122 protein-coding genes and 1 pseudogene (2 of these 123 only partly in view) are annotated in these 115,343 nt (G+C 28.3%); 50 read left to right on the forward strand and 73 right to left on the reverse strand.

Annotation, left to right across the window (positions count from 1 at the left end; translation table 11 throughout):
- The 9 genes from AVBRAN_RS08870 to AVBRAN_RS08910 form a co-directional block, all read right to left on the reverse strand.
- Nucleotides 1-942 carry the 5' portion of an iron ABC transporter permease gene (locus tag AVBRAN_RS08870; RefSeq protein WP_214150175.1) on the reverse strand. The gene continues 39 nt to the left of window position 1, outside the view, so the window shows 942 of its 981 coding nt (coding positions 1-942); its start codon is at nucleotides 940-942; its stop codon lies off the left edge, out of view.
- Between the two features lie 3 nt (nucleotides 943-945).
- Complete coding sequence (locus tag AVBRAN_RS08875; protein ID WP_239803071.1) at nucleotides 946-2,910, reverse strand: TonB-dependent receptor; 1,965 nt, start codon at nucleotides 2,908-2,910, stop codon at nucleotides 946-948.
- Between the two features lie 5 nt (nucleotides 2,911-2,915).
- Nucleotides 2,916-3,308 carry a biopolymer transporter ExbD gene (locus tag AVBRAN_RS08880; protein ID WP_214116976.1) on the reverse strand — a complete coding sequence of 131 codons (393 nt, stop codon included), beginning with the start codon at nucleotides 3,306-3,308 and terminating at the stop codon, nucleotides 2,916-2,918.
- On the reverse strand, nucleotides 3,292-3,891 hold the full coding sequence (locus AVBRAN_RS08885; protein ID WP_214116978.1) for a MotA/TolQ/ExbB proton channel family protein: 600 nt from the start codon (nucleotides 3,889-3,891) through the stop codon (nucleotides 3,292-3,294). Before AVBRAN_RS08885 ends, AVBRAN_RS08880 begins: the two co-directional genes overlap by 17 nt.
- 589 nt (nucleotides 3,892-4,480) lie before the next feature.
- A complete protein-coding gene (locus AVBRAN_RS08890; protein ID WP_214116980.1) occupies nucleotides 4,481-4,873 on the reverse strand; it encodes a hypothetical protein in 393 nt (130 codons plus the stop codon).
- On the reverse strand, nucleotides 4,870-5,772 hold the full coding sequence (locus AVBRAN_RS08895) for a stomatin-like protein (RefSeq protein WP_214116983.1): 903 nt from the start codon (nucleotides 5,770-5,772) through the stop codon (nucleotides 4,870-4,872). Before AVBRAN_RS08895 ends, AVBRAN_RS08890 begins: the two co-directional genes overlap by 4 nt.
- Nucleotides 5,773-5,787: 15 nt before the next feature.
- On the reverse strand, nucleotides 5,788-6,363 hold the full coding sequence (fdh3B, locus tag AVBRAN_RS08900) for a formate dehydrogenase FDH3 subunit beta (protein ID WP_214116984.1): 576 nt from the start codon (nucleotides 6,361-6,363) through the stop codon (nucleotides 5,788-5,790).
- 2 nt (nucleotides 6,364-6,365) lie between these two features.
- Nucleotides 6,366-9,218, reverse strand: coding sequence for a formate dehydrogenase subunit alpha (locus tag AVBRAN_RS08905; RefSeq protein ID WP_214116987.1), 2,853 nt, complete (start codon nucleotides 9,216-9,218; stop codon nucleotides 6,366-6,368).
- A gap of 18 nt (nucleotides 9,219-9,236) precedes the next feature.
- On the reverse strand, nucleotides 9,237-9,434 hold the full coding sequence (locus tag AVBRAN_RS08910) for a twin-arginine translocation signal domain-containing protein (RefSeq protein ID WP_214116989.1): 198 nt from the start codon (nucleotides 9,432-9,434) through the stop codon (nucleotides 9,237-9,239).
- A gap of 127 nt (nucleotides 9,435-9,561) precedes the next feature.
- On the opposite strand from AVBRAN_RS08910, the gene coaE reads away from it, so the two are divergent.
- The 7 genes from coaE (at nucleotide 9,562) to AVBRAN_RS11085 (ending at nucleotide 17,430) form a co-directional block, all read left to right on the forward strand.
- Nucleotides 9,562-10,194, forward strand: a complete 633-nt coding sequence (gene coaE, locus AVBRAN_RS08915) for a dephospho-CoA kinase (RefSeq protein ID WP_239803072.1) — start codon at nucleotides 9,562-9,564, stop codon at nucleotides 10,192-10,194.
- The gene (dapF, locus tag AVBRAN_RS08920) at nucleotides 10,181-10,930 is read left to right on the forward strand and encodes a diaminopimelate epimerase (protein ID WP_239803073.1); all 750 of its coding nucleotides are present in this window, start codon (nucleotides 10,181-10,183) and stop codon (nucleotides 10,928-10,930) included. Before coaE ends, dapF begins: the two co-directional genes overlap by 14 nt.
- Before the next feature lie 41 nt (nucleotides 10,931-10,971).
- Nucleotides 10,972-11,625 carry a dUTP diphosphatase gene (locus AVBRAN_RS08925; protein ID WP_214117007.1) on the forward strand — a complete coding sequence of 218 codons (654 nt, stop codon included), beginning with the start codon at nucleotides 10,972-10,974 and terminating at the stop codon, nucleotides 11,623-11,625.
- Nucleotides 11,626-11,627: 2 nt separating this feature from the next.
- On the forward strand, nucleotides 11,628-13,430 hold the full coding sequence (gene thrS, locus AVBRAN_RS08930; protein ID WP_214150172.1) for a threonine--tRNA ligase: 1,803 nt from the start codon (nucleotides 11,628-11,630) through the stop codon (nucleotides 13,428-13,430).
- Complete coding sequence (gene infC, locus AVBRAN_RS08935; protein ID WP_214117012.1) at nucleotides 13,427-13,951, forward strand: translation initiation factor IF-3; 525 nt, start codon at nucleotides 13,427-13,429, stop codon at nucleotides 13,949-13,951. Before thrS ends, infC begins: the two co-directional genes overlap by 4 nt.
- Nucleotides 13,952-14,101: 150 nt before the next feature.
- Nucleotides 14,102-17,116 (forward strand): autotransporter outer membrane beta-barrel domain-containing protein, encoded by a 3,015-nt coding sequence (locus AVBRAN_RS08940; protein ID WP_239803074.1) that lies wholly within the window; start codon nucleotides 14,102-14,104, stop codon nucleotides 17,114-17,116.
- Nucleotides 17,117-17,268: 152 nt separating this feature from the next.
- The gene (locus tag AVBRAN_RS11085; protein WP_345774110.1) at nucleotides 17,269-17,430 is read left to right on the forward strand and encodes a hypothetical protein; all 162 of its coding nucleotides are present in this window, start codon (nucleotides 17,269-17,271) and stop codon (nucleotides 17,428-17,430) included.
- Nucleotides 17,431-17,462: 32 nt separating this feature from the next.
- Here the strand turns inward: AVBRAN_RS11085 and AVBRAN_RS08945 are convergent, their stop codons facing one another.
- Both AVBRAN_RS08945 and rpe read right to left on the reverse strand, forming a co-directional pair.
- Nucleotides 17,463-18,236, reverse strand: a complete 774-nt coding sequence (locus AVBRAN_RS08945) for a 3'-5' exonuclease (RefSeq protein ID WP_214119567.1) — start codon at nucleotides 18,234-18,236, stop codon at nucleotides 17,463-17,465.
- Entirely contained in the window at nucleotides 18,236-18,883 is a 648-nt protein-coding gene (gene rpe, locus AVBRAN_RS08950) for a ribulose-phosphate 3-epimerase (protein WP_214119565.1), read from the reverse strand. The genes AVBRAN_RS08945 and rpe overlap by 1 nt, the downstream gene beginning before the upstream one ends.
- Before the next feature lie 117 nt (nucleotides 18,884-19,000).
- Between rpe and rpmB the strand changes: the two genes are divergently transcribed.
- The 4 genes from rpmB (at nucleotide 19,001) to AVBRAN_RS11070 (ending at nucleotide 21,736) form a co-directional block, all read left to right on the forward strand.
- On the forward strand, nucleotides 19,001-19,195 hold the full coding sequence (rpmB, locus tag AVBRAN_RS08955; RefSeq protein WP_214117022.1) for a 50S ribosomal protein L28: 195 nt from the start codon (nucleotides 19,001-19,003) through the stop codon (nucleotides 19,193-19,195).
- An 18-nt stretch (nucleotides 19,196-19,213) separates the two neighbouring features.
- Entirely contained in the window at nucleotides 19,214-20,338 is a 1,125-nt protein-coding gene (locus tag AVBRAN_RS08960) for a potassium channel protein (RefSeq protein WP_214117036.1), read from the forward strand.
- A gap of 75 nt (nucleotides 20,339-20,413) precedes the next feature.
- Nucleotides 20,414-20,635, forward strand: coding sequence for a DUF465 domain-containing protein (locus tag AVBRAN_RS08965; RefSeq protein ID WP_214117038.1), 222 nt, complete (start codon nucleotides 20,414-20,416; stop codon nucleotides 20,633-20,635).
- A gap of 15 nt (nucleotides 20,636-20,650) precedes the next feature.
- Nucleotides 20,651-21,736, forward strand: coding sequence for a methyl-accepting chemotaxis protein (locus AVBRAN_RS11070; RefSeq protein WP_214117048.1), 1,086 nt, complete (start codon nucleotides 20,651-20,653; stop codon nucleotides 21,734-21,736).
- A 388-nt stretch (nucleotides 21,737-22,124) separates the two neighbouring features.
- Here the strand turns inward: AVBRAN_RS11070 and AVBRAN_RS08980 are convergent, their stop codons facing one another.
- Nucleotides 22,125-27,401, reverse strand: a complete 5,277-nt coding sequence (locus AVBRAN_RS08980) for a hypothetical protein (protein ID WP_239803075.1) — start codon at nucleotides 27,399-27,401, stop codon at nucleotides 22,125-22,127.
- Nucleotides 27,402-27,578: 177 nt separating this feature from the next.
- On the opposite strand from AVBRAN_RS08980, the gene AVBRAN_RS08985 reads away from it, so the two are divergent.
- Nucleotides 27,579-28,229: a DNA alkylation repair protein gene (locus AVBRAN_RS08985; RefSeq protein ID WP_239803076.1), complete on the forward strand. Its 651-nt coding sequence runs from the start codon at nucleotides 27,579-27,581 to the stop codon at nucleotides 28,227-28,229.
- Here the strand turns inward: AVBRAN_RS08985 and AVBRAN_RS08990 are convergent, their stop codons facing one another.
- From AVBRAN_RS08990 to infA, 12 genes are all read right to left on the reverse strand, one after another.
- Entirely contained in the window at nucleotides 28,230-29,162 is a 933-nt protein-coding gene (locus AVBRAN_RS08990; protein WP_239803077.1) for a hypothetical protein, read from the reverse strand.
- Nucleotides 29,163-29,210: 48 nt separating this feature from the next.
- A complete protein-coding gene (locus AVBRAN_RS08995) occupies nucleotides 29,211-30,917 on the reverse strand; it encodes a M24 family metallopeptidase (RefSeq protein ID WP_239803078.1) in 1,707 nt (568 codons plus the stop codon).
- A 9-nt stretch (nucleotides 30,918-30,926) separates the two neighbouring features.
- A complete protein-coding gene (locus tag AVBRAN_RS09000; protein WP_214117762.1) occupies nucleotides 30,927-31,403 on the reverse strand; it encodes a cysteine permease in 477 nt (158 codons plus the stop codon).
- Between the two features lie 29 nt (nucleotides 31,404-31,432).
- Nucleotides 31,433-31,783 carry a 50S ribosomal protein L17 gene (gene rplQ, locus AVBRAN_RS09005; RefSeq protein ID WP_214117763.1) on the reverse strand — a complete coding sequence of 117 codons (351 nt, stop codon included), beginning with the start codon at nucleotides 31,781-31,783 and terminating at the stop codon, nucleotides 31,433-31,435.
- A 3-nt stretch (nucleotides 31,784-31,786) separates the two neighbouring features.
- On the reverse strand, nucleotides 31,787-32,788 hold the full coding sequence (locus AVBRAN_RS09010; protein WP_214117764.1) for a DNA-directed RNA polymerase subunit alpha: 1,002 nt from the start codon (nucleotides 32,786-32,788) through the stop codon (nucleotides 31,787-31,789).
- A 13-nt stretch (nucleotides 32,789-32,801) separates the two neighbouring features.
- Complete coding sequence (gene rpsD, locus AVBRAN_RS09015; RefSeq protein WP_214117765.1) at nucleotides 32,802-33,428, reverse strand: 30S ribosomal protein S4; 627 nt, start codon at nucleotides 33,426-33,428, stop codon at nucleotides 32,802-32,804.
- Between the two features lie 29 nt (nucleotides 33,429-33,457).
- Nucleotides 33,458-33,850 carry a 30S ribosomal protein S11 gene (rpsK, locus tag AVBRAN_RS09020; protein WP_214117766.1) on the reverse strand — a complete coding sequence of 131 codons (393 nt, stop codon included), beginning with the start codon at nucleotides 33,848-33,850 and terminating at the stop codon, nucleotides 33,458-33,460.
- 9 nt (nucleotides 33,851-33,859) lie between these two features.
- Nucleotides 33,860-34,225 carry a 30S ribosomal protein S13 gene (gene rpsM / locus AVBRAN_RS09025; RefSeq protein WP_214117767.1) on the reverse strand — a complete coding sequence of 122 codons (366 nt, stop codon included), beginning with the start codon at nucleotides 34,223-34,225 and terminating at the stop codon, nucleotides 33,860-33,862.
- A gap of 3 nt (nucleotides 34,226-34,228) precedes the next feature.
- Entirely contained in the window at nucleotides 34,229-34,342 is a 114-nt protein-coding gene (gene rpmJ, locus AVBRAN_RS09030) for a 50S ribosomal protein L36 (RefSeq protein ID WP_214117768.1), read from the reverse strand.
- Between the two features lie 421 nt (nucleotides 34,343-34,763).
- A complete protein-coding gene (locus AVBRAN_RS09035; RefSeq protein ID WP_214117769.1) occupies nucleotides 34,764-34,988 on the reverse strand; it encodes a hypothetical protein in 225 nt (74 codons plus the stop codon).
- Nucleotide 34,989: 1 nt separating this feature from the next.
- Complete coding sequence (locus AVBRAN_RS09040) at nucleotides 34,990-35,814, reverse strand: hypothetical protein (RefSeq protein ID WP_239803079.1); 825 nt, start codon at nucleotides 35,812-35,814, stop codon at nucleotides 34,990-34,992.
- Between the two features lie 94 nt (nucleotides 35,815-35,908).
- Entirely contained in the window at nucleotides 35,909-36,127 is a 219-nt protein-coding gene (infA, locus tag AVBRAN_RS09045; protein WP_214117771.1) for a translation initiation factor IF-1, read from the reverse strand.
- A gap of 117 nt (nucleotides 36,128-36,244) precedes the next feature.
- Between infA and AVBRAN_RS09050 the strand changes: the two genes are divergently transcribed.
- From AVBRAN_RS09050 to AVBRAN_RS09060, 3 genes are read left to right on the forward strand one after another with little or no spacing between them, the layout of a single operon-like run.
- The gene (locus AVBRAN_RS09050) at nucleotides 36,245-37,312 is read left to right on the forward strand and encodes a transglutaminase domain-containing protein (RefSeq protein ID WP_239803080.1); all 1,068 of its coding nucleotides are present in this window, start codon (nucleotides 36,245-36,247) and stop codon (nucleotides 37,310-37,312) included.
- Nucleotides 37,309-37,581 carry a hypothetical protein gene (locus tag AVBRAN_RS09055; RefSeq protein WP_214117773.1) on the forward strand — a complete coding sequence of 91 codons (273 nt, stop codon included), beginning with the start codon at nucleotides 37,309-37,311 and terminating at the stop codon, nucleotides 37,579-37,581. Before AVBRAN_RS09050 ends, AVBRAN_RS09055 begins: the two co-directional genes overlap by 4 nt.
- The gene (locus tag AVBRAN_RS09060) at nucleotides 37,578-37,832 is read left to right on the forward strand and encodes a heavy metal-associated domain-containing protein (RefSeq protein ID WP_239803081.1); all 255 of its coding nucleotides are present in this window, start codon (nucleotides 37,578-37,580) and stop codon (nucleotides 37,830-37,832) included. Before AVBRAN_RS09055 ends, AVBRAN_RS09060 begins: the two co-directional genes overlap by 4 nt.
- A 37-nt stretch (nucleotides 37,833-37,869) precedes the next feature.
- Here AVBRAN_RS09060 and AVBRAN_RS09065 read toward each other — a convergent pair whose 3' ends face one another.
- The 4 genes from AVBRAN_RS09065 to gltX are packed head-to-tail and all read right to left on the reverse strand — an operon-like array spanning nucleotide 37,870 to nucleotide 41,519.
- Entirely contained in the window at nucleotides 37,870-38,262 is a 393-nt protein-coding gene (locus tag AVBRAN_RS09065; RefSeq protein WP_214117775.1) for a rhodanese-like domain-containing protein, read from the reverse strand.
- Nucleotides 38,263-38,264: 2 nt separating this feature from the next.
- Entirely contained in the window at nucleotides 38,265-38,888 is a 624-nt protein-coding gene (upp, locus tag AVBRAN_RS09070) for a uracil phosphoribosyltransferase (RefSeq protein WP_214117776.1), read from the reverse strand.
- Nucleotides 38,875-40,122, reverse strand: coding sequence for a malic enzyme-like NAD(P)-binding protein (locus tag AVBRAN_RS09075; protein WP_214119549.1), 1,248 nt, complete (start codon nucleotides 40,120-40,122; stop codon nucleotides 38,875-38,877). Before AVBRAN_RS09075 ends, upp begins: the two co-directional genes overlap by 14 nt.
- Nucleotides 40,119-41,519 carry a glutamate--tRNA ligase gene (gltX, locus tag AVBRAN_RS09080; RefSeq protein ID WP_239803736.1) on the reverse strand — a complete coding sequence of 467 codons (1,401 nt, stop codon included), beginning with the start codon at nucleotides 41,517-41,519 and terminating at the stop codon, nucleotides 40,119-40,121. Before gltX ends, AVBRAN_RS09075 begins: the two co-directional genes overlap by 4 nt.
- A gap of 42 nt (nucleotides 41,520-41,561) precedes the next feature.
- On the opposite strand from gltX, the gene AVBRAN_RS09085 reads away from it, so the two are divergent.
- From AVBRAN_RS09085 to AVBRAN_RS09095, 3 genes are read left to right on the forward strand one after another with little or no spacing between them, the layout of a single operon-like run.
- Nucleotides 41,562-42,128 carry a hypothetical protein gene (locus AVBRAN_RS09085; RefSeq protein WP_214117779.1) on the forward strand — a complete coding sequence of 189 codons (567 nt, stop codon included), beginning with the start codon at nucleotides 41,562-41,564 and terminating at the stop codon, nucleotides 42,126-42,128.
- A gap of 5 nt (nucleotides 42,129-42,133) precedes the next feature.
- On the forward strand, nucleotides 42,134-43,858 hold the full coding sequence (locus AVBRAN_RS09090; RefSeq protein WP_214119547.1) for an EAL domain-containing protein: 1,725 nt from the start codon (nucleotides 42,134-42,136) through the stop codon (nucleotides 43,856-43,858).
- Nucleotides 43,858-45,069, forward strand: a complete 1,212-nt coding sequence (locus AVBRAN_RS09095; RefSeq protein WP_239803082.1) for a hypothetical protein — start codon at nucleotides 43,858-43,860, stop codon at nucleotides 45,067-45,069. Before AVBRAN_RS09090 ends, AVBRAN_RS09095 begins: the two co-directional genes overlap by 1 nt.
- A gap of 7 nt (nucleotides 45,070-45,076) precedes the next feature.
- Here AVBRAN_RS09095 and AVBRAN_RS09100 read toward each other — a convergent pair whose 3' ends face one another.
- From AVBRAN_RS09100 to AVBRAN_RS09135, 8 genes are all read right to left on the reverse strand, one after another.
- Nucleotides 45,077-45,730 (reverse strand): SprT family zinc-dependent metalloprotease, encoded by a 654-nt coding sequence (locus AVBRAN_RS09100; RefSeq protein WP_239803083.1) that lies wholly within the window; start codon nucleotides 45,728-45,730, stop codon nucleotides 45,077-45,079.
- A 249-nt stretch (nucleotides 45,731-45,979) separates the two neighbouring features.
- Entirely contained in the window at nucleotides 45,980-46,615 is a 636-nt protein-coding gene (locus AVBRAN_RS09105; RefSeq protein ID WP_214117783.1) for a tetratricopeptide repeat protein, read from the reverse strand.
- Nucleotides 46,616-46,699: 84 nt separating this feature from the next.
- Nucleotides 46,700-47,053 (reverse strand): hypothetical protein, encoded by a 354-nt coding sequence (locus tag AVBRAN_RS09110; RefSeq protein ID WP_239803084.1) that lies wholly within the window; start codon nucleotides 47,051-47,053, stop codon nucleotides 46,700-46,702.
- A gap of 9 nt (nucleotides 47,054-47,062) precedes the next feature.
- The gene (locus AVBRAN_RS09115) at nucleotides 47,063-47,857 is read right to left on the reverse strand and encodes a hypothetical protein (RefSeq protein WP_214150076.1); all 795 of its coding nucleotides are present in this window, start codon (nucleotides 47,855-47,857) and stop codon (nucleotides 47,063-47,065) included.
- 142 nt (nucleotides 47,858-47,999) lie between these two features.
- On the reverse strand, nucleotides 48,000-48,353 hold the full coding sequence (rplT, locus tag AVBRAN_RS09120) for a 50S ribosomal protein L20 (RefSeq protein WP_214117784.1): 354 nt from the start codon (nucleotides 48,351-48,353) through the stop codon (nucleotides 48,000-48,002).
- Between the two features lie 80 nt (nucleotides 48,354-48,433).
- Nucleotides 48,434-48,628: a 50S ribosomal protein L35 gene (gene rpmI / locus AVBRAN_RS09125; protein ID WP_214119540.1), complete on the reverse strand. Its 195-nt coding sequence runs from the start codon at nucleotides 48,626-48,628 to the stop codon at nucleotides 48,434-48,436.
- Between the two features lie 59 nt (nucleotides 48,629-48,687).
- Nucleotides 48,688-49,833: an MFS transporter gene (locus tag AVBRAN_RS09130; RefSeq protein WP_214117786.1), complete on the reverse strand. Its 1,146-nt coding sequence runs from the start codon at nucleotides 49,831-49,833 to the stop codon at nucleotides 48,688-48,690.
- A gap of 69 nt (nucleotides 49,834-49,902) precedes the next feature.
- On the reverse strand, nucleotides 49,903-50,610 hold the full coding sequence (locus AVBRAN_RS09135) for a transporter substrate-binding domain-containing protein (RefSeq protein WP_214119538.1): 708 nt from the start codon (nucleotides 50,608-50,610) through the stop codon (nucleotides 49,903-49,905).
- 232 nt (nucleotides 50,611-50,842) lie between these two features.
- Here AVBRAN_RS09135 and AVBRAN_RS09140 point away from each other — a divergent pair, with 232 nt between their 5' ends.
- Nucleotides 50,843-52,405, forward strand: a complete 1,563-nt coding sequence (locus AVBRAN_RS09140; RefSeq protein WP_239803085.1) for an amidohydrolase family protein — start codon at nucleotides 50,843-50,845, stop codon at nucleotides 52,403-52,405.
- Between the two features lie 14 nt (nucleotides 52,406-52,419).
- On the opposite strand, the gene AVBRAN_RS09145 is transcribed toward AVBRAN_RS09140, so the two are convergent.
- A complete protein-coding gene (locus AVBRAN_RS09145; RefSeq protein ID WP_239803086.1) occupies nucleotides 52,420-53,127 on the reverse strand; it encodes a transporter substrate-binding domain-containing protein in 708 nt (235 codons plus the stop codon).
- A gap of 222 nt (nucleotides 53,128-53,349) precedes the next feature.
- On the opposite strand from AVBRAN_RS09145, the gene argF reads away from it, so the two are divergent.
- The 9 genes from argF to AVBRAN_RS09190 all read left to right on the forward strand — a co-directional run bounded on the left by argF (nucleotide 53,350) and on the right by AVBRAN_RS09190 (nucleotide 62,163).
- Nucleotides 53,350-54,285 (forward strand): ornithine carbamoyltransferase, encoded by a 936-nt coding sequence (gene argF / locus AVBRAN_RS09150; RefSeq protein WP_239803087.1) that lies wholly within the window; start codon nucleotides 53,350-53,352, stop codon nucleotides 54,283-54,285.
- A 74-nt stretch (nucleotides 54,286-54,359) separates the two neighbouring features.
- Nucleotides 54,360-55,691 carry a signal recognition particle receptor subunit alpha gene (locus AVBRAN_RS09155; protein ID WP_214117791.1) on the forward strand — a complete coding sequence of 444 codons (1,332 nt, stop codon included), beginning with the start codon at nucleotides 54,360-54,362 and terminating at the stop codon, nucleotides 55,689-55,691.
- A 92-nt stretch (nucleotides 55,692-55,783) separates the two neighbouring features.
- Nucleotides 55,784-56,008: a 30S ribosomal protein S16 gene (rpsP, locus tag AVBRAN_RS09160; protein ID WP_214117792.1), complete on the forward strand. Its 225-nt coding sequence runs from the start codon at nucleotides 55,784-55,786 to the stop codon at nucleotides 56,006-56,008.
- Nucleotides 56,008-56,253: a KH domain-containing protein gene (locus AVBRAN_RS09165; protein ID WP_214117793.1), complete on the forward strand. Its 246-nt coding sequence runs from the start codon at nucleotides 56,008-56,010 to the stop codon at nucleotides 56,251-56,253. Before rpsP ends, AVBRAN_RS09165 begins: the two co-directional genes overlap by 1 nt.
- Nucleotides 56,243-56,764, forward strand: coding sequence for a ribosome maturation factor RimM (gene rimM, locus AVBRAN_RS09170; protein ID WP_336609548.1), 522 nt, complete (start codon nucleotides 56,243-56,245; stop codon nucleotides 56,762-56,764). The genes AVBRAN_RS09165 and rimM overlap by 11 nt, the downstream gene beginning before the upstream one ends.
- Nucleotides 56,764-57,480, forward strand: a complete 717-nt coding sequence (trmD, locus tag AVBRAN_RS09175) for a tRNA (guanosine(37)-N1)-methyltransferase TrmD (RefSeq protein ID WP_214117795.1) — start codon at nucleotides 56,764-56,766, stop codon at nucleotides 57,478-57,480. The genes rimM and trmD overlap by 1 nt, the downstream gene beginning before the upstream one ends.
- A complete protein-coding gene (gene rplS / locus AVBRAN_RS09180) occupies nucleotides 57,470-57,826 on the forward strand; it encodes a 50S ribosomal protein L19 (RefSeq protein WP_214117796.1) in 357 nt (118 codons plus the stop codon). Before trmD ends, rplS begins: the two co-directional genes overlap by 11 nt.
- A gap of 43 nt (nucleotides 57,827-57,869) precedes the next feature.
- Nucleotides 57,870-58,346: a GNAT family N-acetyltransferase gene (locus tag AVBRAN_RS09185; RefSeq protein ID WP_239803089.1), complete on the forward strand. Its 477-nt coding sequence runs from the start codon at nucleotides 57,870-57,872 to the stop codon at nucleotides 58,344-58,346.
- Nucleotides 58,347-58,704: 358 nt separating this feature from the next.
- Complete coding sequence (locus tag AVBRAN_RS09190; protein ID WP_239803090.1) at nucleotides 58,705-62,163, forward strand: acyl-[ACP]--phospholipid O-acyltransferase; 3,459 nt, start codon at nucleotides 58,705-58,707, stop codon at nucleotides 62,161-62,163.
- A gap of 161 nt (nucleotides 62,164-62,324) precedes the next feature.
- Here the strand turns inward: AVBRAN_RS09190 and traF are convergent, their stop codons facing one another.
- The 8 genes from traF to AVBRAN_RS09230 are packed head-to-tail and all read right to left on the reverse strand — an operon-like array spanning nucleotide 62,325 to nucleotide 70,392.
- Nucleotides 62,325-62,783: a conjugal transfer protein TraF gene (gene traF, locus AVBRAN_RS09195; RefSeq protein ID WP_214119525.1), complete on the reverse strand. Its 459-nt coding sequence runs from the start codon at nucleotides 62,781-62,783 to the stop codon at nucleotides 62,325-62,327.
- Nucleotides 62,780-63,241: a thioredoxin-like domain-containing protein gene (locus tag AVBRAN_RS09200; protein ID WP_239803091.1), complete on the reverse strand. Its 462-nt coding sequence runs from the start codon at nucleotides 63,239-63,241 to the stop codon at nucleotides 62,780-62,782. The genes traF and AVBRAN_RS09200 overlap by 4 nt, the downstream gene beginning before the upstream one ends.
- Complete coding sequence (locus AVBRAN_RS09205; RefSeq protein WP_214117801.1) at nucleotides 63,234-63,884, reverse strand: ABC transporter ATP-binding protein; 651 nt, start codon at nucleotides 63,882-63,884, stop codon at nucleotides 63,234-63,236. The genes AVBRAN_RS09200 and AVBRAN_RS09205 overlap by 8 nt, the downstream gene beginning before the upstream one ends.
- Complete coding sequence (locus tag AVBRAN_RS09210; RefSeq protein WP_214117802.1) at nucleotides 63,885-65,024, reverse strand: FtsX-like permease family protein; 1,140 nt, start codon at nucleotides 65,022-65,024, stop codon at nucleotides 63,885-63,887. It abuts the gene before it with no gap.
- Entirely contained in the window at nucleotides 65,011-66,312 is a 1,302-nt protein-coding gene (locus AVBRAN_RS09215) for an ABC transporter permease (protein ID WP_214117803.1), read from the reverse strand. The genes AVBRAN_RS09210 and AVBRAN_RS09215 overlap by 14 nt, the downstream gene beginning before the upstream one ends.
- An 8-nt stretch (nucleotides 66,313-66,320) precedes the next feature.
- Nucleotides 66,321-67,718 carry a Fe-S-containing protein gene (locus tag AVBRAN_RS09220; protein ID WP_214117804.1) on the reverse strand — a complete coding sequence of 466 codons (1,398 nt, stop codon included), beginning with the start codon at nucleotides 67,716-67,718 and terminating at the stop codon, nucleotides 66,321-66,323.
- A 59-nt stretch (nucleotides 67,719-67,777) separates the two neighbouring features.
- Nucleotides 67,778-68,314, reverse strand: coding sequence for an iron transporter (locus AVBRAN_RS09225; RefSeq protein ID WP_214117805.1), 537 nt, complete (start codon nucleotides 68,312-68,314; stop codon nucleotides 67,778-67,780).
- On the reverse strand, nucleotides 68,311-70,392 hold the full coding sequence (locus tag AVBRAN_RS09230; RefSeq protein ID WP_239803092.1) for an FTR1 family protein: 2,082 nt from the start codon (nucleotides 70,390-70,392) through the stop codon (nucleotides 68,311-68,313). The genes AVBRAN_RS09225 and AVBRAN_RS09230 overlap by 4 nt, the downstream gene beginning before the upstream one ends.
- A 187-nt stretch (nucleotides 70,393-70,579) precedes the next feature.
- On the opposite strand from AVBRAN_RS09230, the gene AVBRAN_RS09235 reads away from it, so the two are divergent.
- Entirely contained in the window at nucleotides 70,580-70,936 is a 357-nt protein-coding gene (locus AVBRAN_RS09235; RefSeq protein WP_239803093.1) for a hypothetical protein, read from the forward strand.
- 40 nt (nucleotides 70,937-70,976) lie between these two features.
- On the opposite strand, the gene AVBRAN_RS09240 is transcribed toward AVBRAN_RS09235, so the two are convergent.
- The 7 genes from AVBRAN_RS09240 to AVBRAN_RS09270 all read right to left on the reverse strand — a co-directional run bounded on the left by AVBRAN_RS09240 (nucleotide 70,977) and on the right by AVBRAN_RS09270 (nucleotide 77,531).
- A complete protein-coding gene (locus tag AVBRAN_RS09240) occupies nucleotides 70,977-72,359 on the reverse strand; it encodes a sodium-dependent transporter (RefSeq protein WP_239803094.1) in 1,383 nt (460 codons plus the stop codon).
- A gap of 63 nt (nucleotides 72,360-72,422) precedes the next feature.
- Complete coding sequence (locus AVBRAN_RS09245; protein WP_239803095.1) at nucleotides 72,423-73,796, reverse strand: anaerobic C4-dicarboxylate transporter; 1,374 nt, start codon at nucleotides 73,794-73,796, stop codon at nucleotides 72,423-72,425.
- Nucleotides 73,797-73,924: 128 nt separating this feature from the next.
- Nucleotides 73,925-76,000: a heavy metal translocating P-type ATPase gene (locus AVBRAN_RS09250; protein WP_214119513.1), complete on the reverse strand. Its 2,076-nt coding sequence runs from the start codon at nucleotides 75,998-76,000 to the stop codon at nucleotides 73,925-73,927.
- On the reverse strand, nucleotides 75,975-76,559 hold the full coding sequence (locus tag AVBRAN_RS09255) for a YtxH domain-containing protein (RefSeq protein WP_214117811.1): 585 nt from the start codon (nucleotides 76,557-76,559) through the stop codon (nucleotides 75,975-75,977). Before AVBRAN_RS09255 ends, AVBRAN_RS09250 begins: the two co-directional genes overlap by 26 nt.
- Nucleotides 76,560-76,564: 5 nt before the next feature.
- The gene (locus tag AVBRAN_RS09260) at nucleotides 76,565-76,783 is read right to left on the reverse strand and encodes a hypothetical protein (protein WP_214117812.1); all 219 of its coding nucleotides are present in this window, start codon (nucleotides 76,781-76,783) and stop codon (nucleotides 76,565-76,567) included.
- 12 nt (nucleotides 76,784-76,795) lie between these two features.
- Nucleotides 76,796-77,236 carry a hypothetical protein gene (locus AVBRAN_RS09265; protein ID WP_214117813.1) on the reverse strand — a complete coding sequence of 147 codons (441 nt, stop codon included), beginning with the start codon at nucleotides 77,234-77,236 and terminating at the stop codon, nucleotides 76,796-76,798.
- Entirely contained in the window at nucleotides 77,229-77,531 is a 303-nt protein-coding gene (locus AVBRAN_RS09270; RefSeq protein ID WP_214117814.1) for an HMA2 domain-containing protein, read from the reverse strand. Before AVBRAN_RS09270 ends, AVBRAN_RS09265 begins: the two co-directional genes overlap by 8 nt.
- A 150-nt stretch (nucleotides 77,532-77,681) precedes the next feature.
- On the opposite strand from AVBRAN_RS09270, the gene AVBRAN_RS09275 reads away from it, so the two are divergent.
- From AVBRAN_RS09275 to AVBRAN_RS09285, 3 genes are read left to right on the forward strand one after another with little or no spacing between them, the layout of a single operon-like run.
- Entirely contained in the window at nucleotides 77,682-78,467 is a 786-nt protein-coding gene (locus AVBRAN_RS09275) for a M23 family metallopeptidase (RefSeq protein ID WP_214119508.1), read from the forward strand.
- On the forward strand, nucleotides 78,464-79,384 hold the full coding sequence (locus tag AVBRAN_RS09280; RefSeq protein ID WP_214117816.1) for an SAM-dependent methyltransferase: 921 nt from the start codon (nucleotides 78,464-78,466) through the stop codon (nucleotides 79,382-79,384). The genes AVBRAN_RS09275 and AVBRAN_RS09280 overlap by 4 nt, the downstream gene beginning before the upstream one ends.
- A gap of 1 nt (nucleotide 79,385) precedes the next feature.
- Nucleotides 79,386-79,676, forward strand: a complete 291-nt coding sequence (locus AVBRAN_RS09285; protein ID WP_239803096.1) for a hypothetical protein — start codon at nucleotides 79,386-79,388, stop codon at nucleotides 79,674-79,676.
- Nucleotides 79,677-79,693: 17 nt separating this feature from the next.
- Here AVBRAN_RS09285 and AVBRAN_RS09290 read toward each other — a convergent pair whose 3' ends face one another.
- From AVBRAN_RS09290 to AVBRAN_RS09300, 3 genes are read right to left on the reverse strand one after another with little or no spacing between them, the layout of a single operon-like run.
- The gene (locus AVBRAN_RS09290) at nucleotides 79,694-80,062 is read right to left on the reverse strand and encodes a hypothetical protein (protein ID WP_239803097.1); all 369 of its coding nucleotides are present in this window, start codon (nucleotides 80,060-80,062) and stop codon (nucleotides 79,694-79,696) included.
- Entirely contained in the window at nucleotides 80,062-80,301 is a 240-nt protein-coding gene (locus tag AVBRAN_RS09295; protein ID WP_214117819.1) for a hypothetical protein, read from the reverse strand. Before AVBRAN_RS09295 ends, AVBRAN_RS09290 begins: the two co-directional genes overlap by 1 nt.
- A 1-nt stretch (nucleotide 80,302) precedes the next feature.
- Nucleotides 80,303-81,103, reverse strand: a complete 801-nt coding sequence (locus tag AVBRAN_RS09300) for a ferritin-like domain-containing protein (RefSeq protein WP_214117820.1) — start codon at nucleotides 81,101-81,103, stop codon at nucleotides 80,303-80,305.
- Between the two features lie 287 nt (nucleotides 81,104-81,390).
- Here AVBRAN_RS09300 and AVBRAN_RS09305 point away from each other — a divergent pair, with 287 nt between their 5' ends.
- The 3 genes from AVBRAN_RS09305 to AVBRAN_RS09315 are packed head-to-tail and all read left to right on the forward strand — an operon-like array spanning nucleotide 81,391 to nucleotide 82,679.
- Complete coding sequence (locus AVBRAN_RS09305) at nucleotides 81,391-81,816, forward strand: prepilin-type N-terminal cleavage/methylation domain-containing protein (RefSeq protein WP_239803098.1); 426 nt, start codon at nucleotides 81,391-81,393, stop codon at nucleotides 81,814-81,816.
- Nucleotides 81,817-81,855: 39 nt separating this feature from the next.
- Entirely contained in the window at nucleotides 81,856-82,161 is a 306-nt protein-coding gene (locus tag AVBRAN_RS09310; RefSeq protein WP_214142720.1) for a hypothetical protein, read from the forward strand.
- Nucleotides 82,158-82,679 carry a prepilin-type N-terminal cleavage/methylation domain-containing protein gene (locus AVBRAN_RS09315; protein ID WP_239803099.1) on the forward strand — a complete coding sequence of 174 codons (522 nt, stop codon included), beginning with the start codon at nucleotides 82,158-82,160 and terminating at the stop codon, nucleotides 82,677-82,679. Before AVBRAN_RS09310 ends, AVBRAN_RS09315 begins: the two co-directional genes overlap by 4 nt.
- A gap of 34 nt (nucleotides 82,680-82,713) precedes the next feature.
- Here AVBRAN_RS09315 and AVBRAN_RS09320 read toward each other — a convergent pair whose 3' ends face one another.
- The 4 genes from AVBRAN_RS09320 to AVBRAN_RS09335 all read right to left on the reverse strand — a co-directional run bounded on the left by AVBRAN_RS09320 (nucleotide 82,714) and on the right by AVBRAN_RS09335 (nucleotide 85,252).
- On the reverse strand, nucleotides 82,714-83,172 hold the full coding sequence (locus AVBRAN_RS09320; protein WP_239803100.1) for a type II secretion system protein: 459 nt from the start codon (nucleotides 83,170-83,172) through the stop codon (nucleotides 82,714-82,716).
- On the reverse strand, nucleotides 83,166-83,693 hold the full coding sequence (locus AVBRAN_RS09325) for a type II secretion system protein (RefSeq protein WP_239803101.1): 528 nt from the start codon (nucleotides 83,691-83,693) through the stop codon (nucleotides 83,166-83,168). The genes AVBRAN_RS09320 and AVBRAN_RS09325 overlap by 7 nt, the downstream gene beginning before the upstream one ends.
- A gap of 79 nt (nucleotides 83,694-83,772) precedes the next feature.
- On the reverse strand, nucleotides 83,773-84,246 hold the full coding sequence (locus AVBRAN_RS09330) for a prepilin-type N-terminal cleavage/methylation domain-containing protein (protein ID WP_239803102.1): 474 nt from the start codon (nucleotides 84,244-84,246) through the stop codon (nucleotides 83,773-83,775).
- Between the two features lie 88 nt (nucleotides 84,247-84,334).
- Complete coding sequence (locus AVBRAN_RS09335) at nucleotides 84,335-85,252, reverse strand: site-specific integrase (protein ID WP_239803103.1); 918 nt, start codon at nucleotides 85,250-85,252, stop codon at nucleotides 84,335-84,337.
- Between the two features lie 85 nt (nucleotides 85,253-85,337).
- On the opposite strand from AVBRAN_RS09335, the gene AVBRAN_RS09340 reads away from it, so the two are divergent.
- The 6 genes from AVBRAN_RS09340 (at nucleotide 85,338) to AVBRAN_RS09365 (ending at nucleotide 88,737) form a co-directional block, all read left to right on the forward strand.
- Nucleotides 85,338-85,586 carry a type II toxin-antitoxin system RelB/DinJ family antitoxin gene (locus AVBRAN_RS09340; RefSeq protein WP_214119493.1) on the forward strand — a complete coding sequence of 83 codons (249 nt, stop codon included), beginning with the start codon at nucleotides 85,338-85,340 and terminating at the stop codon, nucleotides 85,584-85,586.
- Nucleotides 85,579-85,842 (forward strand): Txe/YoeB family addiction module toxin, encoded by a 264-nt coding sequence (locus AVBRAN_RS09345; protein ID WP_214119495.1) that lies wholly within the window; start codon nucleotides 85,579-85,581, stop codon nucleotides 85,840-85,842. Before AVBRAN_RS09340 ends, AVBRAN_RS09345 begins: the two co-directional genes overlap by 8 nt.
- A 133-nt stretch (nucleotides 85,843-85,975) precedes the next feature.
- Nucleotides 85,976-86,425, forward strand: coding sequence for a type II secretion system protein (locus AVBRAN_RS09350; protein ID WP_239803104.1), 450 nt, complete (start codon nucleotides 85,976-85,978; stop codon nucleotides 86,423-86,425).
- An 81-nt stretch (nucleotides 86,426-86,506) separates the two neighbouring features.
- Entirely contained in the window at nucleotides 86,507-86,977 is a 471-nt protein-coding gene (locus AVBRAN_RS09355) for a type II secretion system protein (RefSeq protein WP_239803105.1), read from the forward strand.
- A gap of 39 nt (nucleotides 86,978-87,016) precedes the next feature.
- Nucleotides 87,017-87,475: a prepilin-type N-terminal cleavage/methylation domain-containing protein gene (locus AVBRAN_RS09360; RefSeq protein WP_239803106.1), complete on the forward strand. Its 459-nt coding sequence runs from the start codon at nucleotides 87,017-87,019 to the stop codon at nucleotides 87,473-87,475.
- A gap of 224 nt (nucleotides 87,476-87,699) precedes the next feature.
- On the forward strand, nucleotides 87,700-88,737 hold the full coding sequence (locus tag AVBRAN_RS09365) for a hypothetical protein (RefSeq protein WP_214117823.1): 1,038 nt from the start codon (nucleotides 87,700-87,702) through the stop codon (nucleotides 88,735-88,737).
- An 86-nt stretch (nucleotides 88,738-88,823) separates the two neighbouring features.
- Here the strand turns inward: AVBRAN_RS09365 and AVBRAN_RS09370 are convergent, their stop codons facing one another.
- Nucleotides 88,824-90,020, reverse strand: a complete 1,197-nt coding sequence (locus AVBRAN_RS09370) for a major outer membrane protein (protein ID WP_239803107.1) — start codon at nucleotides 90,018-90,020, stop codon at nucleotides 88,824-88,826.
- Nucleotides 90,021-90,263: 243 nt separating this feature from the next.
- Between AVBRAN_RS09370 and AVBRAN_RS09375 the strand changes: the two genes are divergently transcribed.
- Together AVBRAN_RS09375 and AVBRAN_RS09380 are read left to right on the forward strand one after the other, a co-directional pair.
- Nucleotides 90,264-90,860 (forward strand): hypothetical protein, encoded by a 597-nt coding sequence (locus AVBRAN_RS09375; protein WP_214117825.1) that lies wholly within the window; start codon nucleotides 90,264-90,266, stop codon nucleotides 90,858-90,860.
- An 11-nt stretch (nucleotides 90,861-90,871) separates the two neighbouring features.
- Entirely contained in the window at nucleotides 90,872-93,319 is a 2,448-nt protein-coding gene (locus tag AVBRAN_RS09380; RefSeq protein ID WP_239803108.1) for a molybdopterin-dependent oxidoreductase, read from the forward strand.
- A 47-nt stretch (nucleotides 93,320-93,366) separates the two neighbouring features.
- Here AVBRAN_RS09380 and AVBRAN_RS09385 read toward each other — a convergent pair whose 3' ends face one another.
- Nucleotides 93,367-93,627 (reverse strand): hypothetical protein, encoded by a 261-nt coding sequence (locus AVBRAN_RS09385; RefSeq protein ID WP_239803109.1) that lies wholly within the window; start codon nucleotides 93,625-93,627, stop codon nucleotides 93,367-93,369.
- Between the two features lie 77 nt (nucleotides 93,628-93,704).
- Nucleotides 93,705-94,307, reverse strand: coding sequence for a tetratricopeptide repeat protein (locus AVBRAN_RS09390; protein WP_214117828.1), 603 nt, complete (start codon nucleotides 94,305-94,307; stop codon nucleotides 93,705-93,707).
- 116 nt (nucleotides 94,308-94,423) lie between these two features.
- Here AVBRAN_RS09390 and AVBRAN_RS09395 point away from each other — a divergent pair, with 116 nt between their 5' ends.
- Genes AVBRAN_RS09395 through argH form a run of 5 tightly spaced genes read left to right on the forward strand, consistent with a single transcriptional unit; the run spans nucleotide 94,424 to nucleotide 100,435 of the window.
- Nucleotides 94,424-95,920 (forward strand): inorganic phosphate transporter, encoded by a 1,497-nt coding sequence (locus AVBRAN_RS09395; protein ID WP_214117829.1) that lies wholly within the window; start codon nucleotides 94,424-94,426, stop codon nucleotides 95,918-95,920.
- Between the two features lie 8 nt (nucleotides 95,921-95,928).
- Nucleotides 95,929-97,275, forward strand: coding sequence for an MFS transporter (locus tag AVBRAN_RS09400; protein WP_214117830.1), 1,347 nt, complete (start codon nucleotides 95,929-95,931; stop codon nucleotides 97,273-97,275).
- Nucleotides 97,272-98,252, forward strand: coding sequence for a nucleoside hydrolase (locus AVBRAN_RS09405; RefSeq protein WP_239803110.1), 981 nt, complete (start codon nucleotides 97,272-97,274; stop codon nucleotides 98,250-98,252). Before AVBRAN_RS09400 ends, AVBRAN_RS09405 begins: the two co-directional genes overlap by 4 nt.
- Nucleotides 98,236-99,048 carry a hypothetical protein gene (locus AVBRAN_RS09410; protein WP_214119476.1) on the forward strand — a complete coding sequence of 271 codons (813 nt, stop codon included), beginning with the start codon at nucleotides 98,236-98,238 and terminating at the stop codon, nucleotides 99,046-99,048. The genes AVBRAN_RS09405 and AVBRAN_RS09410 overlap by 17 nt, the downstream gene beginning before the upstream one ends.
- Nucleotide 99,049: 1 nt before the next feature.
- Nucleotides 99,050-100,435 (forward strand): argininosuccinate lyase, encoded by a 1,386-nt coding sequence (gene argH, locus AVBRAN_RS09415; protein ID WP_239803111.1) that lies wholly within the window; start codon nucleotides 99,050-99,052, stop codon nucleotides 100,433-100,435.
- Nucleotides 100,436-100,578: 143 nt separating this feature from the next.
- Here the strand turns inward: argH and AVBRAN_RS09420 are convergent, their stop codons facing one another.
- The 3 genes from AVBRAN_RS09420 to AVBRAN_RS09430 are packed head-to-tail and all read right to left on the reverse strand — an operon-like array spanning nucleotide 100,579 to nucleotide 103,634.
- Nucleotides 100,579-101,796, reverse strand: coding sequence for an McrC family protein (locus AVBRAN_RS09420; protein ID WP_239803112.1), 1,218 nt, complete (start codon nucleotides 101,794-101,796; stop codon nucleotides 100,579-100,581).
- Nucleotides 101,786-102,433, reverse strand: a complete 648-nt coding sequence (locus tag AVBRAN_RS09425) for an AAA family ATPase (RefSeq protein WP_239803113.1) — start codon at nucleotides 102,431-102,433, stop codon at nucleotides 101,786-101,788. The genes AVBRAN_RS09420 and AVBRAN_RS09425 overlap by 11 nt, the downstream gene beginning before the upstream one ends.
- Complete coding sequence (locus AVBRAN_RS09430; protein WP_239803114.1) at nucleotides 102,417-103,634, reverse strand: hypothetical protein; 1,218 nt, start codon at nucleotides 103,632-103,634, stop codon at nucleotides 102,417-102,419. The genes AVBRAN_RS09425 and AVBRAN_RS09430 overlap by 17 nt, the downstream gene beginning before the upstream one ends.
- A gap of 89 nt (nucleotides 103,635-103,723) precedes the next feature.
- Between AVBRAN_RS09430 and AVBRAN_RS09435 the strand changes: the two genes are divergently transcribed.
- A complete protein-coding gene (locus AVBRAN_RS09435; RefSeq protein WP_239803115.1) occupies nucleotides 103,724-104,839 on the forward strand; it encodes a hypothetical protein in 1,116 nt (371 codons plus the stop codon).
- Between the two features lie 180 nt (nucleotides 104,840-105,019).
- Here AVBRAN_RS09435 and AVBRAN_RS09440 read toward each other — a convergent pair whose 3' ends face one another.
- From AVBRAN_RS09440 to AVBRAN_RS09475, 8 genes and pseudogenes are all read right to left on the reverse strand, one after another.
- Nucleotides 105,020-105,244 carry a BspA family leucine-rich repeat surface protein gene (locus tag AVBRAN_RS09440; protein WP_275592003.1) on the reverse strand — a complete coding sequence of 75 codons (225 nt, stop codon included), beginning with the start codon at nucleotides 105,242-105,244 and terminating at the stop codon, nucleotides 105,020-105,022.
- 291 nt (nucleotides 105,245-105,535) lie between these two features.
- Nucleotides 105,536-107,755: pseudogene (locus tag AVBRAN_RS09445) on the reverse strand (flagellin); the annotation flags it as partial.
- Nucleotides 107,756-107,795: 40 nt separating this feature from the next.
- Nucleotides 107,796-109,922: an autotransporter outer membrane beta-barrel domain-containing protein gene (locus tag AVBRAN_RS09450; RefSeq protein ID WP_239803118.1), complete on the reverse strand. Its 2,127-nt coding sequence runs from the start codon at nucleotides 109,920-109,922 to the stop codon at nucleotides 107,796-107,798.
- A gap of 96 nt (nucleotides 109,923-110,018) precedes the next feature.
- Complete coding sequence (locus tag AVBRAN_RS09455; RefSeq protein WP_239803119.1) at nucleotides 110,019-110,465, reverse strand: hypothetical protein; 447 nt, start codon at nucleotides 110,463-110,465, stop codon at nucleotides 110,019-110,021.
- Nucleotides 110,455-111,387: a D-2-hydroxyacid dehydrogenase gene (locus tag AVBRAN_RS09460; RefSeq protein WP_214118912.1), complete on the reverse strand. Its 933-nt coding sequence runs from the start codon at nucleotides 111,385-111,387 to the stop codon at nucleotides 110,455-110,457. Before AVBRAN_RS09460 ends, AVBRAN_RS09455 begins: the two co-directional genes overlap by 11 nt.
- Nucleotides 111,384-112,442, reverse strand: coding sequence for an iron-containing alcohol dehydrogenase (locus tag AVBRAN_RS09465; RefSeq protein ID WP_239803120.1), 1,059 nt, complete (start codon nucleotides 112,440-112,442; stop codon nucleotides 111,384-111,386). Before AVBRAN_RS09465 ends, AVBRAN_RS09460 begins: the two co-directional genes overlap by 4 nt.
- Nucleotides 112,443-112,451: 9 nt before the next feature.
- Nucleotides 112,452-113,618, reverse strand: coding sequence for a glutathionylspermidine synthase family protein (locus AVBRAN_RS09470; protein WP_239803121.1), 1,167 nt, complete (start codon nucleotides 113,616-113,618; stop codon nucleotides 112,452-112,454).
- Nucleotides 113,619-113,724: 106 nt separating this feature from the next.
- A complete protein-coding gene (locus tag AVBRAN_RS09475) occupies nucleotides 113,725-114,393 on the reverse strand; it encodes a hypothetical protein (protein ID WP_239803122.1) in 669 nt (222 codons plus the stop codon).
- Between the two features lie 108 nt (nucleotides 114,394-114,501).
- Between AVBRAN_RS09475 and flgE the strand changes: the two genes are divergently transcribed.
- A protein-coding gene (gene flgE, locus AVBRAN_RS09480) for a flagellar hook protein FlgE (protein ID WP_239803123.1) crosses the window boundary here: on the forward strand, nucleotides 114,502-115,343 show its 5' portion. 1,663 nt of this gene lie beyond the right edge of the window; the window shows 842 of its 2,505 coding nt (coding positions 1-842); the start codon lies at nucleotides 114,502-114,504; its stop codon lies off the right edge, out of view.

The following is a 115,343-nucleotide window of genomic DNA, read 5'->3' on the forward strand; positions in this document are numbered from 1 at the left end:
AGGAACTCCAAAAAATGAAGTAATAATGCCTACAGGAATTTCTATGGGATATAATATATTAAATGCTAAGTTATCACAAAATAATAAAAAAATTCCCCCTATAAATATTGAATATGGAATTATTATTTTATTAGATGAAGTTTTAAAATACATTCTTAATGTGTGAGGGATAATTAAACCAATAAATGCTATAAGCCCACAAAAAGCTACAGAAAAAGCAACTGCAATACATGAAATTATTAAAAATAGTTTTTTGCTTTTACTTGCATTAAGCCCTAAAGAATTAGCTTCTTCATCTCCACATAATAACAAATCAAGTTCATATCTTTTAATATAAAAATACAAAATACATATTATGCTTGCAATATATACAATTATTACTATATTCCAATTTGCATTACCTAAGTATCCCATTAGCCAAGCACTTATTTTAAAACTATCTTCTCCTATTAAATATATAAAAAAAGATGTTATAGATGCTAATAGTGTTGAAGTGGCTATTCCTAAAATTAATAAAGTTGCCATATTTTGATTTTTTTTATAAATAGAAAATATAAAAAATGTAAAAAGTATGCAAGATAAAAATGCAAAAAGTCCAAAATAAATCTCACTTAAATTAAACATAAATGCAATTAAACTACCAAATGTAGCAGCCGATGCTATTCCTATTATATAAGGATCAGCTAGTGGATTTAAAAAACATCCTTGAATAACTGCTCCACTACTAGATAATAAAGCACCAACTATAAATGCTAATAGTATTCTAGGTGCTTTTAATTCTATAAATATTTGATACAAAATATCTAAATCATTTAAATCATTATTTAAGCTTATTAGTCTATATAATGCTTGAAAGCCGAAATTAGATTGAGGTGAACTAATTCCAAGCGATAATAACATACATACAATACTAATTAAAGCTAGAAATAATGATTTTTTCATTGTTTAAAATCTCGCTTTTACTTGCATATAATAAGTGCTTGTAGGTGCAACTTGGCAAGTTTGGCCACTGCAGTTTAGATTGTATTTTGTATTAAAGATATTTTTTGCTTCTAAACTTAAACTTATATTTTTGGTAAAGTCATAATTTAGTCCAACATCAACTAAAGAATAAGCTTTCTTTTCTAATTGTTTATTGTTGTTTAAATAATCCCAATTTGTTTTAGAATAAAACCTATAATCAGCATTTACGCTTAACTTGTCAGTTATTTTATAATTTGCTCCTAGGCTGATTTTGTAAGGTGATACATTTGGTATTTTTTGCCCTTCTTTGTATTTGTTTAAATTGTCTTTAACTACTTTAGCATCAATATATGAAAAGGTTTCAAACAGGTTTAATCTATCATCAAGTAAGCTTTGATTTAAGCTTATTTCAACTCCATATCTTTTTGTTTTAGCAATATTTTCATAAGTCCATTTAACAACAGGATAATGGCTCATATTTACATTTATTTCATTGTTTGTTAGGGTATAAAATAAACTTATACTTGCATATTGGTCAAATACTAAACCTTTTAATCCTAATTCATAATTTAAATAATCTTCTGATTTTAAATTATTAATAGAATAGTTTTTTCCATCAGCTTTATCGGTTAATTCATAAGGAGATGGGGAATTAAACCCGCGTTCAAATTTAAAATACACACTATTTGTATCCATAAATTTATGAGATAAAACAATATTTGCACCATAGTTGTTTGTGTTTTTTGAATCGTTTATTGTAGCTATTCCACCACTTCTATTTATATTATATTTAGAATTTTCAAGTCTTGCACCAATATCAATTCCAAACGGATTAAAATCTAATTGTTCTATTGCATAAATAGAATGAGTATCTTTTTTAACTATATTTGTTGTTGTAGAAGCTCTTTTGCCTTTTGCATATAAATATTCATATCCTAATATTGTATTTGAAAAATCATAGTTTAGTTTTGCTTTAGCATTAGCCCCTATTTTTCTATCAAAAAATTGTTTATCTTCATAGTTATTATCTTGCAAATAAGCCATAAATTCTGTTAAAATATTTTCATTAATTTCATTGCTATATTTTAGATTATAGTTCTTTCTACTGCTAGTTTTCGTTGAATCTTGACTTGCTAGAATTTGATTTTTGCAAATAAAGCCAAATCTTGAAATTTCATATTGAGTACAAATTATTCCTTCATATCTTCTATCTTGTTCAATTTCTTGCTCGGTTAAAGCTTGACTATTTCTATATTCATTATGCATATAATTTGCATTGATATCTAAATTTTGATAGTCTGTTAGTTTAAATTTAAACCCAATATCAGTATTTAAAAGTTTATTTAAATCTGCTCTTTGATATCCTTTTTCATCTACATAATTAATTCCAAAATGAGAATATATTTTATCATTTATATTTGCACCAGCACTTGCTCCTATACTTTTATGAGAAAAAGAACCAAACCCAAGAGTAAGATTTGCATAATCTTTTTTTAAGCTTGATTTTGTAATTACATTGACAACACCACCACTAGTGCCATTTCCATAAACTACACTTCCTCCTCCAGAAATAACTTCAATTTGCTCAATATCATTTACGCTTATTGTATTAAAAGGAATTCCAAGATGTGATGTATCTAATGCGTTTTGACTAACTCCATCAAACAAGATTTTTACCCTTGCATTAGCTCTACTTCCTTGACCTCTAATATCAATTGCACTGCCTATACCTACAGGATTTAAAGAAACACTAGGAAGATAAGATAAAATTTCTCCTAAATCGTGATAATTCTTTTTATTTAACTCTTCTTTATTTATGACAAATAAATTTGAGCTAACATCAGCTAAGCTATCGCTAAATCCACTATCGCTAATTACTTGAGTATCAAGCAAAGTATCAGCATATAATGCACCAATTAATGAAAATGCTAAAATAGTTTTTTTCATTTTTTTTACCTTTCTATATTTAATTTGATTTTATTAATGTTTGAATTTTTAATAATAGATATTGTTTTAATTAAGTTGTCGTAGCTTATTTCTTTATCAGCACTTAATAAGACAATATCTGAAGATTTTATATATTTGTTTATATCATCTATAAAAATTAAATCTTTATTGTTTTTTATGTATAAGTTTAAATCTTTATTTAAGATCACTTCTTTTATATTATTTTCTTTAGTTGTATTTTCGCTATTATTTGTTTTTGGTAGACTTATTTCATAATGCCAGTATTTAGAAAATGTGGTGCTTAGCATAAAAAATATAAGTAATATAAAAATAACATCTATCAAATTCAACATAGAAATTTCTATAAATTCAGGTTTTTTTCTATTTATTCTTCTCATTAAAAGCCTTATTAAAATAATTTAAATTAAGGTAGATTTCGTTATTTAAATAATCAATTCTTTTATTGAAAATGATATGAAATACAAGAGCAAAAATAGCTACAATTAATCCGAATGCAGTTGTATATAAAGCTTCACTAATTCCAGCCGCTACTAATTCTTCATTTGCTTCTTTACTAAGAGCTGCAAATGAAGAAATCATACCAGTAACGGTTCCTAAAAGACCAAGTTGAGGACATATACTTATGCTTATACCTAGGATAAAACCATTCTTCTCAAGTTTTTTTATTTCATTAAAGTGAATATTTTCTAATTCAAATTCATTTAAATTATTTTTTTCGTATATATTTATAGCTTTTTGTATGCTATTTGATATAGAATTTTTATTTGAACATATATTTTTTAATTCAATTAAATTTTTATCATATATTGCTTTTTTTATTTTGATTTTAAAATTATTATTAAAAGAAAATTGACATAAATATATATTTGTTATTTTTTCTAATATCACAGCAAAACTAAGCACTAAAAGAACAAAAATAGGCCACATAAATAAACCACCAATTTGCATTAAGTTTAACATTAAATACCTTTTTTTAATTTATAATGAAAAGAATTTTCATAATCATTATATAAAATTATTTCTTAATTTTTTTTTAAATTGAAACTAATTTGTTAATTAGCAATTGTGATTTTTAAATTAGCTATTACTTTAATTAATATGTTTAATACTTTTAATTTAGGGTTTTTATTGGTTAAAAATTAAATAAAATTTAAAGAATTTAAAATATGAATCAGTGCTAAAAAAGGGGCTAAAGTTTAAATAAACATATTGCTTAGATTTATATTTGCATTTTTAGTTAAAACACGCTTTCTATATACATTAAAATTCGCTCTCATCTCCAACTAAAAGTGTATTTATAATACATACAACAGCATACTTTGTATATTTACCCATTTCACCTTTAATTCCAAATGCTCTATATCTTGGAAGATAATTTCTATAAATTAAATATAACTTAAATTATGTTTGATTATAAAAAATAATCAAACATAGAATTTCAATTTGCATTATTATGTAATTTATGCGGCATTTATGGTTTAAGTTATGTAATATTATTGTTTGTGGTTGTATTTTATAAATTAAAAAATATTATTGAAAGTTATAAAAATTAATCTTGTTTAATTTTTACTTTGTTATTATGGATTTTTTCAATTTTTACAATTTCACCTTCTTTTAAGGTTAAATTATCAGTTGTTTGCCAAAATGAGCCTTTATAATAAATCATACCATTTTTAACAACGCCTTCGCCTTGAGTATTTAAAAAATCATCGTCATAATTCTCTACTTTTTTAGTTTTAACAAAAAATTTAAAAATTATAAGTAAAACAAGAGATATAACAGCAATTAATATTATTTGTAATTCTAAATCTAATGGCTTTATTAAATTAATTGCACCGACAATAATAAATCCTATAGCAAAAAATATTATATAAAAACTACCGACTAATAATTCTAAAATTCCTAAAAATATTCCTATACAAAGTAAATATAGGCTACTCATTTTTTGCCTACAAATTCTTTTAATACACTTAAAGCTCCTATTAATTCAGTGCTTTCATAAGGAACTAATATTTTATCTTTATTTTCACTTTTTGCTAAAGCTAAAAATGCTTCTACTCTGCCTTTAGCTAATAAAAACTCAGCTGCATTAATGTTTTGTGCCATTGCTTCATTTATGTTATTCATAGCTTCTTTTTGACCTTGAGCTAATGCAATTTGTTCGTATTTTTTAGCATCAGCCATTCTTTCTATTGCTTCAGCGTTTAAAACTTGCTCTTGCTTTAATGCTTCAGCGTTTTTTATAAGTGCTACTTTTTGTGCTTCAGCATTTAATTCTATAGCTCTTTTTTCTCTTTCAGCTTTCATTTGTAAATTCATTGCTTCTTCTATGCCACTAGGAACTGAAATTTCAGAAATTTCCACTCTCATAATTTTTACACCCCAGTTATCAGCAGCATCTCCAAGTGCAATTTGTAAAGCACTATTTAAACTATCACGGCTACTTAAAGTATCATCAAGATACATACCGCCAATCTCACCCCTAAGAGTTGTCATAGCTAAATTTGATATAGCTTTTTTATAATTTTCAACATTATAAAATGCCATTTTTCCATTTGTTACTTTTAGAAAAACTATCCCATCAACTAAAATATTTACATTATCTTTTGTAATAACTTGTTGTTTTTCTATATCTATTAGTTGCTCTTTAATAGTAATTATTGATTTAACCATATCAATAAAAGGAAAGATTAAATGAAATCCTCCGCTTAATTCTTTGTGAAATTTACCTAATCGCTCAACTATTACAATATCGCTTTGCGATACTATAATTATAGACTTTATTAAAATGACTATTATTAAAGCTAGTAAAACTCCAACAAAAATTAAAAATTCCATCATCTCTCCTAATTTCAATTAAATAAACATATTACTTAAATTAACATTTGCATTTTTAGTTAAAACACGCTTTCTATATACATTAGAAACTTCGCTCTCATCTCCAACTAAAAGTGCATTTGTAGCACATACAGCAGCACAAATAGGCACTCTTCCTTCGCTTATGCGGTTTTGTCCGTAAAGCTCTCTTTCTTCATCACTATTTGTCTCTTCAGGGCCTCCTGCACACATTGTACATTTATCCATTTCGCCTTTAATTCCAAATGCTCCATCTCTTGGAAATTGTGGAGCACCAAATGGACAAGCATATAAGCAATAACCACAACCAATACATTCTTTTTTATCGTGTAATACGATACCATCTTCACGAATATAAAAGCATTTAACAGGGCAAACTTGAGCACAAGGTGCGTCAGTGCAATGCTGGCATGCTATTGTCATTGACACTTCTTTGCCTTCAATACCATCATTTAAAGTAATTACTTTTCTTCTTTTAATACCAACAGGAACTTCATGTCCGCTTGAACACGCAACTTGACAAGCAAAACAACCAATACAACGATTTTTATCAACAAAAAACTTCATTCTAGCCATTTTTATGCCCTTTCTATCTTGCAAAGTCCAGCGTTAAATTCGCTAATTTGTGTATTTGGATCAAAACCATAGTTTGTAACCGTATTTGACATTTCGCCTATTGTATAAGGTTTAGTGCCTTCTGGATAGTTATGACTTAAATCAACTCCTTGTAAAACACCAGCGAAGTTGTAAGGTAAGCAAATTCTATCTGGAGTTACACTTCTATTGTGAATACATTTTACTTTAATCTTAGTTCCTTGCGGGCTATGTATCCACATCATTTCTCCATCGCCAATATTGTGTTGCATTGCAAGCTCTGGATGAACATTAGCAAACATTTCAGGTGTAATATCAGCTAAATATTTACTAGTTCTCTCAAGCATACCAGCACCACTTAGATTTACTAAACGCATTGAGCTAATGATAATAGGAAAATCCTTGCTCCAGTCTTGTTTTTGTTGCTCGCTCTTAAACATTGTAGTAACACGGAAATTTGGAGTTGTTTGGTCGTCAAATGTTGGATATTTTTGCACCAAATCCCATCTTGGTGAATGCACTGGCTCTCTATGTTTTGGAATTTGGTCGCTAAATTCCCAAACTATAGTTCTAGCTCTTGCATTTCCTAAGCAACAAGCACTTTTTTCACGGCATTTTTCTAATATAATTCCTGAAATATCTGTGCTCCAAGAATTACCCATTAATTCTTTTTCTTCATCACTTAATGTAATACCAAATACTTGCTCAATATTATCTTTTTTAATTTCAGGATAACCACCTTTAACCTTAGAACCAACAGGAGTGAATGAATTATCAGCTAACTGACTAACTCCATTATGCTCAAGTCCAAATCTATTTCTAAAGCCCATTCCACCTTTTTCATAAGGCACATTTGGGTTCCATAAAATAGCAGTTCCAGGGTGTTTTGCATCCCATACAGGCCAAGGTAAGCCATAATATTCGCCTTTTACATCTCCACCAATACCCATTAAAGTATCAGGGTCAAAATTAGCCCAATTTGCTTGATGTTTTCTTAAACGCTCTGCACTAATACCACGAAGACCAATTGATAATAAACCATTACTCATTTCTCTTGTAGCATCATCAGGCCATTTCGCATCAACATCATCAGGAATTACCTGAACTAATTTATGATTTTGAAGTTCAAGTTTCATACCACGAGTATATTCTGTATAAAAGCCAAATTTCTTAGCAAACATAAACATAATCTCTTGGTCTTCTTTACTTTCATAAATTGGTTTTACTACTTGGCTTCTCCATTGCATAGAACGATTTGTAGCTGTTACATATCCTTCTGTTTCAAATTGAGTTGAAGCAGGAAGTATATAAATTCCATCAGGGCGATCTGCTAAAACTGCAACTTCATTTACAAATGGTTCAGCAACTACTATTAAATCAAGTTTTTTAAGTGCTTCTTGAATTTTAACAGTGTGAGCCATAGAAGTAATTCCAGTTCCTTGAACCCAAAGAACTCTAACAGGAGCATTTGAATGAGTTGTATCCGTGCCATAAGGAACTACGCCTTTAACACCTTGCCACCAGCGAGATAAACTAAAGCCTTTTTCGTGCATCCATTTTTTGCCACCATTTGCACTATCATCTACGAAGCGTTTTTGCATATCTTCATAGCTAACTCCCCAGAAATTGCAAAAATGTTTCCAAGCACCTTCAGCTAAGCCATAATAAGCAGGAAGTGTGTCTGCTAAACATCCCATATCTGTTGCACCTTGAACATTATCGTGACCACGAATAATATTAGTTCCGCCACCAGGTTTTCCAATATTTCCTAACACTAATTGTAAAATAGCTAAAATACGAGTATTTGAACTACCAACTGAATGTTGAGTAATACCTAATGACCAAAATAGTGTAGCAGGTTTTGTAGTCGCAAATAATTTTGTAACTTGAATTAGAATTTCTTCACTACATCCACAAATATCAGCAACTTCGCTAGGAGTATATTTTTTAGCTTCTTCACGAATTAAATCAACTCCATAAGACCTATTTTTGATTATTTCTTTGTCTTCCCAACCATTTTCAAAAATAAGATTTAACATTCCATATACAAATGCAATGTCAGTTCCTGGACGAATTCTTACATAAATATCAGCATGAGCTGCACTTCTTGTAAAAATAGGGTCAACTACGATTAAAGGAGCATTATTTCTATCTTTAGCTTGTAAAATATGCTTAAATCCAATAGGGTTTGCAACTGCTGAGTTTGCACCAAACATAATCATACATTTTGTATTACCTACAACATCACCAAAGTGATTTGTCATAGCGCCATATCCCCAAGTATTAGCCACACCGGCTACTGTTGCGCTGTGTCAAATTCTAGCTACGTGATCTATTGAGTTTGTTCCCCAAAATGCAGCAAATTTTCTAAAATAATATGCTTGTTGATTGTTAAACTTAGCTGAACCTAAAAACATTACGCTATCAGGACCGCTTTCTTTTCTAATATCTAGCATTTTATCGCCGATTTCATTTACAGCTTGTTCCCAGCTAATTCTTTCCCATTTACCATTAACTCTTTTTAATGGGTATTTAACACGACATTTTGATTTGGTTAAATCAATTTGGTCAATTCCCTTACAGCAATGACTTCCAAGTGAAATTGGATGGTCTATTGCGTTATTTTGTCTAACCCAAACACCATTTACTACTTCAGCTTCTATACCACAACCAGCACTACAAATAGAGCAAACTGTGCGAACACTTTTACTACCTTCATAAGGCATTTTAACTTTTTCATCTGCCTTTAAGGTTGCGTTTGTCGCACCAAATGCGGTAGTGCTTGCACCTGCAACTGCTGCAAGTTTTAAAAAGCTTCTTCTACCTAAATTACGCATTTAAATCCTTTCTATAAATTAATATGCAATTTTATAAAATTTTTCCCAGTGAAGGGTCTTTTTATATAACACTTCTTTTTTCTTTGCACGACCAGATACTACACCAGAGCTATTATTTTCGCTACTTGTTGCTGCATTTAAACCTACGCTAGCAACAGCACAGGTAGCTCCAGCACTTAATGCTTTTTTAAGAAAAGCTCTTCTTTTGTTCTCCATGGCTGCCTCCTTACTAAAATTTTAAAAAGTAACCTAAATAATACATTATTGCCTTAAAATTAGGCTTAAGAAAATAAACAAAATTATCTAAAAAATAATATTATGATAATGATAAAAAGAGTCGGTTTTGATAAGAAAAATTAAGATAAAAAAACACCTATTTTTTAAAAATATTTATGTAATAACATCTAGCATTGCTTGTGGTAAATCTACATTTTTAAATATTGCTAAAGAAAATGAAATATTTTGCATTAGTGCTGATGAAATTTCTTCAAAAGTTTTTTGCTACAAATGGAAACAAATTCGTAAAAAATTAAATATTTCAAATTCCTATTTCAAATTCTTAAAAGAAAAAAAACAAGCAGTGGCAAATGTGATTTTTAATGATAAAACAGCTAAGAAAAAATTAGAAAAAATAATGCACTCAAAAATCAAAAAAGAAATTCTCAAAAAAATCAAACAAAATAAAAATAAAATAATTTTTGTAGAAATTCCCTTGTTTTTTGAAAATAGCAATTATAATTTTTTGCTTAATAAAATTGTGATTTATTGCCCTTATGAATTATCTTTAACAAGACTTATGAATAGAAATAATTTAACAGAATTTGAAGCAAAACTAAGATTAAATTCTCAATTACACATAGACAAAAAAATAAAATTTGCAAGTTATTTAATCAAAAACGATGGTAATTTAGAAGATTTTAAAGATAACTCGCTAAAACTTATCCAAAAACTAAAGGAAAAACATGGAATTTCATAAATACTACGCAAATGGAAATGATTTTATTATTTTTCAAACTAATAATTTAGATGAAAATTATTTAAGTAAATTAGCCATAAAATTATGTAATAGACATAGTGGAATAGGTGCTGATGGGCTTATTGCAATCAAAAAAAATGATAAAGATTATGATTTTACTTGGGGATTTTACAATCAAGATGGCTCAAAAGCTAATATGTGTGGTAATGGTGCAAGAGCTGCGGCACATTTTGCTTATACTCAAGATTTGGCAAATAAAAATATGAGTTTTTTAACTGGTGCAGGGATTATTAAGGCGACAATTTTTGATGATGATTTTGTAGAAATTAGACTAACGAAAGCTAAGGTTATACACGAAAATTTAGTGGAATTTCAAAATGTATTTTGCCTAATTGATACAGGTGTGCCACACCTAGTAACTCTTGATGGAGTGCAAAACTACAACGAAGAAAATGCTAAATATTTAAGAGAAAAATATGATGCAAATGTAAATTACGCAACTTTTAAAGATGGGGTTTTATATGTTAGAACTTATGAGCGTGGAGTTGGAGAAACTTTAGCTTGTGGAACTGGAATGAACGCTTGTTTTTATTATGCTAGAATGCTTAAATTAGTTGATGAAAAGGCTACTATTTATCCAAAAAGCAATGATATTTGCGAAGTGAGTTTTAAAGATGATTATTTATATTTTAAAGCACAAGTTAAAAAAATTTTTAGCACTACGCTTGATTGTTAAATAATTTTGCTAGTATTTTGATATTTTTTGATGTAGAAGGGATGATGAAATTACAATATACTAATGATATGTTAAGCTTACAACAAGCTTTAAATAACGCAACTTGCGGAATTGGTTGGGAAAAAGGTTATACAAAGGAAAATCGCTTAATTGATTTTGCTCGTTGTATTTATATGGAATGTGCTGAACTCGTTGATTCTATGCCTTGGAAACATTGGAAAAGCATAGATGCTAGTTGGGATTTAGAAAATATTCAAATTGAATTAGTTGATATTTGGCATTTTATTTTAAGCCTTGCAATTATGCAAAATCAACAAAAAGAACTTATAAACACGATTTCAGAATTTAAATTCAATAAAACAAATAAAAATTTAAATGATATTTTAGAACTTTCAAGAGAATTAATTCACACAAGTAGTGCAAAAGAGCTAAACATAACGCAAATTACAGAAATATTTTTAAAGCTAATGTGTAGTTGTGAGTTAGAATTTACAAGACTTTATAAAATCTACATTGGTAAAAATGTCTTAAATAAATTCCGCCAAGATAACGGCTATAAAAATGGAACTTATAAAAAACTTTGGAATGGTAAAGAAGACAATGTAATCTTATATGAACTACTAGAGCAAAATGATATAAACTATGATAGTTTGTATAAAAATCTTAATGAAATTTATAAAAATTTAAAGGATTAATAATGGAAATAATAGGATATTACGATAAAGATAAAAATATTTATGATACTTTAAGCACTGATGGAGCAGGACTTGAGCCAATTTTCTATGATGATAGTCCTATGGCACTTGAAATCATTCGCCATAGCTGTGCTCACCTTTTAGCTGAAGCTATTACACAATTATATAAAAATGCTAAATTTTTCGTAGGACCTTGCGTTGATGAAGGTTTTTATTATGATTTTAAAGTAGATGAAAAAATCAGCGAAGAAGATTTAAAAGTAATTGAAGATAAAATGAAAGAGCTTGCAAAAAAAGGCTCTCCTATGGTAAAAAATACAATGAGCTATGAAGCTGCTTGTGAAAAGTTTAAAAATGATGAATTAAAACAAGCAGTTTTAAGTCGTTTAAGTGGAGAAATTAGCACATATTCTCAAGGTGAATTTACCGACTTATGTCGTGGGCCACATTTACCACACACCAAAATGCTTAAGAATTTTAAATTAACAAAATTAGCAGGTGCTTATTTAGGCGGCGATGAAAAAAATGAAATGCTAGTTAGAATTTATGGTATCGCATTTGCAACAAAAGAAGCTTTAAAAGACTATCTAACAATGATAGAAGAAGCTAAGAAAAGAGATCATAGAAAACTAGGAAATGATTTAAAATTATTCACATTTAGCGAGCAAATTGGTGGTGGCTTACCATTATGGCTTAAAAATGGTGCAAGAGTTAGAAATAAATTAGAGCATATTTTATATAAAGCTCATAGAGTTAGATTTTATGAGCCTGTTCGTGGCCCTGAATTGCTAAATTCTAGCGTTTGGAAAACAAGCGGACATTATGCAAACTATAAAGAAAATATGTATTTTACTAGAATTGATGAGCAAGAATACGGAATAAAACCAATGAACTGCGTAGGACATGTATTCTGCTATAAAAGTGAAGGTAGAAGTTATAAAGATTTGCCTATTAAATTCTTTGAATACGGAATGGTTCATCGCCATGAAATGAGTGGGGCTTTACACGGGCTTTTAAGAGTTCGTGAATTTACTCAAGATGATAGCCATATTTTCTGTATGCCAAGTCAAATAAAAACCTTAGTAAAAGAGATTTTAGATTTTGCTAAAAAAATTATGGTAACTTTTGGATTTGAATGGGAACTAGAAATCTCAACAAAACCTGAAAAATCAATAGGAAGTGATGAGATTTGGGAAGTTGCTACAAAAGCTTTAATGGAAGCTTTAGATGAAGAAGGTATTAAATACGGAGTTGATGAAGGTGGTGGAGCTTTCTATGGTCCAAAAATTGATATTAAAATCCTAGACGCACTTAAACGCAAATGGCAATGTGGAACTATTCAAGTAGATTTTAACCTACCTGAAAGATTTGAGCTTGAATATACAGATGAAAACAATGAGAAAAAACGCCCTGTAATGCTTCATCGTGCTTTACTTGGAAGTTTTGAAAGATTTTTAGGCATATTGCTTGAACATACAGCAGGAGAATTACCATTCTTTATAGCTCCAATTCAAGTTATGATTTTACCAGTAGGTGAAAAGCATATTGAGTATTCAAAAGCATTACAAAAGGAATTATTAGAGCTTGGAGTTGATGCTGATATTAATGAGAAAAACGATACTTTAGGTAAAAAAATAAGAAATGCAGAAATGTTAAAAGTGCCTTATATAGCAGTAATCGGAGATGAAGAAATAAATAATAATCAAGTAGCTTTAAGAGATAGAAGAGCTAAACAACAATCAACACTTACAATGGAGGAATTTTTGAAACTAATTAAAGAAAAACAAAACGAGGTAGTATTTTGAGTAAAGAAAAAGATGTATTGTTAAATGAAGAAATAGATTTAGCAGAGGTTAGATGTATAGGTGATGATGGAGCACAATATGGCATAATTAGTAGCGATGAGGCTAATGCACTTGCTAATCGTTTAGGGCTTGATTTGGTATTAATCGCAAAAGATGCTAAGCCACCTGTTTGTAAGATTATGGACTATGGCAAGTTTTGTTATCAGCAAGAAAAAAAGCTAAAAGATGCTAAGAAAAAGCAAAAGGTAGTAGAAGTTAAAGAAATCAAACTTTCTGTAAAAATTGCTCAAAATGATATTAACTATAAAGTTAAACACGCTATTGAGTTTTTAAAATCAGGAAAGCATGTTAGATTTAGAGTATTTTTAAAAGGTCGTGAATTAAGCAATCCACAATCAGGCGAAGAACTGCTTTTAAAAATTTATGAAGAAATTAGCGATATTGCAAATATGGATAAAGCACCTTTATTTGAAGGTCGCTACATTAATATGCTTTGCACCCCAAAAAGCACTAAAAAATAAAAACTTATCATTAAGGCAATTAATTTGCCTTAATCTTTATAATAATTATTGAAATTTATTGATATTTTTTAAAAAAAAATCATTTATATTTATTAATCTTTAAGTTAGATTTTAAGATAATAGCATTTCAATTTTTTTTAAAGGAATATCATGAAACAAAATTTTACTTACACGGGGGGGGTATTTAAACTCTCATTAATTGCAAGTCTATGTATCTCTTCAAACTTATTTGGTGCAACAATAAATGTTGTAGATAAAGCTAAGGTGGAAAGCTTTGATTTTAAAACTTTTCCAGATATTCATAAACCATTTAATGATAATTTTGGTCCTTTTGATAATAAAAAACCAGATTATTACAAGACAAATCTTAAAAATATCACAGATATTACAGAAGAAAGTGCTGATAATGTAAATGTATATTTTTCAGAAGGATTAAGTAATAAAAATTTTCCTATAAGTTTTGATAATTCTTTTTGGGACTCAAGAAGTAAAACTATTAGTAATAGTAATAATATTACTATAAAAAATTCTTTAATTAAAAGTTATCCCGAAACTGCAAAATTTAATAATGGAAATAATTTTATAGCTGAAAACAGTTTTGTTGATTCATATATCATAAATTTTAAAAATATAAAAGCTGCAAATTCTTATTTAGACTACATAGAAAATGGGCAAGGAATAAAAATTGATTTAACAAATTCTGCCGTTAATTCTATTTATAAAACTACCGGAACAATTGATGCAAATGGAGGACGCATTAATGGAATATCATATTCTAATGTTAATCTAAATGGGACAAAAGATAATTTGGTAAAAGTAGATAATTTTTATGAAACAACAGGATCAATCAATCACGCTGATGTAACAAATATAGAGTTTGGCAAGGATTTAACAATTAAAAACTCTAATATAGGATTAATAAGTGTTAGTAAAAATTTAACAATTGACAAATCTACAATAAAAGAGATAAAATCTACTGGACTTCTAGGAATTACAAATTCAAATATAACTACTTCAATAAATTCTTATGATAAGGTAACATTGACTGATAGTATTGTTGGTGGTAAAGTAAGTGGTATAGATTCTACTGGTACTGGCAAATATAAAGGTAGTCTTGATTCTAAAGGCTCTACATTCAATGATGATATTTATGTTACAAAACTAACCCTAAACACTAGTGAGAGCGGAAAGCAAAGCAAGGTAAAGGCTATTAAGACTATAAGAGCAGGTGCTTATGATATAGATAGGCTTGATACTGGTGATAAATATTATATTGGTGGTAGCATTATAGGTGAAGGAACGATTAAAAATAGCACTATAAATATGCAATTATCAGGTTCTAAAGGCTATACAGCTTCAGCATTAATTAACCAAGATAATTTTTACAATGAATTTGCTGATGAAAAAAATGAGAATAGCCTAACTATAGCAAACACAAGTAGTATAAACTTAGATAATGTAATAGCTACAAATAGTGTTAGAGCACATACTTTAGATATAAAAAATTCAAAAGTAGCAAAAAGAGTTCTAGCAAATAGCCTTACTTCAAATAACACAGCTTATTATCTAGGAGCAAACAAAGAAAGCTACACAGGTGCAATAATCTCAAGAGAAAATACAAGTGGAGCAAACAATGAATTAGTATTACTTAATGTTATGAGTGATAATAAGCTTGATACAAGCAAAATCAATGCAAATCTACCTTTAGCAATACTTAAAAAAGGAACAGGAACAGCAGAGCTAAACACTTTCTTTAAAGATTATAAGATTAGCGATGGAATAAGTGATTATGTGATAAATAATGATTATATTGCTAGTGCAATGCTAGGGGATTATCTAACCTATGCGATAACTACTAATAAGAATGGTAAAGTAAGCGATACAGGACTTAATGCAGATAATATTGTTAGCATTGCAAACGGCGATAAGACAAGTGAGCTAGGTAAATTAGTAAATCAAAGCGCAGGCGATTATAATGGTAATGAAGGCTTAAAAGCTGCATTAGATAATCTAGCTAAACAAACAATTAGTATAAGCCCTGAAACTCCAGATAATTCTAAACCGGATACAGGTGTAACAAATCCTGAAAATAAACCAGACAATTCTAAACCTGATACAGGTGTAACAAATCCTGATAATAAACCAGACAATTCTAAACCTGATACAGGTGTAACAAATCCAGACACAGGTGTAACAAATCCTGAAAATAAACCAGATAACAAACCTGATACTAGTGTAACAAATCCAATTGATAAAAACCAAATAGCAGATGATTTTATAAAAGATATTAAAATCAACAAAAACGCTAAAGCTCAAGCTCAAGTTATTTCAAAGGGAATAAATCTAATCAATACTTTTGCTTGGAATAATATGAATAAAAGATTAGGTGAAGTTAGAGGTTTAGATAAAGAATTAGGCGTTTGGGCTAGAGCTTATTATACAAACGCAAGTATAGATGATGTAAAACTTAATTCATTTGAAGTTCAATTTGGAGCTGATAAAGCTAATGATTTTGCAGATGGCAATGTAATTACAGGAATTATGGCTAATATTTCTAATTCTAAATCTAGTGATGTTTTAAAAGGAAATAATTACGGGTTTGGTCTATATACAAGCTATATTTCAAACAATGATTTATATGCTGATTTAGTAATTAAAGCAAATCATTATAAGGTTAAATACAATTCAGAGCTTTTAAAAGGTTTAAAAGATAGCAAGACAGGATTTATTGCAAGTTTTGAACTTGGTAAAAGATTTGATTTAAATAGATTTTATGTTGAGCCTAGCATAGAAGCTATATTTGATTATACACCTAAAACTAACTTAGAAAATAATGCTATAAGCATTACAAGTAAGGCTAATTCTAATTTACATATAAAACCTGCAGTATTCTCAGGATTTAAAGTAAATGATAATGCTAATATAAGACTAGGTGCTGGTTATATTATAGATGTTAATAAGCCAAGTGATTCTATAATAATCGCAAAATCAAGCAAAGCAAGTGAAACAATAAAAGGTAAAAGAGATAATAAATTTTACTTAAATCTAACAGGTGATTATAAGTTTAATGATAATTTAAGATTAAACTTAGGTTACGAAAGAACTTTCGGAGCTGATTTTAATATTGACAATCAAATTAACGCTGTTGTAAGATATACATTCTAATTACAAAATCTTTAGCCTTAGTGCTAAAGATTTCTTTAAATATTTTTATCAAAAATTACATTGACTTTATATTCTAATTTAATAATAAAAATATGCTATCTTTTAAGTGCTTAATAAAAAGCATAAAATGTTTAAATATTACAATTATGTAAATATTTTTAAAAGGTCATAAATTAAACAATCCACAATCAGGCGAAGAACTGCTTTTAAAAATTTATGAAGAAATTAGCGATATTGCAAATATGGATAAAGCACCTTTATTTGAAGGTCGCTACATTAATATGCTTTGCACCCCAAAAAGCACTAAAAAATAATAAAGTGGCTATTAAAAGCCACTTTTAAATTCTTATTTTTTCATCTTAGAGCGTGAATATAAAATCAAATCATTACTTGTTTTAATTTGTGAACCTTTTAAAGAATTAATACAATAATTCAAAATATCAGCACAAGCTTTCGCATCACTTAAAGCCCTATGATGAGTGCTAATGATACCTAATTCATTTTTTAAACTATCAAGACCATATTTATCACATTCAATACAACGCCTTGCTAACATAATCGTGCAAAGCTTTCTATTAATCAATGGAGCATTTAAGTATTCAAGACTTTCTTTTGCGATAAAACCATAATCAAAAGATACATTATGAGCTACAAAAATAGCATTACCTAAAAACAATCTAAAATCAGCTAAAACCCTAGCACTTCTAGGAGCATTTTTTAGCATTTGCGTTGTAATTCCTGTAAGCTCAACTATATTTTCAGGCACTTCGTTTGCATAAATAAAGCTTTCAAATTCATCTAAAATCTCGCCATTTTTTATCTTAACAGCACCAATTTCTATGATTTGCCCGTTACTAATTGAGCCTGTGCTTTCAATATCAACAACACAAAAAATCTCATCTTGAATTAATTTATTTCTTGAGTTTAAAAATACTTCTTGATTTTGTTTTAGCGTAATATCAAGCCCTAGCATTAAAAGAGTTTCATAGGTTATCTCAAAATTTAAGGCATTTTCGTATTGGTTTTTTAAATCTTTATAATTAATACTACTTGTAAGTAGCCTTTCTAAAATCTTATCACAATTAGCAATTTGTTTTTTATAAAGCTCGTTATAATCCATCAAAATTCCATTTTTAAAGAATTAATTGCGACCTTGTAATCATTACTACTAAACACATAATTTCCAGCCACAACTATATCAGCCCCTGCTCTTTCAATATCTGCAATATTTAAGCCATTTACTCCACCATCAACTTCAATGAAGCATTTATAATTATTCTTATCAATCATTTCTCTTAAGGCACTGATTTTTCTAAGAGTGCTTGGTATGAAGCTTTGACCACCAAAACCAGGATTTACACTCATTAAAAGCACCATAGAAACTTCACTTAAAATATATTCAATCTCATTTAAATTCTGGTGTGGATTTAATACTATTGAAGGATTTACACCATGTTTTTTAATATAATCAATCAATCTTAAAGGATGAGTAGTAGCATCTATATGAAAGCTTAAGAATTTAGGTTTTATATCTAAAAACAAATCAACAAATTTATCAACTTCTCTTACCATCAAATGCACATCTAAAGGAATAGTAGCAACTTTAGCAATAGCTTTTGTAGTGCAAGTTCCAATGCTTAGATTTGGAACATAATGTCCGTCCATTACATCAATATGCAATAAATCAGCACCAGCAGCCTCAACTTTTTTAATATCTTCAGCTAAATTTAAAAAATCAGCAGACAATAAACTAGGAGCAACATACATTTTTTAATCCTTAAAATTATTTTTTATAGAATATCATTAAAACTTAAAAAAAAAATTAAGCTTAAGATGCTATGATTAATACTTTTATTTTTACAAGAACACAAAAAAGGATTTACGATGTCAAAATTTTGTCAATTAACAGGTAAAGGTCCTATGGTAGGAAATAATGTTAGCCACGCTAACAATAAAACAAAAAGAAGATTTTTACCTAATTTACGCACTATTCGCATTGATTTAGGCGATGGCACAACTAAAAAAATTAGAGTTGCAGCTTCAACATTACGCACACTAAAAAAAAGAAGAGCTAACTAATTTTTATAAAGAATTTTTATGAGCTTTTTTAAAAAGCTAGGCAAATTGCTCGGTTGGGCTGAAAGTGGAAAACCTGAAGTTGATATAAATACCGAGTTTTACGAACAATTAAAACCTTTTCGTCTCCCATTAATAGCAGTTGTTGTAATGATGCTATTTGGGGCGATTGGTTATATGCTTACTAGTAATTTTTCATTACTTGATGGGATTTATCAAGCAGGTATGACTTTTACAACTTTAGGTTATACTGAAGTAGCTACAATCACTCCTGCTGGTAGATTTTTTACGATTTGCTATGTATTATTAGGCTTTGTTACTTTTACTTTTTCAATAGGTATTGTGATTGAAGTTCTAAAAAAAGGCGAATTAACAAGAATTATTAAGGAAAAACGAATGCTATACAAAATAGCAAGATTAAAAAATCATTATGTTATATGTTATCACAACGAATTTACCCAAGAATTAGCAAAACAATTTAAACAAACATATACACCTTTTGTAGTAGTAGATGATATACCAGATTTTGAAAAAATTGCTGAAGCAAATAAATATCCATTCTATATTAAATGCCCACCACATAGTGATTTGGCATTTTTAAAAACACATTTATCAAGTGCGAAAGGAATTATTTCTCTTAGCCCAAATTCTGCTGATAATATAGCAATAATTGCTAGTGCTAGACTATATGAAAAAGATATAAAAAGAATTAGTCCTTATTCTATAATAACGATTTCAAATTCCGAACACGACGCAGCAAGACTTAAAAAGCTAGGAGCAAACACGGTTGTATTAGCTACGAAATTAGCAGCTCAAAGACTTAGCGTTGTAAGTGTAAGACCTGAAATGGAAAATCTATTAGAGCAATATTTATACACAAGAGACCAAAGTATTGATATTGAAGAAGTTAAAGTTCCTGATGAAAGTTGGGTTAGATTTAGAAGATTAAAAGATGTAGCTTTTAGACAATTAGCAAATGTTAGCGTAATCGGAATAAAAGATGCAAATAATAATTTTTTACCTATGCCAAAAGGTGATGCAATGATTGGAACGGGGACTAAATTATTGTTAATAGGAACTCCAGAAAGTATTAAAGAAGTTAAAAAAATTATTAAAAATAAGCAAACTCCTGAAAGTTTAAAATAAAATATAAATGTTATCTGTTTGTAATTTATTTTAGTTACCATATTAATACACATTACTAAAAATTAAGGAGAAGTTATGTTACACGAACATAGAGAGTTAATCACGAATTTAAAAGGTAAAGACGCACATTTTGATAAGCTTTTTGAAGCTCATAATGATTTAGACCATAAGATAAAAGATGCTGAAGAAGGTAGAATTCATTTAGATGATTTAGAAATAGCTAGAATGAAAAAGGAAAAATTAAAATTAAAAGATGATTTAAATAATTATTTAAATTCTATTAAAAATAAAGCTTGATGGGGGGGGGTATTTATGTTTTTTAACAAAGATAACACCCTCCAAAATGAATTGCAGGAAAAACTAAATAGAGCAATAGCAGAAAAAGAAAAGTTAGAAGCTGAAATTGCGAAATTAAAAAATGAAATTACTGCAAAGGCAAATAACGAAGAAGAAGATAAAATCAAATTCTCACTATTTGACATTATGGTAAAAGGTATGAAAGAAAGCGTTTCTTTTGTTCAAAAAGATATTGAGGGTGATTTATCAAGAGCTCAAGAAATAGAAACTCTTTCAGCAGATTGTGTAGATATGATAGTAAATCTTAAAAAAGTATCTGAAAGTATCATAACATCACTTGAAAAAATCACTGAATCATCAAGTAAATCTCGTGATACTGCACAAAATCTCCATAGAAGTGTTGATGAAATTACAAATGTAATTAATTTAATCAAAGATGTATCAGACCAAACCAATTTGCTAGCTTTAAATGCAGCTATTGAAGCAGCTCGTGCTGGTGAGCATGGTCGTGGTTTTGCTGTGGTTGCTGATGAAGTTAGAAAACTAGCAGAAAAAACCCAAAAAGCAACAGCTGAAGTAGAAATGAATATCAATTTATTAAAACAAAACGCTAATGAAATGTTTACGCAAAGCGAATCGGTAGAGCAAATATCACAAGATTCAAACGCACACATTGGAACATTTTCGGAGCAATTTGATAGATTATCGCATATATCAAAAGATATTAAATTTAATGCGAGTGCTATCAAATACGAAGTATTTACATCTTTAGTAAAACTTGACCATATCTTATTTAAAGCAAATGGATATGCAAATGCACTAAGTGAAAATCCAACAAAATTAAGCGACCATTTTAGTTGCCGTCTTGGTAAGTGGTATCAAAATGAAGGTAAAGAAATGTTCGGACATCTTCCTTTATATTCTAAAATTGATACTCCGCATAAAAATGTTCATGAAAGCATTAATCAAGCACTTGGATATATTGCAAGCAAGCAGTCTAATAGCAAAGAAATTGTTGAGCTTTATAAAGAAGCAGAAAAATCAAGTCTTGAATTATTTATGATTTTTAGACATTTATTAGGCGAATTTATTAAAAAATAATTCACTAATCTTATTAGGGTTTTAACCCTAATAAGCTTGTATATTTAAAAAATTTATACTTAATCTAATACTAAAATCAACTTTTATTTTTATTTAACAACCCTTTAAAATACCAATATAAAGCTAAAAATAACTTTTATAGTTATATCTACTCCTAGAAATTATCGGCAAAATATCTTAGTTTAAAATATACATTTTGACATAATTAGCAGAATTTAAAAATTGCTTACATAAAAAAATATCCAACCAACAAACTCAAAAATATATTAATTGAAAATATTTTAAAGCAATAAAATCTTTATTAGTTATATCAAATAAAAAAGAAAATAATTGTGATAGTAAAAATAAATTCTAATTCGTAATTGTTATTACGAATTAGAATTCTTCATTAGAATTTATAGCTAAAGCCTAAGCTACCTTTTAATTCTTTATCAGAATTTGTGTAAAGATTGCTTCCTAAATTGATATTAAAACTAGCATTAGGGTTGATTTTATAATCTACACCAAAATTTAAATTCACACTTGTATCGCCCTTTTTACCTTCAATGATATTTTCTTTAACTTCATCTATTAACAACATATCAGGCTTTTTAGTTAGTTCTTTGCTAAGTGCAACAGATAAAAATCCATCAAGGCTATCTAGCATAGAAACTCCACCTTCTAATTTAGCTGATAAAGTATGCTTTAATTGGCTATCCCCACTTATACTAAGACCATTTGTGCTAATTGCAGTCGGCTTATAAGAAGTCAAATCATATCTTAAACTTGGCTCAAAATAATATTTATCCCCAAATCTAACCCCACTTTCAAAACTAGCTGTATAAACATTGTGATTTTTATCAGCTTTAATTCCTAATTTATCTGCCTCATAAGAGCTTGATATATTGTGGTAAAAAGCATTAGCACCTATAAACACTCCATTATTAAATACATTCATAGCATATAAACCAATGCCTTTTGAATCGCTATTAGCATTTACATTTCCTTTAGTTTCAGCCGTTCCAAAACTAGCAGCCACACCTAAAGTTAAATTAGAATTGCTAAGTTCATTTGTCTTATCAGCACCAACATTAAAATTCTTATAACGAATTGAACTATATTCGTATTTGTTATATCCCATTTGATTATCTAGCCAAAATCCATTACCTACTTTTTGATTTTTTACCAATCTTAATCTATTGTTTAATGTATTGTTTTTAGTATTTGCTATGTAATCAGGGCTTGTTAGAATGAAATTAGCCGTCCCAACAGCGTCTTTATCAAAATCTATTAAATCAAACATATCGCCTAAAACAACTTCTAAACTAGAAGTATTAACATTATTGCTATTAGCACCATTTGCTATATTGCCTAAATCTTGACCCGAAATAACACTATCAACATTACTCTCATCTATTAAATCATCGCCTTTAATACCAATGCTCCAAATAGCATTTCCTTTAGCATTAGGATTAAAATGCGTAAATCTATCGGCTAATTCATAATTTGCCACTTTTGTTTGATAAGTTACTTTAAAAAAGTCCTTGCTAATTCCTGATTGAGAATTTGCATCACTTCTTTGTGAATTAGTAGTGTTATTAACTATTGCTATAGGGATAAAACCTTCTTTATCTTTTAGCATAGTAAGGTTTGTATTCGCAAGTTGTATTGTATTGTTAGCACCACTTATAGCTTCTCTTACTATTATAGCTCCACTATAAATATCGTGGAATGAAGTATCAATTCCACCACCATAAATATAAAACTTAGAATTATTAGCTACTAAAGTATTTACTGCTACTTGACCTTTTATATGAGTATTTGTTGTATCTAGCTTATCAACCCTTACGCCGCCATTTAATTCTGATTGTTTCGTAGTGTAAGTTCCGCTATCTTTTTGTATATTAGCATCATATACATTACTTGAGCTATCATCTTTGCCTAAAAGCTTAGAATTAATAGTAGAGTTTGCAATATTTACTAAATTAGAATTGATATTTGATGAGTTGATAGTAGAGTTTGTAATGCGTGCGGAATTTGATTTGATATTTTCTGCTGTAACATTTAAATCTTTTATATTTAAATCCTTAGTAATATCAACTTGATTTGCCGTAATTACATTACCTTTTTCCATAGATTTACTTGTATCAAGGCTAAAGATTGCATCAGTAGCACTAACTTTACCACTGAACTGATTTCCTTGATTAGCATATAAAGTTTTACCTACATTTAAATCTTTTTCAAATGTTGTATTATCTACGCTTACATCATTTGTAGTAGTTGTTATTCCACCAAATTTACCCCCACTACCTTTAATATCACTCAATTCAACATCGTTTGTATAAACAACTTTATTACTGATTAAGTCCCCATTACCTGTTATTTTTGATGAAATCGTCCCATCAACTATCTCAATAATACCTTCATTTTTAATATCGCCTGTGATTTGAGATTTGCCATTAAGTGCTAGGTAAGTAGTATCATCAAGTAATGTTAAATTATTTGCCGAACTTCCCTCATCAAGAGTAATTTTTGCATTATTTTTTAAAGTCAAATCATTAAAATAACTAGCTTTAATATCTGACTTACAATTTGTATTATCCTTACAATCAATTGTAGTAGCTCCATTAAATTTTGTATTAAGTGCGTTAAGATTGCTTACTACAACTTCGCCATCAAATATAGATTTACTCGTATTAATAGTGCTAGCATTAACTTTTGAATCTTTAGAGAATGTAGTATCTAAAACTGCTTCAATTGTATTGGCATTAACTATAGAATTAAATCTAGAATTATTAGACTTTAAAGTATCTTTTACATTAACTTCTTTATTAAATACTGATTTTTCTGAAGTTATATTATTTGCCGATACAAAACCATTAAAAGTTGAGCCGCCATTTGCAATTATGCTATCAGTTGCAGTGGTTGTGCCGTTAAATACTGAACCGCTATTTGCCGTGATAAAATCTGATTTTATATCTTTTTCAAATGTAGCTTTATCATTTGCTGTTAGTTTGTGTGCTGTAAATGTATCGCTTATGGTTACATTTGTAACGCTTAATTCATTAAACTTACTATTATTAAGACTTGAAGTGCAGTCAGTATTTTTACAATTAATATCCACTAAACCTTGAAAATTAGTGCTATTAGCCGTTAATTTCTCTACATTTACTTTAGATGTAGCACTAAAAACACTATTAGCATCAGTAGTTAAACTAGAAGTATTTACTAAAGCTTTAAAGGTTGAGCCTGTAGAGTTTATAGAATTACTTGCATTTACACTACCGCTAAAAATTGAATTAGTAGAAGTGATTGTATTTGCTGTAACATTTGCAAAGCTTGAATTATTTTTAGCTGTTAGAGTAGCTGTATCAATTGCATTAGCAAATGTTGAACTATCAGCTGTAATTGAATTATTCTTAACTATGCTTCCATTAAATGTAGAACCTACTGCATTAATATCTGTTGCATTTATTGTACTCGTGGTATCAAATATAGAATTTGAATTAGCATTTAATGTAGCTGTATTTACTATAGCTTTAAATGTTGTATCACTTGAAGTGATTGAATTACTTGCTGTTATAGTGTTATTAAATATAGAATTTTTAGAACTTTCTAAATCTTTTGTATTTACCAACCCATCAAATGTAGCACCATTTGAAGTAATTTTGTTAGTTGCATTTACATTCCCTACAAATTTTGAGCCACTATTAGCAGTTATACTATCAGTTGCAGTGGTTGTGCCGTTAAACACTGAATTAGTAGAAGTGATTGTATTTGCACTTACATTTTTTGCAAAGCTTGAATTGTTTGTAGCTGTTAGAGTAGCTGTATCAATTGCATTAGCAAAAATTGAGCTATCAGCTGTGATTGAATTGTTTTTAACTATGCTTCCATTAAATGTAGCACCTGTTGCTTTAATATCTGTTGCTGTTACATTACTATTTGCACCAAATGTAGAGCCTTTTTGAGCGTCTAAGAAGGCTGTTTTTACTTCTTTTTCAAATGTAGCACCATTTGAAGTAATTTTATTAGTTGCATTTACATTCCCTACAAATTTTGAGCCACTATTAGCAGTTATACTATCAGTTGCAGTGGTTGTGCCGTTAAACACTGAATTAGTAGAAGTGATTGTATTTGCACTTACATTTTTTGCGAATGTTGTATCACTTGAAGTTATAGAATTTGAAATAATTATATTGTTATTAAATTTAGAGTTATTAGAACTTTCTAAATCTTTTGCTGTAACTTCTCCATCAAATGTAGCACCATTTGAAGTAATTTTATTAGTTGCTGTAGTAGTTCCTACAAATTTTGAGCCACTATTAGCAGTTATGCTGTCATTAGCCTTTGTATTCCCATTAAATATAGAACCATTTTCAGCAATAATAGTGCCTGAAGTTATACTGCCGTTTAAATTCGCACCATTTGTTGCCTTTAACTCATTAGTTACATTAATATCTGCACCTATTGTAGAAGTTCCTATTTCTGCATTAGTTGCTGTAAGTTTGTTTGTATTATCTATTTTAGAATTTTTTATATCCAATTTTGTTTTTGCATTAATATTTGCATTATTTGAAGTTGTAATATTATTAAGAGTAACATTTTGAGCTATTATATTGTTATCTTTATTTAATCCGCTATTTTCAATATTTACTTTATCTAAAGTAACATTTGCAAGATTGGTAGCTCCCGTTGCCCCACCTATACTAACATCTTTGAATATTCCACCAATAATTGTTAAAGAACCATTTTTATCGCTTTTACTATTAGCATTTATAGATTGATTAGTAAGATTTGTATCGGTAATTATAACATTTGCACCATCTTTTATAACAATCTTATGTGAAGTTGGAGTGGAAGTCGTTTTTGATAAATCCATATTATTAATATTAATTTTATTATCCAAAACTATATTACCACTAACATTTATATTATTAGTATTATCTAACACTAAATTACTAAATATAACAGTTGTTCCCTCTATATTAACTTTTGATATATTACCTTGCAAATTACTAGAAGAATCTCCTATAGTAATACCACTACCCTCAGATTTTAATGTAACATTTGAACCATTCGTGCTATTATTTGTAACTTTTTTTATAGTAGAACCACCTTGCCAATTATGAAAAGTTGAAGTTTCATCTATTTTTAATTCACCAACAATAGCATTGCGAAAAGTATTTGTAAAACTAGATTTATTAGATAACTCAAAAACATCAATATCCATTATTCCATTTTTTCTAATAATTGAATTATCTAATGATAAATTACCTATTTTAATCGCTTGTGTCCCATCAACAACATCTATTGTAGAATTATTTTTTAAAATCATATTATTTACTTTAAAAGAGTTGCTGTTAGCTGAACTTAAATTAAATTTTAACTTATCTCCTATAATAGTATCTACATCAGTTTTACTATTTGCACTGCTGCTTTTAAAAGTACTATTAACTAAATCAACTTTTCCAGTAGAAGTTAGACTTCCAGTAATATCAAGAGTTGCTCCATTACCAATAATATCTTGAGTTGTATTGTATGGAGTTTTAACTTCTATAGTTTTACCATCAATATTACAAGGGTTCTTGTCGTTACATACAGTGTTTAATTCTTCAGCGTGTAAATACCCCCCCCCGCTGATTGCTAAACAAGTTAATAAAGATAAACTTAGTTTATTTCTCATAATTATTCCTTGAATTAAAATCTTTTAATATTATCAAAATTTAACTTTAAATCTATGAAAATAATAAAAATTTGTAAATATTTGTTAATTAGTAATTTCTTTTTAAGTTTAGTTTTAGAATTTAAAATATAATCTTTAAATTCCAATTATTTATATTAGCATTTAAAAGGAGCTAGGTTGAAAGAGTATTTAACAAAATTTATTGATAACAATTATAAAGAATTTCATAAAAAATTAGTTTTTAGCAAATATGAAATTTTAGGAGTTCGCTCAAATATATTAAAAGACTACGCAAAAAAACTTCAAAAAGAAAATACCTTTGATGAATTTTTTAATAAGTTTTTAAAAGATGAGAAATTTTATGAATATCTACAAATAATTGCCTATGGGATTAATTATGAAAAAGACTTCTCAAAAGCACTAAAATACACTAAGCTTTATTTAGATTTCGTTGATAATTGGGCTAATTGTGATACTTTAGTGCCTAAAAGCTTTAAAAATCAAGATATAAAAGATTTTGCAAATGAATTAATTTGCGAAAACCACATATACAAAATTCGTTTTGGGATAATTTGTTATATGAAATTTATCGCTTATAAAGATGGGTTAAAAGCTATATTTAGTATAAAAAGTGATGAATATTATATAAATATGGCTAGAGCTTGGTATTTTCAAGTAGTTTTAGCTAAAGAATTTGAATTAGGCATTTCGTTTTTAAGCTCGCACAAATTAGACGCTAAAACACTTAAAATGACTTTACAAAAATGTAAAGATAGTTACCAAATTAGCCAAGAGAATAAAGCAAAACTAATGCAGATTTTAGTCTAATCAAGCCTTAGTTTTGTCTAAAAACTTAGCCACTTCGGTATTAGTTTTTAGCAATTCATCAATGCCTAAATGCTTAATCTCATCAGCCATTTTTAATAAATCTTTATGCTTTTTAATATCTTTATTTATATTATTGTAATCATCTTGCATAGCTAAAGCATATTTTAAAGCATCTTTGCTTAGCCTTGTTGTCCCACTATCACTTGCAAATGGATTTATGCTTTGTAAAAATCCTATGAATTTCTTTTCTTTTTCATTATACATAGAAAAATCAGGGCTAAAAGCAAGTTCTTTATCAACGCTAATATTTTTTGGCTCGAAACTAAGCTCTATTACGCTAAAGCCATCTGCTTTTATGCTTTTAGCATATTCTAATTCTTCGTTATTTTTATAAATATTCGTGATTTTGTATTTGCTAATATCATTTATATAATCAAAGCTAACCTTGCTATAACCAAAATCTATGCTAATGCCACTTGGATAATCTTGATTGTTGTGAGTAATTTGCGTAAATAAATCATAATAATGCTTAATAGTATCGGCTAAATCAATATTGCTAAATGTCTTGCCCGAATCTTTCATCACCGAATATACATTCATTTTTTCATTAAATCTAACTATTTCTTTTAGTGTGCTTGAGTGGATTTTAAAATCATCTGGTAACCCTGAAGCCTTGTTAAAATCAGCACCCATAAAGCCATCATTATCTACGCTATAGCCAAACTGAATGCTAGATTTTGCTTTATTTAATTCGTTTTTATAATCAAGCTCATTTTTTATACTATTATTTAAAGTGCTTAGTAAAGTTGGCGTATTATTTGATATAGTTTTTGTCGTAACTTTGGCTAATTCATTTGTAAAAAACTCAGATGATATTTGTTTGCTTTTTTTGATTTTAGTATCATTAAATAATGCAATATTTTCTACTTTCATTAAAACTCCTTTAATTATTTGTTTAATAGCAAATAATATTCCTAAAGTTTAGTTTAATGCTCTCGTTTTAAATTCCAAAAACTGCTTTAACTCATCATCTAAAAATACACTTATGGTATCAAAAACCCTTTTATGATAATCATTTAACCAATTAATCTCATCTTGATTTAATAATTTTTTATCAATCAAATCAAGCTCAAAAGGATAAAGCGTAACTATATCAAAGCTCAAAAAATCTCCGTATTCACTGCTAAAACAATGCTTACTAATTGCTAAATTCTCAAGTCTAATTCCGTATTTGTTATTATGATACAAACCTGGCTCAATTGATGTTAGCATACCCCTTTTTAATTTAGTATGTTCGCTAATATTAGCATTTAACGATAAAACTTGTGGCCCTTCATGAACATTTAAAAAATACCCTACCCCATGCCCTGTGCCGTGCAAATAATCAAATCCGTATTGCCATAATTCTTTTCTTGCAATACTATCTAATAAAGGCATTTTTATATTTTCAGGTGCTATGGTTTTTGATATTGCGATATGTGCTTTTAAAACCAAAGTATAATCTCTAATTTGCTCTAAACTTGCGTTTTTTATCTTAAAAACTCTCGTAATATCAGTAGTGCCGCACTCATATTGAGCTCCACTATCAAGTAATAATAAGCCTGATTTATTAAGTAATTTTGAAGTTTTTGCGTTTGCTTTATAATGAATTATTGCGGCGTTTTCATTAAATGCTGCGATAGTATCAAAAGAATTGCTGATAAAATACTCATTTTCTTGTCTAAATTGCGTTAGAACTTCATCAATTTTTAGCTCATCAACCAAGTCTAAATTAGTATTTTCTAAGTAATAATTAAACTTAGTTAATGCAATAGCATCAATTATATGAGCTTGTTTTATGTGCTTTATTTCTATATCATTTTTACAAGCTTTATGTATGGTGCTAGGCAAGATTTCATTTATTAAATTTGCATTTATTAAGCTAATAATTTTTGCATTTGTATTGGCAAAATCACACAATACATTACCACTTAAACTAGATAAATCCGAATAAAACTCATCATAATTTTTATAAATTATATTTAAATCTTTTTGAATATTTTTAAGCTTTGTTGGCTCTATATAACAAATCGCATTAGTTTGTGAAATTATCATATAGCTTAAAAATACTGGGTTAAATTCCACATCTTTTCCACGATAATTTGTAAGATAAGCTATATCGCTAAGGCTTGAGATTACGCAATAATCAATGTTTTTACTTTTTAATTCATCTTGGACTTTTTTTATTTTATTAGCACTTAAATCACTTATGAATTTTTCGTTTTGTTTATAGATTGGCTCTTGTTGGAGTTGTTTATCGTAAAAATCTTTATAAAAATTATCATAATCTATTATATTAACAAGGTTTTTTAGCTTTTCATAATTATTTTGAGATATGGTTTTTAAATCAATTAAAGCCTTTTTAGTGCTTAGATTGTTTTTAATATAGTCTATATAATCAGGACTTTTGATTAATCTAATGCTATCTTTTAACTCATTTTCAGCTTGTAAAAAATATCTACCATCAGTAAATAAAATTGCATCATCAAGGCTAATTAAAAGCGAACCAGCAGAACCGCTAAATCCACTTATAAATTCTCTAAGTTTAAAATACTCAGGAATATACTCACTCAAGTGATAATCAGCCGTTAGTATTAAAGCAAAATCAGCATTATTGATTTTTAAAATATCTCTTATTTTCGTAAGCATTTTATCTCCTTAGTAATATCCTAAACATAAAGTATTTGTGAGTTTGATTTTTTTCTCAAAAGGCTCGGGTGCAAAATAACAACATTTTTCTATATAAATATGAGAATTTAAAGGTATTTTTAACTTTGTAAAAAAATCATTTAAATCAATAAATTTTATTCCTGCAATCTCTACTAATTTTATTACATTTAAAAGATTTGAATTATTATTTGGATTTAAATGTGATGGCGCTAGATTACTCATAGAACAAAATGCACTAGCTAATACTAATCCACTTAAATTAGAGCATTTAGGGATTAAATTCTCATATTTTTTAGCTATTGTATTTTTATCTAAAAATACAATTCTAGAATTTGGATATTGTGCGTATTTTATATTTTTCCAAAATTTATAAGCATTTTGAGAAATATCAGCTAGGGTAAAAAGTTCTTTGTTTAATATATAGTTTTCTAAAGTTTGATTATTTGGGAGTGTTATTTTATTCATAATATTTTGAGTGCCGAAGCACTCAATTATTATACTAGCTCAATATAAGCTAAAGTAGCCGCATCACCACGGCGAGTTCTTGTTTTAATAATTCTTGTATAGCCACCATTTCTTTCTTTGTAATTTGGAGCTATTTCATTTACTAATTTATTTGTGCATTCTTTGTCTTGTAAAGCTGCAAATACTGCTCTATGAGCGTTAAAATCTCCAACTCTTGCACGAGTGATTAGTTTTTCAATGTATGATCTTAATTCTTTAGCTTTTTCTAAAGTTGTTTCAATCTTACCATTTTTGATAATTGCAATGCTTAAATTCTTTAGTAAAGCTGCACGATGAGTGCTAGTACGACCTAGCTTTCTATATCCATGTCCGTGTCTCATTTATTATCCTTTAATTTCTTTTATTTTTTCAATAAGTTTATCTTTATAAGCATCTACAGAATTTGAACCTATCGGATAGCCTATTTCTTTCATAGCAGTAGTAATTTCATCCACTGATTTTTTACCAACATTTTTTAAATTATTTACATCGCTTTCACTCATTAAAGCTAATTCGCCTATAAATTCAATGCCAGCTTTTTCTAAACCATTATTACTTCTTACGCTTAAACCAAGTTCCTTAACGCTTTTTAATAAAGGAGATAAATCAATTTCTTCAGTTGTTTCTTCCCCTATTAATCTAGGACTTGTAGTTGCAATTTTATTAAATACCATCATTTGTTGATACATAGCATCTAAAGCATTTTTAAACGCATCTTCAGGTGTAATTTGACCATCAGTTGTTATTTCAAATACAATTTTTTCATAATCAGGATTATCTTCGTGTAATACCTTTTCTATTGAATAATTTGCATTTCTAACTGGTGTAAAAAACGCATCAAGAGCTATAAAACTACTATCAGTTTTTTCTCTTAAATCTTCGCTTGCTACATAGCCAATACCTTTTTCAATAATTAATGTGAAGTCTAATTCAGTGTCTTCATTTATAGTAGCAATGTAGTTATCAGGATTTACAACTTCAATTACATTATTAGCTAAATCACTACCTTTAATTTCTCTTGGCCCTTTAAAGCTAAAGCTTACTTCTTCTCTTTTACTATCTTCGTTTTTAATTTTAAAACGCATATTTTTAATATTAATAATAAATAAAGAAATATCTTCTACCATACCTCTTTTGCTATCAAATTCATGGCTTACTCCATCAATTTTAATAGCAGTTGCTGCATAGCCAATTGCACTAAGGCGTAAAAGCCTGTGCAGTGGATGTGCTAATGTAATGCCAAAACCAATTTCAAAAGGCCAAGCACTAATGCGTGCTTTATTTTCGCCGATATTTTCAATAGTAAAATCATTTGGCATATGAGCTGTTGTAACTACTTTTCTCATTTGCTACTCCTTATTACTTAGAGTATAGCTCTACTATGAATCTTTCCTCAACAGGAATGACAACTTCTTCTCTCTCAGGTTTTCTTGTGAAAATTCCATATTTTTTATCTTTTTCAACATCAACCCACTCAACAATACCTGTTTGATTTGTAAGCTCAACTGCTCTTACTATTTGAGGATTGTTTTTGCTTTTTTCTACAACTTCAATTTTAGCGCCTGGTAATACTCTATAACTTGGAACATCTACTCTTTTACCATTTACTAAAATATGTCCGTGAGTTACAAGTTGTCTTGCAAAACGGCGAGTTGTAGCAAAACCCATTCTATAAACAACATTATCAAGTCTTTGTTCTAAGAATTGAATTAAAATAGAACCTGTATTTCCATCTTTTCTAGCAGCTTCTTGGAATAATTTTCTAAATTGCTTTTCACTTACACCATACATAAATTTAGCTTTTTGCTTTTCTCTTAATTGTAAGCCGTATTCGCTAATTTTACCTCTTCTTTGACCATGCTGACCTGGTGCATAAGGTCTTTTATCTAAAGCACTCTTACCAGCTAGTCTTCTTTCACCCTTCATTGCAAGGCTAACGCCTAATCTTCTTTCAATTTTCTCTACTGGTCCAGTATATCTTGCCATACTATTTCTCCTATATTCCTATACTTATATTATACACGACGGCGTTTTGGTGGTCTGCAACCATTATGTGCTAATGGTGTAATATCTTTTAAGAAAGTAACTTTAATACCTTCAACTGCACCAACACTCTTAACAGCAGTTTCTCTACCGCTACCAGGACCTTGAACACGAATACCAACTTCTTTAATTCCGTGTTCTTTAGCTTTATTTAAAGCATCTTCAACCGCTTGTTGAGCAGCAAATGGAGTTGATTTTTTAGAACCTTTAAATCCTAAACCACCTGCACTACTCCATGCAATTGCATTTCCCATTTCATCTGTAACTGTTACCATTGTATTGTTAAAAGTTGCACTAATATATACTACACCTTTAGCAATATTCTTTTTAACTACTTTTTTCTTAACTACTTTTCTCTTAGCCATTATCTATCCTTACGCTTTTGCACCAACGGTTTTTCTCTTACCTTTGCGAGTTCTAGCATTTGTTTTAGTTTTTTGACCACGCACTGGTAAACCTTTTCTATGTCTTAAACCACGATATGAACCTAAATCCATTAAAGCTTTAATGTCCATAGCAACTTGTTTTCTTAAATCACCCTCAACTAAATAATGTTCTTGGATTTCTTTACGAATATTTGCTGCTTCATCTTCGCTTAATTCATATACACGCTTGTTTGGATCTATTCCAACTGCTGCTAAAATTTTGCGTGAAGTAAATAAACCTATACCATAGATATAAGTTAAGCCATATTCAATTCTTTTTTTCTTTGGTAAATCAACACCTGCAATACGAGCCATACCTTATCCTTGTCTTTGTTTGTGTTTTGGATTTTCGCAAATAATACGAACAACGCCTTTTCTCATAACGACTTTACATTTGTCGCACATTTTCTTAACAGATGGTCTTACTTTCATCTTGTCTCCTAAAAAATAATTTGCTTTCCACTTTTTTACAATCTGCATTTTTAGGTATCACGAATTACCAACTAATATTTAAATGGTGGAAAATTCACTCAAATATTACTTCTTCACACAGATAAATTGCAAAAGTGCTAATATTATCAAAACAAAATTAATATAGGTTTAAATATTAAATTTATTTGTCTTTGATAATTCTAAAAATTTCTTAGCAATCTAATCTCAAACTATTATTTAAGAATTAATTTATAGATTTTACTTTTTTAATTCATAAAGTTTTAGATAACTTTTAAAGTATGTGAAATATCCCAATATAAATGAAGTTTAAAAATCCTAGATAAAAATAAAATAGAACATATAATAAAAATTATTTAGCACCATTTAAAGTGCTAAATTATTTAAAAAATTGTAGTTTTAACTAAAAGAAAAAATAGCCAATAGCATATAAAACTGGATATAGTATGAATGCTCCAATAGTCATAGTTATCGCCATTTTAAAGCAACTTACTGGTCTAGCCATGTTTATTAATACATTTTTATCGGTTGCATTTGCATTATTTTCAAAAATCATTTTATGAAACGCTAGGCAAAACTCACCTTCTTTAAATTCTGAAACATTATTTATAACTTCTAAACTATTCATTTTAATCTCCTATATGTTTAATTCTTGCGTACGGAATAGAATTGTAAACAGCTGCTAATTCACTACCATAATTACTTGCAATGTTTTTGAAATTTTCTTCATATTCTGCTAAAGCATTTTTATAAGTATCTCTTGTTTTGTCTGCTGATTTGCACCAAAGGAAAAAAAGTAGCCACACAGGAATACTTATAAATTTTACAAATGATAAAAACCCAACTACGAATGATAAAAAAGTAGCAAGTCCTGCCCCTCCTAAGGTTTTATTAACCAATTCATTTTGTTTTTTTATAACTTCTTCTAACTCGCAATTAATATCATAAACCGGATAAGCCGCATAAACACACTTTAAAATTATTTCATCCTTTTTTGATAGCTCATCTAAATCTATGCTCTCACCATTAGGGTTTGGCTTACCGATAATCGCAAGGGTGCCTTTTATATTAAAGCAATTATTTATTTTAGTTTCTGAATTAACTATGGTTTCTGATTTGATTTTAGAATTAGTATTATAATGAGAGCCAAACCAACTTTTTTTAATCTTGCCATTTGCTTCACCTTCTGTATGCATAACTCCTATAGTTTCTGTGCTTTCGGTATAGTTATCCCTTACTATGTTTAAAACACAGTTATAGCCCAAATAGCTAGTTACATCTTTAAGTGATTGTTCTGCATCTTTGTAACTCACACCAGAAGTAACCGTAATTTCAAGTTCGCTTATATGAATTAAGCTATATTGCGTTACGGCACCAACATCTACTAATAAAACCCCATTAAACAAATCATATTTGTTTTCATTTTGATTTTCATTTGTTGTTAAATCACTCATTTAATCTCCTTTCAAAAGAGTGATTATACCCCCCCCCAAGATAAATGAATGGTAAAAAATAATTTAGAAGTTTAGCACCATAAAAAGTGCTAAATTATTTGTGTCTATAAGTAATGCGTCCTTTATCAAGACTATAAGGAGTTAGCTCAACTCTTACTCTATCTCCTGGCATAATTTTAATATAGTGCATTCTCATTTTACCCGCAATGTGGCATAAAATTACGTGTTTGTTATCAAGCTCAACTTTAAAAGTTGCATTTGGTAAAGCTTCAATAACTTCGCCGTCAATTTCTATTACATCATCTTTAGCCATAATTTTCCTTTGTAAAAATGTAAAGGTCAATAATAACATAAAAACTATTAAAAAACTAAATTTATTATTAAATAAAATAATTTAAAATAAAAGTTTATTTCACACAAGGATAAAGTTATGAAAAGAAGAACATTTTTAACTTTGTCGTCTGCAGTTGCAGCAAACACTTTACTAAGTGCGAATGAAACACCTTTAGTAAATAATACTCAAGCAACAAAAGACGATAGTAAAGAATACATTGTAAGCTTAAAACATAATTTAAGCGAATTAGGCGAAGTTAGCAAAATATGGCTTCCATTACCAAAATCACGCTCATATCAATACCTTACAAGTGATATTGTAAATAGTGGAAATTACAATGAAATTTATTTAAGTGATTTTGAAACTAATAGTTTATATGCAAGTTTTTCTAATGTAAAAGCTGAATTAATAACACAATTTAGCATTAAAACTCACGATAGAATTACTGATTTTTCTAAAGTTAATTTTAATGAAAACGAGAAATTAGACGAAAGTATCGCACAATATTTAAAACCAAGCGAACATATTTTTACTAGTGGAATAGTAAAAGAATATGCACTAAAAATTACAAAAGGTATAAAAGGCGATTTAGAAAAAGCAAAAGCTATTTATGATTGGGTAGTACTTAATTTTACTCGTGATGAGAGTGTAATTGGGTGTGGAATTGGTGATGCTAAGGCTATTTTAGAAAGTAAAAAACTTTATGGCAAATGCACTGATATTAGCTCTGTTTTTGTAGCACTTTTAAGAAGTATTAATATTCCTGCTAGAGAGTGCTTTGGAATTCGTTTAGGTGCGAGTAGATTTTATGCTGCAATGGGTAGTAAAGAAAATATAACAAAAGCTCAACATTGTAGGGCGGAGTTTTATCTAAAAGGCTATGGGTGGATTCCTTGCGATCCTGCTGATGTAGCTAAAGTTAAATTATCTTTAAACCTAGATAATAATGATAGTGGTATACAAAAATTAAGAGAATTTCAATTCGGTAATTGGGAAATGTGTTGGTGCGAGTTTAATACCAAAAGAGATTTCGTGCTAATTCCACGCCCAGCTCAAGCACCGCTTAATAATTTTGGCTATGTATATGCTGAAGTTGATTCAAATACTATTGATTATTATTCACCTAATGAATTTGTATATGAATACACTTCAAAACAAATATGAAAAAATATTTAATATCAATGTTTATCTTAGCTATTAGCTCTAGCCTTTGTTGTGTTGGAGCTATTAGCTTTTTAATATTTGGAGTAAGTCTTGTTAATTTTGATTTTTTAGCACCTTTTAGAGTATATTTAGGGATTGCAACCTGTATTTTATATTGCATATTCGTCTATAAAAAACTAAATCAAAAAAATAAAATCAGATTATTTTTAATAGGACTTGCATTATTATTTATCGTATTTTATCCTGAAATTATAGGAGCAATGATTTGAAAAAAGTATTATTGTTAAGCTTATTTTTAAGTGTTTTAAATGCTTATGAATACACTTTAGAAATTCCTAAAATACATTGCCCATTATGCACGGCAATTGTTAGAAAGGCACTACTAAAAATTGATGGAGTAAATAAAGTAAATGTTAGTTTAGAAAATAAAACAGCGATAATTAAAAGCGATAAAGAACTTAACGAAAGCATAATAAATCAAGCACTTTTTAATACAGGCTATCAAGGAATACTTAAATAAATCCTATTTTAAAAAGAATTTAAAATAGGATTAAAAATTAATTTTGATATGGAACTAATTTAATATCTGTCTTTAATAATTCGTTCATTCCACCATCAAGATTTATTATATTAGTAAAGCCGTTTTGCTCAAGCATTTTAGTTACCATTGCACTTCTTTTACCACTTCTACACATAATTGCTATTTTGCTATCTTTTGAATAATTTTTACTAATTTCATTCAAAAAATCAGGATTAATACTTCCATTTTCGTTTAGAAATGTTATCAATTTTGCTTTATTTACAACGCCTGTTGCAGCGTATTCACTAGGCATTCTAACATCAATTACAGCATAATCACTATTAGTAAAATCAAATTCCTTGATATTTTGTGTGATTACCTCAGCATTTAAACAAACAAATAAACTTAAACCCAATAATATTTTTTTCATTTTTAAGCCTTTAAAGTATTAAATATCCTATCTCCAGCATCTCCAAGACCTGGGATAATATAACCTTTTTCATTCAATCCTTTATCCAAACAAGCAGTAATTAATGCTACATCAGGATGAGCTTTTTTCATTCTATCTCTTGCTTCAGGAGTTGCAATGATACTTGCAAAAATTATTTTTTTAACACCAATTGATTTTAATCTATCAACAGCTGCAATAGCACTTCCGCCCGTTGCAAACATAGGGTCAATTATAATTGCAGTTTTATTTTGCATATCTTGTGGGTATTTTTCAAAGAAAAATTCAGGCTCAAGCGTTTCTTCATTGCGTTGAATACCTAAAAATCCCACACTAGCTTTACCCAATAAATCAAGTGCAATATCACTCATACCAAGAGCTGCTCTTAAAATAGGCACTATTACAATATCATCGCTAATAACTTCGCACTCACAAGGCATAAGTGGAGTTTGAATATTAACTTTTTCTGTGCTTAAAAATTCACAAGCTTCATAAATAACAAATCCACTAAGCTTTTTTATATGCTCACGAAAATCCCTACAAGATGTATTCTTATCTCTAATTTTCGCTAAATAAGTTGAAACTAGTGTATTTTTAATTACTTTCATTCAATAACCTTTCAAAATATGCTTTATCATCAAAATTTTTAACTAAAGCTATGCCTTCATCAACAGCAGCCTTAGCAACTGCAGTGCTAACATAAGCTTTTACCCTATCATCAAATGGTTTTGGAATTATTAAATCTTTTCCATATTTTAAGTCTTTACCATATAATTTTTTAGTTTTTTCGCTAACTTCAAGGCGTCCTAATTCACTTAAAGCCTTAACAGCTGCTATTTTCATACCCATAGAAATCTTTCTAGCTCTAACATCTAAAGCCCCACGGAAAATATATGGAAAGCCTAAAACATTGTTGATTTGATTGTCATAATCGCTTCTTCCTGTTGCAATAATTACATCAGGGCGAACTTTTTTCGCAAGTTCAGGTAAAATCTCTGGGTCAGGATTAGCTAAAGCAAATACTATTGGATTTTCTGCCATAGTTTTTAACATTTCTTCGCTTAAAGCTCCAGCTTTGCTAAGCCCTAAGAAAACATCAGCTCCTTTTAAAACATCAGCTAAAGTATCCTCATCACATTCTCTTACAAATTCTAATTTATGCTCATTTAAATCTGTTCTTTTAGTATTGCAAACACCTTTAGAATCTACTAAATAAATCTTTTTAACCCCTAAAGTCTTATATATCTTAGCACTTGCAATCCCTGCTGCTCCTGCTCCACAAACAACTACTTTTAAATCTTCTAATTTTTTGCCAATTATTTCGCAAGCATTAATTAACCCAGCCGCACTAATAATAGCTGTTCCGTGTTGGTCATCATGCATTACAGGAATACCTAAGTCTTGAAGTCTTGCTTCAATCTCAAAACATTTTGGAGCTGCTATATCTTCAAGGTTAATACCGCCAAAACTAGGGGCAATAGCTTTTACTGCTGCTATTATTTCTTCGGTATCTTGAGTGCTTAATTCAATATCATAAGAATCAACATTTGCAAATTTTTTAAATAAGCAAGCCTTACCTTCCATAACAGGTTTTCCTGCAATTCCACCGATATTGCCAAGACCTAAAACAGCTGAACCATCACTAATAACTGCTACTAAATTACCTTTGCTTGTGTATTTATAAGCTAAATCACTATCACGAGCAATCTCTTCGCAAGGATATGCAACTCCAGGAGAATATGCTAAACTTAAACTCTCATATTCTTTCATAGGCGTTTTAATAAAAGTGCCTAATTTACCGCCTAAATGATACTCTAATGCTCTTTCTTTTAAATTATTCATAAAATCTCCTTTAAAAAATTATTAAATCTTTTTTTAATCTCATCATTGCCTAAAAACTCCATAATAGCATAAATACTAGGACTAATTGTTGTTCCTGTTAGGCTTAATCTAATTAATTGCGCTATGTCTTTTAGCTTAGCATTATTGCTATCTAAAAATTGTTTAACGGCTAATTCAAATTCTGCTTCAGTATTTGCACCTTTAAAATCATTTACAAACTTAGAAAATAAAGCTTTACTATTATCATTTACAAACTTAGCAACTCCACTTTCTTCATAAGAATTTGGCTCGTTTATAATAATTTTTGCACTATTTATCAAATCTATTAAAGTCTTAGCTCTTTCTCTTAACATTGTTAATAAGAATGAATAATTCTTAACACTTGAAAAATCAAATCCTAAATCCTTACAAGCATTTACTAATCTTTCATCGCTAACGCTTTTTATATAATGAGCATTAATCCATTCTAATTTTTGTGCGTTATATGTGCTCGCACCTTTGCTAACATTATCAAATGTAAAGCATTCTTTCATTTCTTGCATTGAAAATATTTCTTGGTCTTTGTTTGAAAATCCTAATCTTAATAAGAAATTTAGTAAAGCTTCAGGCAAATATCCTAAAGCCTTATATTCCATAACATCGGTTGCTCCGTGTCTTTTGCTAAGTTTTTTGCCATCTTCTCCATTTATCATAGCTAGATGATAAAAATTAGGAACCTTAAAGCCTAAAGCTTCGTAAATTATTATTTGTTTTGGAGTATTTGAAAGATGGTCATCTCCACGAACAACATCAGTTACGCCCATTAAAGCATCATCAACAACCACTACGAAATTATAAGTAGGAGTGCCATCAGCACGAGCTATTACAAAATCATCTAAAATATCAGCAGCGTTAAATCTGATTTCACCCTTTACTCCATCATTTACTATTATTTCTCCATCAAGCGGTGCTTTAATCCTTACAACAGGCTTAATTCCTTCTGGTGGAGTGCCTTTAAAATCTCTGTATCTTCCATCATATTTAGGGCGTTCTTTTCTAGCTTCTTGCTCTGCTCTTAATGAGTTTAACTCATCTTCGCTCATATAACAATAATAAGCATTGCCACTATCAAGTAATTTTTGAATATATTCTTTATAAATATCTAATCTTTTACTTTGGTAAGTAATTTCCCCATCTACTTCCAAATCAACCCATTTAAAAGCTTCTAAAATAGCTTTGGTTGCTTCTTCGCTATTTCTTGCCATATCTGTATCTTCAATACGAAGAATAAATTTACCATTATTTCTTTTAGCGTAAAGATAAGAAAAAAGTGCTGTTCTTAATCCACCAATATGTAAAAACCCTGTCGGAGAGGGTGCAAATCTTGTAACTATCATTATTATTAGCCTTTTGTGAATTTTTTATAGTTATAATCATTTAAAATCACTTAAAGGTAAATAATGAGAAAAATTTTGCTTGCACTTGTATTTGGTGCATTTATGAACGCAAGTCCTATAACTTCAATCATAGCTAGTGTTAATAACGAGCCTATTACAAATATTGATATTATAGAAATTTCACAATATATGAATATAAGCCAAAACGACGCATTAAGATTGCTAATTCAAAATAAAATATGCACATCTTTAGCTAAAAAATTCAAATTAGCTGCAAATGAACTAGAAATCAATCAAGAATTATCAAAAATAGCTGCTGCTAATAATATTAGCTTATCTACTTTCATAGAACATAACCAAGATAAAATCAAAATGCTAACAGAAAATATAAAAGATGAAATTCTAAAAAAGAAATTATTTGATTTAATCGCTCAAAATTATATGAAAGATGTAAGCGATGATGAAGTAATTAGATTTTATAATTTAAATAAAGATAAAATGAATGGGGCAAGTTATGAAGTAGCAAAAGAACAAATTAAAAGCTATTTAATGAATAAAAATGCTCAAGAATCAGTTCGTAATTATATGGAAAAAGAAGAAGCAAAGGCATCAATTAAAATGTTTAGGTGAGTACTATGAAAACAAAATCAATTCTATCTAACTCGTTTAAGAATTTTATTATTACAACTTTTTTACTAATTGAAATTGCTGGTGGAATTTTTGGAACTTATAGATATATTAGCGAGGCAAAAAGAATTGAAGAGCATCATAGAATTCACAATATAGGAAATGATAGCTTAGTAATTAGGCTACAACAAAATAAAGACCATACTATTTTTCAATTTTTAGTATTTTCTTTCGCTGTATTAGTAGCTGCAGTTATTAGTAATGCAATTTATATAAAAAGATTAAAAAGAGTAAAATCAAATTTTAATGATTTTGCAGAACTTCTCGCAAATTCAGTAAAAAAACATAAGCCTTTAATGCTAAACGATACGCTAAATTACAGCGAATTTCAAAAAATAGCAAATTCTTTAAATGAAGTCTTAAATGATATATACTATCAAGAAAATTATAATTCTTTAACCAAATTACCTAAAAAACAAAAATTCTTATTAGACATACAAGAACTCTATGAAAAAAGCGATTGTCCTATAATAGTTAGCTATATATATCTTAAAGACTATCAAAATCTATTAAAAAGTAGAAGTTTTGATTTAGCTGATAAAATAATATTAGAATTAGCAAGTAGATTTTCAAGTTTTTCTACAACTATTTTAAATTCTAAAATAGCTAAAATAAGTGGCAATGGAGATTTTTTATTAGCATTTCCTTGTATTGATGAAATACAAACAACTTTTAATAATATGGCTATTAAGTTGCACGAATGCTTTAGTGAAAGTATTAATTTTGGAAGTGATGGAATTTATGAACAAAGTATAGGGGTTGGCTTTAGTGTATTAACAAATGAAAATTACAATCAAATAATAAACGATACTTACAAAGCAGCCTTACTTTCAAGCGTTCAAAAAGATACATTGTATTGCGATTATTCTGATGAAGTTAAAACACAAATAGATAATGAAGCAAAATTAGAAAATGATTTAAAAAGGGCTTTAGAAAAAGGTGAACTTGATGTATATTATCAAGCAAAAATCGGAGCAAATGATAATTTAGTAAAAGGCGCAGAAGCATTAATTCGCTGGAAACGAAATGATAAATTTGAAAATACAGAAAAATTTATAAGAATTGCAGAAAAAACTGATTTAATAATAAAACTTGAAAAATTTGTAATTGCAAAAGTATTTCAAGAAATACAAGTTTTAAAAAATAAAGGAATAAACATTCCAATAAGTATTAATATATCAGCAAAACACTTGCACCATAAAGATATGATAAATTATTTGCTAGCAAATGTTAAAAAATACGATATAAATCCAAATTTAATAGATATAGAAATAACAGAAAGATATAGACTTAATAGCAGTAGTGAAACTATATTAGAAAAATTAAAAGCTATTGGATTTTTAATAAGTATTGATGATTTTGGGAAAGATTATAGTTCTCTTTCTTATATAAATCATTTACCTATTGATACAATTAAAATTGATAAAAGCTTTATAGATGGATTAAATAGTAAAGATTGTGATTTAATTAATGAAAACTCAAAAGCAATTATAATTGGTATTATAAAAATAGCAAAAACTATGAATAAAAGAGTAGTAGCAGAAGGCGTTGAAACGCTAGAGCAAGTAAATATTTTAAAACAATTAGGTTGTGATGAATTGCAAGGATTTTATTATCATAAAGGTGCTACACCTATTAATGAATTTATAAATATTTATAAAAACAAATTCTAATGAAACTTCATATAGATTTTGATAGCTATTTTGTAAATGCCCAACGACTATTAAATAAAGAACTCTGCAATACACCTTGTGTGATTTATGCTGGAAGCGATGAAGATTTTTTCAATCAAGATGCAAAATATATAGATAATAAAATCGCTTTTATGAGCTCAATTGAAGTTATAAGAAGTGAAAATAAAGTAATTGATTATAGGCATTTTACTGCAATTGCCGTATCTTATGAAGCTAAAAAATATGGCGTAAAAGTAGGAGATAAATTAAATATAGCTTATCAAAAATGTCCGAATTTAAAAATAGCTAGAAGTAATATTAGATTTTATAAAGAACTAAGCTTTAAAGTAAGGCAATTTTTAGAAAGCAAAATACCCGTGATTGAACAATTTAGCATTGATGAGTTTTTTGGAGATTTAGAAGGGTTTAAAAAAGACACAGAAGTGCTAGATTATGCAAAATATCTTCAAAAAGAACTATTAGATAAATTTGGCTTACCAGCTAGTATAGGCATTAATAATAGCAAATGGGGAGCTAAATTTTTAACCGATTTAGCAAAACCTTTTGGCATTAGAATGGAATATGATTTAAGCAATGCCATTAAAGGAATAGATATAAAAAATTTCGCAGGCATAGGAAGAGAAATACAAAAATATTTAAGAGCTTATGGGGTAAATACTTTAGATGAATTATTGCAAAAAGAATATTTGCTAGATAAATATGGTAAAAATGGCAAAAAAATCATAGCAAGAATTAAAGGCGTTGATAATGAAAAAGTAGAAGAAACAAAAGATATTAAAAGCCACGCAATATCAAAAAGCTTTAAGCCAATTAGTGATTATGATGAGTTAAGGCGAAGGGTTAAAATACTTGCTAGATATTTATGTGTTTGGATTTCAAAGCACAAATATCATCCTAAAAAAATAGAAATAAGTATTAAATACGGCAATAAATTAGAGCATATTGGAATTGAAATTATGCAACCATTTGATGAAAAAAATCTAATTGATAATGCCGTAAAAGGATTTGAAATTCTTATGAAAAATACTAAAAATGTAAGTGTTTATTATATAGGAATTGCTGCTAATAATCTTGATAAAACATATTGCGAAAATATTTTTCAAAACACCACAAAAAATCAAAAATTAAATGAAACCCTAAGTGCTATAAGAGATAAATTTGGCATTAGCTGTATAAAATATGGGGGATAAATATAAATTATTTATCTTTTAATAAATTAATTCTTTCTTTATAATCAGGCATAAATCCTAAAAGCGTGGCATAAAAAGCCTTTGAGTGATTAGCGTGATAAAGGTGTGTTAATTCGTGCATAATCACTGCTTCTATTGCTAATATATCTTTTTTAATTAATTCGGTATTTAAATTTATATAAGATTTTTTCGTATTGCAAGAACCCCAACGAGTTTTCATTTTTCGCACTTTCAAAGCTTTTATATCTTTACCAACAATCACACAAAATCTTTTTAAAATTTCGCTAAAGATTTCTTTTGATTGAATTTTATAAAAATCATTAAGTAATTTTTCTTTATTTTCATCATTTTCAAGACATTTTAAAATAATTTTATCATTGTGAATTTCTACATTTTTTGAAATTCCTAAATCAAATTCTAAAATATATTTTCGTCCTAAAAACAATACAAAATTACCACTCAAAAGCTCTGCTTTTTTAGTAGTTTTAAGCTCGTTTAATCTTTGTTCTATCCAATCTTTTTTAAGTCTTAAAATCTCATCAATTTTTGCTCTACTTATAAAATAAGGCGATACTACTTCAACAAGCCCAATCTCACGAACTTTTATAATAATATTTTTCACCCGCTTTTTAGTGATTTTTATTTCCATAAACTTTCTCACATTAAAAACAAAACTAATTTTAACTTAAAATATCTTAGACAATCTGCGATATTCCAAATAAAATTAATCATATTTTGGTGTTTTTCTATATTCATAAAATTCCTTTGAAGTAAATGTGATTATTATGACAAAACAATAATAAAAATATTAAATTATTTTAAATAGTTGTAATTTATATGCTTTTATAACTACTCGTTTTTAAAAATATATCAAATAATAAAAAGTTCTTAAAATAAGAACTTTTTAAAATTATTTTATATTATCTAACTTTTCACAAGCGTATTTAAATTCTAATTCGCAAGATTTTCTTAAATACTCAAGAGATTTATTTTCATAAAGTTGAGATACTTCATAGCAGCTTTTGTTATCATTGTTATTGCAAGCGTATTTGTATAATTCTAAAGCTTTTTCTTCATCAATATCAGTACTAACTCCATTTAAATACATATTTGCTAAAAAATAGCAAGATGAATAATCATTATTATTACATTGTTTTTCGTATAAATTAAATGCTCTTTCATATAATTTTTCAAAATCATCACATTGAGTATATTTTACTTCACAAAAATTTGCAAAATCATAGCAAGCGTTTGCATTATCATCATCTTTGCAAGATTGTTTAACCAATTTTATTGCTAAATTTTTGTATTTTTTATTTAATTTTTTATTTTCCAATTTATCAGAATATTTATAAATATCACTTAAAGCCTTGCAAGATAAATAATCTTCATATTCTTCGCAAGAAACTTTATAATATAAAGCTGCGTTTGCTTCATCATTTTTATCAAACTGATAATAATTAGCATTTTTTAAGCATTCTTCTAAACTCACACACTCAACGGCATAAATACAAACACTAAATAATAAAATTAATAATTTTTTCATACTAACTCCTTTTTTAAGGTAGTAATTTTAGCGAAATATTTTTAAATAGTAATATTTATTTTTAAGCTATAGAAAATCTATAGCTTAAAAAGAATAAGTAAAATCACCTTCATTGGTTTTAATTTCTGCTTGTTTTAAATTCTCGCAAAAATGTATAGGTGAAAATGATTGTCCGTATTTTAATTTTTTAGGATTTGATTTTGATAAAACATAATGAAGTTTGCAATTTCCTTTATTTAGTTTAATCTCATATATTTCTAATTCATCTATTTTAGATGTGATTTTGAGTTTTTTAGAAGCTCCTATTCCTAGAATATTAACTTCAGGAGAATTAAAATCAGTTATCGATTCAACTTCCATAGGATCATCAATAAATAATCCTATAACAAACAATACAACAAATACTATCAACACACCTTTTAAAATTTTCTTAAACATTTCTTCTCCTTAATAATCTCTAATAGCTAAATCTTTTTTATTAAATGGTTCTAAATTCACAACATTGTCAAATTGCATTTCACTTTGCCTACCTAAAGAAACATAATCTGATACATAAAATATTCCTTGTAGTTTTTCGTGAAATAATTCTGGAATTTCATACTCATTTTTATACCCTTTAATACCACTAGGAATACATTTTTGCTCCACTTCACTATCTTTAAAATAAGCTCCTAAATTATCCCAACTATATTTTTTATCACTTTTAAATGGGATATTTACTGCTAAATTAGCACCATTTAAACCTTGTAAAATCAATGTTCCCCCGTGTGTTCTAACAGGAATTGTCCCTTCTGCTTCTAAAGTAGCCATACCACTAACTACCATACCTTGAGTTATGTTTTCTTCTTCATCAAGCTGCAAACCTTCTTTAGTTTGAATAGTTCCATAAAAAATTCTTGTTATGTCATATTCATCTTTATCTACATAATCATCGTTATTAACTTTTGCCTTTTCATATTCAGCTGTTAAAAAATAATCCTTAGAATTTGAAATATCATTTTGATAAAAAATTGTAGGGTAATAACAATACTCTAAATCAAGATTAATAAGTTTTCCTTGATTATCCAATATTACTTTTTTAAACTTTTGAATATCAGCTTCACTTTTAATAAATATCTTTATTTCTTCCATATTTTTCTTTTCAAAATTAAGCAAACTAGGAAAAAACACCGCAATAATTCCAATGATAGTAGTTAAAAATCCACCTAAAGAGCCGATAATAACTTTTTTCTCAAATTTCATAAAAATCCTTTAAAGTAAAATTAAGAAAAAAGATTATACCCCCCCCCATTCTTAAAATAATATTAAAAAAATAAAAATTACTAGGGAAAATATTTAAATGTTAAAGAAAGAAATTCCTAGCTAATCTTAGCTAGGAAAGAAATCATAATGCTTTTTTAGCTGCTGCTGCAACTTTAGCAAAAGCTGCTGCGTCATTCATAGCCATATCAGCTAGAACTTTTCTATCTAGTTCAATACCAGCTTTTTTAAGACCATTCATAAATCTTGAATAGCTTAAATCATTTAAGCGGCAAGCTGCATTAATTCTAATAATCCATAAACGACGGAAATCTCTTTTTTTGCGGCGTCTATCGCGATAAGCATATACCAAGCTTCTTTCTAATTGTTCTTTAGCCTTTCTAAAGTGTTTTCTACGACCGCTATAAAAACCTTTAGCTAACTTTAATAATCTTTTATGTCTTCTGCGTCTTACTACGCCTGTTTTTACTCTTGCCATAATTTCTCCTTTTAATGGCGTTTGCTTAAAGCAAATCTTTCCCTAAACGGGGGTAACGAATGATTAAAAATCAAAAACTCTTATTTCATACAAAGCATTTTAAGAACACGGCTTTCATTTGTAGCATGAACAAATTTTGCTGTTCTTAAATCACGCATTCTTTTTGCAGGCTTTTTAGTTAAAATGTGGCTTCTATAAGCTGAACCACGCTTAATTTTATTTTTGCCTACTTTAAAGCGCTTAGAAGCACTTTTTACGCTCTTCATTTTTGGCATAAGCTTTCCTTTTTGTTGAATTTTCTAAAAAAGAAGAGCCGATTTTATCACAATAAAGTTTATATATAGCTTATTTTATTTGAAAGTAAAGAAAAAATTAGCAACAAAAAACTAATAATTATCATAAAAATAATTGAAGTATTAAAACTATTTGTAATATCTTTAAAATATCCAAAAATTATTGGCCCAATAGTAGCTATTAAATACCCTACACTTTGAGACATTGAACTTAAGTATATTGTAGTTTTTGTATCTTTTGATTTAATAGCAATCATTATCAATGCAACGCCAAAAATTCCACCAACAGGAATAGAAAATAATAAAGCTGAAATTATTAAAATATAAATATTTGAACTTAATAAACATATAAAAAAAGCAAGAATATTGCTAATACAAACTAAAGTTAAAAGCATTGCTTTATTTTCAATCTGAGCCATTTTATTAGGTATAAAATAAGCTGAAAACATAGAACAAAATTGAAATAATATAACAATATTAGTCGCATAATCTTTATTCATACTAATAGCTAATATGCTAGGATACCAAGTAATTATCGTATAAAAAACACAACTTTGAAGCCCCATAAAAGCAGTGATTATCCAAGCGTTTTTGTTTTTAAAAATACTTAAAAAATCACTGAAATTTTGAGTTTTAGAATATCTATTAAGCCTATGATTTTTAATAAATGGCAGATAGCAAAAAAACGCAATAATAGCAAATATAATCCAACAAAATAAAGCTCCACTAAGTCCAATATAATCAATCAAATAATGCCCAAAAACTCCTATTAAGCTAGAAATGCTTAAAAACATTCCATAAAGTGCCATAATTTTTCCAATATTTTTAAAGTGATTTTTAACAAAACTAGGCATTAAAACATTCAAAATCGCAATACCTAAACCTATTAAAATCGTCCCAAAAAATAAGAAAAAGGTATTAAAAAACGCTCTAGCAAATAGTCCAAACATTATTAAAATAATCGCATAAAGCATAGCTTTTGTATTTGGTAAAATCGGAGCTATTAAAGAAAAAATAAAAAAACAAAAAAGCGGCAAAGCACTTAAAATCCCAATTTGCGTAGAATTTAAATCATAATAACTCATAATATTATCAACTATAGGACCTATTGCAGTAATTGGTGCTCTAAGGTTTAAAGATATAAAAACCACACACAAAATACTTATTAAAAAATAATTCTTTTTCATTTTTTTCCTTTATTAAGACTTTAATATATCTAAAAAATTCAATTTATGCCTAAATATTAGGCATAAATTTTAATCTAAATTATATTTTTGTAACAATTTTAAATAAGTTCCATCGTTTTTAAATTTGTTAATTACTTTATTAAAATCATCTCTTAATTTAGTATTGCCTTTTTGAAAAGCTATGCAAGTTCCAGCTATTGGAGTTTTTGCGAATACTTCAAAATCATCATAATTTTTAGTATAGCTCTTAGCAACAGCAGCTTCTAATACAAAACCATCAATTTTGCCATTTAAAGTAGATAATACAAGTGGAATGTATTCAGAATTTAAAAATGGAACTACGCCTTTAATATTAGATATTTCATCAGCTTGTAAAGTGCCAATTTGAGCTCCTAAAATAGCTCCTTTTTCAAGGTCTTTTAAAGAATTTAGCTTTTTATTACTTTTTAATTTGATATAGTGGTTTTCACTTTCTATTATTGGATTTGAAAACTCAACATTTTTAGCTCTTTTAGGTGTGTAACTCATACCTGATGCAATAATATCAATCTTTTTTGATTTTAAAGCTAGTATTAAACCATCAAAAGACATTGGAATAATCTCAATTTTTATATTTAACTCCTTAGCAATTTCTCTTACTAAATCAATCTCAAACCCCACAATTTCATCATTTTCCATATACTCAAATGGTGGGAAATCAGGCGATAAACCAACTTTATAAATCTCTTGTGCGAAAAGCCCTAAAGCTAGCAATGTAGCTATAAAAATTTGTTTCATAATAATCTCCTAAAAATTAATAAAAATAAAAAATGTAAAAAATAAAAAAATAGAATAAAAGAAGTGATAAGTTTTAACGCAGATTTGATTTATTTATTTGTAATTTTTCCATTTGTCCTCCTTAAAAATATGACTTATAATAATCAAAAAAGTAAAATATGTTAATTATAATATGTGTAATTTTAAATTAAATATAAAAAATGTAACATTATGTAACATAAAGGAATAGATTATGAAAATAGGTTTTGTTAATGCTAAAGTTTTTACAGGTAAAAACGAAAATGATTTTATAAGCGAATTTAGTATAAAAAACTCCAAATTTTGTGAAATCAATAATGTAAATAGAAATGATTGCAATAAAATCATAGATTTAAAAAATGCCTGCGTTATTCCTGCATTAAGCGATACTCACACGCATCCAACATATGTATCACAAATAATAGATAGTCTAGCTTGCACTAAACCTTATGTGACAAATATTCCACAATTAATAGAATTTTTAAAAACTTCACCAAATTATGGTAAGGAAAATAAATGGATTAAAGGTTGGTGTTATGATGAATCAAAACTAGATGAAAAAAGAGCTCCTACTATAAAAGATTTAGATTTGATAAGCTCAACACAACCAATTTTTATATTAAGAAGTTGCTGTCATTCTTGCGTTTGCAATTCTAAAGCATTAGAACTAGCAAATATTACAAAAGACACAAAAGAGCCTAAAGGTGGAAAAATAGGCAGATTTGAAGACGGCACTCCTAATGGTATTATGTATGATTTAGGTGCATCTATGTTAATTCGCAATGCAATGGAAAAAGAAAGCTTAGAAGATGAAGCAAAAAAATTAGTAAAATTAGGCGAAATTTATGCAAGTTTAGGAATAGTAAATATTAGTGATATGATGTGTTATTCTAAACCTTTAAAAGCTTATGAATTATATAAATTAGCAAAAAATATGGGTTTAAAACAAAGAGTTAGTTTATATCAAGTTTATAAAGACGCTAAAGAATTTGGCTTATTTAAAAGCGTAGAAGATATTAAAACTAATGGAATTAAATTCTTTGTAGATGGCACTATTTCATCACAAACTGCATTTACTCATAAACCTTATAAAAATAGCGACAATTATGGGGATTTAGTATGTAATATTAATGAAATTAAAGAAGCCATTGATTTTGCCAAAAATAATAATTGCCAAATAAGTTTTCATCTAATGGGAGATAAAGCTATAGATATAGTAATTGATAATCTTACAAGCTATGAAAATTGGTTAAAAGATTATCCTAGCGTTAGATTTGAGCATGCTTCTATGCTAAATTTAAAACATATTGAAAAAATAAAAAAGTTAAAAGTAAAAATTGCTATAAGCACACAACCAATATTTCAATACGCTGAATATACAAGCTATGAAGATGCGTTAGAAGATGATAGATTTAATTCAATTTGTGCTTTAAACACATTAAAAGAACATTTAGATTTAAGCATTTCAAGTGATGCACCAGCTACAATTCATCACGAGCCTTTTAATTTATTTGTAAGTATTAATGCAGCTGTTGTAAGAACTAATCCTAACGGCAAAAACTATAATAAAAATGAAGAAATATCAGTTGAAGATGCAATTTTAATGCTAACTAAAAACTCACAAAATATCCTAATGCTAAAAAATTGCACAACTATTGAAGATGGTAAAAGCGCTGATTTTATTGTCTTAGATAATGATATTTTTAGTGTTGATAAAACAAAAATAAAAGATATAAAAGTTCATCAAACTTGGCTAAAAGGCGAAAGAATTTACTAATCCTTTTTCAAGGATTAGTTTAAATTATATTTTTCTAATAATTTTAAATAAGTTCCATCTTGCTTAAATTTCTCAATAGTTTTATCAAAATCATCTCTTAATTTTGTATTACCCTTTTTAAAAGCTAGGCTCATTCCTTCAATACTAGAAGTAGCAAAAACTTCTAAATTTGGATACTTTTTCATATAACTTTTAGCGACTGGTTCTTCCATTACAAAACCATCAATTTTACCATTTAAAGTAGAATTAATAAGCACTATATATTCTTCGTTTAAATACGGCTTAACACCTTTTAAATTAGTTATTTCGTCAGCTTGAAGAGTGCCTATTTTTGCCCCAATTATTGCACCATTTGATAAATCATCTAAAGAATTTATTTTATCATTTCCTTTTAACTTCAAATAATAATTTTTGCTATCAAATATGCTTTTTGTAAATTCAGCATTTTTAGCTCTTTGTGAAGTATAACTCATACCTGCTGAAATAATATCAATTTTACCCACTTTTAAAGCCGCAATAAGCCCATCAAATGGCATTGTAACAGGCTCAACCTGAATACCTAACTCCTTTGCTACTGCTCTTACTAAATCAATCTCAAATCCTACAATTTCACCATTTTCTATATAATCAAATGGTGGATAATCATATCCTGTGCCAACCTTATAAATCTCTTGTGCGAAAAGCCCTAAAGCTAGCAATGTAGCTATAAAAATTTGTTTCATAATAATCTCCTAAAAATTAATAAAAATAAAAAATGTAAAAAATAAAAAAAATAGAATAAAAGAAGTGATAAGTTTTAACGCAGATTTGATTTATTTATTTGTAATTTTTCCATTTGTCCTCCTTAAAAAAATTGCTTTATAATAACTTTTTTTACAATAAATTAAAATAAATTCTTCAAAAATATTTTAAAATTGTATAAATTAGTAACAAAAGGAGAAAAAATGAAACTAACAAACAAAGATTTTCTAACTTTAAAAGATTTTAGTAAAGATGAAATCCTAGCACTTATTAAATTTGCAAAAGAGCTAAAAGAAAAGAAAAAGCAAGGTATAACAGGCAATCATTTGCAAGGAAAAAACATAGCTTTAATATTTGAAAAACCATCAACTAGAACAAGATGTGCATTTGTGGTAGCTTGTAACGATGAAAAAGCTTATCCTGAATATTTAGGTGCTAACGATATACAATTAGGCAAAAAAGAAAGCATACAAGATACCGCTAGGGTATTAAGTAGAATGTTTGATGGCATTGAGTTTCGCGGCTTTAATCAAAGTGATTTAGAAACCTTAGCAAAATATAGTGATGTTCCTGTTTGGAATGGTTTGACAAACGAATTTCATCCAACTCAAATTCTAGCCGATATGCTAACTATTTACGAGCATTTTAACAAACTAGAAGGGCTTAATTTTGCATATATTGGAGATGGTAGAAACAATATGGCAAATTCTCTTATGATAGGCTGTGCTAAATTAGGATTAAATTATATAAATATTAGCCCTAAAGAACTTCATCCTGATAATGAATTAATAAATCTTTGCAAAAGTTTTGCGAATAACTCAAGTATAAAAATCAGCGATAATATTGAAGATATTAAGGGTGCTGATATTATATATACTGATGTTTGGTGCTCTATGGGAGAAGAAGAAAAAGCAAAAGATAGAATAAATATTTTAAAACCTTATCAAGTAAATGATGAATTGCTTTTAAAAACTGGAAAAAATACAATAATAATGCACTGCTTACCTGCAGTAAAAGGTAATGAAATTACAGAAAATGTATTTGAAAATAATGCTGATATAATTTTTAATCAAGCAGAAAATAGAATGCACACTATAAAAGCTGTTATGATTGCTACTATTTGTAATATAGATATATAATTTATTAAACAAATATAAAGCATTTAGGGTTATAATTACCCCTTTTTTAAAATTTAAATTAAAGGATATTTTTAATGTTTGAGTTGATTAGTGATTCTTTTAAGCAAGCGGTAAATAAATTAAAAACAATAGATGATGAAAAAGCGTTAAAAAACGCTATGGAAACTCTTAAAAAGTCTTTGTTAAAGGCTGATGTTCATTTTAAGGTAACGAAAGAATTATTAGTTAATGTAGAAAATGAAGTAAAAGCAAAAGGAATCGGTCAAAAGCATTTTTTAGATGCAATTAAAAATAACCTTACAAACATACTAACACCAGAAAATAAAATAAGCGAATTTAGATTTTCTCCAAGTGGTTTAACATCTGTAATGATGATAGGCTTACAAGGTGGTGGAAAGACAACTAGCACGATAAAATTAGCAAATTATTTAAAACTTAGAAAGAAAAAAGTTCTAGTAGCAGCGTGTGATTTACAAAGACTTGCTGCGGTAGAGCAATTAAGACAATTATGTGAAGCTAATGAAATTGATTTATTTTCAATGGATAGCAAAGACCCTTGCGAAGTAGCAAAAAATGCTCTTAATAAAGCTAAAGATGGCTTATATGATGTATTATTAGTGGATACTGCAGGTCGTTTAGCGATTGATGAGCCTTTAATGAACGAATTAGCTCGTGTAAAAGATATAATAAATCCTTATGAGAGTTTTTATGTAGCTGATGCTATGAGTGGTCAAGAAGGTGTAAAAACTGCAGAAACATTTAATGAAAAAATAGGCATTAGTGGTGTTATTTTAAGTAAATTTGATGCAGATACTAAAGGCGGGGTTGCTTTAGGTATAGCAAAATTATTAAATCTACCTTTAAAATTCGTAGGTATTGGTGAGAAGGTAGGAGATTTTGAGAGTTTTGTTCCAGAAAGAATTGTTGGTCGTATTATGGGAGAAGGCGATTTAGCAACTTTAATGGAAAAAACTTCAGCAGTTTTTGATGAAAAAGAAGCAAAAATCTTAAGCAAAAAAATCAAAAAAGGTGAATTTAATTTCAATGATTTTATAAACCAACTTGAAAGTGTAAAAAAATTAGGGAATTTAGGTTCATTAGTTGGAATGATACCAGGTCTTGGTGGCATTGCTAATAAAGTAAAAGATATAGATTTAGAAAGTTCTAAAGAAATGATACATATAAAGGCAATGATTAGCTCAATGACACCAAAAGAAAGAGAAACTCCAAGCCTATTAAACAATGCTAGAAAAGCAAGAATTGCAAAAGGTGCAGGTCTATCTCAAATGGAAGTTAATAGATTTTTAAAACAATTTGAAAATGCGTCAAAAATCGCTAAAAAACTTTCAAAAGGTGGTATGAAAGGGCTAGGTTCTATGCTAAATCAAGGAAATTTTCCAAAATAATTAAAAATTTTTAAAGCTTTAAACTTATTTAAAGCTTTTTTATAGACAATTTTTGTTTATAAAAAATCTTTAAATCAATCAAGGAGAAAATAATGACAGTTGTAAGACTAACAAGAATGGGTAGAAAAAAGCGTCCTTTTTATCGTATCGTAGTAACAGATAGCAGAAAAAGAAGAGATGGCGGTTGGATTGAGAGTATAGGATATTACAATCCTATGAGCGAGCCTGAAACAATCAAATTTGATGCTGAAAGACTAGCTTACTGGAAAAGCGTAGGCGCTAAATTAAGCGATCGTGTAGCAAGAATTACAAAATAATGGTAAAAGAATTTATTTTTACATATGCAAAAACAATAGCCGCAAATCCTGAGCGGCTAGAAATTTTTGTAGAAGAAAAAGAAAATAACCTAATAGATATTGTTATTATGGCTACTAAAATAGATGCCGGAAGACTTATTGGAAAATCAGGAAAAATCATAACCGCAATTAAAACAATAGCAGTTAATCACAAAAATACTCAAAAATTAAATTATAAAATCACGGTAAAAACTTTTGATGAATAATCTAGTTTATGTTGCTAAAATTGGTAAAACTCACGGATTACTTGGTTTTTTAAAATTTCATAATAAAAGTGATTTTTACGAACAATTTAAACCTAAAGCTGAATTTTTTGATAAAAATGGTAAAAAATTCATAATTAAATCTTTTGATTTTTCAAATTCTTTAGTGCAATTTGTAGGATATGAAGATATAAATAAGGCTAAAGAACTTGTAAATATGGAGCTTTACTCTAATATTGAAAATACTAGAAAAAATATTAAGCTTAAAAAAGATGAATATTTTTATTTTGATATTATTGGGTTAAAAGTATATCAAGATGATGAGTTTTTAGGTAGCGTTGTTGATATTTTAGAAACAGGAGCTAATGATTTATTAGAGATAAAAACTAGCGATGAATTAGTAAATTTAGGCTTAGCTAAGAGTTTTTATATACCTTTTCACAATAATTTTATAATTTCAGTAAGTGATATTATCAAGGTAAATAATTCTAAAAGTATTTTAGAAAATTCGTAATGAAATTTAATTTTATAAGTTTATTTCCAAATCTAATTGAAAACTATTTTAATGAAAGCATTTTAAAAATTGCAAGAGAAAAAGAGCTTATAAAACTACATTTTGACAATCCTAGAAATTATTCTACAAACAAACATAATAAAGTAGATGATACGAAAATCAGCGGCGGAGCAGGTATGCTTATGGCTTGTCAGCCTTTATTTGATTGTTTAGAAAATTATAAAAATTCTCATATTATATTTTTAAGCCCTACAGGAAAACCTTTTAAACAAATTGATGCTAAAAGACTTGCCTTAAAAAATGAAATTACTTTTGTATGTGGAAGATATGAAGGTATTGATGAAAGAGTGTATGAAAATTATGCTAATGAAGTTTTTAGCATAGGTGATTTTGTCCTAACGGGCGGGGAATTAGGAGCTCTTTGTATGTGCGATGCAATTGCTAGAAATATAAATGGAGTAATAAAACAAGAAAGCTTAGTAGAAGAAAGTTTTGAAAATTATTTATTAGAAGCTCCATCTTTTACTAAACCTTTTATATTTGAATATAAAAAAAATAATATTTTTAAGAAATTTTATTCAATTTCAAGTTTTGTTAAGGGTAATCACGCTAATATTAGCCTTTTAAAAAATCATCTATCGTTTTGCAAGACCAAATTCCACCGCCCGGATTTACTTGCTAAGCACAATAATTTAAGGAAAAACTATGAGAAATAAATATATTGAGCAGTTTGAAGCTAAACAAATTGAAGGAAAAAATATTCCTGATTTTAGAGCTGGCGATACATTAAAACTTGCTATTCATATTAAAGAAGGTGATAAGTCAAGGGTTCAAAATTTTGAAGGTATTTGTATAGCTCGTCGTGGTCAAGGCACAGGTGAAACTTTTATGGTTCGCAAAATTGGTGCAAATGGTGTTGGAGTAGAAAGAATATTCCCAATTTATTCTGATAGTCTAGAAAGTATTACGGTAGTTCGCCATGGTAAAGTAAGACGCTCAAGACTATTCTATCTACGCAGATTACGCGGTAAAGCTGCAAGAATTAAAGAACTTAAACGCTAATATTACGGAGATTTTTCTCCGTTTGTAGAATTTCGTTTATAGAATGATTACAATACAAAAAGCTTCAGAAAAAGATTTAGATTTAATCTTAGGATTTATTAAAAAATTAGCTGATTATGAAAACTTATCAAGTAGCGTTGTGGCTACTAAAGAACTTTTAAAAGAAAACTTATTTATAAAACAAAAAGCTTATGTTTTAATAGCTTATTATGATTTAAAGCCTGTTGGATTTGCTTTGTATTTTAATAATTTCTCTACATTTTTAGGAAAATGTGGAATTTATTTAGAAGATTTATTCGTTGATGTTGAATACAGAAATAAAGGAATAGGAAAAGCACTCATAAAAGAGCTAGCTAAAATAGCTAATCAAAGTGATTATGAAAGAATTGATTGGGTTTGTCTTAAAGACAACTATCCAAGTCTTGAAGTTTATAAAAAAATAGGAGCTAATACAAAAGATGAATGGCTACTACATAGACTTGAAAAATCAGATATAAACAACCTTTTAAATAATAAATAAGTTATCTTAACTATGTATAAAAATCACTTAAAATATAAATAATCATACATTTAAAATTCTTAAATTAATACCTTAGCTAAATCAATAATTTAATAACTTTTAAAATCACTAATTATTGTTTAGTTTTAGATTTTTAAATAATTCTAGCTAAATTACTTTTAGCATTATAAGCTTTTATTACCTATAAATACTATAAGCGTTTAATAAAACTAAAAATACTCATAAATACATTTATTTTTCAAATTCCAAAACAATTAATAATCAAACCAACCATATTTATAACCACCTTATAAAGCGTTATAACTAATTTACAATAAAATAAAAAATAATTAAATAAATTATTTCTTAGGGGTTATAAATGAGAAACGATTTTTTAAAAATCAATGGAATAATCGCATTTTTATTAGTTGGATTTTTGAATGCTTTTGTTGATTTAGGACATAAAATCATTATTCAAAACACGGTTTATAAGATTTATGATGGAAGCACGCAATTATTTTTAACTGCAATTATTAATGCTTTAATTTTATTACCTTATATTTTTAGCTTTTCAATATCTGGATTTTTAGCTGATAAATATCCTAAAAATAAAGTTATGAAAATAACTGCTTTAGCAAATATATTTTTAGTATCAATCATTTGTTTTAGTTATTACAATGGTTATTTTTATCTAGCCTTTATAATGACGCTTATTATGGGTATTCAATCAGCCTTATATTCTCCTGCTAAATATGGTTATATTAAAGAGCTAGTCGGCATCAAGCAACTTGCTATGGGAAATGGTGCTATAAATGCTGTTAGTATTGTGGCTATTTTGTGCGGAATGCTTGTATTTTCTTTAGGTTTTGAATTATTATTAAACGAGTTTAGCACGAGTAAGGATATATTAACTCAAGTAGCTCCACTAGGCTTATTACTAGTAGCTTTTAGTGTTTTAGAATTTATTTTAGCGTCTAAATTACCACAGGTTAAAAGTGAAAATTCTAATTTGGCATTCAATAAAAACGATTATTTAAAAGGAGTTTTGCTTAAAAACAACCTTAGCTTAATATTTCAAAATAAAGTAATTTGGCTATGTATAATAGGAATTGCCTTCTTTTGGGCTATTTCTCAATTATATTTAGTATCTTTTCCTGTATTTGCTAAGTTTCATCTAAATGAATTAAACACCTTTTATGTGCAAGGCGTAATGGCAGCTAGTGCAATAGGCGTTATTATAGGTTCAATAATTGCAGGTAGATTTTCTAAAAACTACATTGAATTAGGGCTTATCCCGCTTGGTGCTTTAGGATTATTTTTAAGCTCATTATTAATAAGCTTTCTTAATAATTTATTTGCCTTTGCACTTGTATTTTTTATATTTGGCATATCTGGGGCAATATTTACAATCGCTCTTAATTCTTTAATACAATTTAATGCTAAAGAAAATGAATTAGGTATAGTCTTAGCAGGAAATAATTTTATTCAAAATATTTTTATGCTAAGTTTTGTAATACTTGCTACTTTTTTTGCTTATTTAGAAATTGATGTTTTATATTTGTTTTATTTCATTGTAGTTGTGAGTTTTTTAGGCTCTTTTTATGTATTAATAAAACTGCCTTTTTCTTTAGTAAGAATAATAGTAAGCCTTGCTTTTTATCAAAAATATAGATTATTAGTAGCAGGGTTTGAAAATATCCCACAAAATAAAGGAGTGCTATTATTAGGCAATCATATTTCCTTTATTGACTGGGCTATTATACAAATGGCAATCCCTAAAAAAGTGCATTTTGTAATGGAGAGAAAATACTATCAAAAATGGTATATTAGAATGTTTATAAAGCATTTTGGAGTAATCCCTGTAAGCTCTGCTGCAAGTAAAGAGGCCTTAGAATTAATTGCAACTTATATCAAAAAAGGCGAAATTGTTTGTATTTTCCCTGAAGGAACTCTCTCAAGACACGGACATTTAAATGAATTTAAAAGTGGATTTGAATTAGCGTGCAAGGATTTAAGCGAAGATGATGGGATTATAATTCCTTTTTATATCCACGGGCTTTGGGGTAGTTCGTTTTCAAGAAGTGATGAAGAATACAATTTAAGAAATAAAAAAATCGGTAAAAGAGAAATAGCAATAGCATTCGGAACAGCCCTTAGCATACATTCAAGTAAAGAATTAGTAAAAGCTAAAGTGTTTGAACTATCATTCTTAGCTACAAAAACTCAAAGCGATAATCTAAAAACAATAGAAAAAGCCTTTATCCTAAGTGCTAAAAAATACTCACAAAATATAGCGATAAACGACCCTTTAGCAGGAGATATAAGCTACAAAAAACTCCTAGCATTAAGCCTAGTGCTTAGTAAAAAAATCCCTAACGATGAAAATATAGGCATATTATTACCTGCTTCATTTGCTTCAACGCTTGTAAATCTAGCTAGTTTATTTGCTGGAAAAACCATAGTAAATCTAAATTACACCGCAGGAATAAAAGCAATAAATCAAGCAAAAGAAAGTGCAAATATAAAGCATATTTATACATCATCTAAATTCTTAGAAAAGCTAGAAAATAAAGGCTTTAAATTAGAATTAGAAAATGTAAATATCATTTATTTAGAAGATTTAATAAAAGCAATAAAAAAAGAAAAGCTAGATATTATCTTTAAACTCTTTTTAATAAGTATCTTACCTAGCTTTATGTTACAAGCCTTATTTACTAAGAATTTAAGCAATGAAAAAACAGCTGCGATTTTATTTAGTAGTGGTAGCGAAGGAATGCCTAAAGGAGTTATGCTAAGCCATAAAAATATCTTAAGCAATATTGCTTCAATTTCTAGCATAATTTGTGCAAAAGATGATGATGTAATACTCTCATCTTTACCGCCATTTCACGCATTTGGACTAACCGTTACTACATTTATGCCTTTAATAGAAGGGATAAAAAGTGCAACTTGTGCTGACCCTACCGATGCTTTAGGCGTTGCAAAAACTATAGTAAAAAATAATGTTAGCATTATGTGTGCAACTTCTACATTTTTAGGAATTTATGCAAGAAATAAAAAAATAGATGAAATTATGTTTGATAGCCTTAGAATTGTAGTTGCAGGTGCTGAAAAATTAAAGCCCGAGATTAAATCAGCTTTTGAGCTAAAGTTCAAAAAAAATATTTACGAAGGTTACGGAGCTACCGAGACAACACCTGTTGCAAGTGTGAATCTACCTAATAAATTTGATAGCACATATTGGCAACTACATAGAGCAAATAAAGATAAAAGCGTAGGTATGCCTTTACCTGGCACTGCTATTAGAATAGTTGATCCACTAAGCTATGAAGAATTAAAAGCAAACGAAGATGGACTTATTTTAATAGGCGGACACCAAGTAATGCAAGGATATTTAAATAATCCTGAAAAAACTGCCGAAGTTATAAAAGAAATAGACGGCATTAGATGGTATAACACAGGGGATAAGGGACATTTAGATGAAGATGGATTTTTATACATTGTAGATAGATATTCAAGGTTTGCAAAAATTGGTGGAGAGATGATTTCTTTAGGACTTGTTGAAAGCGAAGTTGCTAAAGTGATTAATAATGATGAAGTAAAACTCTGCTCTACTTCTTTAGAAGATGATAAAAAAGGCGAGATGGTAGTTTTATTAATTGAATGTAGTGAAGAAAAATTTGATTATTTTGTAGATTTAATAAAACAAAGCGAAATACTAGCAATTTATAAACCTAGTAAATATATTTTGATAAAAGAAATTCCATTATTAGGCAGTGGAAAGGTAGATTATAAAGAAGCAAAAGCCCTAGCTAAAAGTATTTTAGAAAACAATTAATAAAATTTATACTAAAAGGAAGAGTAACTTAAACTCTAAACCTTTTAGTTTTGCAATACTAATTAAAGTTTTGCTAATTTTTGAATATTAAAGTATCAAATGAAATTCTTAATTATTTTTAGATGAAAAATATTTTAGGTTTTATTTATGCGTTTTTAATATTAAATCAACATATTTAATTCATTTTCTAAGACAGATTTTGGAGTAAGCGATATAAATTTTTTAACCATTTTTCCATCTTTATCGTAAATAAACATAGCAGGCACACCCCAAACACCACCTACTACATTGCTTAAATACTCAACATCTAAACTCTCATAAATAGTAGCAAATGTAACACCTTTTAAGCTTTCTTTTGCCATATCATAATCTCTCATACCACCTAATACAGCAATAATTTTATAATCCTTACTAAGCTCATTTAAGATAGGAATTTGTTTAGCACATACACCGCAATCCTTTGTGTAAAAAAATAACATAAAAGGCTCATTTAATCCCTTTAATGCTTGTTCTTTCGCACTATAACTTAAATGTATTGGCTCTTTTGAATTTAAAGCTAACATTGCTTCATCTTTACAAGCACAAAGTAAAAATATGAAAATTGCTAGAAAAAATCTCATAAATATTCCTTAATCTTATTAGTTAAAAATTCCAAACTTCTATCACCTAATACTTTATCCACATAAATTCCATCTTTTAAAATAAATAAAGTCGGAACAGCAAAAATATCATACCTACTCCAGCTAATGTCTTCTTCATCTTTTAAAAAAATCATATTTGAATATTGGTGTTCTAATTCATGTTTTTTAATAGTATTTAAATCATCAATAGAATTAATTGCATAGATACTAATATTATTTTCATTCGCAAATTCATTTAATCCAGCCATTACTTTAAGACAAGCAGCACAACCATTTTGCCAAAATTCTATCAATTCTATACCTTGTCTTTTTAACTCTATTTTATTTAAAGCTGTAGTTTTTGCAAGAATATTAGGAGCTTGTTTATTTAATACTAGCTTATTATCTTCGCAAGATACAAAAAACAAAAGTATTAAAACTATTAGAATTTTATTCATTCACTATAAGTCCATCTTTAATAGTAATTATCTCATCTCCATTTTTAGCCAAGTCAGGATTGTGAGTAATTAATATAATTGTCTTGCCTTCGCTTCTTAATTTTTTGAATATATCTAAAACTATTTCTCCATTTTCTTCATCAAGATTGCCAGTAGGCTCATCAGCTAATAAAATATTTGGATTATTAATAAGACTTCTAGCTATACAAAGGCGTTGTTGCTGACCACCACTTAATTCGCTAGGTAAATGCTCTAATCTATCTAACAATCCTACTTTATCTAAGATTTTCTTAGCATCATTTTCTTCAATACTTGAATGATAATATTGAGCTAGCATAACATTTTCTAATACGCTTAAATAAGGTATTAAATGAAATTGTTGAAAAATAAGCCCTATTTTTTCTCTTCTTATTCTTTGTTTATCAGCTTCACTTAAATGAGTTACATTAATACCATCTAAAAAGTATTCGCCTTCACTTGCATTATCAAGCAATGATAAAATATTTAAAAGCGTAGTTTTTCCACTACCACTCTTACCTACAATACTAAGCCAACGACCTTGATTTAATTCAAAATTAAGACCTTTTAAAACATGGGCTTTATCAAATCTTTTATGTAAATTACTAACCTTAATAATACTCATTTATTCTCCTCTTAAATTACCTACTATATCTATTTGCAATGCTTTTTTTATCGGAAAATACGCAGCAAATGATGCAAAAAATAATGATATAAAAATTGAAAGCACAAAAGCACTTAATCTAAAATCTATACTAGCATTAAAAATAATATTGCCTAAAATCTGTGCTAAAAAATACCCACCAATAGTGCCTAATAAAGATGAAACAACAGCTAAAATAAATACTTCATAAGCAAATAATTTTGCTATATCTTTAAAACTAGCCCCAAGAGCTAAATGCAAGGCTATTTCTTTTTTTCTTGAAAAAATAATTGAACTAAGAGTTGTATTAACACTTGTTGAGCTAATTATTAAAATAACAATAGAAATCAAAAACATAAGACCTTTTATTTTTTCTAAAATTGCTCCTTCTTTTAAACTAACACTTAAAATTGGTTTTAATTCTGCATTATTGCTTACTGCTATTTTGCTAAGCTCTGATAGATTTTCAAAATCATCATCAACTATTAAAGATACATAAGAATATTTATCATTAATACCCGATAAATCTTTAGCGGAATTTAAATTGATAAAAGCCATAGCATCAATCTCATCTCCAGTAGAAAAAATCCCTTTTATAATATAAGTTTTTTCATAAGGAATACCATTTTTTACTATTGTTAAAGGTAGTTTTTGATTTATGTCTTTTTTTAGAGTATTTGCTAAGTCTATACCTAAATAAATACTATTATCTTTTGAATATTCGCTTTGACTTAGGCTACCTTTTTTAACTAATAAAAACTTATTGATTTTTTTAAATTCATCAAAATCAACCCCAGCCACTATTAATTGCCTTGTAGAAAAAACAGGGCTAAAGTATAAATAAGGAGAATAAGCTAATAATTTGTCTTTACTAATTTTTGATTTAATTAAATTAGCTTCTTTAATATCTAAATAATCATCACTTTTAGAACTAATTAGCATATTAGCTCCGTAACTTTTAAGCTCTTTGCTCATTTTATTGTCAATATCAAAATATATATTTAAAAAAGCATTAGTAACGCAAGTTCCTATAAAAATTGATATTAAAACTATTATTAATCTTTGCTTTGAAAAAACTATACTCTTTTTAACTTGTGTGAAAAAAAAGTTATTTACGCTCATATAACACCTCAACTATTTCAAGATTTACAAAATTCTTAGTAGCTATTAATGAGCCAAGTAAAGCCACCAAACTAGCAAAAAACATACAAATAAATATAATTATGAAGTTATATTCAATACTATGAGAAAAAATACTATAAGATATAATATCACTTACAAAAAATCCAAACACAGCACCAAAAATACTAGCAATTAAACTAACAAATAAATAATCAATTGCAAAAACCAAATAAACTTGTAAATTACTAGCGCCTAATGCTTTAAACAAACCTATTTCTTTTTTTCTTCTATAAACATCACTATTTATTAAAGACGCTTCTGCAATACTTGCAACGATTAAAGATATGATAAAAATAATTCCCATTAGACCTTGAATTTTTTTAACGATAGAGCTTTCAGCATCTGCTACTTTACTAACAGCTTTTGCACTTGCTCCTTTATAATTTTCTTCAATTTGATATGCAATAGAGCTTACAAAAGCCGTGCAATACCAATTATCAAATTCTACTTGATTTAAACTCTTTATATCATATCTTGCCCTATGAGCTATGTCATTTTCTGGAATTGTTAGAGCTGATACTTCTGCTCTTTCATAAGTATTTGGCTCATTTAAAATATCATTTAATCTATCTATATTAATTAAAATTTTATCTTCATAATCACCCAAATTACTCACAATGCCAACTACTTTTAACTCTACTTCTTTATCATTTATAAGCACTTTAAAAGTATCGTTAGCTTTAAGATTTAAAGAATTTGCTAATTTTTCACTTATATTTACTTCATTTTCTAAACTATTATCATTTACAAAATTTAAATCAGTCTTTAAAAAAGGTAAAAGAGATAAAAATCCAGTATCAAATACCACGGTTTTATTACCAAATTTATCTTGTTCTATGACTAATTCTTTATTAAAATATGTGCCTAAGATACTGATTTTTTTGCCTTGAAATTCTACTTGGCGTTGTTTAAATGGAGCTATTGCTGTTATATTATTTGACCAGAAAATATCTTTAATTTTTCTCAAATCATCAAGATTTAGGAATTTACTTTCGCTTTGTAATTTAAAGCTTTTATTACCAACTTCAATACTATAAGATGAGCCTTGTGGTAAAACACTAATATTTGCTCCATAATTTCTTAGCTCTTTTCCTAGCTGATTGCCAACTCCAAGAGTTATATTAAGCATACAAGCAAGGAGCAAACAAGCTAAAAAAATAGTCGCAAAACTTAATAATTTTTGAATAGGATTGCCTAAAATTGATTTTTTTACTATTCTTAAAAACATTTTTACTCCTAACTTCTTCTTTCAATCAAAAATAAAGCTTTATCACTTGAGCTTACAAATTTTGATGGGTCTTTTTTAAATTCTTGATAACTTTCATCAGAATTAAAATAATAGCTAATACCATTATAAATATAGGTTTTCTTAGCTTTTGTGTTTAGAAATTTTTCTTTATTTACTGGGTCTTGAACTTGCATTTCAACTACTTTACTAAAATAGTTTTCCCCACCTAATACATCTTTTACTTTTACAATTATCTTATCATTGATAACTTCAAATTTTAAAGGAATTGGATTACAACCACCTTCTTTACCTACGCTAGGTAAAAATATCCTAACATTACAAGCTACACATAATAATTCATTATTTTTCATAACATAGCCATTATCCCCACAAATACTACAAGCATCAAATACTACTACAGGAGTTTGCTTACCTGCGTGGCGATTAATTATAAAAAATCTAATTTCCTTACCAGAACTAGAAATATAAGCATAGCGATATAATTTACCATCTTGAATATCTTTAGCATCAAATTCAAAATAATCTTTATTTTTAGGAGTAATGATTTTTGGCTCATCAACTTGAATAGGTTTAGAATCTACTAAATCATAAAATAACATAACTAAAGCAGCACTAATACTTAATATAAAATGAATAGTAAAATGAGAATTTATACTAAAAGTTTTTGCGATATTTTTTCTATATTCTATGTCAAAATCACAAGCTTTTTCTCTATATTTTGGTCTATTTTTTAAGCAAGTGCCAACATAAACAATACCTAAAATCAAGCAAATATAATAATAAAACTCGGCATAATATCTACTCTTAGTAATATAACTAAGCAAAATAGAGCTATCACTAACTCCAATTCTAATTAGATAATACATAATCTCAGCAAAAGCAGTATTTAAAAACATAATTGCAAAAATTACATAAATACAAATTCTTGATTTTGAAAATGAATTTGAATTAGCAAAAAGAAAATTAATATAAAAAATAATACAAATAAAAATAGCTAATAAAATAAAGCCAAAATTTAAAATCCCTTGAGTATCTAATAAGCTTGATGAAAATATAGGATAAGCAACTGATAATAAAAAGTATTTTAAAGAAGCTGCTAAAGATATAAAAAAGCTTAATATATAAGCAAATAAAGAATTATTTTTAAAAATTACTAATTTAATTAAGCTAAAAAATAAAGTAACTAATAAAATTATATTAGCTGTTAATACCCCTATTCTATCTACTTTTTCATAGTGGAATATATAAAATAAAATATATCCAAAAATAAAACCAACTAAAGTAAAAATAATATTTAATTTTAATGATGAATTTTTAGCATAAAAAGCTGTAAAAAAACTAACTAAAAAGCACTCTAAAAATATATGCACAAAATATATACTCATTATTGTCCTTATTTTTGTATATTTTTTATAGAAAGCCTAAGCTTTCTATATTTTAAGTTTTATTTATCAGGTGTTCCTGTGTATTTGAATTTGTATTTAACATTAAATGTATCAAACCACTCGCCAACACCTGTTTCTTTATCTACGTGGCGACCAAAACCTTGTTTTTCAGGATTATCAATTACAAATTCTAATTCATAATTACCAATTCCTGTATCCATTTTAATATTTGCACCATAGTGAGGACCATCATCAGCTACCATTGGCATAAGTTTTCCAACTTTTGTTTTACCATTATCAAGGTTAGTTAATTTATAGCCAATTGTAAGATATGGCATCCAAAAACCTTCAGGAAAACCATTTGGATTTTCTTTAAGAGCGTGAATGTCAGCTTCTAAGTGAATATCAGCTAAAGACGCTGCTAAATCAATACCTCTTGGTTCCATTTCAATTGGTTGAAGATACACAGCTGCTATTTCCATTCCGTGTAATTTATAGCTTTCTGCACCATCAATTGTAGGAATTTCAACTTCTCCTGCAAACACTGAAGACGCTAAAAAAGCACCTGCTACTAAACTAAGCAATGATTTTTTCATTGTTTCTCCTTTGATTTGATTTGCATATAAACAACTCCTCCTACTAATAGGACGAGGATTATTGCCTGTAAAATTAAGCTCTCATAATAAGGATATAATCCTAACCAAGTAATGCTTTCAAATTGCATTGGTATGAGATGTGGAGTTAAGACCTTGCCCTCAACAAGTTCCATAATCCCTTTGCCTGTAAAAGCAAAACACATATAAAAAATAATAATTGAGGTTATTAAGAAAAATTGTTTTATAGGAATTCTAATTGCACCAGCTTTAAGTAAGAAATATAAAACTACTAATATAACAATACCAAGAGCTAAACCACCTAAAACAGCACTAAGTCCAGCACTAGAACCAGAATCAATCAATAATGCTTGATAAAACAATATTGTTTCAGCACCTTCTCTAAATACTGCTAAAAACACGGTCCACCATAATGTTTTAGCACTGCCATTTGTAATAGCTAATCTTGCTTGCTCTTTTAAATTACTTGCATATTTTTTATTTCTTGCATTACTAAGTAGCCAAAAGCCAACATAAAATAATAAAACAACAGCAATTAGCATTGTTACACCTTCTATTAGCTCTCTACTTTGTCCTGAATTTTTAATAAAATATGAAACTATAAAAGCAGTGATAAACGATAAAACAACACCACTACCAAGTGCTGAATAAGCTATATTTAATCTGTCTTTATTACCACTTTGAATAATATATGAAATTATTGCAACTACTATTATTAAAGCTTCTAAACCTTCTCTTAAAATAATAGTAAGTGATGATATAAATAAAAACCAAACACTTGTATCATTGATTTTATCTAACTGACTTTCAATTAATTTGTTTAACTCATCAAAATTAGCAATTAACTCATCTTTAGAAGCCTTACTTTTAATTAGTGCTGTTCCTTTAGTAAATTTTGCTTCTATTTCAAGCTTTATATTTGAATTAACAGCACCAATTTTACTCTCCATTCCTTTTGCTTCAAAAATGTCTAAATATATATTTTGAAGAGCATCAATACTTGCTTTTTCTCCCATTGTTTCATAGTCTTGAACTATTTTATTTAAAGCTATTTTAATATCAGTTGCAACTTGAGTATAATCTACATTCTTAGTCTCATCAACATATCCAACTAATTTTAATTTATCTAAATTACTAGCATCTATTTTAGTCATTACATCAAATATAGAATCTAATATCTCTTCACTTCTAGCTCTCATATCGCTTTCAGTTACTTTTCCTTCGCGAATATCACTGCCAAAACTTCTTAACTTGCTTCTCATATTAAGATTTTTTGTTGCATTTATTAGAATTTCAATATTTGTATTTATATATATTTCTTCTCTTGCAACGCCAATTGTATCAGCTGCTTTTGTAAATTCTCCTTGCTTATTGTATTGAATAGCTTCGTCAAATTTCTCACTTAATAAATCATATACATATTGTAATTTCGGATCAATCGCAGCTGCTGCTTGAAGGTCTTCTAAACTATCATAAACTTCTTTTTGCATAGTTGGTTTTGTGATTTCTCCACTTGCTTCTTTGCTAAGATGGGCTAATTCTGCTGCTTTTTGTTCTTCACATTTAGTTTTTGCACTATTTTCATCTGCTCCAAACATCATCTCACCTTCAATGCAAGTTTTTAATAAATTCTCTCTTGCATTCATTTCAGCTTTTGCTTTATCATAATTTGGATCAGACGCTACTGCAACTATTTTAAAGCCATTTTGTATAACTGGCGTTACTTCTTCTAAATCAAATATCAAACCATCTATTAAAGCTTCAATTTTGCCTATATTTTCTCCACGCCCATAATAACCACGAAGATTGGTAAATTTTCTCTCCATCAAATAGCCTTTTCTACCAATATTTCTTCCAATAGGACCTTCCATATTTTCAAAATGTTGAAAATAAGCTTCACTTGCAAGTTGTCTTGCAGTTTTTGCATCACCTTTTTTATAGGCTTCTAAACCTTTATTTAGCTTTTCTATAATTAAATCTTTTTCCTTGAAATAATCAACATCATCTCTAGCTATTAAAGATATACAAATAGCAAAAATAAGCAAAAATATTTTTTTCACAAGATAACCTTTATAATAATTTTACTCATTATTGTATGAGTTATAAATAAATAAAATCTAAATGATACTTATTATTTTTTTCATTATTATCAATTAGAATTAATGTTGATAAAAATAATTTATTCTTATTAACCATTTTTAATAATTCGCTCCTACAATTTCGCGACTTTTTTAAAAGGAGATAAAAATGAAAAAAGTATGTTTGTCATTAGTTGCCTTTATAGGCCTTAATTTATGTGCTGCTGAAATTCCTGCAGTTGATGTTTTAGATTGCAAAAGTGCTGAATGTATCAATGATGCAAAAGCTGAAAAAATACTAGAAAAAAGTGAGCAAAAGGTAGTAGAAGAAGTAAAAGCTAAAGAAGAAGTGGTAAAACAAGTTAGCGATAAAGTAGAAGAAAAAAAAGAAGTAGTTAAAGAAGAAGTAAAACAAACAAAAGAAGAAATTAAAAAGGCAAAAAAAGAAGCTAAGAAAAATAAAAAAAGTAAAGAAGCTAAAAAATCAAAACACAACAAAAAAGAAAAAGTAGAAAACAAAAAATAATTTATACTTACGATTTAGCTAATGCTAAATCGTAAAATATTTAATTAAAAAATCCCAAAATATATGATTTTAAATTCTCAAAACCACTTATAAAAATTACAATAATTACAATAGGAATAAAATATTTTATATAATAAAACCAAGCTTTATAAAGTGGATTTTTAAGTTCATAATTATTGCTAATTTCTCTTAAAGCTTCATCTTTACCTAAAACAAAAGCAACATAAATTACACAAAGTAAAGCTGTAATTACAAATAAAATATTTCCACTAATAAAATCAAATGTATCAAAAATATTTCTTCCATAAATTAAAACATTATCAAGCACTCCATAACTTAATAAAGCAGGAATATTTCCTAATATAAAAATTCCACCTAAAACTAAATTAATCGCTGTATTTTTTGAGATTTTAAATTTTTCTTCTAATACAGAAATAATTACTTGATAAATAGGCAAACTCGTAGTAAGTGCAGCTGTTAATAATAAAACAAAAAACACTATAGCAAAGAAATCCCCAAAATGCATATGAGAAAACACTATTGGTAAGGTTTTAAATACTAATGATGGACCAGCATCAGGATTTAATCCAAAAGAAAATAAAGAAGGAAATATCATAAATCCTGCTAAAACCGCTACAAGAGTATTTACAATACCTGTAATAATTGCTGTTTTTAATAAATCCTCGCCTTTATCAAGGTAACTTGATAATGTAATCATAACCCCAAATCCAAGCGATAAAGCAAAAAATACTTGTCCTATAACATATAAAAATATATTAGGTGTAATCTTGCTAAAATCAGGATATAAATAAAACTTAATCCCTTCAATTGCCCCATCTAAAGTAACATTTCTAATAACCATAGCAATAAGACATAAAAACAAAAGCGGCATTAGATACTTAACAGAACGCTCAATTCCATCAATAACTCCACGCCTTAAAATAATCCAATTAATAAATACAAAAATAAATGTATAAATTCCTATCATTAAAGGGTCATTTTCTATATTTTTTTGATAATGTAAGCTAGTTTGCTCTGCTGTAATTACTGAAGTTAAATCAAGCCCGCCTAAATTAAACATAGACATAATAATATTTACAATATAGCTAATTACCCAAGCACCTAAAACCATATAATAAGCCATAATCGCATAGCTTCCAAATAGCCCTAAATACCCCACAAATTGCCATTTTTTACTAAAACAATCAACGCTATTTTTATGCATTCTTCTGCCTATTATATTTTCTACTAAGATAATAGGAACACCGACTAAAAACATAGCTATTATAAATAATAAAACATAAGCACCACCACCATTTTCTCCTACCATATAAGGAAATCTCCAAGTAGCTCCAAATCCAATAGTAGCACCTGCAACGGTTAAAATATATGTAAGTCTATTACTCCAAGTAAGTCGTTTCATAATGTATCCTTTTTTGAAAAAGGATACATTTTATACAAAAAATAATGATAATTTCAAGTTTTTTTAAATAAATTTTACAAATAAAAATCCTAAAGCAACGCTTAAAGCAATCATTAAAACGCCTGGAATAAAGAAAGAATGGTTAAATACATACTTTCCTATCCTAGTAGTTTTTGTATCATCCATTCCAACCGCACCAAGTAATGTTGGGTAAGTTGGTAACACAAAGAGTGCTGAAACTGCTGCAAAAGAAGCGATGATTATTTTTGCGTTTTCTGGGTTTTCATTTAATGCAAGTGCAACAATTACTGATGGAACTATTGCTTTAGCAGTTGCTGCTTGAGAATATAAAAGCATACTAGCAAAGAAAAAGGCAAAAGCTAATAAGAATTGATATTGTTCTACTAAGCCTTTAGCAAATTCTTTTATTTCATTACTATGAGCGCTTACATAAGTATCTCCTAGCCACGCAACACCTAAAACACAAACACAAGCATTCATACCGCTTTTAAATACACTTGTTTCAATGATTTTTGAAGTATTGATTTTAGTGCTTAATACAATAAAAGTAGCAATGCTAAGCATTACACACATAATAGCACTATCTCTTGGAATAATTATCTTATCAGCTTTTAAGCCTGAAATATAAGTCGCATAACAAACAACAGCTAAAACGCCAATAACAAAAATCGCAACGCTAGTCTTAGCACCTTTAATAATCTCTTTTTGAGTGCTTTGTTTTTTTGCTATTTCACCTTTTTTAAGTAATTCTTGATAATACTCATCAGAACTTAAATCAAGATTTGAAAACTTAGTTACTAAAAAAGCACTAAGCATACAAGCTAAATAGGTGCTACCTATCCAAATGCTTAATAATGTTAAATAAGAATACCCAAAAGGCTCAAGCACACCACTAAGATAAACAACAGCTGCACTAACAGGACTTGCAGTAATTGCTATTTGACTTGATACAACTGCAAGGCTAAGTGGAGCTTTTGGCTTAATATTTTGCTCTTTTGCAACCTCAACAATTACTGGTATCATAGAAAACGCAGTATGCCCTGTCCCTGCTAAAATAGTTAAAAAATAAGTAATACTAGGAGCTAAATAATTGATTTTTTTAGGGTTTTTCCTAAGTATTTTTTCAGCAATATGCACCAAATAATCAAGCCCACCTGCTAATTGCATAGCCGAAATTGCTGCAATTACTGACATAATTATTAAAATTACCGAAGTTGGAATTTCGCCTGGTTTTATACCACACAAAATACCTAATAAAATAACTCCAATCCCACCAGTATAACCAATGGCAATTCCACCAAGTCTAACACCTAAAAATATAGCCGCTAAAACTATGGCTAAATCCAAAAATCCAACAACATTTGCAAAAAGCAAAAAGCAAATCGCTACAACAATCCAAACATATTTGTTTTTCATTTTAACTCCTTTAAAATGCCAATTTTACACATAATTATTTTAATGTTTTATAAAAATTAAAAGATTTAAATTTTAAAGAATAATTAAAAAGAAAAATTAGGAATTTAAAATCAAATTCCTAATATAATTTAAAATAATTGCTTATGTTTTATAGCATTAGCCAATAAGCCAATAGTTGTGCCATTATGAGCAAATGCAGTAGCTGCTGGGCTTAATAAACCAAGTGTTGCAGCACCTAATATGAATGAATTAACCCATACCGTTGTGCTAAAGTTTTTATCAATTTTTTTCATAGTTTCATTAGCTATAACTTTTGCTTCTAAAATACAAGCAAAATCATCTCTTAGTAATCCAATATCAGCACTAGCTTTTGCTAAATCAGCACCTTTTTGCATAGAAATTCCAACATCAGCCTGAACTAACGACGGAGCGTCGTTTATACCATCGCCTATAAAGGCTACTTTTTTGCCTTGAGCTTTTAAACTAGCTAAAATATTTGCTTTATCTTGTGGTAAAAGCTCTGCATAAACCTTATCAATTCCAAGTTCTTTTGCAACTTCTAAAGCCCTACTTTCAATATCGCCTGTTAGCATTACTAATTCTTTTACGCCGTTTTGCTTAAGCTTTGCTAAGACTTCTTTAGCATTGCTTCTAATTTCATCTTTCATAGCAATTACGCCTAATAATTCTTTAGATTTTGCTACATATAAAAGAGTTAAGCCTTTATCTAAAAGCTCTTTAATATTTGCATTAGCCCTAGAAAAATCAACACCTTCATCATCTTCTAAAAAGTGCCTTGAGCCAATTATTACTTCTTCATTATCAATGCTAGTTTTAACGCCGTGTGCCACTATAAACTCCACTTCTCCGTGATTAATATGAGAAAATCCACGCTCTTTAGCAGCCTTTACTATAGCTTCTGCAACAGGGTGAAAATAATGCTCTTCAGCACTTGCACTAAGATTTAGTAAGGTTTTTTCATCATATTTTGGACTAAATACATGAACGCTTTCAACTTTTAAATCCCCATAAGTTAATGTGCCTGTTTTATCAAATACAAAAGTATCAACCGAGCTTAAATTCTCTAAAGCAGTGCTACCTTTAAGCAATATCTGTCTTCTTCCTGCATAAGAAATAGCACTTTTAAATGCCACAGGAGTTGCTAATTTTAAAGCACAAGAATAATCAGCCTGAAGCACACTAGCCATCGCTGCACTTCCTTTATATAAATATGCAAGTCCAGCAAGTCCTAAAGTAACAGGCACTAAACTATCTGCTAATTTATAAGCTTTTTGCCCTATTTTTGATTTTTCTTCTAAGCAATCTTTCATATAATGTAAAATCTTAGCTGTTGATGTATTTTCTCCAACGCTTTCAGCCCATATTTTAATACGACCTTCAACTACCACGGTTCCACTTAAAACCCTATCTCCACGACTTTTAGTAACTGCTTGGGCTTCTCCTGTCATAGAAACTTGATTAATACTAGCAATCCCATCAACAATATAACCATCAACTGCTATATTATCTCCTTGAGATACCACTACAATATCCCCTACTACCAAATCTTTTGCACTTTTTTTAATAAGCTCTTGATTAACTTCTACCCAAGCGTGAGTTATTTGTGGTTTTGCTAGTTCTTTTATCAAATCATCACTTTTTGCCACTACGCTTTCTTCAATATATTCGCCAATATTTAGCATTAAATTAGTGCTATTTGCTGCTTTATAATCTTTTCTATATAAAGAAACTCCTACCGCTGCTGCTTCTAATACTTTTGAAGTTAAACCATTTTCAATAAGTTCTAAAGTTCCTTCTTTTAATAAAGGCAATGCAGTTGCACTAGAAACAAAACCATCATAAATAGGGCTTGTTTTATAGCTATTTGCTAAAGCTAAAATAGATGAATAAATCATAGCCTTACTTGGAGTTTCTTTTGCTTTTTTTAATTGCTTAATTTCATAAGTGCTAAAAAAATCTAATATTTTTTGAGCTAAATTATTATCAATTTCTTTTGAACTTGTAAAAACTAAGCTTTTTGAAGCATTATTAACACTTACAAAAACACCAGAAAAATTAAGATTAAACTCACTTACTAATAAATGATTATCGCTTAGATTATTAAGCGTATTTAGCCTAATTCTAAGACGATTTTTAGAGTGATGAATAACCTTACAATTATTCTTGCATTGAAGCTTTTGCATCTTCTACTTGCTCTTTAAATTCTTCAATAGCAGCACTAGCAAAACTTTGAATTTTTGCAACACCTTTTGCTAAAGTATCTTTTGCATCTTTATTGCTTAATAAATAAGTAACCGCAGCACCAATTAAAATTCCTTTTACTAAAGGAGAGCCAAAAAGCCCTGTTCCTTGAGTTGTTAGCGAACTTAAAAAGCCTGTATTTTGATTATTGTTTGCTGTATTATTTAAATTATTGTTTGAAACATTATTTAAATATGGATTATAAGAATAATTTTGATTATTATATCCTTGATTAACATTGTAATTTTGATTGTTGTTTAAATATGGATTATTATTATTTGTCATTTTATTTTCTCCTAAAAATTGATTAATTAAAATTCCACTAATTCCAGAAACTATTGCGTTTTTATAATCTTTCCTAGCTATATCATTGCTTGTTTTAATTGCAAAATAGCTAGTAACTCCTACCTTTAAACTTGCTTTTAAATCTTGAGTTGTAAAAAAATTATTAAGACTAGAGCTTAATAAATGATCACTCGGAACTCTATTTGATGTAAGCATAATTTTTACTTCTTAGAGCTTTTTTTAGCTACTTCTTTCTCGCATTTGCAACAAGGTTTAAGTTTTGAGATTTTTAAAATTGCATTTTCTGTCATTTTTCCTGCACTTTTTGCAAAATCTTGAGAATTAAACTCACTTATACTTTTTTTAATACTATCTTTTTTATTATAAATTGTTACTGCAGCTACGCCTAATGCTGCACCTAATATGAATGGAATTGGCATGATAATCTTCCTTTATTTTAAAATATCTTTTAAAAAATTACTAACTAAAGAATCTACATTAAATTCATTAGTCGCAAGGCTTTTTCTTAAAGCCACCTGATACTCATTAACCGAACTAGCCCAAAGTCTAAAAATAAGGTCTTTTAGCTTTTCATCTTTGCAAACATTAGCCGCTATTTTATAAGCTTGAACGATTTCAAATTCTTTTGCTAAAAGTAGCAAATAAGCATCATTTAAACTGCACTCAACCAATAAAGCATTATTATCGCTAATTAACAATTGATTTAATTGCTTTTTCGCATTTAAAATATCTTTTAAAATACCATCATTAAAGCAATTAGCATAATACTCATATAATTTTATGCTAGTTAAATCTAGCTCAAAAGCTCTTCTTATATCGCTATTTTCTAGTTCTTGCAAAAACTCTTGGTTTTCAAATCTTAGCTCAAGCAATGTTAAGCTCCTTTAAAGCTAGGTTAATCTCATCAATGTTTTTTGCATTGATTAAATTATCAAGGCTTTGTTTTGATATGATTTTATCATCATATAAAATAGTAACCTTGCCTAAGATTTTATTAACTTTAACTTCATTAATCCCTTTTAGATTAAAAACTTCATCAATGTTGTAGCTTTCTAAGTCTTTTAATTCTCTTATCTTGCTAGATATATCAAGTCTTAATCTACCACTTGTGTGATGAGTGATTGTAATGTATTCTAAAACTTCACTTAAAACCTTAGCTTTATCCATTAAAAATCCTTTCGTTTTCAAAAATGATTGTAGTCCCTAAAACTTAAAATAAAATAAAATATATAAGATAATGATAATCAAAAAGTGGCAAAAACTCAATATTTATGCTATTTTGCTAATCTTTTCTATATTAAATTACTAAGGAATTTTATGAAAAAATTATTTTTTATCTCATTTTTTACAACATTTTTATTATCAAATAATCTAATAAATGGCAAAGTTGATATTAGCATTCAAAATCCAATAATTAGTAAAAGTGAAATCACTTACACAAAATATCCGATAAATAATAAAACCTTATTAATTTTAGCCCCAAATTATCGCTCAAGTGGTAAAACTTTAAATATTACTTTAGATAATCAAGAATATAGCCTTAAAGTGCTTGAAGGAGAATATAAAAAAGAGCAAATTAAACTTGCGAAACCATCAATTATTAAACCAAACAAAAAGCTGCAAGAAAGAATTGCTAAAGAATACGATGAAGCAGTGAAAATCTATGCAAAAAGCACCGAAAAAGTATATATTAATAAGCCTTTCATAATCCCTTTAGATAGCGTTATTACAAGCCCTTTTGGAAGTGCTAGGGTGTTTGAAAACACTCTTAAGAGTTATCATTCAGGCACTGATTTTAGAGCAGCAATTGGAGTTAGCATTCCAGCTAGTAATGATGGAGTAGTAGTTATTGCAAAAGATAGATATTATTCAGGTGGTAGCGTTGTGATTGATCATGGATACGGCGTTTATTCGCAATATTATCATTTAAGCAAGATTAATGTAAAAGTGGGTGATTTTGTAAAACAATCAGATATTATAGGACTTAGTGGAGATACGGGCAGGGTTAGTGGACCTCATCTTCATTTTGGAATTGCTATAAAAGGCGTTAGTGTTGATCCACTTGATTTTGTAAATAAATTCAACGCAAAGGCTTTTAATTGATTTTTAGCAAATATTTTGATACTTGGAGTAAAGAGTATTATAAAAAAGGTGTAAAAGTTGGTAAAGATGGGGATTTTTATACAGCTGTTAGCGTTGGAGAGCTTTTTGGCTTTTTGTGTGCTAAAAGATTTATTTTTTTAGTTGATGAAAAGATTTTAAAACTACCTATTGATATAGTAGAAATCGGTGCAAATGAAGGGTATTTATTAAAAGATTTTTTAACATATTTAAAAGATAAACGCCCTGAAATTTATAAGCAAATTAATGTAAAAATCATAGAGCCACACGACAATCTAAGGGCTTTACAAAAAAAGAATTTGAATGTGGAATTTAAACATTATTATTTTGATGATTTTAGTAGTGATAATGCCTTTTTTATCGCAAATGAATTATTTGACGCTTTTGCTTGTGAGCTTTATGATAATCATAAATTTGGCTTCGTTGAAAATGGCAAAATAATCTTTAAAGAGCATAAAAATAGTTATGAATATTTACAAGATAAACTTGAAAAACGCTTGGAATTTTCTCCTATGATATATGATTTTTTAAGTGCTTTAGATAAGAAGTGTAAGGAATTTTATTTTTTAACATTTGATTATTTTTCTACATATTTAAATGATGAGTTTAGTTTAAGAATATTTAAAAATCATCAATTAATTGACCCATTTAACGCTAATTTAGAAGAATTATTTGCAAATTGTGATATTACTTGGAATGTAAATTATGATGAATTGTGCTTTTATTTTGATAAACTTAATCTAAAACATAGCTTTAAAAAACAATCAAGAGCTTTGATGGAATTTGGAGTAGATGAATTTAGCGATATTAAATACGCAAATGCCATTAAATATCTATTTTTTGGCTTTAGCGATAATTTTCATTGTTTAGAATTTAATAAAAACATTAAAGGAGATTAAAATGGATAAAACAAGTAAAGAATTAATAAAAGTTGATGCAAATACTATCAACGAATTAGAAAACGAGCTTTCAAGTTTGCTTAAAACTAGAAATCAAGAGTTAAAAGAACAAATTAAAAAATTAAGCGAAGAGCAAAATAAATTTGAATATCAATTAAATGATAAATTAAAGAAAATTGAAAAAGCTAAAAGCGAGATAAAACCCAAGTCTAACGCAGCATTAATTACTTTATTAAGTATATTAATAATACTTGTAGTAATTGATGTCGGGATTAGAATTTTTACTAATTAATCTAGGAAATTCCTAGATTAAATATAATAATCATCGCAGTCTTTAAAATCGCAAAAAAGCACCACATCAACACCTATTAAAGCAGCTTTTTCAATATCGCTAGTATCTTTTATAAAAGATAAAATCTTGCTATCAAATAAATATTTTTCTGCTAAAAATACGCTGTCTTTTAAGATTTTAGCATTTGGGATAATGTATTCACAAAGTGCTGCATTTGATTGCAAAACTTCACTTAAAGTATCGCAAAATATAGCTCTTTTAATATTTGGCTTTGATAATATTTCTTCGCTAAATTTTACACAACTTACATTATTTACACTAAGTCCTAATTCAAATTCTAAAGCTGTAAATTGATTTTTTATATAATCTAATCCATAAATTAACATTATTTATCCTTAAGTGCATTTTCTAAAAACAATATTTCATTTATATAATTTTTTTGCAAATATTCTAAATTAATTGAGATTTGCTCTAATTCTTCTAAATTATAATCATTTAATTTTGCTAATAATTCATCGTAATCTAAGGCGAATTCAAAGCCTTTTGCAAAATTAATTTTAGTATTATTATAAATTAGTTCTAAGTCTTTTAAAATTGATATTTGATTTGATATTTTCTCTAGCATATTAATTAAAATTCTTTTTTATTTCATCTAATTCATCTTGGGTATATCCAGCCATAATTCTAGCGTTTTCATTCATATTTTTAATAGGTCTTATTAGGTGTTTGTATTCTAAGAGTAAATCACAAAAATTCTCATTTGTCCCACCTGCGTTTTTATACCATCTATCGCCTTTATTTACATGGCTTATTTCATCGTGCAAGATGATTTTTAAAACTTCTAATAATTTTGATTTTATTTGGTGTTTTGTGCTGCTTATTTTTTTAACCACAAAAGGATTAGCATCAAGCCCACAAGCTTCTAAATGCCTATGCACGACCCCCATTCTAACCTTAAAACTAGAATTAGTAGCTCTCATAGCGTCAAATAAATTAGTATGCACCCCAAAATCTCCGTATTTATATCCTAGCTCATTTAAAGCGTCGTTTAATAGACTAAAGTGTAAGCATTCTTCTTTAGCTATTTCTAAAAAATCACTCGCAAACAAAAGCCCGCCGGTATGATAAAATCTATAAGCAGCATCTAATGCAAGGTCAATTGCTGAATACTCAATATGAGCTATTTGGTGTAAGGTCTTTGCTAAAGCATTATCAGAACTTAGTTCTTTTGGTCTTTTAATCCTTGTTGGGTGAATAATCTCAAGGCTTTTTGCATAACTTGGCTCTTCTAAAACTAAAGGCTCGTATTCATTATAAGCTAGGTTATTGCTTAAAAAATCATCGTAAAAATCATCAAATTTAGCTAATTTTTTAGCATAATCACTCTCGCTTAAAACATCAAATAAAGTATGCGAATAATCTTTCATATTAGTCCTTAAAGCTTATAAATGCGATTTTTTATTTTATAAAATCTTTGATAAAAACATAGTTTTACCAAAGATTATTAAAAAGAATTTAAATAAATACTATTTAAATTCTTTTATTGTCTATAAATCTTGATTTTATTTTACGAAATTAATAAATATTTTTATTTATCAATATTTTAACTAAGTCTAATTTAGCTAGATTTTGCGATGGAATTTTTAATATATCTAATAGATTTTAATTTCACATTTGTGTAAATAAAGTGAAATTATTTTTTAAGGAGATAGCCATGAAAAAGGGCTTTACAATGATTGAGTTGATTTTCGTAATCGTAATTTTAGGAATTTTAGCAGCAGTTGCAATTCCAAAACTAAATGCTACAAGAGATGACGCTGAGATAGCTAAAGCAACAAGTAATATTTCTACATTAATAAGCGATGTGAGTTCATACTATACAGCAAAAGGACAATTTAGTGCTACTTGGTCTGATATGACAAATGTTCCTAATGTACTTAGTTTAGATAAATCTAATACTGGAGCAGCTTCAGAATGCTTAACATTTACAGCTAGTGGAACCAGTATAGTAGCAACAAAAGGAGCAGGCGGAACTAAATGTGATAGGCTTTTAGGAATTAGCTCTGTTTCTACAATTTTAGGTACTATTGATGGTAGTAAATATACAATTGATTTAGCATCAAATACAGTTTCTTGGTAATAAGCTAGGTAATTTACCTAGCTAAATTAAAGGATAAAAATGAGCAAACACCTAGCAAGTTCTTGGAAAGACCACCAAGTAATATATGAAGATAATAGAATGCAAGTAATAAGTGCTAATTACACTAATGAAAATTTAGAAAATGCAATAGGAATTTTTTGGAAAGAAATAGACAATGTTGCAAATGCTTATCCCGTTCAAGGAAATGCAATTTGCCCTATGCGTTTGAATGATGAACTTTCAGTAATCTTGCTTGAAGGTCTAAAATTAAATACAAAAAATAGATTAGAACTTATAGAAGATTTAATAAAATTTTATAAAAACAAGCAGAAAGAAGAAAAATGAAAAAAGCTTTTACAATGATAGAGCTAATCTTCGTAATAGTTATTCTAGGTATCTTAGCAGCAGTCGCGATACCTAAACTAAATGCTACGAGAGATGATGCTGAATTGTCAAAATCTATTATGAATTTTACTACATTAATGAGTGATTTGACATCTTATTATGTAGCAAAAAATGGTTTTGTAGGTATAAAAGTAGCAACAAACCAAGGTATAGCAAAGGCTACAAATGTTCCTTTAGGAAAACACAATTCAAACGAATTAACAAATTACCCTGCCGGCTATATAACATATAAAAACAAAAATTGTCTTTATGTAGAAGCAATGGAAAATAGAAATTATATTTATATTAGAGGTAATGGTATATCAGAGTGCGAAACATTAATAGATAAAATTAATGAAAAAAATATAATAACTGAAATATATTCAGATACTACTTTTGCTACAAAATCGCAATTTACAAATAATGTATCAGATAAAAGATATATAAAAATGTTAGCAAATAATGTTAATTGGGATTGATATAAAGGTTAAGAATTTAAATCACTTTAAATTCTTAATACACCACATTACTTCCACCAACAGGAATGTAAATAATATCACTTTTTGAAATATCTGTAAAATTATTATTTGTTTTTGAAATTCTTCCTGTTAGGTTTGATATTATTTTAGGGTCATTTAATACTATATCGCATACTTTATCTTGACCTTTTGATTTTTTTATTACTACATAATAATCATCAAGGCTTATTTCTAAACAAGGCTTATTTTTAACTTTATAAACTCCACTATCTAAAGCAACATTTGTCATTGTTTTAATATCTTTAGCAAACTCATTATGAGCTGTGTAATAACTAGCTAAATCTCCTATTAATAATGTAATATTTTGATTAGCTTTAACTATTTCAGCATCATCTCTTGTAGCATTTAGTTTAGGAATTGCAACTGCTGCTAAAGCTCCTAATATTACAATAACAAATATTAGCTCTATCATTGTGAAAGCTTGTTTTACCATAATACTCCACTTCCGCCTAGTCTAAAATATGTATCTGAATTATCTAAAGTGCTTTTTGGTATTTTAAAATCATGATATGTATAACCATTACCAAATATACCTGAATTACTTATATTATCTATAAATTTTTGACAAGTAGAGTCTTTATCACCAGCACCTTTTTTTGCTGAAAAAGAATAAAAGGCTTCGCCATTACTATTAGTCCCAAATTTTAGTAATAAGCATTCACAAGTATTATTTACTTTCATCCAAGCAGCACCACCAGCTCTTGCAGGTTCACAATTTTTATTATGATATAAAGCAACACCTGTTAAATCTTGTGGATTATTACTAGTAGGTAGCGTTCCTTTAGAAGTATAATAGCTCGTTATATCTCCAATTAAAGTTGTAAGATTTGTATTTGCTTTAGCTAATTCAGCATCATCTCTCGTAGCATTTAGTTTAGGTATCGCGACTGCTGCTAAGATACCTAGAATAACTATTACGAAGATTAGTTCTATCATTGTAAAAGCTTTTTTCATCTTTATCCTTTCAAATTTAAAAAAGCCTAGTTAGGATAAACCTAACTAGGCAACTAAAAATTATTTAGTTAAATTAATATTACCAGCTTACACCACTTGCAGCGAAGTCAAATTTAACACTATCACTAGCTTTTTTGATAGTAGAAGTTGCACCTTTTGCGTCTGTGCTAGTTAAAATACTTTGAACAGAACTCATTTCTAATGCTTTTGTACATACTGGATCAGGTGCAGCCGCTGCTGCAACAGTTAGTTGTGAAGGATTTGCTGTATCTAAAGTAAATGTTAAACAAGCTTTACCTTTAACATTTAAAGTTTTGTTATCGGTTTCTAAAGCAACATTTGTCATTCTCTTAATATCTGCTTGAGCTTCTAATTTACCTTTAGAAGTATAATAAGATGCGAAATCACCCATAATTGTTGAGATATTTGTGCTTAGTTTTGCTATCTCAGCGTCATCTCTTGTAGCATTTAGTTTTGGAATTGCAACTGCTGCTAAAATTCCTAAAATTACGATTACGAAAATCAACTCAATCATTGTAAAGCCCTTTTTCATGGCTATCTCCTTAAAAAATAATTTCACTTTATTTACACAAATGTAAATCAAAAGCGTTGGTGTATTTTATTTATATTATTCTTAAATTTTACTTAAAATATGACAAATTTTTAAGTTTGGCATACTCACTTTTAGAATAAATTTCGTGCGAATAAACCCTACTTAACATTGTTATATCGTTGTGTCCTAAATGCTTTGCGATGATTGGTAAATCAAGCTTTAAATGTATGCAGTTTGAAGCAAAAGTGTGCCTTGTAGAGTGTAGGCTACCTATTTTTAAATTCAGAGATTTTTTTAATTTATTAAACTGATAATAAATAGCAAAATAATCTAAACTAAAATGAGAAAAATTAATATTTTCTAATTCTTTTTTAAGTGCGTTTGATAGCGGGATTATCCTTGATTTTCCATTTTTTGGAGTGGTTATGCCGTATCTTGTGGCGTTTTTGGTAATGCTTATTAAGTTTTGCTTATAATTTATATCTTTTTTGGTGATTGCTAATATTTCACTAGCTCTTGCTCCTGTGTAAAAAGCAAAATATAAAAATGTTTTAAGCTCTCCTTTGGCTTTATTTAATAGCTTTTTTATGTGAAGTTGTTTGATGGTTTTGTTTGGTTTAATGGCTTTTGTAGGTTTTAGGAATTTGATATTTTTTAATGGATTTTGAGTGATTATTCCTAGTTCTAAAGCTAAATTTATACCTTCATTTGCGTATGATATGAGTTGTTTTATAGTGCTATATTTTAATGATTTTTCTTGTAAAGTTTTTATCAATTCATAAGCTTTTAATTTTGTAAATTCTTTGATTTTTATATCTTTTAATATTTCAAAAAGCATTTTATGAAGATATTTTTTGTTTTCAATTGTGCTTGGCTTTAAAGATGATTTTTTAAACTCAAATGAATAAAGGCAAAAATATTTTAGGCTTAATTCTGTTTGGTTTTTGAATAGTTTAAATAATGGCTTAAAAGCAATTTTGCATAGAAATCTTAATAATTTTAACATTTTTTATCCTTTTTATATAATATGTATTATATTGTATTGATAATATAATATTTATTACATATAATTACTTAAAAAAGGAGTGAAAATGAAAAATATTTCAATAAGAATAAGTGAAGAAGACAAAATCGCAGTTGAAAATATATTTAATGAATTAGGACTTACTTTAAGTAGTGCTACACTTGCATTTTACAAACAAGTAATTATTAATAATGGCTTACCATTTGAGCTAAAAGTCGATCCATTTTATTCTAAAAAAAATATTGATAGATTAAAAAAATCTATCGCTGAATTGGAAAAAGGTGAATACATTACAAAAGATGTTTTAAATGATTAAATGCTGGTCTAATGATGCTTGGGAAGATTTTTTGTATTGGCAAGAAAACGATAAACAAGTGCTAAAAAGGATTATAGAATTAATAAAAGACATTGATAGAAATGGCTATTTAGGGATAGGAAAACCAGAGAGATTAAGCGGTGATTTAGCTGGTTATTATAGTAGAAGAATTGATAAAAAAAATAGGATTGTATATAAAATCGCAGATGGAAAAATCCTAATCGCTCAATGCGGCTCTCATTATAAAGACAAATAAGCTTATAAATCTTCAAAATATTAAAAATTGTCAAAATATTAGCTAGTTTAACTAGCTAAATTCGATATGAAATTTTAATTAGAAAATCAACTTTTGTGTAAATAAAGTGAAATTATTTTTTAAGGAGATAGCCATGAAAAAGGGCTTTACAATGATTGAGTTGATTTTCGTAATCGTAATTTTAGGAATTTTAGCAGCAGTTGCAATTCCTAAACTAAATGCTACAAGAGATGACGCTGAAATAGCTAAAGCAGCTAGCAATTTCTCAACAGCAATAAGCGATATTACATCTTATTATACAGCTAAAGGAAATTTTGATGACCTAAGCAAAATGACGAATGTTGCCTTGGGAACTAATGGTGAATTTAAAATAAAAAATAAAACTTGTGCAACAATTACTGCTCCTAAAACAGGTAGTGAGGTTGTAATTAAAGCTGGTAGTGATATAAGTGAAGCTATTTGTGATTCGTTTGATAAAGTTAGTAGTATAGCTGCTATTCTAGGTAATGCCAAATTATCAACCTATGTATCTACTGGTGATGGGTATAAAATTAAGTTAGGTGGCGGAAATATTTCTTTCTAATTTCACTTTATTTGATGAATATTACAAAGCTAAGTTTGGTAAAATCCAAGCTTAGCTTTTTTTAAATTTTAAAGGACAAAGATGAAAAAAGCTTTTACAATGATAGAACTAATCTTCGTAATAGTTATTCTAGGTATCTTAGCAGCAGTCGCGATACCTAAACTAAATGCTACGAGAGATGATGCTGAAATTACAAAAGGTGTTAGTAATTTCTCAACACTTCTTAGTGATATAGCTTCTTATTACACAGCTAAAGGAAGTTTTGCTACCAATATACAAGATATGACAAATGTAGTAATGCAACCACACACATCAAACACTTCAACAGCTTATTTGTATATTAAAGATTTAAATTGTGTAACAATTAATGCACAAGCTGGTGGAAGTACAATTAAAATTTTTGCTTCTCCTGATTATAACAAAGGTGTTTGCAAATCATTCTTCGCAACTAGTAGTGTAAGAGCAGCTATGGGAAATGAAGATATAGGGGCTCATTTAGGAAATGCTAGTGCCTATGAAATCAAACTCGGTGGCGGAAATGTTAATTTTTAACCTAGAAACTAATCTAGGTTAGTTACTTTAAGGAAGTTAATGAAAACAGCATTCACAATGATAGAACTTATATTTGTTATTGTAATATTAGGTGTATTAGCAGCAGTTGCAATTCCTAAACTAAATGCTACAAGAGATGATGCTGAAATAGTAAAATCATCTCAAAACCTTGCTATTTTAATTAGTGATTTAGGCTCTTATTATACAACCCAAACAAATTTTAGCAGTAATTTAAAGGATATGACTTCTCAAAGTCTAAAAGATGATAAGTATTTTACTATTAAAAATACTGATTGTTTAGAAGTTACTACTGATGATTATTTTATAGTGGTAAAAAAACTAAAAACTAGAAGTGAATTATGCAATAAATTATTAGGCTTAGAATCTTTAAAACAAATTCTAACAGGAAGAATTTCAAAAACAAATAATAATTTTACAGATATTTCAAAAAGTGATGTTATTTACATTCCTGTTGGTGGAAGTAATGTGGTGTATTAAGAATTTAAATTAGGAATTTTAAAATAAATTTCTTATTTTAAATTCCTACAATTTATTATTTATTCTTATTTAGTTTTTACAATCAAGCTATAATAAAATCCGCAAAATAGTCTTAAATTTCGTTATGCTATTTAATTCTAATATTAACTAAATTACTTTTTGATATACTACACTACGAAAAAGCATTGATTTTGACATTAAAAATTACAATAATAGGAGTAAAAATGGGCGAAAACGATATAATTGCAACCAAACAACAAGTAAGAAAAGCTGGAGATAATATAAGAATAGGTATTGCCACTGAAAACGACTATGAGATAGTATCTTTTTGGAGAAGTGTTCACGCTCAAATAATGTCAAGCTTTGCAACATCAATTAATAGAAAACTAAAAACAAATAAAATTACCCCTATAGTAGTAGCAAGAAGATTAAAAAGGCTAAATTCTGTTGAATACAAGTTAAAAAGATTTCCAGATATGAAGCTTGATAGAATGCAAGATATTGCAGGACTTAGGATAGTATTTACCAATCTTGACAATACTAAAACTTTTCAGCAAATTATGGAACAAACCTATCTTAAGGGTATAAAAAAATTTAAACTTTTACGAACTAGTGATTATATCAATAAACCAAAAGATGATGGATACCGCTCAATCCATCAGATTTATGAATATCAAGATACGACAAAAAGAGCCTTAGAATTACAACTTAGAACACAATTGCAGCATTTTTGGGCTACAGCAGTGGAAGTTTTAGGAATAACTAGTAAATCAAAAATCAAGCAAGGTGAAGGGGAAGAACAATATAAAGAATTTTTTAGATTATCAAGTGCTTTGTTTTGTATGATAGAACAAACAAAAATTCACGAAAATTATAATAAATTTACACAACAAGAAATATGCCAAAAGATTTTAGAACTAGATAAAAAATACAACATATTAGCAATGCTTTCTGGACTTTTAGTATCTAGCAAAAACATTGAAGAATTTCAAAAAAAGATACATTATTATTTTGTAATAGACCTTGATATGAATACAAGGCGTTTAAGGATTACTGGATATAAAAAATCAGATTTTGAAAAAGCTAAAGAATATTATGATTTTTTAGAACAAAAATCAAAAAATGCAAACAATACTGATGTAGTGCTTGTATCATCAGACAAAATTAAAACCCTAAGGAAAGCCTATCCTAACTATTATTTAGATAGTAGAGAATTTGTAGAAGTTATCAAAGCAGCTATCAAAGAAAACATTAAATCTTAAATTATAATTTAGATAAAAACTAATTGAAAAATGGAATTTAAAACTATATATTTATTTTAAATTCCTAAATTAAATTCTTAATATAGTTAAAACGAGTATTTAGCTTCTAATCTAGTTTTATAAGTTTTAATATTTTTCATATCGGTTTTAGTAATCGCATAATCATAAAATGCGCTAAATTTTAATTGCTTAGAATATTTATAAACAATTTTTGGCATTAATTCTGTTTGCTTATATTTAGCTAAATCAAGCTTTACCCCGCCATCAATTATGCTAAATAAAAAATTAAAATTATCATATTTATAAGATATATTTGAATACAAATATTCTCTTTTGCCTATTCCACCATAAAATCCATCTATTATCGTTTTTCCCGAATGCAAAAGCAATCCTTTATCATGCCAAGTTACAAAACTTGCTTTATCCTTTTTACCATAATTTATATAGCCTAACTCAAAATCAAAATTCTTAAATCCGACTAGAATTTCAACGCCATAAAATACAGAATTACTTGCATTTAGAGAAGTTTTGTAATTTTGCTTTAATGATGTGCTAGTTAGTTGAGAATTAAAAGAATAATGATAACTCTTCTTATCTCCTAAATAACTTTTCAAATCCACTCCATAAAAAATAGCAAAATCATTAAGATAATCAGCACCTAAAGTAAGATTTATTAAATCATTATGATAATTAATATTTAACCCATAAAGGTTTTGATTATAGATTTGTGATTTTAAATTCTTTGGCAGATTTGTGGCTTTCAGTGGTATTTTATAAGATATTTGATTTATTGCTTTTTCGTTTATCAAACTACTTTCACTCAAATCAAAATTATCTACAAAATACGCATTTATATTTGTATTATCTAAAGAATGATTATCAATCAAAAACGAAGTAACCAAAACCCCATCATTAAACATACTAGGCACTTTTAATCTACCAAAACTAAAGCTTGTATTAAAATTAGTATAAGTTAAATTCGCTTCTTTTAAATGAAAATTATCATTAGTTTTAATATAAGCATTATTTGAATAACTTAAAGATTTTGTATCATATCTAAACACCGCATTCGCCTTGTAATTATCAGCTAAATTTAGGCTTAATTTATAATCTAATCTAATTTTGTGTGCTGGTTGAGTTAAAGCAATATCCTTAACTCTAGTAGTATCATAGCGATACCTTAAAAACCCATCTAAATCTACATTTTTTATTGATTGTTCTAAACTAAGTGCATTAGCACAAACAGCAACTAAACTTAAAGAAATTGTTGTTTTAATATTCATTTTTATCCTTTTTTATGAGAATGATAAATATTATTAAAACAAACTTATATTTAAATTAATTATCATAATAAATATTAAATAATATGATAATTTAAATTCTTTAAGAATTATTTTTTATATATCAAATTAAGTTTTAAATTCTCATAATAAAATGAATAATAAATATTATTCTTTTTAATAATTTCATAAGTTTATTAGTTTAAAATATTAAATATAAAAATTAATTTTATTTTAAGGAGTTATATGAAAAAGTTATTTTTAAGTTGTCTTATATCATCTTTTGCATTAGCAAATAGTATGTACTTAAATAAAGATGTTGAAATTAAACTTGATGGTAAAATAATAGGAACTGCTAGTTTATTAGCACCTGTAAAAGTCATTTCAAGCAATAACGATACTAGCAAAGTTGAGCTAATTGGATATGTTAATGATAATTATCAAGAAGAAATAGTTAAAAGTTTTTCTCAAATTGAAAATTATATGAGTTTTCACGATAACAATGACAATCCAACATACAAAGGCGACGCTAATCCATACATTAAAATGCTTGAAGTGTTGCAAGATGAATATGGAGAAAATTGGCATAAAGTAAGCATAACTTTTGATGTAAATTCAAATGATTTAGTAGCTAGCAAAGATGAAATCTTTAAAAATGCAAAAAGTTTTTACGAGCAAACTTGCTCGCCTTGTCATTTGTTGCACGATACTAAAGAATATTCGGTAAATCAATGGCCTTCAAATCTTGAAAGTATGATAAGTTCTGGTTATGTGGAGTTAAGCAAGGATGAAAAAAGCTTAATTATTAAATATTTACAAAATCACGCAAAAGACATTAAATAAAGGAGAAGAATATGAAAAGAAGAAGTTTTTTAAAACTAAGTGCAGTAGCAGGAGTTGGATTACAAGCTAGCAAAATTGAAGGTATCAAAGATACAATTTTTGATGATAAAAAGGCTTTAGTATCTGATAGATTTGGTAGTTTTTACGCAAATATTAATAGTTCTCAAATCGTTAGCGTTACACCTTTTGAAGGAGATAAATTCCCTAATACTATGAATAATTGTGTTCCAGATAGAACACAAAACGAAAGCCGTGTTTTATATCCTTGTGTTAGAAAAAGCTACCTAGAAGGAAAAAAGAAAAACGATTTAAGGGGTGAAGAAGAATTTGTAAGAGTTAGTTGGGAAACAGCACTTGATTTAGCAGCAAGAGCGCTTAAAGAAAATTTTGACAAATATGGCCCTGAAGCTATATATGGCGAATGCTATTGGTGGGGTGGCTGGGGTAAAATTAGCTGGGGAAGAACCACAGCTCATAGAATGCTAAAAATCCTAGGTGGATATGTTGAAGAAAGTGGAGACTATTCAACCGGTGCTGGTATGGTAATATTGCCACACATTTTTGGCTCAAACACCGTTTATGAAGCGCCTACAACTTGGAAAAGTATTTTAGAAAACGCAAAAAGTGTTGTATTTTGGGGAACTGACCCACTAGTAACAAATCAAATTGCAGTTGGCACACCAACTCACACTAATTATGAATATTTCACAAAATTAAAAGAACTAAGTAAAGCAGGAAAAATCAAAACTTATAGCATAGATGTATATGCTAATAATACAAATCGTTATATTGAAAGTGAATTAATATCAGTTCGCCCTAATACAGACACTGCAATGATGATAGGAATGTGTTGTTATTTATATGAAAGTGGAAAATATGCAAAAGATTTCATTAAAAAATATACGGTTGGCTTTAATAAATTTAAAGAATACTTTATGGGCGAAAATGATGGAATAAAAAAAGATTTAACTTGGGCTAGCAATATTTGTGGAGTAGATACAACAACATTAAAAAAATTAGCAGATGATTTATGCGATAATAAATCAATAATTATTGCAGGTCGTGCAATACAAAGACAAGACCACGGCGAGCAAGCACATTGGATGATAACAATACTAGCAACAATGTTAGGGCATATAGGAAGCAAGGGTTGTGGATTTGAGTTTAGTTTAGGATATTATTCTCAAGGTGCTGATAAATTTATAGCACCTACTTTAAAAGGACTTTCATCTATTCCAAGCGATGATTTAGGAGACGAAAATAGTCCTTGGAAAAAATTTGAAAACATAACAATTCCAAGTTCAAGAAGTATTGACGCTATGCTAAACCCAGGTAAAATAATTGACCAAAATGGTAAAAAAATAAAACTTCCACATATTAAAGTAGCATTTAATGCTAGTGGGTCATTTTTTACTCGCCATCAAGATGTAAATCGTGCTATTGAAGGATTTAAAAAGGTTGATACGATTATTACAGCTGAACCATTTTGGACTTCACAAGCAAAATTAAGTGATATTGTTTTACCTGTTGCTATTGAGCCTGAGCGTTATGATATAGAAGCTAGTACAAATTCTGAATATATTTTCTTAAATAAGCCTGTAATTGAACCTATGGGAGAGAGTAAAAGCGATTTTTGGATTTGTAAAGAAATTTGTAAAAGATGGGGAGTAGAAGAAATATTTACAGAAGGAAAAGCAACCGAGCTTGATTGGATGAAATATATTTATAACGACGCTTTACAACAAGGAAAATCATTAGGATATGATATGCCAACTTTTGATGAAGCACTTAATAAAGGATTTGTTAGATTTGATAAAGTAAATAAAGATACAGAATATTACACAAGACTTAGTGATTTTGTAAGCAATCCGCATAAATATAGATTAGGAACACCAAGTGGAAAGATTGAGATTTTCTCTCCAACAATTGCAAAAATGGGTTATGATGATTGTTTAGGTCATCCTGCTTGGTTTGAACCATTTGAGTGGGTTGGTAACAAAGAACAAATTAAAAAATATCCAATCGCTGTTGTAAGTCCTCATTCTAGATTTAGACTACACTCTCAGCTAAATAACTCACTTATTAGAAATTATGCTGAAGTAAATGGCAGAGAGCCTATGATAATTCATCCTGATACTGCAAAAGCAAGAGGTATTAAAACAGGCGATATTGTAAGAGTATATAATGATAGGGGCGAAATTTTAGCAGGTGCATTAGTAAGTGATATTGTAAGGGCTGATACTATTATAATTTGTGAAGGTGCTTGGTATGACCCTGAAGTTTATGGGAAAAAATCACTTTGTCAGCACGGATGCGTAAATGTGCTAACTCGTGATAAAGGAACATCAAAACTAGCTCAATCAAACACAGCTCACACAACCTTAGTAGAGATTGAAAAATTCAAAGGTGTTATTAGACCTTTAAGAGCATTTTCTAAGCCAAAAATCATTCAAGGTTAAATAAAAAGCGAGATTTATTCTCGCTTTTAAATTCCAACTCCAATACTTCATAAAATAATGCAGCCATATATTAAGATTACTAAAATAAAAGAAGAGCCAATAAATACAAAAAACGAATCAAACAACAATTCATCTTTTAAATACATATAAAAATAATAAGCATTTGCAAATATAATAAATATAGAATTAGTAGTTATATCTAAGGCTAAAAAAGTGGTTAAATGCTTAAATACAAAAATACAATAAGCGTAAAAAATTACACTCAATACGAAAATAAAAAAATCAACTTTATTAAAAAATCTTACCATTTTAAATTCCTTTTATTTTCATACTATCAAAAATAAAAGGAATTAGCTAGAAAAATTAATTTTGCACTTTTTATAATTTAATCTATTTTATATTCACACGCTACTTGATAGCCTAAATCACAAGCTTTTCTTACATATTCCTTAGCCAAGCTTTTATTAGTATCATAATAAAAGTTACCTAAGTTATTGCAAGCTATAGCCTCTCCTAAATTACAAGCTTTTTCATAAAGCATTTTCGCTCTTTCTTTATTGTTTTCTTTCGTATAATAAATATTTCCTAAATTAGTGCAAGCATTTAAATATCTTAAATTACAAGATTTTTCATAATAACTCTTTATTTCATTCATTAATGCAGGATTTTGGCTTTGCTCTAACATATATGCTATATTGTGGCATGATATAGGCTCATTATTATTACAAGCTAACATATAATAATTAATCCCTTTAGTAAATTCTTCCTTACTTTTAGCACTATAAATATAAGCAGTTCCTAATTCCATACAAGCTGACATATAATTAAGCTCGCAAGACTTTTCTAAATACTTAATAGATTCTGCTATTTGCATTTCTTTTGCCTTAGCAATTCCTATGTTATAACAATCATTTGCATTGTTACAAATTACTTGATTATTAGCAAAACAAGCACTAACACAAAATGCCAATACTAAAAACTTTTTCATCAACACTCCTTTTAATTTTGCGTATCTTAGCATATTTTACAAAGATTTTACATTGTAGAAATCTTAACAATTTTTTTTAGTCTATAATTAGCCCAATTTTTTAAAAAGGAAAGGTAATGGCAAGAGAAAACATTATTATAACGATACTTTTTGCTATCGTTTGTGTTGGCTTTTTGTTTTGGGGTTATAGCACCACAAATTATTATATATTCTTCACAATTGCTGCAATTTTTGGAATATTTTTAGCATTCAATATAGGTGCAAACGATGTTGCAAATGCTTTTGGAACGAGTGTTGGAGCAAAAACTCTTAGCATAAAACAAGCTTTAATAATAGCTGCGATATTTGAATTTAGCGGAGCATTTTTTGCTGGTGCTGAAGTAACTGCTACTATTAGAAGTGGTATTGTAAGCGTTAAAGAAAACATAGAACCTATGCACTTTGCTTATGTTATGATGAGTGCTTTGTGTGCTGCTAGTGTTTGGATTTTTATAGCTACTTATAAATCTTTACCTGTTAGTTCAACTCATTCAATAGTAGGCGGGATTTTAGGTGCTGCACTAGCTTTAGGTTTCATAGCCGAAAATAACGCTACTCAAGTTAGCTGGGGTGGGATAGGAACTATTGTTGCTAGTTGGTTTATCTCTCCTGTATTAGGTGGGGTTTTGAGTTATTTTGTTTATTCATTAGTTTATAAATTCATTGTAGTTCCTACTAAAGAAAAAGAAAATACTTTAAAACAAATCAAAAAAGATAAAGCAGAGTATAAAAAACAATATATAGATGAATTTATGCAAAGCGAAAAATCTAAGCAATATAGTGAGCTTTACGGCATTTTGCTTAACGAAAAAGGCGAATACGCAAATAAATTAAAAGAATTTACAAAAAAAGAAAAAGCAGTTGATGTAGCAGGATTTTTAAGCAAACGCATACCTGTTTTAGCTACTTTAATAGCTTTTGTAATTTCATCTATGTTATTTTTTAAAGCCTTAAATAATGTTGATACAGGACTTAGTCATTTTAGTATAGGATTAATCATCTTATTAATTTGTATTAGTGCTTATATAATTTGTGTAGGAATTATTAATATTATGAAAAAAGGCGAACCAAAAAAAGCAGTAAATCGTATTTTTTCATGGTTTCAAATATTTACAGCTTGCACATTTGCCTTTTCTCACGGAGCAAACGATATTTCAAACGCAGTTGGACCATTTGCTGCGATTTTAGATATTTTACACACAAATACAATAAATCCAACTTCAGCAGTGCCTACTATTGTAATGTTAGTATTTGGTATTTCACTAGTTGCTGGGCTTTGGTTTTTAGGCAAAAGCGTTATTAAAACCGTTGGCAAAAGTCTAGCAAAAATCAAGCCTACCACAGGTTTTAGTGCCGAGTTTGCTTCAGCTATTGTAATACTTCTAGCAACTCAACTAGGAATTCCAATCAGCTCAACTCATATTCTAATAGGTGCAGTATTAGGAATTGGAGTATTTAACAAAAACGCAAATTGGAAAATGATGAAGCCAATAGGCTTAGCGTGGATGATAACCTTACCTGCTAGTGCTTTAATTTCGGCATTTTTCTTAAGCTTACTTTATTATTTATTTTAGGAGATTTAATGAATCAAATTCAAGATGATATTTTAAAGACAAAAGAAGGCAAAAAATCCTTTAAAAACGCAATCATTAGCTGTTGGCTAGGAACTGCTATGGAATATGCTGATTTTGTTTTATATGGCCTTGCGGCTGCAACCGTTTTTGGTAAAGTTTTTTACCCAGAGCAAACCCCTATAATCGCTCTAATGCTTAGTTTTGCAACCTATGGAGTTGGCTTTATTGCTAGACCTATTGGAGCTTTCTTTTTTGGTAGATTAGGAGATAAATATGGTCGTAAAGAAGTTATGATGATAACTATATTTTTAATGGGTGCAGCGACTACTTTAATAGGATTTATCCCATCTTATAATAGCATAGGCATTTTAGCACCTTTATTATTAGTAATTTTAAGATTTTTACAAGGTTTTGGAGCAGGAGCTGAACTTAGCGGTGGAGCTATTATGTTGGGTGAATACGCACCTAGCAAAAATCGTGGTTTAGTATCATCAATCATTGCACTAGGCTCTAATAGTGGGACTTTAATTGCTAGTGGAATTTGGTTTTTACTTGGATTTTTAGATGATAAAGACTTTTTAGAATGGGGCTGGAGATTGCCATTTATATTTAGCTTTTTAATAGCTGCATTTGCCTTGTATCTAAGACGCTTTGTAGGAGAAACACCTGTATTTGCAAAACAAAAAGAACAAATGCAAAAACAACGAGAACAAAATTTAAAAACTCACAAAACCGAAAACAAAACTTTTTGGCAAAAGAACAAATCATTTTTTATTATGCTAGGTCTTAGAATGGGAGAAAACGCCCCATCTTATATAGCTCAAAGCTTTTTAGTAGGTTATGTTTATACTATTTTATTATTAGACAAACAAATAGCTACAACAGGGGTTTTAATAGCTTCATTTTTAGGATTTTTAGTTATTCCATTATCTGGATGGCTAAGCGATAAATTTGGTCGTCGCATTATGTATAGGATATTTTGCTTATTATTAATGATTTATGCAGTTCCTGCATTTATGTTACTTGATAGCAAAAATGAAATAATAGTAATTTGTGTAATTGTCGTAGGAATGTGTCTTGCATCTTTAGGGATTTTTGGAGTTCAAGCAGCTTACGGAGTTGAAATGTTTGGGTGCAAAAATCGTTATACAAAAATGGCACTAGCTAAAGAAATCGGTGGCATTTTATCAGGTGGAACTGCACCATTTTTAGCAACTTATTTTATAAATCTAACTCATAATTGGTATTTAATCGCTGCTTATTTTATATTTATGGCAGGAATTGGATTTGTTACTACATTTTTTGCTCCTGAAACTAGGGGTAGAGATTTAAATCTTATTGAAGATGCTATATGAAAATCGTAATTGATACTGATATAGGCAATGGTATTTGTGGGGCTAATACTGATGATGGCTTAGCCCTAGCACTTGCAATTGCTAGTAAAAAGATTGATTTAAAAGCAATAACAACTCTAAGCGGAAATGTGATAAATCACAAAGCTTATGCAGTCGCAAGGAATTTAATTTCTAAATTAGGGATTAAAATTCCTGTATTTTTAGGCTCAAGTAAGGCTTTATTAGAAGATGAAACGCCGTGGAGAAAAAGACTTGATGAGAGTGTTTATAATTTTAAATTAGAACACTTATGGCAAGATTTTAAACCTATTAAACTTTATAAAAACACTAAATTAAACGCTGTTTATAAATTATGCGAATTAGCAAGAGTTTATAAAAATGAGCTTATTGTTTGTGCTATTGGACCACTTACAAACATAGCTCAAGCTTGTATTTTAGATAATGAGTTTGCAAAAAATGTAAAAGAGATTTTAATTATGGGCGGGGTATTTGATATGAGTAAATACCCTAAAGATACTAATTTTGGTTTTGACCCAGAAGCTGCTAGGATAGTGCTAAGAAGTGGGGCAAAAATCACTCTAGCACCTTACAATATCACAATGCAAACTAGCCTAACTCATAAAGATTTAGAAGAAATAAAAGCAATTAATAATAAACTATGTGATTTTTTATATACAAGTATTAAGCCTTGGATAAGCTATGCAGAGCTTACAAGAAATAGCATTGGCACTTGGATACACGATGCTTTAATAATTGCATATTTACTAGATTCTAGCATTTGTAAAAGCGATGAATATTATGTAGATATAGAAACTTGTGGCGAAGCAAGGGGCAAAAGCTTAAGATATGATAAAAATCTTAATATGAATATAGGCATTGATTTAAGCAAGTTAAACCTAGTAAAGGTTTTAAAAGATATTGATAATGAAAAATTATTAAAGCTAATAAAGGCAACTTTAAATGAATTTAGCAATTGATATAGGCTCAAATACTCTTAAAATAGCTGTATTTGATAAGGTTTTAAAAAACTACGAAAAGGTCTTAAACTTAGGACTATTTTATGAAAACGAGTGTATAAATGATGAAGGAATTAAGGTCTTAATCAATGCACTTGATGAGCTAAATTATGATTTAAGCAAGGCAAAAGTAGTTGCTACTGCAATTTTTAGAAAAAGTAAAAATGCTGATTTAATAGCTAATATGCTTTATCAAAAATACGGCTTTAAATTAAAAATATTAAGCCAAAACGAAGAAGCAAGGCTTACTAGATTAGGGGTTGGAATTTCAATTCAAGGTGATTTTACTTTAGTAGATGTTGGTGGGTATTCAACAGAAATTACAAGTAATGATAAAAAATTATTACTTGATATAGGACTTTTATCTTTTTATAAAAGCGTAAAAGAAAAAAACTTAGATATTAAAGACTACGCATATACACTTTTAAACCCTTATAAAAACGAGCTTAAAAACTATCCAAGACCAATTGTTCTAGCATCAAAAACGGGAATATTTGCAAAAAGTATTGCAAAAAATATTGCTTATAAAGATATTGATGATTTAGAGTTTCATAATAGCATTGTAAATAAAGATGAATTATATAAGTTAATTGATTTTATTAATACAAATAATGCCGAAAAAAGAGATTTAATGCTAGGAGTTAATAGAGATTTTGCAGTGCTTTGCGGGGCTTATTTTATTGATACTTTATTTGATGATTTTGAATTTATCATTTCAGCTTATGGGCTTAAAGAAGGAATTTTATTAGGAGAATAGTATGAAAAAATTATGGGGCGGTAGATTTAGCCAAGCTACGGATAAATTAGTAGAAAATTACACAGCGACTTTGCCACTTGAAAACAGACTTGCTTTAATAGATATAAAAGGAAGCATAGCACACGCAAAAATGCTTGAGCGTCAAAAAATCATAAACTCTCAAGAATTAGCAGAGATTTTAAAAGGCTTAGAAATTATTCAAAACGAATTTATAGAACATAAATTTGAGTTTAATATAAGCGATGAAGATATTCATATGGCTATTGAAAAAAGACTTAGTATTTTAATAGGTGCAAGTGCTGGTAAGCTTCACACTGCAAGAAGTAGAAACGACCAAACCGCACTAGATGGAATATTACAAATGAAAGAATTTGTATTAGGAATTAAAGCTAATTTAAAAGAATTAATGCAAGAGATTTTAAACCAAGCTAAGATAAATTTAGACTTAATTATGCCAGGCTTTACTCATCTTCAAACCGCTCAACCGATTTTATATTCGCATTGGATAATGGCGTATTTTTGGATGTTTAAAAGAGATTATGATAGATTTTTAAATCTATACAATTCATTAAACGAATGCCCGCTAGGCTCGGCTGCACTTGCTGGGACTACTTTTAATATAGATAGATTTTTTAGCGCAAATGAACTTGGCTTTGCAAAGCCAAGTGAAAATAGTATTGATAGTGTTAGCAATAGAGATTATATGCTTGAGTTTTGTAGTGTTAGTGCAATTTGTTTTAGCCATCTTTCACGCCTTTGTGAAGAGCTAATTATTTTTAATTCAAATGATTATAAATTCATTGAGCTAAGTGATGATTTTTGCACGGGTTCAAGCATAATGCCACAGAAAAAAAACCCCGATGTATGCGAAAAAATGCGTGGCAAAACAGGTAGAATTTATGGCAATCTAATCTCAATGCTAACTATTATGAAAGGTTTGCCACTAGCTTATAATACCGATATGAGCGAAGATAAAGCAAGTGTTTATGATACGCAAGATACCATAAAAGATAGTCTAATAATAATTACAAAACTAATTGCAAAAATGAAACCAATTAAAGAAAATATGCTAAGAGCAGCTGCTAATGGATATTCAAATGCTACTGATTTGGCTGATTATTTAGCTAAAAAAGGTGTGCCATTTAGAAAAGCTCACGAAATTACGGGAAAATTAGTAAGCTATGCAATCTCAAAAAAACTTAAATTAGATGAATTAAGCTTAGATGAATTAAGGCTTGAGTGTGATTTAATTGAAGATGATATTTATAAAGCAATTGATTTAAAAACTTGCGTTGATTTAAGAAATTCTTATGGTGGGACATCAGAAAACGCAGTAAAAACCCAACTCCTAAACGCTCAAAAAACATTAGAAAATCTAGGAATTTAATTTGAAACTATGTTTAAAGATAGTAAAAGCTATCTTTAAACTTGCAATTTATTATCTTAATAATTAAGCTTTTTATTTATATCTAATCATATTTTAAATTCATAAAACCTAAGATTATAACAAATCACAATGCAACTAAAATATCAACCTAAAGGAGCAAAAAGAATTTGTAATTTTATCTTAGTATTAAAGCAATCTAAGTTATATTCTAGTGTTTTATACCCTAAACTACCATCAAAAAGTGGATATATAAGCCAAACTTCACTAACTTTAAAAGCTATTGCATAGGCAAATAATTGATATAAATCAGCTTGGCTAATATCACTTAACTTATTTATGATTTTATACTTTGTATCAGCGATGATTGTTTTATCTTTAAGCTCAATTAAAATATCAGGTCGCATTAAACAACGCTCATTTTGACCATCTTTTATTAAGTGTTTTTTTAATAATTGAGTGCTTATTTTTATATTTGGGTTGTGTTTTTTAAGCATAAAAGCTACATAATCTTCAAAAAGTCTATTCATATCAAAAAGCAAAGCATAAGCGTTATTATCCCCCGCAAATGATGTAAAACTAAAACCATTTAAAAATAACTTACACCATAAAAGTATGTTTTCATAATAACTATAATGCTTATTTTTTACACTAAATTCACATTTTTTAATATCAATTAAACTAATATCATCAAAAGTCTTTAAATATTTTAAAATCTTTTTATTTTGACTTAGTTTTTTTAAATGAAATAATGTAGTTTTTATAGTTTGATTTATCGCATTGTCTATGATATATTCATCATTTTCGGTAAAAAATCGCTCTTTATGAATTAAGTTATGTTTTAAATTCTCATTAAAAAGCAATTTGCCTTTTAAAGTTGTTCTATTTTCAGCTATTTTTATATAATCACTCATAAGCCCTTTATTTAAAAGCACGAAAAGTTCTTCTAAAAACATTTCAACAAAAACTTCAAAAAGTGGCATTTTTTCATCTTTTAGCGTTGCTTTAAGCGATTTTTTAAACGGACTTTTTTGTAAAGTTCTTAAAAGTTCTAAAAGTAGCTGCTTGGGATTTAACTCTCTTTCTTTACAATCCTTAAACATCTCATCTTTTAGCTCATAAGCCTTGCTTAAATCTATTCTTGGCATTATCTCATTACTTGGTTTTGAAACCTTAGGATAAATTTCTAAAACCCCACTTTTTGTCTTTATAAGCCCTACATAATTTCTTGCTTTTAGCTTATTTTTACCGACTATTCTTAAAAACTCTGGGTTATTTTCAGCAAAGCTCATAAGCTCATTTAAAAACTCATCGTTATCAAGTGAGCTTATTATTTCGTGTTCGTGGGCTATTTTATTTGCCATAGATTTTATTAAACCAATCTTTTGTTAATTTATCCAAAAACTTATTATTTATGCGTAAAACTTCTTGATTTAACATATTTTTACTTACTATCAATTCTTCATTATCATTAAGCACCGATTTTATCTGCGAATAATCATTATAAAAATACTCTTCTAAAAGTGGTAAAATCTTATTTCTAAACACAACTTTAAGCTCATCAATTTTGTTTATACCCATAAAATACGAATGTCCGATAAGCTTTTCATCTCCTATTAAATATTCAATTCTTTCATTCATTTTATTTAATAATTCTTGAAGATTTATCCCATCGCAATTAGAATTTAAAAGAAAACTATTAGGCATCATCTTTTTAAACTCAAACCTACGCCTTAATGCCGTATCAAGGGTAGTGATACTCTTATCAGCTGTATTCATAGTGCCTATTATATAAACATTATTTGGCACACCAAAACTCTCTTTACTATATGGCAACACTACTTCTAGCTCTTCAGTATTTCCTAGTCTTTTACTAGGTTCAATAAGTGTGATAAGCTCTCCAAAAATCTTACTAATATTCCCACGATTTATCTCATCAATGATGATTATATATGGCTTTAAATCTTCTTTTTGGTTTTTATAATCATCTTTTTTTCTCAAACTCAAAAAGCTTTTTATAAAGCATAAAATAATACCTCGCATTACCATGATAAATTTTCTTGCTCTCAAACTTTGGCTTTATATCTATATAGCTTTTTATATTTCCTATTTTAAATTCTTCGTAATCACGCTTGATTGTATCTACAATTAACCTTTGGTCACTTTGAACAACTCCACCAAGCTTAAACGAAAAACACTCGCCGTCTTTATCATAAAAAATACTATGAATATTTACACCATTTTCTAGTAAAAACTCCTTGTTTTGGTCTAAAAACTCGCTTTTTACATACTCAGCAAAATAATTTATCAGCTTGTCAAAATTTAGCTCATTTGGAGTAGAGTAATTTATATAATTTTGCTTAGCTTTTTTACACAAATCCTTAAACACACCATCAGCTATCACATATCTTAGCTCATCGTTATCAAAATCAGGTCTAATTCCTTCTACAAATTCTTCATACCCATAGCTTTGATGAAAGGTTGTAAATACTATTTGCCCGTTTTTTACATAGTCTTTAAATCTTTCTTGCATTGCTTTTCTTGTGTAAATTTCGTTTGTTTGAGTTAAAAAATCTTCGCCCAAAATCCCTAAAGCTATATTTATGGTATTGTAAGTCTTGCCAACTCCAGGTGCTCCATATAAAATCTGATTTAACGGATAATCCATATTTACCTCTATTTTATTTTCGTTTTTATTTATTGTTAAATAATCATCTTCTTGAAAATTATTCATATAGTTAATTAAAAATACAAATTTATCATAAATTTGCTCTTTTAAATTCTCGTAATTGTCACAATCTCCAATAATTTGAAATTTATCACTATTTCTATCAAAAACACCATCAAATTGCATTTTTCTTAATGCTTTAAAATCGCTACATTCATTGCTTTTTACAATATATAAAGTAAATTTGTTTCCGTTATCATAAATTCCAAACCATATATAAACATTGTTCCAATTACCTTTTTTATGGAAAGTAGCATAATTATTGCTTTTAAACTGTTTATGGAAAGCAAAACCTTTGTAATCTTGTTTTTGCAACACCTGTATATTTGTATATATTTTAAAATTAAACTTATTCAAAACTTTATTAAATCTATGCGTTAAATTTTTAAAACTAACTTGTTCTTTTTTATAATATTGATTAGCAATTTTGATGCACTCTCTAAAACATTCATAAATTTCTTTTCTATCTAGCACATATTACCCCTAATTTTCTAATTTTCTCTAATTTGATTAATTATATTATTATATGCTAAAATATAAGAAACTATTTAAAGATAAAAAAAATGAAAAAAGAAAAGCTAGAAGAAAAATATAATTTTGTAAAAAATAGTGCAAAATACAACTCATTAATATACAAAACAGAAAAAATAGTAGATAAAATAAAAATTTTATACTTACGTATTAAACACAATAATTCATTAAAAATTAAAAAAGAATTAAACTTAATAAAACAAGCTGCAAATATATCTGGAGATTTATTAAAAATAATATCATTAGCATTGGCACTGACAACATTTATTTCATTTATAATATATAATTATTTTTATTTTATGAATTTTAAAGAGATACCAAAACATGATAATGTCGAAATTTTTCATTTTGGTATTATTAATATAGTAGCATTTTTAATTCTTTTACTAATAAATTATGTTCCAATGTTTATTGTTATGATAATAAAAGGTACTCTTGCAAATATAAAAATAAACATAGAAAATAAACTAATAGATTTTATTGTATTTTTCATTTTAGAGGTAATTATAATGATAATATTTATGCTTGCTCTAGCAGGTTTAACATTTGGAATTACACTCACAGGCTTGCTCGAAACAATTGGAAACAATGCGGCAAACGATAGTTATATAAATAAAATAATTTTGCCTATAGTAATATTTCCAATTATTAGTCTATTATTTATTCATGCAAAAATTAATTATGTTTTAATTAATATTATATGGATTTGTACTATTACAATCTTTATTTTTAATTTAAATTTCAATTTTTATTCAATTTTAGGATTGGGTAAATACAAAGCTGATATTATTATTTCACAAAGCGACCTAAGTTTCAGCTATATTTTAAAAAAATATAAACAAACCCACGAAAACAATGTTATACCTAAGTGTGAAAACCAAAAGCTAGTTTGTGTTTTAGATGATGGTAGATTAAGTATCAGTAATGTAGAAATTTTATTTGATTCTGGAAGCGTAGTACATGTTGAAAATATTTATAATCCAAATAAAGTTTTAAAAATAAAATCCGAAAATATAGATATAGAAAAAATCGATAAACAAAACAATAAATCTAACGAAACAAACAACGAAAGCAAAGAACAAAATGAACAAGATTTAGAAAAATCTAAAGAGAATAAAAAAGAAGAAAGCACTACAAAAAATAACTAGAATTTAAAATCAGAATTTCGTTTGTTTATAACTCTTAAAACTTAACTAAACAAACAAAATTGAATTTTTTAAATAACTTTATCAATATTTTTGTTTAATTTAATCATGCTTAATAAAATCCCTAAATTTATAACCAAATTAAGCGTTGAATTTACTAACTCCATAATAATACTTTCTAGTCTAATTATTGGCTAATTTGCCACAACTTTTAAAAAACATTCCATCTATTTTTTTCGCACTACTCATATCAAAATCAATAATTTGATTTAAACTCTTGCACCAACTAAACATTCCTGAAAAATCTTCAACATTTTTAGTATTAAAACTAAGCTTTTTATTTAAACTATAACAATCATAAAACATAGCACTCATATCATGCACATTGCCTGTGTCCCAAGTATTAATACCTTTTCAAAAAGATAACTCATATCAGTTATAAGAGTAGTATCAATCTCATAAAACTTGATATTTTGAGTGTTCAAAATTTCTTTTAGTTTATCTTTAATATCTGGTTTCAAAAAATAAAATTCTTATTTAAATTCTTTATTATTTTTTTATTTTTATCACTTTTAAGGCTTATATTAATAATAAGTTATTGATTTAAAATAATAAGAATTGATTTGGGATTTTGTTTTTTTTCTTTTATTAACTTAAGAAGTAAAAAAGGTGCTAAGGATAGCACCTTTAATATTAAAACTATTGTAATAATCTCATTACGTTTTGTTGAACAGCGTTAGCTTGGCTCATTGCATATACACCTGATTGAGCTAGGATTTGGTGTTTACTAAATGTAGCACTCTCAGATGCAAAGTCAACATCTCTAATATTACTTTCAGCTGATTTAACATTTACTTGAGTAACTGAAATATTATTAACAGTTGAAACAAGTTGGTTTTGGACAGAACCAAGGTCACTTCTAATTGCTTCAAGAGCTTTTTGAGCTGATTCAGCAATATTCATCATTGCTTGTGCGCCTTTTAAAGTCATTACACCTGCAGCATAACCATTCTTATTATCTCCTGCATCAGTTGCTTGCCAATCATTAGCATTAAAGCCCATTGCATCTGCTGTTTCTCTATCTATAGTAGCATTAGTTTCTCTTAAGCTAACTGTTTTTTCAGAAACATTTTTATCATAGCCTATTGCACTTGTAACATCCATACTATGCAATTTACCATCAGCTCCAGTATAATCTCTAGTAGCTTCTACAACTATGTCTTTACCATTAGTTGATGAAAAACTTAATCTTCCAAAGTTAGTCTTAGTATCGTTAGTTAAGCCTATCATATCTTTAAGACCAGCTCTATCGCTTTCATTTAAGCCTTCTTTAACACCTTGTAAAAAATTAAGAGCTGCAACTGCTATGATTCCATTAGTTCCTTCAGCTTCGCCCATATTATGACCTTTTGATAAATCTATAACCTTATTTAATGCTTTCATTGCAGTATCCAAGGCAGCATTAGCATCACTTAAAGTCGCATGTTTAGAATTTGTATCTCCAACTGCTACTTTTACTGCTGCATTAGCATCTTTTAAAGCTATTTCATATTCTTCAGATATTGCAGTATGATTTGCAGGGTCTTTAAATGCTTTAGCACTTTCCAATTGTAAAGCACCAAATTTTTCTGCTTTAACACCACTTAAATCTATTTCAGTTCCATCTTTAATTGCTGTTTTAATGGCATCAGCTGAAGCTTTAGCTACTCCATCAGCTGCGTGTCTTGCTGCTTGTTCATAATAAGCATCTTTAACATCATCAAATGAATTTTTTGTTGAAAGTATAGAACCAGCAGCACCAGTAGGATCGGCTTCAGAAGCTGCATTATCACCGCCCCAAGCAGCCGCACCAGAAAAATCAACAATTTTTTCACCATTAGCACCATCTAAATCTCCAGCAGCATCAGTATAAAACACATGCTTATCTGCTACTTTAGCTGCTTCAGTTGCCGTAAAAGCTTTGCCAGTTGGATCATAACTCTTATCCACCCCATCAGTTATCTTAATACCTCTACCATCTCTATTAGCAAGTACTAATCTTCCTTTTTCATCAACACTAGCCTCAACCCCTGTTTGATCTTTAACAGAGTTAATAGCAGCTCTTAAAGCTCCATTTCCATCTTTATCTTTAACTTCAATAGAACCAATAGTAACACCATTTATACTAAAGCCTTGTAAAGTAGTTCCTGCTTTAATAGGTTGTTCAAATACACTTTGAACCGTAACAGAAGCTTTAATACCTGTTTTATCAGTAGATTTATTAATAGCTTCAACTAAAGCACCTAAACCTTGACCTGCTTTAATATTATTACCTTGAGCAATTTGCACTGGCTCAAATGTAACATCATTAATTCCATCTACGTTTTTAAATGTAAGATTAATTTTATCTCCTAAAGCAAGGTCGCTTTGTCTTACGTTATGCCCAGTCTCAAACCTAGTTAAACCAATCTTATCACTTGTAGTTGCCCCTATACTAGCCTTAACTGTCTCATTTGAATATGCACCAATTTGAAATTCTTTGTTTGAAAACGTTCCACTTAGAAGCTTTTGACCATTGAATGATGTAGTATTACCAATATTGTCTAATTCTTCCATAAGTCTTGAAATATCAGCTTGAAGTGAGCGTCTTGTTTCAGTTGTTTGACCATCTTGAGCTGATTGAATAGCTTTATTCTTAATTGTATCAAGTATTTTTATTTGCTCATCCATAGCCTTATCAGCTGTTTGAATAATACCAATAGCATCATTAGCATTCATAATAGCTTGACCAAGAGAACTTGCTTGACTTCTTAAACTATCAGCAATTGCCATACCTGAAGCATCATCAGCAGCAGAGTTAATTCTAAAACCTGAGTTTAACTTGTTTAAAGAACTGTCAATTGATCTATTGTTCATAGATGCGTTTGCATGAGCGCTTAGCTAGTGGGGGTTTGATAAAAAAGGGCTTAAAGCCCTTTTTTTAAAATGTATATCTAATGGTTGAGTTTATTTCATAATCATTTGTAAGTTTTGTGCCAAAGCTTCTTTCAACACTTAAATTCAATCTTAAATTATCGCTAAATGTATATGCTGTGCCAACGCTTACAAATCCTCTATCGCTAGCTCCTAATTTGCTTTTTACCTTAGCATTTACTCCTTTTATAATATCGCCTATTAAAAGGTCTGCTTCTTTAGTTTGAGTATCAATTACTGCCCCAACACCAGCTCTAAATGTAAAATCATTTACGCTATAACCTGCAAATATTTGTGGTTTAAATATTAATGGAGAATGAGCATCTACATTTATTTTAAACTTATTAAAGATTTTTAAGCTTGATTCATATTTGCCGATATATCCAGTGATTATCTCAAGGCTTGGTTCAAGATAAAAATTATTATTTACATTAAATCTATATCCGCCCTCTGCACTAACTAAGAATGAATTTTGAGATTTAACATCAACAAATTTACTATCATAACTACTTCTTATATATTTTAATACCAAATCAGCAAAATATCCATCATTGTGAATATAACTTAAATACGCTCCTACGCTAGTGTCTTTTGCTCTTACACCTGCATTGATTTTATCATAGCCAAATAGCACACCAGCAAGAATATCAGCATTATTTAAGCTAGTTTTTTTATCTGCACCAATTTGGGTTGAATAGTAATTGAAATTATTGTTACCATTGCTAAAACGACCACCATAAATTCTAAACCAAGTCCCAATATCCGCATTTAAACCACGCACTTCACCTAAACGCTTATTCATATTATTGATTTGAACATTTAAAGTGCTTAGAGCTTCTGCTGTTATATCGTCTTTTTTCTCATCTAAAATTGTTGTAGCTATTTGATTTGCTAAGGTTTGTGCTTGTGCTTTTACTTCAGGAGCTGCATTGCTTAAATCTCCATTGTGTGAAGCTGCTAAACTGATTAATGCGTTAGCGTGAGTTTGAGTATTAGCCGTATAAATACCACTTGACATTAACTCTTCTTTAGCTTTTTTGCCTTCTTCTGTATTGTTTGTAATATTTGCTTGAATTTCTTTTAATTGCTCTTCTAGTTCTAGTAAAGTTGTATTAGCTGTAGTTAACTCTGTTTTAGCTTTTTCAAGGTCTTCACTTGCTTTATCTAAAGCTGTTTTAGCGTTAGCATTGGTCTTTTTAGCTTCTTCAACTTTAGTTTGAGCTTCTGTATATACTTTCATTGCTTCTTCAACTTTGGTTTGGGCTTGAGCTTGTAAAGTTTTATTATCTGTTATTTTTTGTTCTTGAGCTTGGATTTCTTGTTGTTTTAAAGTTAAGCTATTTTTATAATTTTCAAGACTTTTTTCTTCTTCTCTTTTTTTAAATACCAAGCTATTATGATTATTTGAAGCTTCATTAAACTCAAATAACGCTTGTCCTTTTTGTTGTCCCAATGGAGCCATGGTATCATCACTTAGTTTTACGGCTAAATTAGCTTCTTCTTGAGTTTTTATAGCATTTTTTACATTTGTTTTTAATGCTTCATTATTTGGATCTTTTTGTAAATTTTCTCTAGCCTCAGCTAGTTTATTCTCTGCTTCATATTTTTTATTTAATAATTCTTTGTGTTGCTCTACTAATGTGCTTAATTGCTTATTTAAATCATTATAAGCTTTTTCTTTGGCAGTTAAATTAGTTTGAGAAGTAGCAATTTGACTTGTTAAATCTGAAATAGCTGTATTTTGCTTAGTTATCAAATCACTTATTCCTTGTAATTCTTGATTTAAATTATCTTTTTGAGTATTTAAAGAATTACCTTGATTTACTAAATTAGTATGTTCTCTTTCAGCTTGATTTTTCAAACCCTCTTTATCTACTGCTGTTAATGTTGCTGTATCTATAGCCTTTGCAGTTTCTTTAAATGCTTTATCTTTTTCTTTATAATTTGTATCAGCATTATTTACGCTTTCTTGTTTTTGAGTTATTAGAGTATTTTGCTCTTTAATCTTGCTTTCTAACTCTGTTTTTTGACTTAAAAAAGTTTCTAAACTATTACTTAAACTATTTTCTACTGCATATACATTTGTCCCTAGTAGTGCCACTGCACAAACCGATGAAAATAATACTTTTTTCATAATTTCTCCTTATTATAAATTCCATCTAAATATAATATTTTTTTGTAAATTTTATTAGATTATTAGGAAAAAATTATTATAGAATAATAAAATTTATTATTTATTAATTTTAATGATAATATTTTTTGAAGAAAACTCACATTTTAAATCATCAACAACATAAGTTAAATCATCAATTATTTGAGTAAAACCATTTGGAGTTTTTGAGTAATTTTTCTTAGAAAATATATTTTTACATAAAATTATATCTTTTAACAAATCATCATAATACCATTTGCCAAAAAATTTTTCATTAAAGCTTTTTTTGGTATAGCATTCGTTGTTAAAACATATTTTTTCATTGATTTTAAAAGTATTTATGTATTTTCCAAGTGTATATAAATCAAGACTTAAATCACCTTTATTATCCTTTAAAAAACCTTGTCCTTTAAACTTAATAATATCGCTTTTAATAGTTAGATTTATAGTTGTAGTTGGAATTTGCTTAGCACAAGAGCTAAAAAATAGGGCTAAAATTAGCCCTAAGTAAATCTTATTTACCATTTAAAAAATCTCTTAAATTATTCACCATCATTGCCACTAGCCTTGTAACACACTCACAAGCAGTCCAAGCTATGTGCGGGGTGATTATTAGATTTTGCTTTTTGCTTATGTTTAATAAAGGATTATCGGCACTCATTGGCTCAACTTCTACAACATCAAGCCCAACACGGATATTTTTACTATCAATTGCTTTTGCGAGTGCTACTTCATCAATTATCCCGCCACGCCCAAGATTTAGCAAATACGCATTATCTTTCATCATTGTTAGTTCTTTTTCGCTGATTAATTTATATGATTTGTCGTTAAGTGGAGCGTGAATGCTTATAATATCGCTATTTTTTAGCAATTCTTCTAAGCTAACTTTTTTAAAATCAGCATTGTTATTATTGCCACTAAGACTTGTATAAATCACATTAGCACCAAACATTTGTGCTATTTTTGCAACTTCTTTTCCAATAGCTCCAAGTCCTATAATTCCCCAAGTTTTGCCTTCTATTGTGTAAATTCTTCTTGAATAATCGCAAAATAATTCGCTCTTAGCCCAATTGCCTTTTTTTGTGTAGTCATTATAATAAAGAGTTTCGTTCATTAATGATAAAAGTAGAGCATAAGTATGTTGAGCCACACTTTTTGTGCTATAACCTGCTACATTTTTAACTACGATATTAAATTCTTTTGCCGCAACCAAATCAACCGTATTCATACCCGTTGCACTAATTAAAATTAGTTTTAAATCAGGGCAAGCTTGCATAACTTCACGGCTCATTTTGATTTTATTAATCACTGCTACTTCGCATTTTTCTAATCTTTTTACTACTTCATTAGGCGATGATTTTTCATATAATACAACTTCGCCAAATTCTTTAAATGCGTCAATGTTTTCTCCACCTAAGGTGTTTGCGTCTAAAAATACAATTTTCATTCTTTCTCCTTTTTATAAATTAAAGCATTTTTTATCTCATCAAGATTTGTTATAAAACCACGATTAATTAGATTAATAACATCGCTAGATGCAAGGACTAAACTAGCTATTTTGTCAATATGTTTTAAAAACTCATCTTCTTTTATAAAATCACTTATTTTAGTAGGTAAATTGATTTCTTTGTAAAACTTAAGCAATTTTTCATATTCATCATATTTTTTCTCAATTAGTAATTGGACTAAAATACCAAATGCTACTAATTCTCCGTGCAAGAAGTTTTTTTCTATTTCTTTAATATAACTTATCGCATAGCAAGTTGCGTGAGCAAAAGCTCCATTATATTCAATATTAATTGAGCGTGAAACATAGCCAGTATTTACTATTATTGACATTACGACATTTTTAAAACTCAAATCATCATTTAAAGATTTTGCATATTCATAGTTTAAATCTACGCACAAATTACTACAAATTTTGCCAAAAGAATTTGAGTAATTTACGCCTATATTATTAGCTTTTGCATATTTTAATTGCAAATCAAATTCGTAAAATTTCGCCATCGTATCGCCAATACCTGCTATTAAATACCTTTTAGGAGCGTTTTTAATAGTTTCTAAATCTATAAAACATTTAAAAGGCGGTTCTTTAAAAAGCGCTAATTCTTTAAACTTTTCATCTTCATAAATAACAGATAGAGCAGATACAGCAGCACAAGTTGCAGCGATTGTTGGTATAGTAATTATTTTTAGATTAAAAGCATTTGCTATGTATTTTGAAGTATCTAAAACCTTACCACCACCAATTGCTAAGACTAAATCAAATTCTAAGCCTTTGCATTCATTTATAATTTTATTAATATCATTAAACGAGCATTCTTTAGTATGTGTTAGATGATAATTGCCACTAATTGAGTATTCTAATTTATCTTTAAATTTCGCAAATGCCGTAACTCCAGCAATAACTAAAATATTTTTATAATTTTGTAATTCTTGTTTTAAATTCTTTTTAATATCAAAATCAACTACAAATGAAGTAAGACTTAGAATTTCTTGCATATTTTTCCTTTATTTAATAATGTGTCCTACGAATTGTGCGTAATTATCTATAATAGTTCCACCTTTTCTAAATCCAAGTCCGCACGCTTCGTAGGCAAAAAATACCCCAGCTTGATAGAACTCGCCATTATATTCGTTAAGTTCTGCAAATTCTTGATAAATAAATCCGTTATTTTCATAATCTCCATTATTTTTTGTAATTATTTCGCCATTTTTGTCCAAAATCGTAACATTTGCACCTTCACGACCAAAAAACGGCTTTTTAACTTGTTTAGCGTTTTCAAGTGGTAAAAAGCTAGTTTTTAATAAATATTTATGATTTGGATAAAGCTGCCATAAAATCTCTAAAATAGCCTTGCTTTGAAATAATAATGTATAAGCAGGATTTAGGATAATTGCTTTTTGGTTTTTGATTATTTTTGTTAGTAAATGTGCTAATTCGCTTTCTTCAATAGCTATTATTTCCCAAGGAATTAGCATAAAGCAAAACTCATAATTCTCATCAGCTAAAAACACTCCATCTTCGCTAAATTCAATATCTTCAACATAAGCAAACTCGCATTCATATCCAGCGTCTTTTGCCATTTGCATAAGTAATCTTGTAGTTAGCTCTTCTTCAGTATTTTTTACACTTGTAAAAAGTATTTTCCAGCCTTCATATACTTCATCAAAATTACTTACATCTTCATCTAAAGTTGATAAGCGTTTAAAATTATCAACGATTGCTTCGTAAGTGTGATTGAATTGATTGCTTTCATCTAAGTTATTTAGTCTTAATTGCTCAAATTGTAAAATCGCCGTTTCAAAAAGTGCCGTTGGAGTATTTGCATTAAACTCAAGCAATTTAATAGGTAAATTATCAAGCCCACCAGCTAAATCAAAACGCCCATATAAATGCCAATGAACTTCATTTTCCCAAGATAATTTCACAACTTCGTGTAAATTAAAAGGAATGCCAAGTTTATCTAAAAGATTATTATCAATTACATAAGAACCTGCGTTTATAAACATATCATATAGCTCATTACAAGCGTTATAATAATTATTTGCTTCATCTTCGCTAATTATTATTAATTTATCATCTACATATGATTTTTTATCTTCATTTGTATGCCAAGTAAAACCCATATTTTCTAGCTTTTCAGTGCTTAGTTTTTGAATATTTAAAAATTTCATTTTTCTCCTTTTAATAAAAGCTGATTTTAACAAACATTGATAAAGCTTTTATGATTAATTTTTTTTTGATATCATGAAATGTATTTCGTGAGTGGTCTTGACACTCTTAAAAGCAGAGTTTTACTCTGCTTATCAAATCTTCATTAAAATCACTTATCAAATCATCTAAAAATCTTTCTAAATTTCTTGGATTTATACTGATATAGCAATTTTCATATAATTTATAACTAATATTAGAATATTTGTTATTTCTCATTTTTAATAAATTCTCAAAATGACTTGCACGATTTCTAAGACTTAAAAATAGTTTTAATAATGCTTTATTTTTATTATCTAAAAAAATATTAGTCTTTTGCCCGTTTATTATTATGTAGTTTTTATTATTCTTATCAAATCTTTTTAAGTCTAAATCTGAAAATATATACTTCTCAATTTTTTCATCTTCAATAATCTTAATTATCGTTCCTAGCGTAAGATTGCTTAATAATTCATCTTTTGTAGGTGTTCTTTTTTTGCTTTTATATAATTTATTTATTTGTTCTTTTATACTTTCATTTTCGTAATCTAAAAGCCAATCATCATTATTAAACTTTTTTGCCAAAATATCATTTAAATAATTTCTTAAAGTTATTTCTAAAATGCCTATTTTTGGGGATAATTTTGAAATTAATTTAAGATTTTTAAAATGCTCGTCTAAGTCTTTATAACTTTGTAATCTTGTATTTGATAAGCACTTTATTAAATCTAATCTAAAATTATTTTTTATACTATCCACAAAATCCCCTTATTTTCGGTATTAAATAAACATTTTAATATAAAAAAATAAAATTGGAACACCTTTTGCTAAAACTTGCTTAGAGAATTTAATTACAAGGATATAAAAATGATGAGATCACTTTGGTCTGGAGTATCAGGTCTTCAGGCACACCAAATAGCAATGGACGTAGAAGGTAATAACATAGCAAACGTTAATACAACAGGCTTTAAGCACTCTCGTGCAAATTTTAGCGACTTGATGAACCAAACAAGCAAAGTTGCAACAGCTCCACAAGGAGAGCTAGGTGGTAAAAACCCTATGCAAGTTGGACTTGGAACTCAAATTAACTCAATTACTAAGATTTTTGCTCAAGGAAGTATCCAAACAACTAAGAAAAACACAGACTTAGCTATCCAAGGCGATGGATTTTTCGTAGTAAGCCCTGATGGTGGTAAAACTTATAAATATACAAGAAACGGGGACTTCGTTCGTGATGCTTATGGTAACTTCGTTGATAATAATGGTTATATAGCACAAGGTTGGTTAAGAGATGAAGTTACAGGCGAAGTTGATACGACATCTCCAATTAGAAATATAGTAATAAAACCAGGTCTTACAACCCCTGCAAATCCTACAACATTAGTTAGCTTAAAAGCAAACCTAAATTCAGGTAATAGCATAGGTGATAAAAAAACTCCAATCTATCAGCTAGATAGCAATCACGAATGGACTAATATAAACGGCGATGGTATTAAAGTTGATGCGGGTGTGCATAAAGAAAACGATGTTTCACAAAATAGCTTTATTACAAATAAAAATGGTGAATTACGCTTAAATGAGCGTGGCGTTGATATGGGGGTATTATTCAATGCTAGTGGAGAAAGTCTTGGACTTAGAAAAGGTCAAGGAATTTGGGTTAGTTATGCAGAAGCTAGAACTCAACAACTTAATTTAAATGGGGTTGATAA

Origin of the sequence: Campylobacter sp. RM12651, from assembly GCF_022369475.1 — a bacterium.
GTDB lineage: Bacteria > Campylobacterota > Campylobacteria > Campylobacterales > Campylobacteraceae > Campylobacter_E.

Bases quoted from the DNA above. Each gene is read 5' to 3' on its own strand.
- AVBRAN_RS08875 (WP_239803071.1), bottom strand. From the start codon at position 2,910: ATGAAAAAAACTATTTTAGCATTTTCATTAATTGGTGCATTATATGCT.
- AVBRAN_RS08880 (WP_214116976.1), bottom strand. From the start codon at position 3,308: ATGAGAAGAATAAATAGAAAAAAACCTGAATTTATAGAAATTTCTATG.
- AVBRAN_RS08885 (WP_214116978.1), bottom strand. From the start codon at position 3,891: ATGTTAAACTTAATGCAAATTGGTGGTTTATTTATGTGGCCTATTTTT.
- AVBRAN_RS08890 (WP_214116980.1), bottom strand. From the start codon at position 4,873: ATGAGTAGCCTATATTTACTTTGTATAGGAATATTTTTAGGAATTTTA.
- AVBRAN_RS08895 (WP_214116983.1), bottom strand. From the start codon at position 5,772: ATGATGGAATTTTTAATTTTTGTTGGAGTTTTACTAGCTTTAATAATA.
- fdh3B (WP_214116984.1), bottom strand. From the start codon at position 6,363: ATGGCTAGAATGAAGTTTTTTGTTGATAAAAATCGTTGTATTGGTTGT.
- AVBRAN_RS08910 (WP_214116989.1), bottom strand. From the start codon at position 9,434: ATGGAGAACAAAAGAAGAGCTTTTCTTAAAAAAGCATTAAGTGCTGGA.
- dapF (WP_239803073.1), top strand. From the start codon at position 10,181: ATGGAATTTCATAAATACTACGCAAATGGAAATGATTTTATTATTTTT.
- AVBRAN_RS08925 (WP_214117007.1), top strand. From the start codon at position 10,972: ATGATGAAATTACAATATACTAATGATATGTTAAGCTTACAACAAGCT.
- thrS (WP_214150172.1), top strand. From the start codon at position 11,628: ATGGAAATAATAGGATATTACGATAAAGATAAAAATATTTATGATACT.
- AVBRAN_RS08940 (WP_239803074.1), top strand. From the start codon at position 14,102: ATGAAACAAAATTTTACTTACACGGGGGGGGTATTTAAACTCTCATTA.
- AVBRAN_RS08945 (WP_214119567.1), bottom strand. From the start codon at position 18,236: ATGGATTATAACGAGCTTTATAAAAAACAAATTGCTAATTGTGATAAG.
- rpe (WP_214119565.1), bottom strand. From the start codon at position 18,883: ATGTATGTTGCTCCTAGTTTATTGTCTGCTGATTTTTTAAATTTAGCT.
- rpmB (WP_214117022.1), top strand. From the start codon at position 19,001: ATGTCAAAATTTTGTCAATTAACAGGTAAAGGTCCTATGGTAGGAAAT.
- AVBRAN_RS08960 (WP_214117036.1), top strand. From the start codon at position 19,214: ATGAGCTTTTTTAAAAAGCTAGGCAAATTGCTCGGTTGGGCTGAAAGT.
- AVBRAN_RS08965 (WP_214117038.1), top strand. From the start codon at position 20,414: ATGTTACACGAACATAGAGAGTTAATCACGAATTTAAAAGGTAAAGAC.
- AVBRAN_RS11070 (WP_214117048.1), top strand. From the start codon at position 20,651: ATGTTTTTTAACAAAGATAACACCCTCCAAAATGAATTGCAGGAAAAA.
- AVBRAN_RS08980 (WP_239803075.1), bottom strand. From the start codon at position 27,401: ATGAGAAATAAACTAAGTTTATCTTTATTAACTTGTTTAGCAATCAGC.
- AVBRAN_RS08990 (WP_239803077.1), bottom strand. From the start codon at position 29,162: ATGAAAGTAGAAAATATTGCATTATTTAATGATACTAAAATCAAAAAA.
- AVBRAN_RS08995 (WP_239803078.1), bottom strand. From the start codon at position 30,917: ATGCTTACGAAAATAAGAGATATTTTAAAAATCAATAATGCTGATTTT.
- AVBRAN_RS09000 (WP_214117762.1), bottom strand. From the start codon at position 31,403: ATGAATAAAATAACACTCCCAAATAATCAAACTTTAGAAAACTATATA.
- rplQ (WP_214117763.1), bottom strand. From the start codon at position 31,783: ATGAGACACGGACATGGATATAGAAAGCTAGGTCGTACTAGCACTCAT.
- AVBRAN_RS09010 (WP_214117764.1), bottom strand. From the start codon at position 32,788: ATGAGAAAAGTAGTTACAACAGCTCATATGCCAAATGATTTTACTATT.
- rpsD (WP_214117765.1), bottom strand. From the start codon at position 33,428: ATGGCAAGATATACTGGACCAGTAGAGAAAATTGAAAGAAGATTAGGC.
- rpsK (WP_214117766.1), bottom strand. From the start codon at position 33,850: ATGGCTAAGAGAAAAGTAGTTAAGAAAAAAGTAGTTAAAAAGAATATT.
- rpsM (WP_214117767.1), bottom strand. From the start codon at position 34,225: ATGGCTCGTATTGCAGGTGTTGATTTACCAAAGAAAAAAAGAATTGAA.
- rpmJ (WP_214117768.1), bottom strand. From the start codon at position 34,342: ATGAAAGTAAGACCATCTGTTAAGAAAATGTGCGACAAATGTAAAGTC.
- AVBRAN_RS09035 (WP_214117769.1), bottom strand. From the start codon at position 34,988: ATGAATAGTTTAGAAGTTATAAATAATGTTTCAGAATTTAAAGAAGGT.
- AVBRAN_RS09040 (WP_239803079.1), bottom strand. From the start codon at position 35,814: ATGAGTGATTTAACAACAAATGAAAATCAAAATGAAAACAAATATGAT.
- infA (WP_214117771.1), bottom strand. From the start codon at position 36,127: ATGGCTAAAGATGATGTAATAGAAATTGACGGCGAAGTTATTGAAGCT.
- AVBRAN_RS09050 (WP_239803080.1), top strand. From the start codon at position 36,245: ATGAAAAGAAGAACATTTTTAACTTTGTCGTCTGCAGTTGCAGCAAAC.
- AVBRAN_RS09055 (WP_214117773.1), top strand. From the start codon at position 37,309: ATGAAAAAATATTTAATATCAATGTTTATCTTAGCTATTAGCTCTAGC.
- AVBRAN_RS09065 (WP_214117775.1), bottom strand. From the start codon at position 38,262: ATGAAAAAAATATTATTGGGTTTAAGTTTATTTGTTTGTTTAAATGCT.
- upp (WP_214117776.1), bottom strand. From the start codon at position 38,888: ATGAAAGTAATTAAAAATACACTAGTTTCAACTTATTTAGCGAAAATT.
- AVBRAN_RS09075 (WP_214119549.1), bottom strand. From the start codon at position 40,122: ATGAATAATTTAAAAGAAAGAGCATTAGAGTATCATTTAGGCGGTAAA.
- AVBRAN_RS09085 (WP_214117779.1), top strand. From the start codon at position 41,562: ATGAGAAAAATTTTGCTTGCACTTGTATTTGGTGCATTTATGAACGCA.
- AVBRAN_RS09090 (WP_214119547.1), top strand. From the start codon at position 42,134: ATGAAAACAAAATCAATTCTATCTAACTCGTTTAAGAATTTTATTATT.
- AVBRAN_RS09095 (WP_239803082.1), top strand. From the start codon at position 43,858: ATGAAACTTCATATAGATTTTGATAGCTATTTTGTAAATGCCCAACGA.
- AVBRAN_RS09105 (WP_214117783.1), bottom strand. From the start codon at position 46,615: ATGAAAAAATTATTAATTTTATTATTTAGTGTTTGTATTTATGCCGTT.
- AVBRAN_RS09110 (WP_239803084.1), bottom strand. From the start codon at position 47,053: ATGTTTAAGAAAATTTTAAAAGGTGTGTTGATAGTATTTGTTGTATTG.
- AVBRAN_RS09115 (WP_214150076.1), bottom strand. From the start codon at position 47,857: ATGAAATTTGAGAAAAAAGTTATTATCGGCTCTTTAGGTGGATTTTTA.
- rplT (WP_214117784.1), bottom strand. From the start codon at position 48,353: ATGGCAAGAGTAAAAACAGGCGTAGTAAGACGCAGAAGACATAAAAGA.
- rpmI (WP_214119540.1), bottom strand. From the start codon at position 48,628: ATGCCAAAAATGAAGAGCGTAAAAAGTGCTTCTAAGCGCTTTAAAGTA.
- AVBRAN_RS09130 (WP_214117786.1), bottom strand. From the start codon at position 49,833: ATGAAAAAGAATTATTTTTTAATAAGTATTTTGTGTGTGGTTTTTATA.
- AVBRAN_RS09135 (WP_214119538.1), bottom strand. From the start codon at position 50,610: ATGAAACAAATTTTTATAGCTACATTGCTAGCTTTAGGGCTTTTCGCA.
- AVBRAN_RS09140 (WP_239803085.1), top strand. From the start codon at position 50,843: ATGAAAATAGGTTTTGTTAATGCTAAAGTTTTTACAGGTAAAAACGAA.
- AVBRAN_RS09145 (WP_239803086.1), bottom strand. From the start codon at position 53,127: ATGAAACAAATTTTTATAGCTACATTGCTAGCTTTAGGGCTTTTCGCA.
- argF (WP_239803087.1), top strand. From the start codon at position 53,350: ATGAAACTAACAAACAAAGATTTTCTAACTTTAAAAGATTTTAGTAAA.
- AVBRAN_RS09155 (WP_214117791.1), top strand. From the start codon at position 54,360: ATGTTTGAGTTGATTAGTGATTCTTTTAAGCAAGCGGTAAATAAATTA.
- rpsP (WP_214117792.1), top strand. From the start codon at position 55,784: ATGACAGTTGTAAGACTAACAAGAATGGGTAGAAAAAAGCGTCCTTTT.
- AVBRAN_RS09165 (WP_214117793.1), top strand. From the start codon at position 56,008: ATGGTAAAAGAATTTATTTTTACATATGCAAAAACAATAGCCGCAAAT.
- trmD (WP_214117795.1), top strand. From the start codon at position 56,764: ATGAAATTTAATTTTATAAGTTTATTTCCAAATCTAATTGAAAACTAT.
- rplS (WP_214117796.1), top strand. From the start codon at position 57,470: ATGAGAAATAAATATATTGAGCAGTTTGAAGCTAAACAAATTGAAGGA.
- AVBRAN_RS09185 (WP_239803089.1), top strand. From the start codon at position 57,870: ATGATTACAATACAAAAAGCTTCAGAAAAAGATTTAGATTTAATCTTA.
- AVBRAN_RS09190 (WP_239803090.1), top strand. From the start codon at position 58,705: ATGAGAAACGATTTTTTAAAAATCAATGGAATAATCGCATTTTTATTA.
- traF (WP_214119525.1), bottom strand. From the start codon at position 62,783: ATGAGATTTTTTCTAGCAATTTTCATATTTTTACTTTGTGCTTGTAAA.
- AVBRAN_RS09200 (WP_239803091.1), bottom strand. From the start codon at position 63,241: ATGAATAAAATTCTAATAGTTTTAATACTTTTGTTTTTTGTATCTTGC.
- AVBRAN_RS09205 (WP_214117801.1), bottom strand. From the start codon at position 63,884: ATGAGTATTATTAAGGTTAGTAATTTACATAAAAGATTTGATAAAGCC.
- AVBRAN_RS09210 (WP_214117802.1), bottom strand. From the start codon at position 65,024: ATGAGCGTAAATAACTTTTTTTTCACACAAGTTAAAAAGAGTATAGTT.
- AVBRAN_RS09215 (WP_214117803.1), bottom strand. From the start codon at position 66,312: ATGTTTTTAAGAATAGTAAAAAAATCAATTTTAGGCAATCCTATTCAA.
- AVBRAN_RS09220 (WP_214117804.1), bottom strand. From the start codon at position 67,718: ATGAGTATATATTTTGTGCATATATTTTTAGAGTGCTTTTTAGTTAGT.
- AVBRAN_RS09225 (WP_214117805.1), bottom strand. From the start codon at position 68,314: ATGAAAAAATCATTGCTTAGTTTAGTAGCAGGTGCTTTTTTAGCGTCT.
- AVBRAN_RS09235 (WP_239803093.1), top strand. From the start codon at position 70,580: ATGAAAAAAGTATGTTTGTCATTAGTTGCCTTTATAGGCCTTAATTTA.
- AVBRAN_RS09240 (WP_239803094.1), bottom strand. From the start codon at position 72,359: ATGAAACGACTTACTTGGAGTAATAGACTTACATATATTTTAACCGTT.
- AVBRAN_RS09245 (WP_239803095.1), bottom strand. From the start codon at position 73,796: ATGAAAAACAAATATGTTTGGATTGTTGTAGCGATTTGCTTTTTGCTT.
- AVBRAN_RS09250 (WP_214119513.1), bottom strand. From the start codon at position 76,000: ATGCAAAAGCTTCAATGCAAGAATAATTGTAAGGTTATTCATCACTCT.
- AVBRAN_RS09255 (WP_214117811.1), bottom strand. From the start codon at position 76,559: ATGCTTACATCAAATAGAGTTCCGAGTGATCATTTATTAAGCTCTAGT.
- AVBRAN_RS09260 (WP_214117812.1), bottom strand. From the start codon at position 76,783: ATGCCAATTCCATTCATATTAGGTGCAGCATTAGGCGTAGCTGCAGTA.
- AVBRAN_RS09270 (WP_214117814.1), bottom strand. From the start codon at position 77,531: ATGGATAAAGCTAAGGTTTTAAGTGAAGTTTTAGAATACATTACAATC.
- AVBRAN_RS09275 (WP_214119508.1), top strand. From the start codon at position 77,682: ATGAAAAAATTATTTTTTATCTCATTTTTTACAACATTTTTATTATCA.
- AVBRAN_RS09285 (WP_239803096.1), top strand. From the start codon at position 79,386: ATGGATAAAACAAGTAAAGAATTAATAAAAGTTGATGCAAATACTATC.
- AVBRAN_RS09290 (WP_239803097.1), bottom strand. From the start codon at position 80,062: ATGTTAATTTATGGATTAGATTATATAAAAAATCAATTTACAGCTTTA.
- AVBRAN_RS09295 (WP_214117819.1), bottom strand. From the start codon at position 80,301: ATGCTAGAGAAAATATCAAATCAAATATCAATTTTAAAAGACTTAGAA.
- AVBRAN_RS09300 (WP_214117820.1), bottom strand. From the start codon at position 81,103: ATGAAAGATTATTCGCATACTTTATTTGATGTTTTAAGCGAGAGTGAT.
- AVBRAN_RS09305 (WP_239803098.1), top strand. From the start codon at position 81,391: ATGAAAAAGGGCTTTACAATGATTGAGTTGATTTTCGTAATCGTAATT.
- AVBRAN_RS09310 (WP_214142720.1), top strand. From the start codon at position 81,856: ATGAGCAAACACCTAGCAAGTTCTTGGAAAGACCACCAAGTAATATAT.
- AVBRAN_RS09315 (WP_239803099.1), top strand. From the start codon at position 82,158: ATGAAAAAAGCTTTTACAATGATAGAGCTAATCTTCGTAATAGTTATT.
- AVBRAN_RS09320 (WP_239803100.1), bottom strand. From the start codon at position 83,172: ATGGTAAAACAAGCTTTCACAATGATAGAGCTAATATTTGTTATTGTA.
- AVBRAN_RS09325 (WP_239803101.1), bottom strand. From the start codon at position 83,693: ATGAAAAAAGCTTTTACAATGATAGAACTAATCTTCGTAATAGTTATT.
- AVBRAN_RS09330 (WP_239803102.1), bottom strand. From the start codon at position 84,246: ATGAAAAAGGGCTTTACAATGATTGAGTTGATTTTCGTAATCGTAATT.
- AVBRAN_RS09335 (WP_239803103.1), bottom strand. From the start codon at position 85,252: ATGTTAAAATTATTAAGATTTCTATGCAAAATTGCTTTTAAGCCATTA.
- AVBRAN_RS09340 (WP_214119493.1), top strand. From the start codon at position 85,338: ATGAAAAATATTTCAATAAGAATAAGTGAAGAAGACAAAATCGCAGTT.
- AVBRAN_RS09345 (WP_214119495.1), top strand. From the start codon at position 85,579: ATGATTAAATGCTGGTCTAATGATGCTTGGGAAGATTTTTTGTATTGG.
- AVBRAN_RS09350 (WP_239803104.1), top strand. From the start codon at position 85,976: ATGAAAAAGGGCTTTACAATGATTGAGTTGATTTTCGTAATCGTAATT.
- AVBRAN_RS09355 (WP_239803105.1), top strand. From the start codon at position 86,507: ATGAAAAAAGCTTTTACAATGATAGAACTAATCTTCGTAATAGTTATT.
- AVBRAN_RS09360 (WP_239803106.1), top strand. From the start codon at position 87,017: ATGAAAACAGCATTCACAATGATAGAACTTATATTTGTTATTGTAATA.
- AVBRAN_RS09365 (WP_214117823.1), top strand. From the start codon at position 87,700: ATGGGCGAAAACGATATAATTGCAACCAAACAACAAGTAAGAAAAGCT.
- AVBRAN_RS09370 (WP_239803107.1), bottom strand. From the start codon at position 90,020: ATGAATATTAAAACAACAATTTCTTTAAGTTTAGTTGCTGTTTGTGCT.
- AVBRAN_RS09375 (WP_214117825.1), top strand. From the start codon at position 90,264: ATGAAAAAGTTATTTTTAAGTTGTCTTATATCATCTTTTGCATTAGCA.
- AVBRAN_RS09380 (WP_239803108.1), top strand. From the start codon at position 90,872: ATGAAAAGAAGAAGTTTTTTAAAACTAAGTGCAGTAGCAGGAGTTGGA.
- AVBRAN_RS09385 (WP_239803109.1), bottom strand. From the start codon at position 93,627: ATGGTAAGATTTTTTAATAAAGTTGATTTTTTTATTTTCGTATTGAGT.
- AVBRAN_RS09390 (WP_214117828.1), bottom strand. From the start codon at position 94,307: ATGAAAAAGTTTTTAGTATTGGCATTTTGTGTTAGTGCTTGTTTTGCT.
- AVBRAN_RS09395 (WP_214117829.1), top strand. From the start codon at position 94,424: ATGGCAAGAGAAAACATTATTATAACGATACTTTTTGCTATCGTTTGT.
- AVBRAN_RS09400 (WP_214117830.1), top strand. From the start codon at position 95,929: ATGAATCAAATTCAAGATGATATTTTAAAGACAAAAGAAGGCAAAAAA.
- AVBRAN_RS09405 (WP_239803110.1), top strand. From the start codon at position 97,272: ATGAAAATCGTAATTGATACTGATATAGGCAATGGTATTTGTGGGGCT.
- AVBRAN_RS09410 (WP_214119476.1), top strand. From the start codon at position 98,236: ATGAATTTAGCAATTGATATAGGCTCAAATACTCTTAAAATAGCTGTA.
- argH (WP_239803111.1), top strand. From the start codon at position 99,050: ATGAAAAAATTATGGGGCGGTAGATTTAGCCAAGCTACGGATAAATTA.
- AVBRAN_RS09420 (WP_239803112.1), bottom strand. From the start codon at position 101,796: ATGGCAAATAAAATAGCCCACGAACACGAAATAATAAGCTCACTTGAT.
- AVBRAN_RS09435 (WP_239803115.1), top strand. From the start codon at position 103,724: ATGAAAAAAGAAAAGCTAGAAGAAAAATATAATTTTGTAAAAAATAGT.
- AVBRAN_RS09450 (WP_239803118.1), bottom strand. From the start codon at position 109,922: ATGAAAAAAGTATTATTTTCATCGGTTTGTGCAGTGGCACTACTAGGG.
- AVBRAN_RS09455 (WP_239803119.1), bottom strand. From the start codon at position 110,465: ATGGTAAATAAGATTTACTTAGGGCTAATTTTAGCCCTATTTTTTAGC.
- AVBRAN_RS09460 (WP_214118912.1), bottom strand. From the start codon at position 111,387: ATGAAAATTGTATTTTTAGACGCAAACACCTTAGGTGGAGAAAACATT.
- AVBRAN_RS09465 (WP_239803120.1), bottom strand. From the start codon at position 112,442: ATGCAAGAAATTCTAAGTCTTACTTCATTTGTAGTTGATTTTGATATT.
- AVBRAN_RS09470 (WP_239803121.1), bottom strand. From the start codon at position 113,618: ATGAAATTTTTAAATATTCAAAAACTAAGCACTGAAAAGCTAGAAAAT.